This is a genomic window from Mycobacterium sp. ELW1 (assembly GCF_008329905.1).
GTDB lineage: Bacteria > Actinomycetota > Actinomycetes > Mycobacteriales > Mycobacteriaceae > Mycobacterium.
In genome coordinates, this window is record NZ_CP032155.1 from 4,288,002 (window position 1) to 4,402,094 (window position 114,093).

At 63.9% G+C, this 114,093-nt stretch carries 111 protein-coding genes, 1 tRNA gene, 1 other RNA gene and 6 pseudogenes (2 of these 119 running past the window's edge); 68 read left to right on the plus strand and 51 right to left on the minus strand.

Features of this window, described 5'->3' with window-relative positions; all coding sequences use genetic code 11:
* On the plus strand, window positions 1-214 hold the end of the coding sequence (locus D3H54_RS20335) for a ZIP family metal transporter (RefSeq protein ID WP_286198946.1). 659 nt of this gene lie to the left of the window's left edge; the window shows 214 of its 873 coding nt (coding positions 660-873); the start codon falls outside the window, past its left edge; its stop codon occupies window positions 212-214.
* Between the two features lie 46 nt (window positions 215-260).
* On the opposite strand, the gene D3H54_RS20340 is transcribed toward D3H54_RS20335, so the two are convergent.
* A complete protein-coding gene (locus D3H54_RS20340; protein ID WP_286198947.1) occupies window positions 261-602 on the minus strand; it encodes a hypothetical protein in 342 nt (113 codons plus the stop codon).
* 440 nt (window positions 603-1,042) lie between these two features.
* Between D3H54_RS20340 and D3H54_RS20345 the strand changes: the two are divergent.
* Window positions 1,043-2,475 (plus strand): annotated as a pseudogene (locus D3H54_RS20345) (sensor histidine kinase).
* Here D3H54_RS20345 and D3H54_RS20350 read toward each other — a convergent pair.
* Window positions 2,436-3,125 carry a response regulator transcription factor gene (locus D3H54_RS20350; protein ID WP_149380650.1) on the minus strand — a complete coding sequence of 230 codons (690 nt, stop codon included), beginning with the start codon at window positions 3,123-3,125 and terminating at the stop codon, window positions 2,436-2,438. The pseudogene D3H54_RS20345 and the gene D3H54_RS20350 overlap by 40 nt on opposite strands.
* Window positions 3,126-3,390: 265 nt before the next feature.
* The gene (gene mspA, locus D3H54_RS20355; RefSeq protein ID WP_149380652.1) at window positions 3,391-4,029 is read right to left on the minus strand and encodes a porin MspA; all 639 of its coding nucleotides are present in this window, start codon (window positions 4,027-4,029) and stop codon (window positions 3,391-3,393) included.
* A 232-nt stretch (window positions 4,030-4,261) separates the two neighbouring features.
* Between mspA and D3H54_RS20360 the strand changes: the two genes are divergently transcribed.
* Both D3H54_RS20360 and mgtA read left to right on the plus strand, forming a co-directional pair.
* Window positions 4,262-5,182 (plus strand): undecaprenyl-diphosphate phosphatase, encoded by a 921-nt coding sequence (locus tag D3H54_RS20360; RefSeq protein WP_149380654.1) that lies wholly within the window; start codon window positions 4,262-4,264, stop codon window positions 5,180-5,182.
* 227 nt (window positions 5,183-5,409) lie between these two features.
* Window positions 5,410-8,007, plus strand: a complete 2,598-nt coding sequence (gene mgtA, locus D3H54_RS20365; RefSeq protein WP_432246606.1) for a magnesium-translocating P-type ATPase — start codon at window positions 5,410-5,412, stop codon at window positions 8,005-8,007.
* 61 nt (window positions 8,008-8,068) lie between these two features.
* Here mgtA and D3H54_RS20370 read toward each other — a convergent pair whose 3' ends face one another.
* From D3H54_RS20370 to D3H54_RS20415, 10 genes are all read right to left on the minus strand, one after another.
* Window positions 8,069-8,590, minus strand: a complete 522-nt coding sequence (locus tag D3H54_RS20370) for a DUF5994 family protein (RefSeq protein WP_149380658.1) — start codon at window positions 8,588-8,590, stop codon at window positions 8,069-8,071.
* A 167-nt stretch (window positions 8,591-8,757) separates the two neighbouring features.
* Window positions 8,758-9,015: a DUF3297 family protein gene (locus tag D3H54_RS20375; RefSeq protein ID WP_149380660.1), complete on the minus strand. Its 258-nt coding sequence runs from the start codon at window positions 9,013-9,015 to the stop codon at window positions 8,758-8,760.
* 316 nt (window positions 9,016-9,331) lie between these two features.
* Window positions 9,332-9,832 (minus strand): Rv2253/PknI dimerization domain-containing protein, encoded by a 501-nt coding sequence (locus D3H54_RS20380; protein WP_149380662.1) that lies wholly within the window; start codon window positions 9,830-9,832, stop codon window positions 9,332-9,334.
* A gap of 25 nt (window positions 9,833-9,857) precedes the next feature.
* Entirely contained in the window at window positions 9,858-11,429 is a 1,572-nt protein-coding gene (locus D3H54_RS20385; protein WP_149380664.1) for an MCE family protein, read from the minus strand.
* The gene (locus tag D3H54_RS20390) at window positions 11,429-12,739 is read right to left on the minus strand and encodes an MCE family protein (RefSeq protein ID WP_149380666.1); all 1,311 of its coding nucleotides are present in this window, start codon (window positions 12,737-12,739) and stop codon (window positions 11,429-11,431) included. Before D3H54_RS20390 ends, D3H54_RS20385 begins: the two co-directional genes overlap by 1 nt.
* The gene (locus tag D3H54_RS20395) at window positions 12,736-14,166 is read right to left on the minus strand and encodes an MCE family protein (protein WP_149380668.1); all 1,431 of its coding nucleotides are present in this window, start codon (window positions 14,164-14,166) and stop codon (window positions 12,736-12,738) included. Before D3H54_RS20395 ends, D3H54_RS20390 begins: the two co-directional genes overlap by 4 nt.
* Window positions 14,163-15,248, minus strand: a complete 1,086-nt coding sequence (locus tag D3H54_RS20400; protein WP_149380670.1) for an MCE family protein — start codon at window positions 15,246-15,248, stop codon at window positions 14,163-14,165. The genes D3H54_RS20395 and D3H54_RS20400 overlap by 4 nt, the downstream gene beginning before the upstream one ends.
* A complete protein-coding gene (locus tag D3H54_RS20405; protein WP_149380672.1) occupies window positions 15,248-16,270 on the minus strand; it encodes an MCE family protein in 1,023 nt (340 codons plus the stop codon). Before D3H54_RS20405 ends, D3H54_RS20400 begins: the two co-directional genes overlap by 1 nt.
* On the minus strand, window positions 16,267-17,451 hold the full coding sequence (locus D3H54_RS20410; protein ID WP_149380675.1) for an MCE family protein: 1,185 nt from the start codon (window positions 17,449-17,451) through the stop codon (window positions 16,267-16,269). The genes D3H54_RS20405 and D3H54_RS20410 overlap by 4 nt, the downstream gene beginning before the upstream one ends.
* Before the next feature lie 108 nt (window positions 17,452-17,559).
* A complete protein-coding gene (locus tag D3H54_RS20415) occupies window positions 17,560-18,321 on the minus strand; it encodes a hypothetical protein (protein WP_149380677.1) in 762 nt (253 codons plus the stop codon).
* A 283-nt stretch (window positions 18,322-18,604) separates the two neighbouring features.
* Here D3H54_RS20415 and D3H54_RS20420 point away from each other — a divergent pair, with 283 nt between their 5' ends.
* From D3H54_RS20420 to D3H54_RS20450, 7 genes are all read left to right on the plus strand, one after another.
* Window positions 18,605-19,201 (plus strand): TetR/AcrR family transcriptional regulator, encoded by a 597-nt coding sequence (locus D3H54_RS20420; protein WP_149380679.1) that lies wholly within the window; start codon window positions 18,605-18,607, stop codon window positions 19,199-19,201.
* A 739-nt stretch (window positions 19,202-19,940) separates the two neighbouring features.
* Window positions 19,941-20,252 (plus strand): hypothetical protein, encoded by a 312-nt coding sequence (locus tag D3H54_RS20425; protein WP_225509169.1) that lies wholly within the window; start codon window positions 19,941-19,943, stop codon window positions 20,250-20,252.
* Between the two features lie 319 nt (window positions 20,253-20,571).
* The gene (locus D3H54_RS20430; RefSeq protein ID WP_225509170.1) at window positions 20,572-21,195 is read left to right on the plus strand and encodes a TetR/AcrR family transcriptional regulator; all 624 of its coding nucleotides are present in this window, start codon (window positions 20,572-20,574) and stop codon (window positions 21,193-21,195) included.
* Window positions 21,196-21,253: 58 nt separating this feature from the next.
* Entirely contained in the window at window positions 21,254-21,697 is a 444-nt protein-coding gene (locus D3H54_RS20435) for a PaaI family thioesterase (RefSeq protein ID WP_036345885.1), read from the plus strand.
* Window positions 21,697-22,611 carry an alpha/beta fold hydrolase gene (locus D3H54_RS20440; protein ID WP_047329672.1) on the plus strand — a complete coding sequence of 305 codons (915 nt, stop codon included), beginning with the start codon at window positions 21,697-21,699 and terminating at the stop codon, window positions 22,609-22,611. Before D3H54_RS20435 ends, D3H54_RS20440 begins: the two co-directional genes overlap by 1 nt.
* 355 nt (window positions 22,612-22,966) lie before the next feature.
* Window positions 22,967-23,389: a DUF6188 family protein gene (locus D3H54_RS20445; protein WP_036339711.1), complete on the plus strand. Its 423-nt coding sequence runs from the start codon at window positions 22,967-22,969 to the stop codon at window positions 23,387-23,389.
* A 121-nt stretch (window positions 23,390-23,510) separates the two neighbouring features.
* A complete protein-coding gene (locus D3H54_RS20450; protein ID WP_225509172.1) occupies window positions 23,511-26,606 on the plus strand; it encodes an MMPL/RND family transporter in 3,096 nt (1,031 codons plus the stop codon).
* 20 nt (window positions 26,607-26,626) lie between these two features.
* On the opposite strand, the gene D3H54_RS20455 is transcribed toward D3H54_RS20450, so the two are convergent.
* Window positions 26,627-27,673 carry an AraC family transcriptional regulator gene (locus D3H54_RS20455; protein WP_036339713.1) on the minus strand — a complete coding sequence of 349 codons (1,047 nt, stop codon included), beginning with the start codon at window positions 27,671-27,673 and terminating at the stop codon, window positions 26,627-26,629.
* A gap of 72 nt (window positions 27,674-27,745) precedes the next feature.
* On the opposite strand from D3H54_RS20455, the gene D3H54_RS20460 reads away from it, so the two are divergent.
* Window positions 27,746-29,068, plus strand: coding sequence for a cytochrome P450 (locus D3H54_RS20460; protein ID WP_047329670.1), 1,323 nt, complete (start codon window positions 27,746-27,748; stop codon window positions 29,066-29,068).
* Between the two features lie 127 nt (window positions 29,069-29,195).
* On the opposite strand, the gene D3H54_RS20465 is transcribed toward D3H54_RS20460, so the two are convergent.
* Both D3H54_RS20465 and D3H54_RS20470 read right to left on the minus strand, forming a co-directional pair.
* Complete coding sequence (locus D3H54_RS20465; protein WP_230986017.1) at window positions 29,196-30,353, minus strand: MCE family protein; 1,158 nt, start codon at window positions 30,351-30,353, stop codon at window positions 29,196-29,198.
* 326 nt (window positions 30,354-30,679) lie between these two features.
* Window positions 30,680-31,327 (minus strand): TetR/AcrR family transcriptional regulator, encoded by a 648-nt coding sequence (locus D3H54_RS20470; protein WP_036339721.1) that lies wholly within the window; start codon window positions 31,325-31,327, stop codon window positions 30,680-30,682.
* Window positions 31,328-31,581: 254 nt separating this feature from the next.
* Here D3H54_RS20470 and D3H54_RS20475 point away from each other — a divergent pair, with 254 nt between their 5' ends.
* From D3H54_RS20475 to D3H54_RS20485, 4 genes are all read left to right on the plus strand, one after another.
* A complete protein-coding gene (locus D3H54_RS20475; protein ID WP_047333248.1) occupies window positions 31,582-32,103 on the plus strand; it encodes a PaaI family thioesterase in 522 nt (173 codons plus the stop codon).
* Window positions 32,104-32,215: 112 nt separating this feature from the next.
* A complete protein-coding gene (locus tag D3H54_RS31855) occupies window positions 32,216-32,527 on the plus strand; it encodes a TetR/AcrR family transcriptional regulator (protein WP_225509265.1) in 312 nt (103 codons plus the stop codon).
* On the plus strand, window positions 32,463-32,747 hold the full coding sequence (locus tag D3H54_RS31860) for a hypothetical protein (protein ID WP_225509175.1): 285 nt from the start codon (window positions 32,463-32,465) through the stop codon (window positions 32,745-32,747). Before D3H54_RS31855 ends, D3H54_RS31860 begins: the two co-directional genes overlap by 65 nt.
* A 165-nt stretch (window positions 32,748-32,912) precedes the next feature.
* On the plus strand, window positions 32,913-33,455 hold the full coding sequence (locus tag D3H54_RS20485) for an HD domain-containing protein (RefSeq protein WP_036339723.1): 543 nt from the start codon (window positions 32,913-32,915) through the stop codon (window positions 33,453-33,455).
* 16 nt (window positions 33,456-33,471) lie between these two features.
* Here the strand turns inward: D3H54_RS20485 and D3H54_RS20490 are convergent, their stop codons facing one another.
* Window positions 33,472-33,942 (minus strand): NUDIX hydrolase, encoded by a 471-nt coding sequence (locus tag D3H54_RS20490; RefSeq protein WP_036339726.1) that lies wholly within the window; start codon window positions 33,940-33,942, stop codon window positions 33,472-33,474.
* 20 nt (window positions 33,943-33,962) lie between these two features.
* Window positions 33,963-34,682 (minus strand): helix-turn-helix domain-containing protein, encoded by a 720-nt coding sequence (locus D3H54_RS20495; RefSeq protein ID WP_047329669.1) that lies wholly within the window; start codon window positions 34,680-34,682, stop codon window positions 33,963-33,965.
* 243 nt (window positions 34,683-34,925) lie between these two features.
* Between D3H54_RS20495 and D3H54_RS20500 the strand changes: the two genes are divergently transcribed.
* From D3H54_RS20500 to D3H54_RS20520, 5 genes are all read left to right on the plus strand, one after another.
* Window positions 34,926-35,309, plus strand: coding sequence for a hypothetical protein (locus D3H54_RS20500; RefSeq protein ID WP_036339731.1), 384 nt, complete (start codon window positions 34,926-34,928; stop codon window positions 35,307-35,309).
* A 12-nt stretch (window positions 35,310-35,321) separates the two neighbouring features.
* On the plus strand, window positions 35,322-36,848 hold the full coding sequence (locus D3H54_RS20505) for an FtsK/SpoIIIE domain-containing protein (protein WP_225933664.1): 1,527 nt from the start codon (window positions 35,322-35,324) through the stop codon (window positions 36,846-36,848).
* Between the two features lie 80 nt (window positions 36,849-36,928).
* The gene (locus D3H54_RS20510) at window positions 36,929-38,326 is read left to right on the plus strand and encodes a replication initiator (protein WP_168214926.1); all 1,398 of its coding nucleotides are present in this window, start codon (window positions 36,929-36,931) and stop codon (window positions 38,324-38,326) included.
* 151 nt (window positions 38,327-38,477) lie between these two features.
* Entirely contained in the window at window positions 38,478-38,669 is a 192-nt protein-coding gene (locus D3H54_RS32200; RefSeq protein WP_036339733.1) for an excisionase family DNA-binding protein, read from the plus strand.
* Entirely contained in the window at window positions 38,669-39,934 is a 1,266-nt protein-coding gene (locus D3H54_RS20520; protein WP_036345900.1) for a tyrosine-type recombinase/integrase, read from the plus strand. The genes D3H54_RS32200 and D3H54_RS20520 overlap by 1 nt, the downstream gene beginning before the upstream one ends.
* Before the next feature lie 128 nt (window positions 39,935-40,062).
* Here the strand turns inward: D3H54_RS20520 and D3H54_RS31865 are convergent, their stop codons facing one another.
* The 9 genes and pseudogenes from D3H54_RS31865 to pgm form a co-directional block, all read right to left on the minus strand.
* On the minus strand, window positions 40,063-40,533 hold the full coding sequence (locus D3H54_RS31865; protein ID WP_125477408.1) for a hypothetical protein: 471 nt from the start codon (window positions 40,531-40,533) through the stop codon (window positions 40,063-40,065).
* A gap of 177 nt (window positions 40,534-40,710) precedes the next feature.
* Window positions 40,711-40,899, minus strand: a pseudogene (locus tag D3H54_RS32205) (AAA family ATPase); the annotation flags it as partial.
* Entirely contained in the window at window positions 40,883-41,434 is a 552-nt protein-coding gene (locus D3H54_RS20530) for an ABC-three component system middle component 2 (protein WP_051659897.1), read from the minus strand. The gene D3H54_RS20530 and the pseudogene D3H54_RS32205, both read right to left, overlap by 17 nt.
* Window positions 41,427-41,510: an ABC-three component system protein gene (locus tag D3H54_RS32210; RefSeq protein ID WP_353620058.1), complete on the minus strand. Its 84-nt coding sequence runs from the start codon at window positions 41,508-41,510 to the stop codon at window positions 41,427-41,429. Before D3H54_RS32210 ends, D3H54_RS20530 begins: the two co-directional genes overlap by 8 nt.
* A complete protein-coding gene (locus D3H54_RS20535; RefSeq protein WP_149380681.1) occupies window positions 41,494-42,426 on the minus strand; it encodes an ABC-three component system protein in 933 nt (310 codons plus the stop codon). Before D3H54_RS20535 ends, D3H54_RS32210 begins: the two co-directional genes overlap by 17 nt.
* Before the next feature lie 571 nt (window positions 42,427-42,997).
* Window positions 42,998-43,073: transfer RNA gene (locus D3H54_RS20540), tRNA-Ala, on the minus strand.
* A 165-nt stretch (window positions 43,074-43,238) separates the two neighbouring features.
* Window positions 43,239-44,501, minus strand: coding sequence for an MFS transporter (locus D3H54_RS20545; protein WP_168214927.1), 1,263 nt, complete (start codon window positions 44,499-44,501; stop codon window positions 43,239-43,241).
* 67 nt (window positions 44,502-44,568) lie between these two features.
* Entirely contained in the window at window positions 44,569-46,395 is a 1,827-nt protein-coding gene (locus D3H54_RS20550; RefSeq protein WP_149380685.1) for a beta-propeller fold lactonase family protein, read from the minus strand.
* 184 nt (window positions 46,396-46,579) lie between these two features.
* The gene (gene pgm / locus D3H54_RS20555) at window positions 46,580-48,214 is read right to left on the minus strand and encodes a phosphoglucomutase (alpha-D-glucose-1,6-bisphosphate-dependent) (RefSeq protein ID WP_149380687.1); all 1,635 of its coding nucleotides are present in this window, start codon (window positions 48,212-48,214) and stop codon (window positions 46,580-46,582) included.
* Window positions 48,215-48,282: 68 nt separating this feature from the next.
* Between pgm and crcB (D3H54_RS20560) the strand changes: the two genes are divergently transcribed.
* Genes crcB (D3H54_RS20560) through D3H54_RS20570 form a run of 3 tightly spaced genes read left to right on the plus strand, consistent with a single transcriptional unit; the run spans window position 48,283 to window position 50,101 of the window.
* Window positions 48,283-48,681 carry a fluoride efflux transporter CrcB gene (gene crcB / locus D3H54_RS20560; protein WP_149380689.1) on the plus strand — a complete coding sequence of 133 codons (399 nt, stop codon included), beginning with the start codon at window positions 48,283-48,285 and terminating at the stop codon, window positions 48,679-48,681.
* Window positions 48,682-48,704: 23 nt separating this feature from the next.
* Window positions 48,705-49,043, plus strand: a complete 339-nt coding sequence (crcB, locus tag D3H54_RS20565) for a fluoride efflux transporter CrcB (RefSeq protein WP_286199307.1) — start codon at window positions 48,705-48,707, stop codon at window positions 49,041-49,043.
* Window positions 49,040-50,101: a DUF190 domain-containing protein gene (locus D3H54_RS20570; protein WP_149380693.1), complete on the plus strand. Its 1,062-nt coding sequence runs from the start codon at window positions 49,040-49,042 to the stop codon at window positions 50,099-50,101. Before crcB (D3H54_RS20565) ends, D3H54_RS20570 begins: the two co-directional genes overlap by 4 nt.
* 4 nt (window positions 50,102-50,105) lie before the next feature.
* Here the strand turns inward: D3H54_RS20570 and D3H54_RS20575 are convergent, their stop codons facing one another.
* Window positions 50,106-50,438, minus strand: coding sequence for a cupin domain-containing protein (locus D3H54_RS20575; RefSeq protein WP_149380695.1), 333 nt, complete (start codon window positions 50,436-50,438; stop codon window positions 50,106-50,108).
* A 12-nt stretch (window positions 50,439-50,450) separates the two neighbouring features.
* Window positions 50,451-50,834: a hypothetical protein gene (locus tag D3H54_RS20580; RefSeq protein WP_432246607.1), complete on the minus strand. Its 384-nt coding sequence runs from the start codon at window positions 50,832-50,834 to the stop codon at window positions 50,451-50,453.
* Between the two features lie 133 nt (window positions 50,835-50,967).
* Here D3H54_RS20580 and D3H54_RS20585 point away from each other — a divergent pair, with 133 nt between their 5' ends.
* Window positions 50,968-51,159, plus strand: coding sequence for a hypothetical protein (locus tag D3H54_RS20585; RefSeq protein ID WP_149380699.1), 192 nt, complete (start codon window positions 50,968-50,970; stop codon window positions 51,157-51,159).
* An 8-nt stretch (window positions 51,160-51,167) separates the two neighbouring features.
* Here the strand turns inward: D3H54_RS20585 and D3H54_RS20590 are convergent, their stop codons facing one another.
* A complete protein-coding gene (locus D3H54_RS20590) occupies window positions 51,168-51,515 on the minus strand; it encodes a hypothetical protein (RefSeq protein WP_149380701.1) in 348 nt (115 codons plus the stop codon).
* Between the two features lie 48 nt (window positions 51,516-51,563).
* On the opposite strand from D3H54_RS20590, the gene D3H54_RS20595 reads away from it, so the two are divergent.
* The 4 genes from D3H54_RS20595 to D3H54_RS20610 all read left to right on the plus strand — a co-directional run bounded on the left by D3H54_RS20595 (window position 51,564) and on the right by D3H54_RS20610 (window position 55,436).
* The gene (locus tag D3H54_RS20595; RefSeq protein WP_149380702.1) at window positions 51,564-52,070 is read left to right on the plus strand and encodes a hypothetical protein; all 507 of its coding nucleotides are present in this window, start codon (window positions 51,564-51,566) and stop codon (window positions 52,068-52,070) included.
* A gap of 119 nt (window positions 52,071-52,189) precedes the next feature.
* Complete coding sequence (locus D3H54_RS20600) at window positions 52,190-53,401, plus strand: PP2C family protein-serine/threonine phosphatase (RefSeq protein WP_149380704.1); 1,212 nt, start codon at window positions 52,190-52,192, stop codon at window positions 53,399-53,401.
* Window positions 53,398-54,990, plus strand: a complete 1,593-nt coding sequence (locus tag D3H54_RS20605; RefSeq protein WP_149380706.1) for a sensor histidine kinase — start codon at window positions 53,398-53,400, stop codon at window positions 54,988-54,990. The genes D3H54_RS20600 and D3H54_RS20605 overlap by 4 nt, the downstream gene beginning before the upstream one ends.
* Window positions 54,987-55,436, plus strand: coding sequence for a response regulator (locus tag D3H54_RS20610; protein WP_149380708.1), 450 nt, complete (start codon window positions 54,987-54,989; stop codon window positions 55,434-55,436). The genes D3H54_RS20605 and D3H54_RS20610 overlap by 4 nt, the downstream gene beginning before the upstream one ends.
* On the opposite strand, the gene D3H54_RS31870 is transcribed toward D3H54_RS20610, so the two are convergent.
* Entirely contained in the window at window positions 55,424-55,549 is a 126-nt protein-coding gene (locus D3H54_RS31870) for a hypothetical protein (protein ID WP_286198949.1), read from the minus strand. The genes D3H54_RS20610 and D3H54_RS31870 overlap by 13 nt on opposite strands.
* Window positions 55,550-55,806: 257 nt before the next feature.
* Between D3H54_RS31870 and D3H54_RS20615 the strand changes: the two genes are divergently transcribed.
* The 12 genes from D3H54_RS20615 (at window position 55,807) to D3H54_RS20670 (ending at window position 67,471) form a co-directional block, all read left to right on the plus strand.
* Entirely contained in the window at window positions 55,807-56,520 is a 714-nt protein-coding gene (locus D3H54_RS20615) for an MlaE family ABC transporter permease (protein ID WP_149383648.1), read from the plus strand.
* A gap of 10 nt (window positions 56,521-56,530) precedes the next feature.
* Window positions 56,531-57,385 (plus strand): ABC transporter permease, encoded by an 855-nt coding sequence (locus tag D3H54_RS20620; protein WP_149380710.1) that lies wholly within the window; start codon window positions 56,531-56,533, stop codon window positions 57,383-57,385.
* A 2-nt stretch (window positions 57,386-57,387) separates the two neighbouring features.
* Window positions 57,388-58,791: an MCE family protein gene (locus D3H54_RS20625; RefSeq protein ID WP_149383649.1), complete on the plus strand. Its 1,404-nt coding sequence runs from the start codon at window positions 57,388-57,390 to the stop codon at window positions 58,789-58,791.
* A gap of 28 nt (window positions 58,792-58,819) precedes the next feature.
* Window positions 58,820-59,848: an MCE family protein gene (locus D3H54_RS20630; RefSeq protein WP_149380713.1), complete on the plus strand. Its 1,029-nt coding sequence runs from the start codon at window positions 58,820-58,822 to the stop codon at window positions 59,846-59,848.
* Window positions 59,845-61,161: an MCE family protein gene (locus D3H54_RS20635; protein WP_149380715.1), complete on the plus strand. Its 1,317-nt coding sequence runs from the start codon at window positions 59,845-59,847 to the stop codon at window positions 61,159-61,161. The genes D3H54_RS20630 and D3H54_RS20635 overlap by 4 nt, the downstream gene beginning before the upstream one ends.
* A complete protein-coding gene (locus tag D3H54_RS20640; RefSeq protein ID WP_149380717.1) occupies window positions 61,158-62,480 on the plus strand; it encodes an MCE family protein in 1,323 nt (440 codons plus the stop codon). Before D3H54_RS20635 ends, D3H54_RS20640 begins: the two co-directional genes overlap by 4 nt.
* Window positions 62,477-63,616, plus strand: coding sequence for a virulence factor Mce family protein (locus D3H54_RS20645; protein WP_149380719.1), 1,140 nt, complete (start codon window positions 62,477-62,479; stop codon window positions 63,614-63,616). The genes D3H54_RS20640 and D3H54_RS20645 overlap by 4 nt, the downstream gene beginning before the upstream one ends.
* Window position 63,617: 1 nt before the next feature.
* Window positions 63,618-65,087 (plus strand): MCE family protein, encoded by a 1,470-nt coding sequence (locus D3H54_RS20650; protein WP_149380721.1) that lies wholly within the window; start codon window positions 63,618-63,620, stop codon window positions 65,085-65,087.
* Window positions 65,054-65,428 (plus strand): DUF732 domain-containing protein, encoded by a 375-nt coding sequence (locus D3H54_RS20655; protein ID WP_432246363.1) that lies wholly within the window; start codon window positions 65,054-65,056, stop codon window positions 65,426-65,428. Before D3H54_RS20650 ends, D3H54_RS20655 begins: the two co-directional genes overlap by 34 nt.
* 24 nt (window positions 65,429-65,452) lie before the next feature.
* Window positions 65,453-65,932 carry a CAP domain-containing protein gene (locus D3H54_RS20660; RefSeq protein ID WP_432246608.1) on the plus strand — a complete coding sequence of 160 codons (480 nt, stop codon included), beginning with the start codon at window positions 65,453-65,455 and terminating at the stop codon, window positions 65,930-65,932.
* Window positions 65,933-65,975: 43 nt separating this feature from the next.
* Window positions 65,976-66,779: an enoyl-CoA hydratase/isomerase family protein gene (locus tag D3H54_RS20665; RefSeq protein ID WP_149380725.1), complete on the plus strand. Its 804-nt coding sequence runs from the start codon at window positions 65,976-65,978 to the stop codon at window positions 66,777-66,779.
* 116 nt (window positions 66,780-66,895) lie between these two features.
* On the plus strand, window positions 66,896-67,471 hold the full coding sequence (locus D3H54_RS20670; RefSeq protein ID WP_286198950.1) for a TetR/AcrR family transcriptional regulator: 576 nt from the start codon (window positions 66,896-66,898) through the stop codon (window positions 67,469-67,471).
* Here the strand turns inward: D3H54_RS20670 and D3H54_RS20675 are convergent.
* On the minus strand, window positions 67,403-68,275 hold the full coding sequence (locus D3H54_RS20675) for a hypothetical protein (protein ID WP_149380729.1): 873 nt from the start codon (window positions 68,273-68,275) through the stop codon (window positions 67,403-67,405). The genes D3H54_RS20670 and D3H54_RS20675 overlap by 69 nt on opposite strands.
* 113 nt (window positions 68,276-68,388) lie before the next feature.
* On the opposite strand from D3H54_RS20675, the gene D3H54_RS20680 reads away from it, so the two are divergent.
* Entirely contained in the window at window positions 68,389-69,432 is a 1,044-nt protein-coding gene (locus tag D3H54_RS20680; protein ID WP_149380731.1) for an LLM class F420-dependent oxidoreductase, read from the plus strand.
* Here the strand turns inward: D3H54_RS20680 and D3H54_RS20685 are convergent.
* The gene (locus D3H54_RS20685) at window positions 69,423-70,667 is read right to left on the minus strand and encodes an acyl-CoA dehydrogenase family protein (protein WP_149380733.1); all 1,245 of its coding nucleotides are present in this window, start codon (window positions 70,665-70,667) and stop codon (window positions 69,423-69,425) included. The two genes, D3H54_RS20680 and D3H54_RS20685, sit on opposite strands and share 10 nt — an antisense overlap.
* Before the next feature lie 209 nt (window positions 70,668-70,876).
* On the opposite strand from D3H54_RS20685, the gene D3H54_RS20690 reads away from it, so the two are divergent.
* The 6 genes and pseudogenes from D3H54_RS20690 (at window position 70,877) to D3H54_RS20715 (ending at window position 75,911) form a co-directional block, all read left to right on the plus strand.
* Complete coding sequence (locus D3H54_RS20690; RefSeq protein WP_149380735.1) at window positions 70,877-71,329, plus strand: ketosteroid isomerase-related protein; 453 nt, start codon at window positions 70,877-70,879, stop codon at window positions 71,327-71,329.
* Window positions 71,330-71,343: 14 nt separating this feature from the next.
* A complete protein-coding gene (locus tag D3H54_RS20695; RefSeq protein ID WP_149380736.1) occupies window positions 71,344-71,844 on the plus strand; it encodes a ketosteroid isomerase-related protein in 501 nt (166 codons plus the stop codon).
* 20 nt (window positions 71,845-71,864) lie between these two features.
* Complete coding sequence (locus D3H54_RS20700; RefSeq protein WP_149383651.1) at window positions 71,865-73,436, plus strand: acyl-CoA synthetase; 1,572 nt, start codon at window positions 71,865-71,867, stop codon at window positions 73,434-73,436.
* Window positions 73,437-73,451: 15 nt separating this feature from the next.
* Window positions 73,452-74,953, plus strand: a pseudogene (locus tag D3H54_RS20705) (aldehyde dehydrogenase family protein).
* 17 nt (window positions 74,954-74,970) lie between these two features.
* Complete coding sequence (locus D3H54_RS20710) at window positions 74,971-75,423, plus strand: hypothetical protein (RefSeq protein ID WP_149380738.1); 453 nt, start codon at window positions 74,971-74,973, stop codon at window positions 75,421-75,423.
* Window positions 75,420-75,911 carry a flavin reductase family protein gene (locus tag D3H54_RS20715; RefSeq protein ID WP_149380740.1) on the plus strand — a complete coding sequence of 164 codons (492 nt, stop codon included), beginning with the start codon at window positions 75,420-75,422 and terminating at the stop codon, window positions 75,909-75,911. The genes D3H54_RS20710 and D3H54_RS20715 overlap by 4 nt, the downstream gene beginning before the upstream one ends.
* Before the next feature lie 2 nt (window positions 75,912-75,913).
* Here the strand turns inward: D3H54_RS20715 and D3H54_RS20720 are convergent, their stop codons facing one another.
* Both D3H54_RS20720 and D3H54_RS20725 read right to left on the minus strand, forming a co-directional pair.
* Window positions 75,914-77,083, minus strand: coding sequence for a helix-turn-helix transcriptional regulator (locus D3H54_RS20720; protein WP_149380742.1), 1,170 nt, complete (start codon window positions 77,081-77,083; stop codon window positions 75,914-75,916).
* Window positions 77,080-78,156: a LuxR C-terminal-related transcriptional regulator gene (locus D3H54_RS20725; RefSeq protein ID WP_286198951.1), complete on the minus strand. Its 1,077-nt coding sequence runs from the start codon at window positions 78,154-78,156 to the stop codon at window positions 77,080-77,082. The genes D3H54_RS20720 and D3H54_RS20725 overlap by 4 nt, the downstream gene beginning before the upstream one ends.
* 196 nt (window positions 78,157-78,352) lie before the next feature.
* Here D3H54_RS20725 and D3H54_RS20730 point away from each other — a divergent pair, with 196 nt between their 5' ends.
* From D3H54_RS20730 to D3H54_RS20760, 7 genes are all read left to right on the plus strand, one after another.
* Entirely contained in the window at window positions 78,353-79,231 is an 879-nt protein-coding gene (locus D3H54_RS20730; RefSeq protein WP_149380744.1) for an NAD(P)H-dependent flavin oxidoreductase, read from the plus strand.
* Window positions 79,232-79,390: 159 nt separating this feature from the next.
* Window positions 79,391-80,989 carry an acyl-CoA carboxylase subunit beta gene (locus tag D3H54_RS20735; RefSeq protein WP_149380746.1) on the plus strand — a complete coding sequence of 533 codons (1,599 nt, stop codon included), beginning with the start codon at window positions 79,391-79,393 and terminating at the stop codon, window positions 80,987-80,989.
* A 5-nt stretch (window positions 80,990-80,994) separates the two neighbouring features.
* Window positions 80,995-82,977: an acetyl/propionyl/methylcrotonyl-CoA carboxylase subunit alpha gene (locus D3H54_RS20740; RefSeq protein WP_149383653.1), complete on the plus strand. Its 1,983-nt coding sequence runs from the start codon at window positions 80,995-80,997 to the stop codon at window positions 82,975-82,977.
* Window positions 82,978-82,993: 16 nt separating this feature from the next.
* The gene (locus tag D3H54_RS20745; RefSeq protein ID WP_149380748.1) at window positions 82,994-83,779 is read left to right on the plus strand and encodes a TIGR03084 family metal-binding protein; all 786 of its coding nucleotides are present in this window, start codon (window positions 82,994-82,996) and stop codon (window positions 83,777-83,779) included.
* Window positions 83,776-85,539 carry an acyclic terpene utilization AtuA family protein gene (locus tag D3H54_RS20750; protein ID WP_149380750.1) on the plus strand — a complete coding sequence of 588 codons (1,764 nt, stop codon included), beginning with the start codon at window positions 83,776-83,778 and terminating at the stop codon, window positions 85,537-85,539. The genes D3H54_RS20745 and D3H54_RS20750 overlap by 4 nt, the downstream gene beginning before the upstream one ends.
* Window positions 85,539-86,675, plus strand: coding sequence for an acyl-CoA dehydrogenase family protein (locus D3H54_RS20755; RefSeq protein WP_149380752.1), 1,137 nt, complete (start codon window positions 85,539-85,541; stop codon window positions 86,673-86,675). Before D3H54_RS20750 ends, D3H54_RS20755 begins: the two co-directional genes overlap by 1 nt.
* Before the next feature lie 7 nt (window positions 86,676-86,682).
* Window positions 86,683-87,723: an LLM class F420-dependent oxidoreductase gene (locus D3H54_RS20760; RefSeq protein ID WP_149380754.1), complete on the plus strand. Its 1,041-nt coding sequence runs from the start codon at window positions 86,683-86,685 to the stop codon at window positions 87,721-87,723.
* A 1-nt stretch (window position 87,724) separates the two neighbouring features.
* Here D3H54_RS20760 and D3H54_RS20765 read toward each other — a convergent pair whose 3' ends face one another.
* Both D3H54_RS20765 and D3H54_RS20770 read right to left on the minus strand, forming a co-directional pair.
* Complete coding sequence (locus D3H54_RS20765) at window positions 87,725-88,582, minus strand: extracellular catalytic domain type 1 short-chain-length polyhydroxyalkanoate depolymerase (RefSeq protein ID WP_149380756.1); 858 nt, start codon at window positions 88,580-88,582, stop codon at window positions 87,725-87,727.
* Between the two features lie 32 nt (window positions 88,583-88,614).
* Entirely contained in the window at window positions 88,615-88,962 is a 348-nt protein-coding gene (locus D3H54_RS20770) for a hypothetical protein (protein WP_286198952.1), read from the minus strand.
* A gap of 348 nt (window positions 88,963-89,310) precedes the next feature.
* Between D3H54_RS20770 and D3H54_RS20775 the strand changes: the two genes are divergently transcribed.
* On the plus strand, window positions 89,311-90,702 hold the full coding sequence (locus D3H54_RS20775; RefSeq protein WP_149380760.1) for a glycoside hydrolase family 183 protein: 1,392 nt from the start codon (window positions 89,311-89,313) through the stop codon (window positions 90,700-90,702).
* A 48-nt stretch (window positions 90,703-90,750) separates the two neighbouring features.
* Complete coding sequence (locus tag D3H54_RS20780) at window positions 90,751-91,587, plus strand: GAF and ANTAR domain-containing protein (RefSeq protein WP_149380762.1); 837 nt, start codon at window positions 90,751-90,753, stop codon at window positions 91,585-91,587.
* Here D3H54_RS20780 and D3H54_RS20785 read toward each other — a convergent pair whose 3' ends face one another.
* Window positions 91,588-93,198, minus strand: a complete 1,611-nt coding sequence (locus D3H54_RS20785) for a B12-binding domain-containing radical SAM protein (RefSeq protein WP_286198953.1) — start codon at window positions 93,196-93,198, stop codon at window positions 91,588-91,590.
* A gap of 188 nt (window positions 93,199-93,386) precedes the next feature.
* On the opposite strand from D3H54_RS20785, the gene D3H54_RS20790 reads away from it, so the two are divergent.
* Window positions 93,387-93,626, plus strand: a complete 240-nt coding sequence (locus tag D3H54_RS20790) for a hypothetical protein (RefSeq protein ID WP_149380764.1) — start codon at window positions 93,387-93,389, stop codon at window positions 93,624-93,626.
* Between the two features lie 10 nt (window positions 93,627-93,636).
* On the opposite strand, the gene D3H54_RS20795 is transcribed toward D3H54_RS20790, so the two are convergent.
* The 4 genes from D3H54_RS20795 to D3H54_RS20810 all read right to left on the minus strand — a co-directional run bounded on the left by D3H54_RS20795 (window position 93,637) and on the right by D3H54_RS20810 (window position 97,948).
* Window positions 93,637-94,614 carry an IS481 family transposase gene (locus tag D3H54_RS20795; RefSeq protein WP_149378470.1) on the minus strand — a complete coding sequence of 326 codons (978 nt, stop codon included), beginning with the start codon at window positions 94,612-94,614 and terminating at the stop codon, window positions 93,637-93,639.
* A 117-nt stretch (window positions 94,615-94,731) separates the two neighbouring features.
* Window positions 94,732-96,237 (minus strand): SDR family NAD(P)-dependent oxidoreductase, encoded by a 1,506-nt coding sequence (locus tag D3H54_RS20800; RefSeq protein WP_149380766.1) that lies wholly within the window; start codon window positions 96,235-96,237, stop codon window positions 94,732-94,734.
* 45 nt (window positions 96,238-96,282) lie between these two features.
* A complete protein-coding gene (locus D3H54_RS20805) occupies window positions 96,283-97,218 on the minus strand; it encodes a cutinase family protein (RefSeq protein WP_149380768.1) in 936 nt (311 codons plus the stop codon).
* Between the two features lie 118 nt (window positions 97,219-97,336).
* Window positions 97,337-97,948, minus strand: a complete 612-nt coding sequence (locus D3H54_RS20810; RefSeq protein ID WP_168214929.1) for a TetR/AcrR family transcriptional regulator — start codon at window positions 97,946-97,948, stop codon at window positions 97,337-97,339.
* An 80-nt stretch (window positions 97,949-98,028) separates the two neighbouring features.
* Here D3H54_RS20810 and D3H54_RS20815 point away from each other — a divergent pair, with 80 nt between their 5' ends.
* From D3H54_RS20815 to D3H54_RS32220, 7 genes and pseudogenes are all read left to right on the plus strand, one after another.
* Window positions 98,029-98,721 carry a hypothetical protein gene (locus D3H54_RS20815; protein WP_149380773.1) on the plus strand — a complete coding sequence of 231 codons (693 nt, stop codon included), beginning with the start codon at window positions 98,029-98,031 and terminating at the stop codon, window positions 98,719-98,721.
* A 3-nt stretch (window positions 98,722-98,724) separates the two neighbouring features.
* Window positions 98,725-100,670, plus strand: a pseudogene (locus D3H54_RS20820) (YhgE/Pip family protein).
* 75 nt (window positions 100,671-100,745) lie between these two features.
* A complete protein-coding gene (locus tag D3H54_RS20825) occupies window positions 100,746-101,492 on the plus strand; it encodes a GAF domain-containing protein (RefSeq protein WP_149380775.1) in 747 nt (248 codons plus the stop codon).
* A complete protein-coding gene (locus D3H54_RS20830) occupies window positions 101,465-102,475 on the plus strand; it encodes a GGDEF domain-containing phosphodiesterase (protein ID WP_149380777.1) in 1,011 nt (336 codons plus the stop codon). The genes D3H54_RS20825 and D3H54_RS20830 overlap by 28 nt, the downstream gene beginning before the upstream one ends.
* 405 nt (window positions 102,476-102,880) lie before the next feature.
* Window positions 102,881-102,976 (plus strand): annotated as a pseudogene (locus tag D3H54_RS32215) (DUF2510 domain-containing protein); the annotation flags it as partial.
* A gap of 78 nt (window positions 102,977-103,054) precedes the next feature.
* Window positions 103,055-103,795: a hypothetical protein gene (locus D3H54_RS20835; protein ID WP_286198954.1), complete on the plus strand. Its 741-nt coding sequence runs from the start codon at window positions 103,055-103,057 to the stop codon at window positions 103,793-103,795.
* A gap of 207 nt (window positions 103,796-104,002) precedes the next feature.
* Window positions 104,003-104,698, plus strand: coding sequence for a DUF2510 domain-containing protein (locus tag D3H54_RS32220; RefSeq protein ID WP_149380781.1), 696 nt, complete (start codon window positions 104,003-104,005; stop codon window positions 104,696-104,698).
* Window positions 104,699-104,912: 214 nt separating this feature from the next.
* Here D3H54_RS32220 and D3H54_RS31875 read toward each other — a convergent pair.
* Window positions 104,913-105,070 (minus strand): annotated as a pseudogene (locus D3H54_RS31875) (tyrosine-type recombinase/integrase); the annotation flags it as partial.
* A 205-nt stretch (window positions 105,071-105,275) separates the two neighbouring features.
* Window positions 105,276-105,643: a transfer-messenger RNA gene (ssrA, locus tag D3H54_RS20850) on the minus strand.
* A gap of 173 nt (window positions 105,644-105,816) precedes the next feature.
* Between ssrA and D3H54_RS20855 the strand changes: the two genes are divergently transcribed.
* The 3 genes from D3H54_RS20855 to D3H54_RS20865 are packed head-to-tail and all read left to right on the plus strand — an operon-like array spanning window position 105,817 to window position 108,675.
* Entirely contained in the window at window positions 105,817-106,407 is a 591-nt protein-coding gene (locus D3H54_RS20855) for a TetR family transcriptional regulator (RefSeq protein WP_149380783.1), read from the plus strand.
* 7 nt (window positions 106,408-106,414) lie between these two features.
* Window positions 106,415-107,497 carry a DUF1214 domain-containing protein gene (locus D3H54_RS20860; protein WP_149380785.1) on the plus strand — a complete coding sequence of 361 codons (1,083 nt, stop codon included), beginning with the start codon at window positions 106,415-106,417 and terminating at the stop codon, window positions 107,495-107,497.
* A complete protein-coding gene (locus D3H54_RS20865; RefSeq protein WP_149380787.1) occupies window positions 107,494-108,675 on the plus strand; it encodes a sulfotransferase family protein in 1,182 nt (393 codons plus the stop codon). The genes D3H54_RS20860 and D3H54_RS20865 overlap by 4 nt, the downstream gene beginning before the upstream one ends.
* A gap of 132 nt (window positions 108,676-108,807) precedes the next feature.
* Here the strand turns inward: D3H54_RS20865 and D3H54_RS20870 are convergent, their stop codons facing one another.
* The 7 genes in view from D3H54_RS20870 to prfB are tightly spaced (at most 40 nt apart) and all read right to left on the minus strand, a layout consistent with a single transcriptional unit that may run on beyond the window.
* A complete protein-coding gene (locus D3H54_RS20870; RefSeq protein ID WP_432246609.1) occupies window positions 108,808-109,653 on the minus strand; it encodes an EamA family transporter in 846 nt (281 codons plus the stop codon).
* Window positions 109,650-110,138, minus strand: coding sequence for an SsrA-binding protein SmpB (gene smpB, locus D3H54_RS20875; RefSeq protein WP_149380791.1), 489 nt, complete (start codon window positions 110,136-110,138; stop codon window positions 109,650-109,652). Before smpB ends, D3H54_RS20870 begins: the two co-directional genes overlap by 4 nt.
* A 2-nt stretch (window positions 110,139-110,140) precedes the next feature.
* Window positions 110,141-111,034, minus strand: coding sequence for a permease-like cell division protein FtsX (gene ftsX, locus D3H54_RS20880; protein WP_149380793.1), 894 nt, complete (start codon window positions 111,032-111,034; stop codon window positions 110,141-110,143).
* Window positions 111,035-111,724 carry a cell division ATP-binding protein FtsE gene (gene ftsE, locus D3H54_RS20885; RefSeq protein ID WP_149383655.1) on the minus strand — a complete coding sequence of 230 codons (690 nt, stop codon included), beginning with the start codon at window positions 111,722-111,724 and terminating at the stop codon, window positions 111,035-111,037.
* Window positions 111,725-111,764: 40 nt separating this feature from the next.
* Complete coding sequence (locus tag D3H54_RS20890; RefSeq protein ID WP_168214930.1) at window positions 111,765-112,241, minus strand: Rv3103c family proline-rich protein; 477 nt, start codon at window positions 112,239-112,241, stop codon at window positions 111,765-111,767.
* The gene (locus tag D3H54_RS20895) at window positions 112,238-113,263 is read right to left on the minus strand and encodes a mechanosensitive ion channel family protein (protein WP_286198955.1); all 1,026 of its coding nucleotides are present in this window, start codon (window positions 113,261-113,263) and stop codon (window positions 112,238-112,240) included. Before D3H54_RS20895 ends, D3H54_RS20890 begins: the two co-directional genes overlap by 4 nt.
* Window positions 113,250-114,093 carry the 3' portion of a peptide chain release factor 2 gene (prfB, locus tag D3H54_RS20900; protein ID WP_149380795.1) on the minus strand. Its footprint extends 275 nt past the window's final position, so the window shows 844 of its 1,119 coding nt (coding positions 276-1,119); its start codon lies beyond the right edge, outside the window; it ends in the stop codon at window positions 113,250-113,252. The genes D3H54_RS20895 and prfB overlap by 14 nt, the downstream gene beginning before the upstream one ends.

A 114,093-nucleotide genomic window follows, 5' to 3' on the forward strand; every position in this document is an offset into this window, starting at 1 on the left:
GTTCATCGGCACCCTTGTGGGGCAGCGTTTTGTCAGCGAACCAGTGTCGGTCGCTTTCCTGGGCTTGGCCGCCGGCTCCATCCTCTACGTGGTCATCGAACTGCTAGCCGTCGCACGTAGTTCCGGTCTTAAAATGGTGACCAGCTCGGGGCTCTTCCTCGGAGTCGTGGCGGGATTCGCCACCGACGCGATCATCACCGCGGCCGGAGCCTGAAAAGCAGGGCCTTACTCAAAGATGAATGCCGTTCGCCCACAACACGCTATTGCGAAGCGGCCTGTTGCGCTGCCTGTTGTTCGGCCGCTTTGGCCGCTCGGCCTTCGGGACTGCCCAACGAGTTGCCGGGATCGACCGCCGACGCCACCGCGGCGTCACAGTTCAATGACACCAGGGTCTGCTTGGTCCCCGAGCCGCCGCTGTTGGCCGGGGGTTGCGCGGTGCGGTCTTGCTGGCGCACGACCACACAGTCAGGCCAATGCAAATGGTCCCCGACAGTGACGGACACAACGGGTGTGTAGCCGGCCGAGGACAGCGCGGAGCTTGCGTCGGCGTACTTCTCACCCACGACGTTCGGCGACGCCTGGGCAGTCGCGATGGCCGCCATAGACGAAAGGGCGGCCGCCAGAGTGACGGCTCCGACGCGGATGAACTGTCGGCTGATGCAGAATCGGGTCATTGTCAATGACCGGCTTGGATTGCTGGAACGGCCTTCGAGGTCGGTAAAGCCGTAGGTGGTGTCGTCGTATCTATAACGGTGGCACCGGTATTCATCGCGGTCATATCGCCCTCGACAGGCGGCGTGTAGCTGGTATTCACCGGTGCGCTGCCCGACCCGGCGACGGGCAACTCAACGGTATCTGGGCCGTCGTCGCGCTGAGTTGCCGTGAGAACACATGCCACCGCGACTGCGCTGAGCCCCCCGACAACGGCCAACCTGCGCGCCCAGGCGCGCGGACCGTGCGATGGCATACCGTCAGTGGACACAACGCAAGTGTGCTTATCGTGTCCTGAAGCGACGCTGAGCCGAACCTGGGAGTTGTGGGAATGCTTGGTGGAATTCTGCTGGGAACGTCAGCGCGGTCGCGGTCGCGTCTCTGGTCGCGGCTCCGGCTCCCGCAGTGGAGCATTGCGGCACGATCGGCCTTCATCGCCGGAACCGTAGTCTTCGTCGCGTTCACCCTGACCGGCGCGGGGTTGACGGGCGTCTTCTACCGTTCGCTGATCGCAGGTGTGGACGCAGCCGCAGCGGCGCGCGTCCGCGACGTCTCGGCCGGCCTGATCGAGGACACTCCCGCCGATCTTGACGACCCGTTGCTGGCAACCGATCAACGAATCGACGCCGTGCAGGTGATCGCCCCCGACGGCACAGTTCTGCGCCGCTCCGACAGTGTCTCCGACACCCCGTTGGTCCCTCTGGAGCAGGTCAGCACCCACCTGCGAACAGGGATGGCGCCGACGGCTTCCCCCGACGGCGACATGCGGATCAGCGCCCAGTCGATCACCACACCTAAAGGGTCGTTCGTTGTCGTTGTCGCCGGCGGCGATGACGCGGCGGAATCCACCATGCGCACCACCGTCATCCTGCTTCTGCTCGCCGCTCCGGTAGTCGTCGCCGTCGCCGCTGGGGCTACGTATCGCCTTGTCCGACGGTCGCTGCGTTCGGTGGACGCCATGCGCGCGCGGGTCGCGGCGATCAGCAGCACAGACCTCGCTGAGCGCGTTCCTGTACCCCCGGTCGCGACGAGATTTCTGCACTGGCCCTCACCATGAATGACATGCTGGATCGGATCGAAGCCGGTCACGTAGCTCAGCGCCAGTTTGTCGGTGACGCCTCGCACGAATTGCGCAGCCCCTTGACGGCGATCATCTCCGCCCTCGACGTCGCCGTGGCACATCCAGAGCTGCTAGACGTCGAATTAGCCAAGGACACTTTGGTTCCCGAGGCGCAACGAATGCGCGCTCTCGTCGAGGACTTGCTGTTGTTGGCCCGCGCCGACGAGCGCGGGTTGACTTTTCATCGCGAGCCGGTTCGTCTCGACGAGGTCGCCACCGGCGAGGTGATTCGGTTGCGGCGCAACTGCCGGCACTCCGTCCAGATCACCGCCGAACCCGTCGAGTTGGATGGCGACAGTGCCGCGTTGTCGCGGGTGGTGCGCAACCTGCTCGACAATGCCGCCCGTCACGCGACCGCGCACATCGACGTCCATGTTGGCATCGGGGAAGGCGGGGCAGTGTTGACTGTCGCCGACGACGGTCCAGGAATCCCTGCCGCGGATCGTCAACGCGTCTTCGACAGATTCGTACGCCTGGACAGTTCCCGCTCACGTGGCGGCGGCGGAACCGGATTGGGTCTGTCAATCGTGGCGGAGATCGTCGCCGCTCACGGCGGGCGCATCACCATCAGCGGTCGGCCAGCCGGCGGAACGGTGGTGACAGTTCAGTTGCCGGCGGCGACGACGCCGGATTCCAGCCGATAGCCAACCCCGCGGATGGTTTCGATGGTGTTGGTGCCGAACGGGATATCGATCTTGCGCCGTAGATAGCGGACGTAGACCTCGACGATGTTGTCAGGGCCTTCGTAGTGCGGATCCCATACGCGATGCAGGATGTCTGCTTTCGTACAGACCGCATCTTTGTTGCGCATCAGGTAGGTCAGCAGACCGAACTCTCTGGGGCTCAAATCAATTGGTGTGCCAGCTCGCTCCACCACATGGCGGATCGGATCGAGCGTGAGATCACCGGCGGTCATCACGACCGGTCGCTCCGGCGCTCCACGACGGGCCAAAGCATGCAGCCGAGCCACCAGAACGACGAAGGAGAACGGTTTGACCAGGTAGTCGTCGGCTCCCAACTCGAAGGCGTCGGCCTGGTCGTACTCGCCATCCTTTGCGGTCAGCATCAGTACCGGAGTCCATACGCTGCGAGCCCGCAGGCGGCGTAGCACCTCGTAACCGTTCAACTCAGGCACCATGATGTCCAAAACGATGACATCGAACCGGTTTTCGGTGGCCTCCCACAAACCCTCTGTACCCGTCTGGGCATGGACGACGATGAATCCTTCCGCCCCGAGGCCGAGTTTGAGACTTGAGGCCACATGCGGTTCGTCCTCGACGAGCAGGATCTTCATCCCGAGTGACCTCCTTTCGAACGGATCACCCTGCGCGCCGGACAGACATACCGAACGGCCGGCGCGCCACCACTAAGGGCAGAGTATCCGCGCAAGGGTCAACGAGAGCGCAACGGACCTCCACAATGACGCGCCGGCCTCCGTCGGCTGGCTCACTGCGATCCGAGGCGACGAGCCGGGCCCCGACTCGTCGCTTCCGACGCTGCCTACGATGCCATCGGCGTGCTGAGAAATCGCTGAGCAGACCGGTTCGAGATGCCGAGGATCAGTTCATGTTCCAGGGTTCGCCGTAGGTGGTGACGCTGTCGCCGGCCTTGGAGATCAGGCGGGCGAAGGGACGCAGCAGCACGCCGCCGGCCGCGCCGGTGACGGTGCCGTGGGCGTTGGCCACCGCGACCGAGCCGTTGGGGCCCGAGACGTCGACGGAGAACGTGGCGACTTCCTGGATACCGGGGCCGTTGCCCAGGTCCGCAGAGATCGACACACCCGGGAACAGGTTCGGGGTGATCACCTGGTTGAGCGGGGCGAAGTTGGTCGGCGAAAGGCTGACGTCGTCGAGCAGGATGTTGGGGGTGGTGTAGCTGAAGTTGATGCCCACACCCAGCGACCACGGGAAGCCCACCTGGTAGCCCAGCTCCAAGGTGCCCGCGAACTCATCGGCACCCGGGCCGACCACGCTGTAGACAGCCTTGCCGGAGTGGAACCACTCCCGAGTCAGCCGGTTGCGGTCCAACGGGAACACACCATTGAGGAAGGTGTCCCACTGCTGCACCGTCATCGTCCGGCCACCGCCGTCGACCAGACTCAGCTCATTATCCAAACCTGCGTGCGACGTGCCCGTACCGACGAAGAGTGCCGCGAAGGCGGCGATCATCGCCACCAGCACTCGACCCATGATCTTCATGTTCCTCCGTCACCGTTGTCGCAACCGCTCTCCCCCGAACGAGCGCGCGGGTAGCTCAATGCCCGGGCGCTCAGCACTGAACGTCCGGGCGGCGAGCATCGCACCAACGCGCTGAGAGGACGCTGAAAGCCCCGTTTCGGTTCACCCAGCAGGGCGTGTGTTTGGCGGAGTAGCGTGCCGCCGTGAAATCTGAGCGACCGGACGCGTTGACAACCGAGATGAGCCTGTCACTATGAGTTCGCACCTGAGTTACGCCGAAGCGCTGGTAGTCGGTGCACTTCAAGGCGTCACCGAGTTGTTCCCGGTCTCGAGCCTCGGCCACTCGGTGCTCCTACCGGCCCTGCTCGGTGGCCGGTGGGCAGCCGACCTCAACGTCTCCACTCCCGAATCGCCATACCTCGCGTTCATCGTTGGTCTGCACGTGGCCACCGCCGCAGCGTTACTGGTGTTCTTCTGGCGCGACTGGGTGCACATCATTTCGGGCTTCGTCACATCCGTGCGGTTTCGCCGGATCCAGACTCCATCCGAGCGGTTGGCATGGTTGATCGTGCTGGCGACGATCCCCGTGGGATTGTCCGGTCTGGCGCTCGAGCACGTGTTCCGCACAACTCTGGGTAAACCTGTCCCGGCCGCGATCTTCTTGATACTCAACGGGCTCATCCTGTACGGCGGGGAACGGATGCGCCGCCGCACGCCCACACTCGCGTCCTTCGACACCACAGGGGACAAAGAACCAACCGGATCGACGGGCAATGCGGTCGACGACCGGCTGGCCGGACTGTCCCTAGCTCAAGGCGTGGTGATCGGCTGTGCGCAGATTTTGGCACTTTTGCCTGGCGTCAGCCGCTCGGGTGTCACGATGGTCGCAGGCATGTGGCGTGGGCTCTCCCATGAGGAGGCTGCGCGATTCTCCTTCTTACTGGCTACGCCGATCATTCTGGCCGCCGGTCTCCTGAAGATCCCAGATCTGTTGGGCCCGCTGGGCACCGGGATACGCGGACAGGCACTGGCTGGCAGTTTCGCATCCTTCATCGCCGCCTATCTCTCGGTGCGGTTTCTGACCCGTTACTTCGAAACACGCACGCTCACACCGTTTGCCGTCTACTGCGTGCTCGCGGGTGCCGCCAGCCTGGTGTGGCTGACCCTTCTCTAGCGTCGGTCATCCTTGATGGACCGTCGAGATTAATTCGGCGGGAATCGGTTTGCCTGCAGATGGCATCGCGATGAACGCACGATCTTCGTGGCGCACGATGTTCGATGGGGCTACAGTTCGCTCGGCGAGGGCAACTCGATAAGACGCCTCGTCGCGTTCGTCAGCCAATCCTCGGGAGATCTGAAATGTCGATGACGCCGAAGGCGCCGGCCACGGCACTGCCGACGATGCTGACCGCCGCGCAGGTCTCGGCGGCTCCGGTTGATGAGGTCCTCGGTTGGCTGGATAGTTCCGCGCAGGGGTTGTCCAGTGCGCAGGCGTCTGAGCGACTCGAGCGTTACGGCCCGAATGCCGTTCGGACCCATCACGTCAACGCGCTCGCGGTGCTCGGGCGTCAGTTGCGCAGCGCGGTTCTGATCTTGTTGGCGGCCACCGCCGTCGTCTCATATTTTCTCGGGGACAGCGTGCAGGCGATCATCATCGGCGTGATCTTGGCCGCCAGTATCGGTCTGGGATTTGTCAACGAATACCGTGCCGAGCGGGCCGCCGCAGCCCTGCACTCGGGTGTCCGCCATACCGCGGCCGTTCGCCGCGACGGCACGTTCGCCGCACTCGATGTCACCCAACTGGTACCCGGCGACGTGGTCCGACTGACGCTCGGCGAGGCCGTGCCCGCGGACCTGCGCATGATCGAGGCGACCGGTCTGGAATGCAATGAGAGCATCCTGACTGGGGAGTCGACAGGCTCGGAGAAGTCGCCCCGTCCGGTGGCCGCCGATGCGGAGCTGGCCGAATCGGCCGATCTGGCATTCATGGGCACGATCGTCAGCGCCGGCGAGGGAGTCGGGGTGGTGTATGCCACCGGGCGAAACGCCGAGTTCGGCCGTATCGCAGCCGGTCTGGGTGAGCGGCAGCCCGAGACCGACTTTCAGGTCGGCCTACGCCGGTTCTCCTACCTTCTGCTGCAAGTCGCGATCGCTCTGACGGTGCTGATCTTGGTCAGCAACCTGCTGCTGCGCAAACCGGTGATCGATTCGGTCCTCTTCTCCCTCGCGATCGCCGTTGGCATCACTCCCCAACTGCTGCCGGCGGTCGTCAGCGCCAGCCTGGCAACAGGGTCGCGCCAACTCGCCAAAGCCAGGGTGTTGGTCAAACGCCTGGTGTGCATCGAAGACCTCGGCGACATCGACATCCTGATCACCGACAAAACCGGCACGTTGACCGAGGGCCGGATCAGCTTGGTCGACGCAGTCGACCCCACCGGCGCGCACAGCGACACAGTCCTGCGTCTTGGGTTACTGGCCACTGATGTCGACCCGGCGTCGGGTGGGGTCAGCGCGAATGCGTTGGACGCCGCCCTCTGGGAGTCGCCTAGAGCCAAGGATCTGGTGGGCGCCGGAGTACGACATGTCGCGAGCGTGCCCTTCGACCACATCCGCCGCGCCACCTCGGTATTGGTCGATGACAACGGCAGCCAGATCGTGGTCCTCAAGGGTGCACCTGAGCAAGTGCTGGCCCGATGCCGGATGACCCCGCAGGACACTCAGGACACGCTGGACATGTTGTTCGCCGCGGGCCGCCGAGTGGTCGCGGTGGCCACCAAACCAGCGGCCGAACTGACCACGATCACCGCCGACGACGAGTGCGATCTGATGTTGGCCGGGTTCGTGGTCTTCGCCGACGAACCCAAAGCCGCTGCGCGCCAGTCCCTGAACCAACTGGCCGCCCTGGGCATCGAGCTGAAGATCGCCACCGGCGACAACCCCCGCGTAGCCGAAAAAGTCTGCGCCGAATTGGGTTTGCCGTCCAAGGGCACCATCACCGGCGCGCAACTGGAGGCGCTCGACGCCGACGAGTTCAGCGACGCCGCACAGAATCACACGATCTTCGCCCGCATCTCCCCCGAGCAGAAGGCACAGCTGATCACCTCGGCGCGGCGCACTGGTCGATCTGTCGGCTTCCTGGGGGACGGCGTCAACGATGCCTTGGCACTGCACGCCGCCGACGTCGGGATCTCGGTGGAAAGCGCCACCGACGTCGCCAAAGACGCCGCTGATGTAGTGCTGTTGGAGAAGGACCTCGGCGTGCTGGCCACCGGGGTGGCCGAGGGCCGGCGTATCTTCGCCAACACCATCAAGTACGTGCTCATGGGAACCTCGAGCAACTTCGGCAACATGTTCAGCGCGGCCGCCGCCTCGGCCCTTTTGCCGTTCCTGCCGATGCTGCCCAGCCAGATCCTGTTGAACAATCTGCTCTACGACAGTTCGCAGCTTGCGATTCCCACCGACCGCGTCGACGAGGACCAACTGCAGGCGCCCTCACATTGGAACATCGGTTTCATCCGACGCTTCATGCTCACCTTCGGCCCGATCAGTTCCCTGTTCGACTTCCTGACGTTCGGGCTGATGTTGGGCGTGCTGCACGCCGGTGCCACCGAATTCCGCACCGGCTGGTTCGTGGAATCGCTTGCCACCCAAACGTTGATCATCTTCGCGATCCGTACGCGCAAGGTGCCCTTCTTCCGCAGCCGAGCCAGCGTTCCCCTGACCCTCACCAGTGTCGCCGTGGTTGCGGTCGGCATCCTGATCACGATTTCGCCGCTGGCGCACCCCCTCGGCTTCACCGCGCTGCCACTGCAGTTCTTTGCCGTGCTCGGTGGGTTCGTCGTTGTCTACCTGATCCTGGTGGAGTTCACCAAGAAGTGGTTCTACGCCGAACAGACCCGCCTGGCGGAAAAGCCGCAGCGCACTCGCGGCGACGAACATCGCATCCATCGAAGGGCCGCACGATTCAGTCACGCAGGCGCCATCACCGCACGCACCTGATCGGTCGAGTTCCTCAATCCCGAAAACGGCATGGCGTGGTGCTCACCGTGAGCGCTGGAAGCTAGTGCAGCGCACCGCCTTCTGAATCCCAACGCTCTTGCGCGGTGGCTCTTTGCGTGCGGGATTCCCTATCTCGCAGGCTGATCATGAGAAGTCCATCGACGGTCGAGTCGTCGTCCGGGGCCGCCGCGGCCATCATGGTGGCATGCGCGCGGTCCGGCGGGGTGTGGGGCGGGACCACCAGCAGAACGATCCGGTTACCGCCGAGTCCGAGAACTTCGACAGTGTTGGGCGGCTGGAGACGGTATCCGTCGAGGTGCACGGCGTGGTCGGCCGTCACGAATTTGGCGGGTGCGTTCGCCCAGTCGCTGAACTTGTACAGCACCCGGTCAACGCGACCCAGTCGCACCGAGAGCACCGCGAGTAAATCGGGAAGCTCAGCAGTCAGGTCATCACTGTGCGGCCACCATGCCCCGTCGACGTATCCGCTGTGTGGCGCTTTGGGTTTCAGGCGTAAGCGCGGGGTGTATTCGGGCGGTGTCGGGTGTCGACCCGCATCGGTTCGGACCTGTTGCGACGTCATGATGTCACTCCTGACGCAGGATCCCAGATTTCTCGCGGACCGCGATCTGGCTCTGCATCTCCAGTAAACGCCGTTCTTGGCCAGTTGGGCGAAGTCCTGACGCACCGTCGTCAGCGCGGCCGATCAGGAACGACGAGAGTCACGCGGGTTGGTATTCCCCGCGTCCGCTATTCAGCTCCGCGGAAATACGGTTCAACCGTGCCGCTGAGCTTGACGACCATCGGATTTCCGCGGCGATCCTTGGCGGTAGGGACTTCCACGCGCACCCAGCCCTCGGCCACGTCGTATTCGTGAACGTTGGTTTTCTCAGCGCCGTTGAAGCGAATACCCACATCACGCAGGAGGACCTCTTCGTCGTAGAAGGGGCTCCGCGGATCGATAGAGAGGTGATTCGGTGGAACGTCTGTGTTCTGATCCTCGGTCATGATGGCTTTCGTTCGAATGCGGCGTGCGGGTCGTTCTGATTCTCCAAGAACCTACGCGAACCTCGCGTGACCCGAAAAACCCGAGACCAGATGGTCTCGGGCTTGTCGAAAGTGGAGCTAAGGGGATTCGAACCCCTGACCCCCACACTGCCAGAACCGGGCAGGTGCTATGACCAGGCACGATAGGTCAGATTTTGGCGCGTAGCGGGCGTCGTTCGAGGAGCAACTGTCGTCAGCGTTGTCGTCAGTGCTCGGCGGCCATTGTCAGCTCGTGCAGCGATGAGACTCGGCCGCGTTGCGCGTTTCGGCGGCCGCCTCACGTGACCTTGGTGATTTTCAGGGGCATGTTGAGAACGAGTGATTGGTTTCGTCCGCAGTTTCCGCTGGCGCCGGTGGTTTGGTCTTCTCCGAGCCACAGGTCAGAAATTGGCTGGGATGTGCCGTCTTGTTTGGCTGGATAGAACCTGTAGACCTGGAGTCCGGGGGCGGTGCTGCCGTCGGGGCACGGTATCCAGTCGGGCACCGAGTGTCGAACGAACCAGAAGTATCCGCCTTCGGTATAGACGTCTTCGGTCCACCCCAGCGAGCTGGTGACTTTGCCCGCGCAGGTAATGCCAGTGCTGCACGTCGAGCTCACCGTCCAGGTGCTTCGCACCGTCGGCTGGTCTTGATAGCGGCCGTTCATCTGCGCCCATTCACCGTTTGAGACGACGGCGAATGTTCCGTTCATCGCGTATTGGTCATAGTCGGCGGCAGATGGCGGCGCCGTTGTCAGAACGGCACCGCCCGCGAGGAGGTATGTGGCACAGGCATTCATGAGCCGAGCTATGTTCCGCATCAAGCTATCCCGTCGTCATGACAAGGTCGGTCCACGATTTGGGTGCTGTCGTGGCGACGAGATTGGATTGGGCGTACAGGTGCCCGTCGGGTGCCATGTAGGAACCGGTTTGGGGGTTGTATCGGGCAATGGCGACGGGCGCCTGCTGTACGGGCGGGTTGGTGTACGCGCTTGGCGCCACGGGGTGGGCTCCAGACGCCGGCGCAGGCTCTGCGGGTGGAGTTGGTGTAGGCGGGGTGATTCCGGGCGGCTGGGCGGCCGCGGGCGGCAATGGCGTGCCGTCGAGCGGCCCGAAGATCTTGTCGTCGTTAGTGACTCGGCTGTCGGGGGGAACGCCTTGCGCGATGAGGCTCGGATCGACTGGGGCTGGCCCTAGTGCGTGTTGTCGGGTGGCCAGTGGCTCGAAGGGTTTGTCGCTGTCGCAGTCCTGTACGGTTGCGGCGCGTTTTCCGGGGTGCTCGATGCAGGGGTAGTTGCGGGCACCGCGGACGGCGATCGGTGAATCCTGCGGCAGTTTGCAGTAGAGCCCATCGGGTGTGTCGACCTCGGTGGTATCCGACGGTGAGCGCCACGCCGATCGGGGCAGGAAACCCACCGTGCACGCGGGTGGGTCGGCGATCGTGATGGAGAAGTCGCCCAGTGCATCTCCCGTCGGATTGTTGACCGGAGTCGACGACTGGATTGCGCCGATGTAGGGCGGAAGTAACACCAAGAGTTGTTCGACAGATTTGTTGTACGTCACGAGAACTTGGCCGACCGTGGTGAGGTTGGCGAGCAGAACCGGCAGTGTGGGTTTGACTTGATTGAGCAGAGCCGAGACTTCGTCGGCGAACCCGGGGCCGGTGTGCAGCAGTGTCCGCACTTGCGGATCGCTCTGTCTGATCTGGCCGGTGATGCCGGCCAGATTGTGCGCCCAGGTCTTCAACGAGTCGGTGGTCGCTGCTTGCCCATCGAGGAGGGGGCCGCTGTTGTCGATAAGAGCGCGGGTGTGATCGGCGACGCCGTTAAGGTCGCCGGTGATCCGGGATGAGGAGTCCAGTAGCGAACCGACGTCGTAGCCGGCGCCGTTGAACGCAGTGAACGATTCGTCGAGCAGCGAGTTCAGTTTGTCTTTCGGGATGGTCCCAACCAGCGCACTGAGCTGATCCAGCATCGGGCCGACCCGTTGCGGAATTCTGCTCTGCCCCATGCCAATTACCGATCCGTCATGCAGATATGGCGGGGATTGCTCGACCGGTTGCAGGTCGACGTATTGTTCGCCGACGGCCGACACACTACGCACTTGGGCGATGAGATTCGCGGGGATCTTCTGAGTGGAGTCCAATGACAACGTCGCTTGGGCGTATCTGGCGTCGACGGCTTTGACGTCGGTGACCTTGCCGATCTGAACGCCACGGTAGGTGACGTTGCCCAACGGGTACAGTCCGCCCGCGGCGGGAAGATCCAGCGTCACGGTGATGCGACCGATACCCAGAAACACCGGCGCCTGCAGGTAGTTGAACACCATCAGCCCCAGTCCGACCACCGAGGCGATCGTGAAGATGACGAGTTGCGTCTTGATGAAACGGGTGAGCATCAGCGGCCTCCGGTTGCGGGGGTCGCGTCGGCGGGGCCGTAAGGTCCGGCGAAGACCGGTGGTGTTCCTGGTTGCGCCGGTTCGGCGGAGGCAACAGGCGGTGGTGGGCTGACCGGGAGTGCAACGCCGGGTGGAAGTGCATTGAGCCCGGGTGTCGGCGGGTTTCCCGGTACCGGGCCGAGCGGCCCACCCGGGGGCGGCGGAGCGATCGGTAGGCCCAGTGGGTCGTAGGTGTACTTCTGCCAATACGGTTCGCCGGGGGCAGGTACGAGCTGGGCTTTCTGATCTTCCCACCGGGTGCCCAGCAGTAATGAGCGTTTGAGCCGGGGCACGGTCAGGTCGATTTGGCCGAAGAAGTTCATGTAGTCACCCCGAACACCGCGCTTGATGAGATCTTGTCCGAAGGGGAACACCGAGCCGAATACCAGGGCGTTGTCGAGGTCTGGCCCTACATCGGCGAGCGCTTGCAAGGTGGGTTGCAGGTTCTGCAGGTCTTTGACCAGGTTCGCCTGGGTGTCGTTGACCAATCCGGTTGCGGTGGTGCTGAAGGTGCGCAGTTTGTCCAGTGCCGTGGTGAGGCGGGGACGTTCGCGGATCAGCACGTCCAGTGCCGGCGGGATCTTGTTCAGCGCGGCGGTGATGAGGTCGCGTTGTTCGGCGAAGGTCCCCGCCAGTCGGTTGAGAGCTTGGATGGAGGCAATGATGTTGTCGCGCTGGCGATCCAGTGTGTCGACGAACGTGTTCAGGCGGGTCAGCAGATCCCGGATGTCGCCTTCGTGGCCGGATAGGGCGGCTGCGAAGTTGTGGATGACGTCGCCGATTTGGCCCAGTCCCCCGCCGTTGACGACGGCGGCTAGCGACGCCAGGGTCTGTTCGGTCGACGGGTAGGTCGAGGTTTTGTCGAGTTGAACGATCGCTCCGGGATTGAGCCTTCCGGTGGGCGGTTGGCCGAGCGGGGGGTCGAGCGCGATGTGCATCGAGCCGAGCAGGCTGGTTTGGCCGATGCTGGCTTCGGCGTTGGCCGGAACGACAACGTCCGGCTTCACCGACACTTCGACGTCGATCTGCCAGTTGGAGAAGGTCATCTGTCGGACGCTGCCGACGACGACGTCATCGATCATCACCGGCGAATTCGGTTCCAGAGTACCGACATTGGCGAATTGAATGTGGTAGACGCTGGCGTCGGGGCTTCGTCCGACGGCACCGGGCAATGGTAGGGAATTGAGGCCGTTGAATCCGCAGCCGGACAGCGTCACTACTGCACAGCTGGCGATGGCCGCCAGCGTGCGGCTGCGTCGGCGAGTGGTCATGAGGGCGGTACCTCCGCCGCCGATGCCGGTGCAGGGGTCGCCTCAGCGGGCAGCAGTAGGTCGTTGAGGCTTCGCGACTGCGGAACCGGGGCCCCCGGATACAGCGCTGGAGAGGGGTCGGCGGGCAGGCGATCCGGCGCCGAGGGCCCTGGGGCGACTGCTGGTGGCGCACCGTGTCCGGGTGGGGGCGCTTGGTCGCCATTGAGGCCGGTATAGGCCGAGATCGCAGGTGGCACATCGGCGGCGCCAGGTTTGGGTCCGCTCCCGCCGGGGGCGAGGTTGGGCTCGGAGTAGATGAGGTTTTCCGGGCTCGGCGATTTCATCAGGTAGGAGCTGAACGGAAACGGCAGATAGTTGAACCCGACGGTGTTGAGTGCCGGACCGAGGTATTGGCTGCACAGTTTCGCGGTCTCACCCGCGGTGACGTCGGCGACGGCTTCGATCGCCTGACAGAGGAAGGCTCCCGGATTGGAGAAGTTGTTCAACACGAAGGAGCCGATATTGCTGTGGGTGTCCGGGTTGTAGATGTTGTAGCCGTTGGCGATGGCATTGGGCGTGACATGCAAGATGTTCTCGAGATCGCGTTTGTGGTCGACCAGCGTCTGGGTGACGTTGGTCAGCCTTTGCAGCTGTTCCGCTGTCTGATCGCGGCTGCCTTTGACGAATCGTTGCACGTCGCCAACGGCGGCGTTCAGATCTTTCAGGGTGGAGTTGAGGTCGGTGCGGTCGTTGACCACGCTGGTCAGTGTCGCGAAGTGGCCTTGGAATTCGACGATCTGCTGGTTGCTGTCGCGCAGCGCGGTCACGAACGTCTGGAGGTTTTTCAGGATATCGACGATGTTGCCGCTGCCGTCGGCCAGGATGCGGCCCAGCCCGGACAGTTCGGCCAGCGTCTGGCGCAGCTTGGCGCCGTTGCCGTCCATCGCGTTGGCCGCGGTGTCGATGAAACGGGATACCGATGTTTCCGAGACCCCGCTGTGCGGTCCTAAATCTGTTGCCAGGCGGGCTAGTTGGGTTTTGACTTCGTCCCATTCCACGGGCACCGCGGTCCGCTCGACCGGGATCACCGCGCCGTCGGTCATGGTGGGACCGGACTTGGCGTAGGCCGGGGCGAGTTGCACGTAACGAGCCGAGATCAGGCTTTGCGCGACGATGACGGCCTTGGCGTCGGCAGGAACTTTCATCCGGTGCTCGACGTGCAGGGTCATTTTGGCGTTGGCGCCGGCCGGTTCGATCGCAGCGATGGTCCCCACTTTGACCCCCGAGATGCGTACCTCGTCGCCCGGGTAGATCCCGGTGGCACTGGTGAAATAGGCGGTGATCACCTTCGGCGCGAAGTACGCGTTGCGGATCAGCACGGCGGCACCGGCCAGCAGCAGGGCGACCAACACCACCACGGCCGCCAGCCGTATCCTCTTGGCGTTCATCGGGAACCACCCGGGATGCCGTTGTAGGGCAGCGGCAGCTCCGCCCGCGGCCCGGCGTTGTCCGGCGGTTGCCCGTTGTTGACACCGCGCCTGAATCCGAGCGCGTAGTCAAGGAACGGCTGGATAACCTGCGCCGGTATGAGATTGGGAACGTAGGACTGGTAGAAGTATCCGCTGGCCACGGCTTCACCCTGAGTCATTTCGTATTTGGCCAGACCGGGAAGGGCTTTGGCGATGTTGTCGCGGTTCTTCTCGAGCATCGCGGTCACAGAGTTCAGTTTCTGCAATGTGGGTGCCAGCTCTTCCTCATTGTCGGCAACCAGGCCCGACAGTTCGCGCGACAACACCGAAATACTTGCCAGCAAGCTGACGATCGCCTCGCGCCGCTCGTTGAGCACGGCGACCAGGTCATTGGCGTCCAGGATGAGGGTGTTGAGCTGCTGGCTGCGCTCGGACAGGGTGCCGGTGACCGACGCCGCGCTCTTGAGTAGCCCACGCAGACTGTCGTTGCGGGCGTTCAAGGACCGCGAGACCCTGGTGAGCCCCTCGAAGGTCGGCCCCAGCTGGGGCGTGATCTGCTCAATGGTGTCCGACAACGCATCTAACGATGCGTTGATGTTCTGGGTGTCGGTGCCCGCGGTGTTCGTGGTGAGGTCGGTGACGGCTTCGGTCAGCGAATACGGCGACGAGGTCCGCGATAGCGGTATGACCGCGCCGCGACGTAGCAGGCCGTTGCCTGCGGATTCCAGCGTGAGGATGCGCTGCCCCAGCAGGGTGCCGGTCCTGATGTGCGCGGCCGTGTCGTTGCCGAGCGTGATCGCACTGTCGACGCTGAAGGTGATGAGCGCCTTACCTTCGTCGTCGAGCGAAACATCGTCCACCTGACCGACTTTCATTCCTGCCAGCCGGACGTCGTTGCCGGTGGTCAGTCCACCGGCTTCGGCGAAGACTGCCTGGAATCGCAAGGAGGTGGCCCACGCGGTGAGCCGTTCGGGTTGCAGGCCGACGGTGATGACGAGAATGATCAGGACGGCGCCGATGAATCCGGTTCGCACGAGGCGTGATTGGCGGTATTTCAGCATTACTCGGCGCACCTGCCGTTGTCTTGTTTGATGAACGGGAAGACGGCGGTCCGGTTTTGCAGATCGGTGACGCGGACGGTGAGTTCGCAGATGTAGTAGTTGATCCAACTTCCGTAGGCGCCCAGCCGGACGAGTTTGCGGTAGTTGTCCGGGGCGGATTGCAGTGCCCCGTCGAGCAGGCCTTTGTCCTTGTCGAGGAGGGGCGCCAAGCGGCTCAGCTGATCGATGGTGCCGGCCAGCGGCGCACGGGCCTGTCCGAGCAGATCGGCGATCGATGTTGTGCCGCTGTCGAGGGCGTCGATGGCCTCGCCGATGGGGTCACGGTGGGCGGCCAATTCGGAGACCAACCGCTGGAAACGGTCGATGGCATCGGCGAACTGACTTCCGCTGGTGGCGAGCGTGCCGATCACGGCGTTGAGGTTGTCGATCAGCGCTTCGATGATCTGGTTGTTGTCGGCCAGCCCGTTGGAAAACGATGCCGTCTTGGTCAGCAACGAGTCCACAGTGCCGCCCTGGCCTTGAAAGATCTGCAGCAGAGCGTTGGTCAATGCGTTGACATCTTGAGGATTCAGGCCCTGGATGACCGGTTTGAGACCGCCCAATAGCTGATCGAGGTCCAGCGCCGGTGCAGTTCGATCGGCGGGGATCTGTGAGCCGGCCGGCATGACTCTGGCTGAGCCTGGTCCGTCGATGAGTTCCAGGAACCGGTCGCCCACCAGGTTGAGGTAGCGCACCGCGGCGCGGGTGCCGCTGCTCAGCACGACGGTGCGGTCAGCGTCGAACGCGACCGTCACGGTGTGATCTGGCCGCATCGAGATATCGGCGACGGTGCCGACACGTAGACCCCCGGCTCGCACTGAATCACCTGTTTTCAGTCCCGATACGTCGACGAACACTGCGGAGTAGGCGTTGGTCGCACCGGTGCGGTACTGCCCGAAGATCATGAACAGAAACGCGGTCAGCACAACCATGACGACGCCGAAGGCACCGAATTTCAGGATGTGTCCCCGTGTGCCGCTCACCCTGGTTCTCCGATCTGGGCGGTGTTGCGGGCCGGTCCGGGCAGGGGCCCGAAGAGCAATTGCTTGAGCCCATCGGAGTTGAGCAAGATGCCCTGATTGCCGTACTGGGCCTGGTTGGTTCCCACATCGGTGACGACGAACGGTGGCCCGGTGTCGAATGGCACTCTCGGTAGCGAGGTGCACTGCGGGCCGCCGGTTGCGGCGACCTTTGGCAGATTCATCGGATAGCGGTACCGTTCGCGGCCCAGCAGGAATCCGATGGAGTCGGTGATGCCCGGCTTCTCCAACGGTGGACCCGAGGCGATCACGGCCAGCGCGCCGATCCCGCAGTTCAGGCCTTGGTGATACTGGTTGGTCAAATCAGTGGTGGGCACCAACACTCGGAACACGTCGCTGATGCCCGCGCGGTTCGATCCGAGGACGTCGTTGCCGACGTCGGCAAGCCCAATTGTGCTGACCAGGAACGCATCCAGACTGTTCTGTTCCTCGGTGATCGTCTGGCTGATGTGTGTCGCGTCATCGAGCGTGGTGACGAGATCGTGGCTGGCATCGGCGTAGGCGTTGAGCACCTCCGGTGCCGTGTCGGTGTCGTGGGCGAGGTTGGGCAGGCTGCGTTCGAGTTTGGCCAGCAGTGCGTCGAAGTCGCTCAGGGTGCGCCCGAGTTGCGGACCGCGGCCGTTGAACGCCGAGGAGATCGCGCCCAGTGTCTCGTTGAGCTTCTCCGGCTGTATCGCCGACAGCACCGAGGAGAGCTGCTGGAAAATGGTGTTGAACTCGACCGTCACATGGTCTGCGGTCAGTACCTGCCCGGGCTGGAGTTTGTGCATCGATGGGTTCGGCGGCGCAACAAGGTCAATCGATTTCGCGCCGAAGAGCGTGGAGGACGCGATGTCGACCATAACGTTGTCGGGAATCTGCCTCAGCTGCGCCGGATCCATGGCCAGCAGGATGGCGGCCTGACCGTCGGGGCGGCCGTCGATCGACACGACAGTGCCCACTGGGACTCCGACCAGCTTGACCTTCGCGTCGGGATTCATCACCAGACCGGCCCGCTGCGACAGCACCGTCAGTGGCACCGTGTCGGCGAAACTGCCTCGGAACATCCCCGCTGCCACGATCACAATGCCCACGACGGCCACAACCATCGCCAGACCAGCCAACGGGCGCGCATACGACCTCATCGACTACCTGAAACCAATACGCTCGAAGTCTTCACTCCACCGACTACTTCTGCGCTACAGGGCATTTCACTGGATCGCTTCCAACTGAGACACGACGAATCCAACGGTTCAGAAAGCAACAGCGAAGTCTTGGTGCGTCAGTCTGCGTACGCCCCAGAAATAGGTGACCAGCGGCATGGTGCACCACAACAGGTTCAGGACTACGAACTTGATCCACATCTCGACGGGGCTGGTCATGCTCTGCATGTTGTTCGCGATCTCCACACCGAAGTAGACCGCAGGCAAGGTGACCTCCACGATCATGCCGCCCATGATGAAAGACAGCTGAGTGCTGTTGAATCGCTTGCCATTTCGGAAGAACTGCACCATCGCATACGCCTCGAACAGACCGATGAAGAACGCGATCCACTCCAAAACCACGATGAGCGGATCACCGTTCAAATACCGTGCGTCACCGCCCAGGAGGATCGGCGACCACATATAAGTCCAGAGCGCGCCACTTTCGACGCCCGTTCGGATCTCGTTGAAGAACAAGAGCCACGGCAGTTCCCAGATAAACCGTGGTATCAGGGCGATGAACACCCACACGATCACCATCGCACTTAGTCGTTGCGATTTCGTCCAATCCCGCTGCCCCGGAAGGGGTAGCCACGGAAGGACAAGTGCCGTCACGAAGCAGCCGACGACGAAGACCACCAACGTTGTTGAGGCGACGACATGCGATACCCCAACACGGTATTCGAGGTACCAGAAGACGATATGGATGACGCAGAAGAACGCCAAAATGCCGAAAAGAGACTTTTGCAGTACGGACAGTCCCCGCCTCGTCGACGAATCGTGTTTGCCATCGTGAGGAATCGTCTCTGTCACCGTCGTGCCTCCATGCCCGCGCCGGACTTGCCTGCCGGAGACGAGCTCGATGAAGCTCCACTGGCAGCAGTCACATTCAGTAGCAAGTGCCGACGGACCCGCCGCTTTAGCTTGACGATTGATGTTCGACCAAGCAGGCACCCGCCTCTTCGCTAGCATGGCACATGCCATGTTTGAAAGGCAAGCGTCGACGACACACCAGCAGCACGCCTACGCGATCAGTCGACAAACACCGGTGTCCTAATGTGCTACGGATGAGGCGACACGCTTGGCAGGGACGGCAATGAGTGCACGCAGGAGTCCCGACCGTCCCACCACCGGCCGCCGCGAACGCGGTGACCGCACTCGTGAACGCCTCATCGACGAGACGGTCCGCTGCATCCGCGAAGAAGGATTTTCAGCGGCGAGCGCACGTCACATCATCGAACGCGCCGGTGTGACATGGGGCGTCATTCAGCATCACTTCGGCGACCGCGACGGCTTGCTGATCGCAGTCATCGACGACGCCGTCGATCGCCTGGTCGCCTCTCTCGAAGCGTTGTCCGACCCCGACCAGCCGATCGACACCAGCGACTTGGTGCGCGGCGCCTGGGAAGCATTCGCCAACCCCAAAGCAATGGCCGGTCTCGAGATCCTCATATCCACCAAAGAGCTGCGTTCTGGCCTCGACAGCCGACACATGGAGCGACTGGGTGCGGCCCTCGCGAGTGTGACCCAACGGCTGGAAACCAGTCATGGCGGCCAGAACGCCGCGGCACTGGGCATGCTGCTGTGGACGACGCCGGTCGCGATGATGATCGCCGAAATGTTCGCCACACTGCCACTCGAAGTCGGTGAAGCCCAACAGGCAATCATCGACCTGATCAACCGGCAACCCTGACGTACCAAAATCGGCAGGGTTGCCGTCGGTCTGTGCGAGTCCGCTGAGCGATACTGGTCACCCGGGCAGTGTGACCACAACACATTGAGACCGAAGGCGCCGACTGCTAGTGGCCGGCTCACCGGCTAGATGTGCCGTATGCGTCAGATCGGCCGGCAAGAATTGTCGTCAAACGACCTGCTGAGCACTTAAACAAGTGCTGTCGTACCTGGTGGAGCTAAGGGGATTCGAACCCCTGACCCCCACACTGCCAGGAGCGGGCAGAGTCCGTGACCAGGCACGATAGGTCGCAAGTTGTCGTGTAGGGGACGTCGTTGAGGCAGCAACTGTCGTCAGCGTTGTCGTCAAAACTGTCGTCACTCGCCTCGTAAAAGCGGTGCCACTAACGGGCCGCTCCCCATGCGGCCGTCCTGTCGCTGCGATCGGTTGTGTCAAGGGTGGCGAAGCCACGACGAAGTCGCGCCGAAGGCGCTCTTTACTCGGCCGATCAGCGGGCCAGACACTTCGGAAATGGAGGGTGGCAGCCGACCAGCTGCGCGTCGCGACCGCCGCCGGGGTCTCGTGACAACAGGCGTCTCGGCGTCGGTGGGCAAAGGTCGGCTTACGGGGCGATTGCCGCTTCAGACCGCTGCTTATGGGCCCAGAAAAACGCTGGGTGAGCTCTTAGGCTCGATTGATGGCTTCCTCACCGCTTCCTTCCGGTGCTCGTAGCGGCCGTCCAGCCCGGTGGCGACGTTGGATGCTCGAGGGGCTGTACAGTTTCGACCGCCGCGCAATCGCAGACTGGACAAGCCTGATGTCCAGCAACCTCCAGCGCCCTCAAGGCGCGGCGCCGACCGCGACCACCCGCTACATCGTGGACCTCATTCATTACACGACCGATCTCCGATATGCAGCACGGGTGCTGGCGGCACACGGTCATCCAGCCGGCCGCGCCTCGCTGGCCGATGCCGCGCTTGACTTCAATTCAGCATTAGATGGGCTTTGCGCCGCCCGCGACAAACTGCTGAAAGTTGTTTCCGCTGAACAGGTTACCGACACCGACGGCTAGGCGAGGTCGCATCTAAGCGGCCCGTGTTACGTAGGACCACGCGACCCCCGGGAAGCGGCGGTGGCACGTTTTCGCAGTTCAGCAGCAGTTGTAATGGTTTCAGGGCAGCTCGTGACATTGACGGACGCGCACGCCGTTCGGCATCGCGCAAGCCGTTTGGCCCCAAAGTGGTCCCAGCAGAGAACGGTGCCGCGAACAACCACGCTCGTGGTCAGGCGGGGCCCCTCTCAGGGGCCCAGGAGTGCCTTTATCTGAGACAGATTAGAAACTCTGTTGCATAGTTGATCGCGTAGTGCTGAGTCGTGTGCATACTGATCACGTGGCGACAAAGTCATTGCGCTGGGGCGCGTCCGCTGCGGCGGATGGGAGATCAGGGCGCGACCGATTGCTCGACGCCGCTGAGCGCTGCCTTGAGGTGCAGGGTCTCGCAGGCACCACTATGGAGGACATCGCCAGAAATGCCGGTGTGTCACGGGCGACGGTTTACCGGTACTTCGCGAGTCGCGAGGCCGTGATCTCTGGGGTCATCATTCGCGCCACCGAAGAATACCTACGCCGGATGGAACCGCGGTTGTCCGGCCATAGTGACTTAGGTTCTGCGATCGTTGATTTCATCGATCACACTGTGATTGCGGCCCGCCGAAGGCCCATCATCGGCGTCCTATTCGGCAGCGATCGTGAACTCGCGGGTGTGGGCCTTGCCGAGGGAACATCGACCATGCTTTTCGAACTCGTCACCGAGTTTCTTCGGCCTCTCTTCGCGACGCACTGGAACCAGTTGGCGCCCGGGGTCTCCGTTGATGACGCCGCGGAATGGATACTTCGCACCGTGCTGAGTCTGCTCACCGTTCGTGGCCCAAGGGATCGAAGCAGAGACGGACTGCGCACCTATCTGCAACGTCTTCTTCTACCCGCAATCGTCTCTGGCCAAGACGCAACGTGATGTAACAAGTCAGGCGTAGTGTCTCAAACACCAGCCCCCACACCGAGGAGAGGTGAACATGTCCGCGAACTTCGCCGCATTCGACGCGCAGGTCGCCAACCAGTTAAAAGGGGCGGCGTTGACGGCCGGCGGCCTGGCTGGCTACTTAGGATTTCGTCATACCGATTTCTTAGCGGGACGCCTCGTCGTCGAGATGGACGCCCGGGACGACTTAAAGACGCCCTTCGGCTCGTTGCACGGTGGCTGTCTGTCGGCGCTCGTTGACCACTGTCTCGGCGTCGTGTTCTATCCCGTCATTCCTGCCGGATCCTGGGTTGCGACCACCGAATTCAAGCTGAACCTACTCCGACCGGTGTCCAGCGGCACGTGCGTCGCGGTAGCCGAGATCATCTCGCTCGGGAAGAGCAGCGGTGTCGCGAGAATCGATATTACCAACGACGGGCGGGCTGTGTGCGCTGCCCAGGGCACTGTGACTGTTGTGGGCCAGAAGGCGGCCTCGTGATGTCCCCCGGGCTCGGCAGGCGGCGCAGGGTAAGACCTGTCCTCCAGCGAGTGCCCACCACCGACGGAGTCTCCTTGGCGGTCGACCTGTATCCGTGCGCGAAGCCGCGGGCAGCCGTATTGCTGCTACACGGAGGAGGCCAAAGCCGTCATGCGTGGGATGCGACAGCGCAGCGCTTACACGCACGCGGCTACCTCGCGGCGGCCTACGATGCGCGCGGACACGGGGATAGTGACTGGGACCCGGATGGCCGCTATGACCTTGATCGACTCGGCGGCGACCTGCTCGCGGTGCGTTCGCACGCGGCAGGTGGGCACCCTGTTGTGGCCATTGGAGCTTCCCTCGGCGGTCTGACGATCCTGGGCACTCACCTACTCGCATCACCTGACCTGTGGGACGCCGTGGTGCTGGTGGACATCACTCCACGCATGGAGATGCAGGGCGCACGGCGCGTCGTCGCATTCATGGCGGCGCACCCCGACGGTTTCGCCGATCTTGAGTCTGCCGCCGAGGTTATCGCCGCGTACAACCCACACAGATCGAAGCCAAGCAGCCTCGACGGACTACGGAAGGTCTTGCAGCAGCGCGCCGACGACCGTTGGGTATGGCGGTGGGATCCGGCCTTTGTGGCGTCGAATTTTGGCTTCCTGCAAGGTAATCCAGATGAGGGCGCAGCGGAGTTCGACCGGATGAGCATGGTGTTGATCGACGGCGCACGGCAGGTATCTGCTCCTACGCTTCTTGTGCGGGGGCTGTTGTCGGACGTGGTGTCGGAGGAGACAGTGAACGACTTCGTCGACCTCGTGCCGCACGCGCGCACGGTGGACGTGACCGACGCTGGTCACATGATCGCTGGAGACGACAACGACGCGTTCTCCGAAGCCGTCATCGATTTCCTCGACGAGGTTGTCTAAATCGAGCTAGAGGGAGAGCTTGTCCCGGGCACGTTCAAGCTCGGCCGGGTCGTGGCATGCAGTCACCAGGACACGCGACGCCCAGGGGCGCGTGCTGATGTAAGCGACGGTCGGCCAGGTCACGAGAATGCCGAACGCCAATAGCGCGGTCGCTGCGGGATCCGACAAGGAACGCACCCCTTGACGAATGGTCCCCAACGACTCGTTTGCTCGAAGTTGCCCGCCGTGCCCGTCGCAGCAAAATGCACAGCACCACCGCCGCACCCACGAGCTGCAAAATAGGACCTTCTGGTATCGCTCCGATACTAGAAGTACCATAAATACAACACATCGGAGTGTTGAACAGGAGACCGACATGCATACGCAGTGGATCGAACAGCGCACCGTCCAGCGAGTTTCGTTGCGAGAAGGCCTGGTTCTGAGTCTCGACGACTACAACGAACTCGTCATCGCGCGGCCCATGAGGCTGACCTTGCCGGCGATCGGGTCGCATCCGTCCGAAGAAGTGCTTATCGATCCCGCCCGGGTGTCGGCTCAGGAGCGTCCACTACTCGATTTGGCCGGCGCAGTGTGCACACGGGCCTGGTGCGATGACGAGGGGGCGCTGCATTTGGGCTTCTCCCGCGGGCATTGCATCGATGTCGATCCCGACAGCCACGAGACGGCGTGGGAGCTGTACGGCAAACGGCATGGCTACATGGCTTGCCTCCCGCATGGACGTGTGCGCGTCGTTCGCCATGACCTGGTCGATGACGAAACTGACGGTGCTGCAAATTGATTCGATGATTCGGAGCCGGGTTGCCGAGATAGCCGCCGTTTGCCCGGGGGTCGCGCGGGCAAATAGGAAACCGTTAGTATCGGTGCTATACCGATAGTTCCACTCTTGAGGGGGCGTGACGGTGGCTGATGATGTCCACGGTGTCGGGACCGTTTCTCGACGCGTCCGTCTTGCCGACCCCGCAGCGTCGCCGGAATACAGTGCGCGGCTGGCCAGGCTTGCCGCCTTCACGGTTCACCACAAGGCGCTCGTGATCGGTGGGTGGCTCGCCATTGCAGTGGTGCTAGCGCTGTTGTTCCCACAGCTCGAAACCGTTGTGCGGCGACAGTCGGTCGACCTCATTCCCCGGGACGTGCCGTCATTTCAGACTGTTGACCGCATGAGCGCTGCGTTCGGCGAGCAAGGGTCGAAGACGATGCTGTTCGTCGCCATGGAAAGCCCCGCTGGGCTGACGCAGCAGGCGCGGGATCGATACTCGAGGCTCGTCGAGCGCCTTCGAGCCGATCACGCCCACGTGCTGCTGGTGCAGGACTTGCTGGCCGATCCCGTGATGAAGGCACAAGCCGTCAGCGCAGACGGCAAAGCGTGGTTCCTACCGGTGGGGGTGGCCGGGACTCTGGGTGATCCCACTGCAGCGGAATCGGTGCAGGCAGTCCGCGCCACCGCCCAACGCGCCTTCGACGGGTCGGACATCACCGTCCGCGTGACCGGTCCCCCGGCAACCTTCAGTGACCAAATCGCTTCTGCCGAACACGATTTGCTGTTCATCTCGATCGCAACGGCCGGGTTGATCGCGTTGATCCTGCTGATGGTCTACCGGTCGTTGTTTACCGCGTTATTGCCCTTGCTAGTCATCGGGCTGAGTCTGGCCGTCGGCCGTGGTGTCTTGTCCGCATTCGGGCAGCTGGGCATGCCGGTTTCGCAGTTCACCGTGGCATTCATGACCGCGATCCTTCTCGGCGCAGGAACCGATTACACAGTCTTTTTGATCAGCCGGTACCACGAACAGCGGCGCGCCGGTACCCCTGCCGATCTCGCTGTCATTCACGCGACGGCCAGCATCGGACGAGTGATCTTCGCGTCGGCAGCTACTGTCGCCCTGGCTTTTCTGGCCATGGTCTTCGCCACGCTGAGCGTGTTCGCCGGATTGGGACCAGCGTGCGCGGTTGCCGTACTTGTGGGCTTCCTGGCTACGGTGACACTGTTGCCGCCAGTGTTGGCGTTGGCGGCCCGACGCGGTATCGGTGAACCCAAGCCCGACCGCACCCGCCGGTACTGGAACAGCGTCGCTGTGGCGGTCGTGCGTCACCCTCGGCCGTTGCTCGTTGCTAGCTTGATGATCCTCCTGGCTCTTTCCGGTGCAGCTGCCACGATGAAGATCAGCTACGACGACCGAAAAGGACAACCTCCCACCACGGCTAGCAATGAGGGCTACCAGCTCCTCGACCGACACTTTCGCAAAGACGTCGTCATCACCGAGTTCCTAGTGGTCGAAAACCCCGTCGACATGCGCACCGGGAAAGGGCTGGCCGACCTCGACGAAATGGCATCGCGCATCTCCCAGATCCCCGGCGTGGTCAAGATATCCGGAGTCACCCGTCCGGCAGGCACCCGCCTTGACCAAGCGCAATTATCGTGGCAGAACAGGCAAATCGGCGACAAGATGGCCGGTGCCGTCGCCGATGGCAATTCCCGCCGCGATGACCTCGCCAAGCTCACCGATGGAGCCAACCAACTGGCCAACGGACTCGCGCAGCTCGACACATCTGTACGGACCGCACTGAAACCATTAGGCCCAGTGCTCACCCAAGCACAGTCCGCCGGCCAGGACTTCCAACGGTTTGCCCCACTTCTGCACCAACTCTCAGCGACCAGCCCCAGTATCGACAACGCAATACAAGCCGGCCCAGGCATCCGCCCGCTGGCCGAACGCACACAAGGCGCCATCGACACCTTGAACCCGCTCGTCGACCTGCTCAATGGGTCACCCTGGTGCGTCACAACTCCCCAATGCGCTCAAATCCGCGACCAGGTCCAGATCCTGGTTGCTCTGAGAAACAACGGATTCTTCTCCCAGGTCGCCGCGCTGGGTGACCGCTACGACCCCGCCACCAACGCCACCGTAACCGGCACCATCGCCGACGTTCAGACTGCCGTCAATGCCATGAACAAGGCATTCGGCGCGCTGGGAAAGCCCGCCGATCTCGCGGCCAACATCACCCGGCTACAAGACGGCATCAGCCAGCTCGCCTCCGGTTCCCGCGCGCTGGCCGATGGGGTAAAGACGCTGGCGGACAGCAATATTGAGATGCTATCCGGTATGAGCCAAATCGCCACCCAGCTTCAGAACTCGTCTCGCGCGTCCGCGGGTTCGGATGCCGCGTCCGGCTTCTACCTGCCCGCAGACGCCTTTGCGAACCGCCAATTCGCCGACGTCGCAAAGCAGTTCCTGTCACCCGATGGGAAAACGGCGCGATTCGCAGTGGAGACCAGCAACGATCCCTACAGCGTCGAAGCGATGGACCTTGCCCGCCAGATGACCCAAGTCGCCGATGGAGCCAGGCCGAACACCTCGCTGGCGAACGCCACGATCTCTGTCGCCGGCTTCCCCGCGGTCAATTCTGATATCCAGCGTCTGCTCTCGTCCGACTTCATCCAACTTGCCATCGCCACCCTGGTCATCGTTGGACTCATCCTGGTGGTGCTACTGCGCGCGCTCGTGGCACCGCTGTATCTCCTTGGCACCGTGGTGCTGAACTACCTCGCCTCACTCGGCATCGGAGTCATCGTTTTCCAATGGATACTCGGTCATGAAATCGCCTGGCCTGTACCGCTATTAGCCTTCATCATTCTGGTGGCAGTCGGTGCCGACTACAACATGTTACTGGTATCGCGACTGCGGGAGGAGAGCGGCAGCAATCTGCGTATCGGCGTTCTACGGACGGTCGCCACCACAGGCTCGGTCATCACCTCCGCCGGCCTGATCTTCGCCGCGAGCATGTTCGGCTTGATGATCGGCTCGGTCGCGATCATGATCGAGACCGGCCTCATCATTGGCTGCGGACTGCTGTTGGATACTTTCCTGGTCCGGACGCTGACCGTACCCGCCATCGCTACTTTGCTGCGCGAACGGAGCTGGTGGCCACAACGTCTCGCCACTAGACCAAGGACTGCGGCACCGTCGCGATACCGCCCGACAGTCGACGTCGGCGCGTGAGCATGCAGCTTGCCCTCACATCACGTTTGAGCCGTTGACCGCCCACGGCGCTTGGACTCACTGGGTGGGCGCCCATTCCACCGAATATGGGCTCGAGTGAATGCGGCCGTCTCCGAATAGCCAAGTCGGCGTGCAGTTTCCTCGACAGTGAGTCCCGAACTCAACAGCTCGGCGGCCAGCGCTGCGCGAACCTCGTCTGCGAGTGCGCGGTAGCTGGTTCCCTCTCCCGCCAAGTGACGGTGCAACGTGCGATCGGTGATGCAGAGTTCCCTCGCGATGGTCGCCATGGATGGGATCTGGGTCGAATCTTGGATCATCCGCATCCGCACCCAGGCTGATATGCCACGACGGGTTCGTCGACGGTTCAATAACTCCTCGCACTGGCGGATACAGATCGCCGCAGTCTGGGGATCTGGCGCGGGCATCGGTTGGCTCACCAGATCAGCGGGGACAATCAGGGCGTTGCGCACCGCGTTCTCCACAGTGACCGTCACGTTGTCGATCTCCACCAGACTTGCCGGCAGCTGCAGATCCGCCACCTCCAGTCGCATCGCGATCGGCGCGTCAACGCCACGCATGAGCGGCGGCAAGATCTGCAGGAACATTGCAAAATCGCGTTCGAGCAGAAACCTCCGCACATCGGGAGGAACCTGGGCGTTATCAAGACCGATGACCGCTTCGGTGTTGTTGAGTTCTGGTGCGGCCAGACTCAGGTAGACGGTACTGAGTGCGGCGTACCGGCAGGCGACGTCTATCGCGTCCCCAACGGTTGGACTCGAAATCAGTGCATAACCCAGAATGCCCATGTCGGCGAAGGTGTAGCGCGCACCGGTTTCCGTACCCAGTCCCGGTTGATCGCCGAGTCGGCCGATCAGGTTGCGAATCATCGTCAGTTCCTGACTCGCATGCATCTCGCTGGTCGGGTCCCTCAACCCCTGCGACGTGAGTCCTGTTCCAGACAAACAGATTTCAGGATTGAGGCCGTGGTGTACCGCGGTCTCCAAGATGTGTCGACCCGGCGCCGAGGAGCGCGCCACGTCCCACACCGGGGCCATCGGACTAGGCATGTGTCTGAAAATATCAAATGTCTGTCTGATTCTGTCATTATCGAGCCATTGCGACCGGCCTAACGTCATGTTATGTCGACGGATCTTCTACGGCCCCCACCACGCGCGGTGCTTTCTGCAACTCGCAGCTCCGTCACTGATCTGTGGCGTCCGGTTGCGACAGGGGCTTACCGCGATCTACGGCGCCCACGCACTGCATCGGCGCCGAAGTCGGTGCCACGAACCACATTCGATCCGACGCTCGCCGAGAACATCGCCGACCCCTATCCCGAGCTGCTGCGCATTCGTGAGCATCCGGTGGTCGTCAACGAGCGGCTCGGCGTCTGGATGATGGGGCGCTACGAGGACGTGCACAAGGCCGTTCGCAACAATGAGGTGTTCTCGTCGAGGGACGGCATCATGCTGCGGTCGTTTGTCACCAGTGCTGTACTCACCACAGACCCACCCGATCACACCCGCCTGCGGCATCTGACCGCGCCCATGTTCAGCAAGCGTTCGGTACAGACTCTGGCCACAGATATTCGCGCGTTGTCCGATGAGGCGATCAGGCCACTGCGAGACGGCGACGTCATTGACATGGTCGCGGCGCTGACGATCCCCATGCCCATCAACGTCATTGCCACAATCTTGGGTATTCCCCATCCTCAGTGGCCGGCCTTTCGCACCGTATCCAACAAGTTCGCGAGACTATTCGGACCGCGGTCGGTGCACGAGGTCATGCGATACGTCGGTTCGCTACTTCAGTCCTACGTGCAGATGCGCAGCTTCATAGACGTCGAGATGGGCCGGCGGTCCAGCACGTCGGCAGACGATCTCTTGGGTTGGTTGCAGGCAGCCAAAGAATCCGGCGAGCTCAGCGATCAGGAAGCTTTCTTCTACGCGCTCATCCTTCTGGTCGCCGGCAACGAGACCACTACAAACCTGTTGGGCATGCTGCTCGTCAGGCTCGCCGAGGACCGCGAGTTCTTCCTGACGTTGAAAGCCGACCGCAGCCTGCTTCGCCCGGCGGTCGAGGAGACCGCGCGTTGGGGCTCGCCGGTGCAGTGGGTCACCAGAACCGCTACCGCGCCCTATCGGATCGGCGACACGGTAATCCCTAAGGGCGCAAAGGCGTTGCTCTTCTATGCCTCGGCGAACCGAGACCCGGCGAAGTTCAGCGACCCCGATCGGTTCGACCCTCATCGCGACACGACCGGGCACCTGGCATTCGGCCATGGACTTCACTTTTGTCTGGGCGCTCATCTCGCACGACTCGAAGTGATCACAGCGGTGGACCATCTGCTGGACGAACTCGACGGCCTGGAGCTTGCTGGACCCGTGCGCTGGGGTACCAATCCTTCACTGCGAGGACCTGTTTCGATTCCCTTACGCGTCCGGCGAGGAAGCGCTTCCTGAGCGACTGCATGCCGCCCCAATGTCGCTGTCTCCCAGTTCCATCGGAATATGACGATTCTATGTATCGAGGCCGCTGAGCGCCGCTTCGACGTAGTCGTGGACCGGTGGGTCCGCAGGCCTGCTCGTCCTAGGGATTGATGGTGTTTTCACCGACCTGGCGTCCCCACACATATTCGGTAAGCAATGGCTGCCCGAGTTCGAGGTGGTTGTAGGGAGCCAGTGATGCGCCGGTGTCGGCTACCAGGTAAGGGGCGGGCCAGAAATCCTTGGTGACTGTCTGCCAACATCCAGGGGCGCCGCCCGGGCCGCCTCGCGCATTGGAACGGGGCAGGTTATCCGGATAGACGTACGGATTCGGCGCACCGGTGAGCCCGATACGGAAGTCGATCGAGTAGCCGTTGCCGCCTGCGGATTCAACAGTCTGCGGCAGGATCGCAGCATAATTTCTTATGCTGCACAGGAATTCGGGACTGTAGGTGTTCAAGGTGCCGGTGGTCGTCACCAGGTCAGCCAGACCTCGCACCAGGTAGGGACTTCCCCGCCCCACGATGTCAGCGCCAGCGTTGCCGAAGCCCGCGGCAGCCAGCAGCGCCGCATCGAGATCGGCTCGCTGCTCATTGACGGTGCCTGCCGTGGTCGCTGCATTGTTGAGGAATTTCCAGAAATCGGGTGAGGATTGGGCATAGACGTCGGCGAGGTCGGTAAGGCGTTTGATGTCTTCGCGGATCTGCGGCATTTCAGGGTTGATGTCGTCGAGGACAGCATTGCCCGCGATGATTGATCGGCCGAAGTCGAGGCCGTGCCCGTCCAGTGCCTCGGCGGTGGCCGCAAGAGTCAGGTTGAGTTTGACGGGATCGACTTTCTGCGCGATCGACATCAAGGTTTCGAACAGGGTGTTGAATTCGGTCGTCACGTGCGAGACGTCGATCACCTGCGAGCTCGACACGCGCGCAGATGCCGGTCTCGACGGGCTACGGAAGGCTACATACTTGTTGCCGAATACCGTGCTGGCCTTGATCTCGGCGGTCACGTTGGCCGGGATCAGCTCGATGTACTTTGGAGCGACGTCCAGGGACAGTTTCGCCTTGGTGGTGTCATCTTGCTGGATCGCGCGCACCGCGGCGACCCGGCCGATTTCGACGCCGTTGTAGGTCACTTTTGCCCCGGGCTCCATGACCAGCCCAGCGCGATCCGACACCAGGGTCAAGTGCATGGCCGGAGTGAACTCACCGTGAAATTGCAGGTAGACCGTCGATACCACTACTACGACCAGGGCCAGCGCCACGGTCCCGGCCGTTCGTAACGGTGGATGGTGCCGCCAGTGATTCAGCGTGCGACCAACAGCGGCGCGATTCGACGAACGACTCACGCGGACAGGGGTTTTCATATGACGGGCTCACTGGATCGTGGTCGACTGAACCTCATAAGTGTACCTATAGTAGCACAACGCTACATAGCGTTTTGAAACTGTTAGTAGCGTTTTCTCAGCGCGGCTGGCGGATGGCGATGACGCAGGGTCACCAGGAAGTTTCAGCCAGGCCCAGTGCGAGCCGCCCGGTCCCAGCGACGACAAGCCGCAGGCGAACCGCCGGCGCACCTACCAATTCGCCGTCACGCCTCGGTTCGGGTGCGTGAGTGTGCGGCCAGAAAGTCGTCGACGATGCGGACGCACTGGTCACGGCTGATGGTGCAGAGTCCGGTCATGCGTGCGAAGACCAGCGGACCGACGAGCTGGCACTCAGCCAATTCGAGGTCGAATTCGTCAAGTTCTTCGCGAGCCTGGTCGCTCGACAGGATTTCGTCGAACGGTTTGCGGTATTGCTCGACGACCCTAGAACGCAGGCTGCCAGCCGGGCTGTCCTCATCTGCGGTGCCGTCAGCAGCAGGATCGGTGGGCCCAAGGGCGACCCAAGCCAGCGTGGTGACCTGGATCGGGGCATCGGCAAAGAGTGCGGCCTGCCGGCTGAGGATTTCAATCAGCCTCTGCCGCAGCGACCCCTCGTCGGGTGTCGGTGTAGTGACGTGCGGCAGCAGGCGCTCGAATGTGGCCGCCAGCAACTGTGATGAGCTTGCGAAATGCCGATAGAGGGTGGTGCGAGCCACCTTGGAGGCTTTGGTCACCGCGTCGATCGTGACGGCTTCGATTCCCCCGGTGGTGAGGAGTGCCGCCGCCGCGTCGAGCAGTCGGTTACGCGACCTGATCCGGCGGGGGTCGATGTCATCATCGTCGTCTGCGTATGCCGCCGGTTGAGTGCTCACTGCGTTGTCCCTTCGGAAAATGGGACCTGCGGGCGGCGTTTCCAGCAGGCGTCAAGGTATGGTACCAAGAGTAGCGTAGCGAAACTGTTCGTAGGTTTGTCCGCGGTTACGGAGAACACCCTGGTCGGTAGGCATGGCCGTCGTGTCTACGCGGGAGGGTCTTGGTGCGTCCAGAAGCTGCCAAACGAAGGCTCGTTGCAGTTGCGGTGCGGGCCCGACGATATCGCGAATCAGTGCGAAACAAGGGGATGACGATGGGTGACACAGCACATCCGGGGCCATATCTACTGCCTCCGCATACCTCGACGTGTACCGGGTGCGGGCCCGCGAATTCGCATGGATTGCAGCTGGTTGTCTATCGCGACGGTGACGAGGTCTACAGCGATGTGACGTTCGATGAGCGCCATATCGGCGCCCCAGGACTGGCGCACGGCGGCGCAGTAGCGACAGCCTGTGACGACGTACTGGGCTTCACGTTGTGGGTGGCCGGCACGCCCGCGGTGACACGCAGTCTGACAGTGGAGTATCTGCGACCTGTCCCGTTGCACGAACCGCACAGGATTACTGCCCAGATCACCGGCCGCCAAGGACGTGCTCTTCACGTCAGCGGAACGGGAGTCAGTCACGATGGCATCACCCGGTTCACCGCCAGCGCAGTCTTCGTGACGGTGGGTGTCGATCATTTCGCTGCGCACGGCGACGTGAGCGGATTCGAGGACCTGTTTGATCGGCTAGCCGGCGCGCTTCACCAACCAATTGGTGATCACAGCGTCTGAGCGTGGCGTTGGCAGCATGGCTTCGAAGTTGAGGCAGCATCGCCCCGATAGGGCGGCCGACCTTGGCGGTGTCGACACGTACCGCCGTAACAGTGCAGTAGATGCCGCGATGATGCTGGCAGTTAGCGGCGGTTACGAGGCTGTGCACGTTCGCGCGGTGGCCGCGCAGGTCGGAATCGGCGTCAGCACGCTGTACCGGTACTTCCCCTCCAAGATCCACCTCTTGGTGTCGGCGTTGACCCGCGAGTTCCAAGAGTTTGGAAACAGCCGCGATTGGACCGTCACCGCGTCGACACCGCGCGAACGCCTTCGCTTGCTCGTCGACTGCCTGCACACCGAATGGCAACCAAGACCCGCGCTTGACCGAGGCGGTGACGCGCGCCTTCGTCCTCGCCGACCACACCGCCGCCGCAGCCACCGATGAAGCGATCGACGTCATTGAAGGTCTGCTGGCAAGGACTTTGAGCGGCGGCGAGCCCACGGTCAGAGACCAGCGACTAGCGGGGCTGATCGCTGATGTGTGGCTTGCCAATTTGGCGGCGTTCAGCAGTGGGCGAATATCGGGTGAAGTCGCTCGGGATCGAATCGATAGGGCCATCGACCGCTTTGTGGACGCCACTCATGGCGATCCCGAAGTGGGCTGAGAACCTGTTCTTGATAACAGTAGAGAAAGTTCTCACAGCCTCGATCCGATAGGCATTTTTCGGTCCGTGGTGGCGGACGGGAGCGCCAGCGGACGGGAGCCGCCGCGGCGTGGATCTTTCGCCCAAATCGCGTCGGTGCTGTGTCGGGCACATTCGTAGACTTGCATCGTGGTGACGGACGCGGCACGTGCACGGGCGATCGCCGAGGAGCGACTGGCCGATCTGCCGCATCGGTGGGCCCATGTCTGCGGAGTCGCGGCGACGGCGGAGCGATTGGTCGTCGGCTTGGGCGCCATGGATGCCGACGCGGTGGTGGCTGCCGCGTGGCTTCACGATGTTGGCTATGCGCCGTCAGTTCGATCGACTGGTTTCCACCCCGTCGACGGCGCAGTGTTCGTCCGCGACGAGGGCTTTCCCGCAGTGGTGGTCTCGCTGGTGGCCTATCACACGGGCGCGGTGTTCGAGGCGCGGGAGCGCGGCCTCTTAGACGCGCTGGCCGAGTTCACGGCACCTCCGTCGTTGTTACTAGACGTGCTGACGTGCGCGGACTTGACCACTGGCCCGCAGGGCTCGCCTGTGCGAGCTGAAGATCGAGTCACGGAGATCCTGTCGCGTTACCCCGATGGGGATCCTGTGCATCGTGCGATCGAGCGGGCGGCGCCGAGCCTGTTGGCGGCGGCAGCACGAGTTAGTGCCTCCGCCGGCTAGAGACGACCTTGCCGGGCTACCCGAGGTATGGGCTGTCGCGGCGTTGAAGGTAGTGCTGAATGCGCAGCCGCATCGAGGGGTGGACGTCCAAAGATGCAAGTTCGCCTGGTGACGTCCAGGCGATGTCGGTGCTTTCCGAGTCGACTCGCAACTGTCCACCGAGCAGCCGGGTGGTGAAGCACAGCGAGAACTGTTGACGGACTTCACCGTCGGCGTAGGCCATAACGTGGCGAGGATTGGTGTAGACGCCGATGAGTCCGCTGATCTCGACGTCGAGACCGGTTTCCTCTTTCACTTCACGAACCGCCGCGTCGACGATGGATTCGCCCAATTCCATTGCGCCACCCGGCAATGCCCAAAGGTTATTGTCGCGGCGGCGAATTAGCACGATGCGATCATGTGAATCGGTGACGACGGCGGTAGTGGAGGGCACCACACTGTTTGCGGCTGGCGCGTGGGGATCGTTGTAGTAGTCGGTCCGGGCCATACGGTTCTCCAATCGGCAGGTCAGGCGTGCGTGGGTAATGGTTGGGCGGTGTTCCACACCCGTTCGAAAGAGAGTTGGTGATCGCGCCACAGCTCGGGCGCGTCGTCACGTCGAATAAAGAGGACGGGATTGTCGCTGGCGGGAGCACCGTATAGGTGCGGGTTGGCAATCAGGGTGTTGTCCGCGCGGAACATCGACGTGTACAGCGGTGTGGCGTGTGTGCGCACCTCCAAGCCTGGGGCGTCGGCGAGTGAAGCCAATCGTGCGAGTGTGATCTGGCAGCGAGCTGCTAGAACTGAGCCAATCGTCTCCTCTTCCCCGCGTTGGCTTACCGCAGCGCAATCGGGATCACCCACGATGAAGCGAATGGCGACTCCGCGTTCGGCCGCGACTGCGAGCGTTGAGCAGAACCTGGGAATGCCGTCGAAGAGGAAGGTGCCCCCGTAGACCAGGATGTCGATCTGCTCGGCGGCGCCGCCGAACAGTTGGGTCCACACGGCGACAGGGACGTCCGCGCGGCTTCGGTACACACTGACCGCGACCGTGCCGGTACCAGGTGGGCGCAGGGTGGGAAAGATGTCTGGCCACAGCGTCTGCGGATCACAGCCCAGTGCGTCGGCGGTGGCGCGCGCGTTGACCGCCTGGGGCAGTGATTCACCCCTGACCCAGCGGCCCACCGTCTTGACGTCGACACCGGCGGCTGTTGCGAGTCTGGCTTCGCTGAAACCCTTTTCACTCATTCGCGTCGTCAGTGCGTGGTTAGGAACAGGTAGCTTCTCGATCTGCTCATGCTAGGAGCGCGGTGCCAGCGTTAGCGACGCCCAAAGCACAAAAGTTGGCGCGCGATTGTCGTCCGAGTGTCCGCGTTGTCCAGGCGTCTGTCCGCTTTGTCTAACTGATGCCCTGGGAATGTCCGAGTTGTCCGCCTGAACTGGTGGTCGCGGCCGAGCGGTCGCGAGAAAACAGCAGGAAGGACAGTTGGAATGAAACTACGTATTAACACCGGCGGTGTGTCATTTGTGTGCACGCGGGCACCCGAACAGCGGATCGCGTTTGACACCGGCCAGCCGAAGCTGGATCGCGAGACGGGTCTGCCGCTGTGGCAGGTCCAGGTGATGGCGCTGGACTCCACGGGCGGCGACGTCATCACCGTGACGGTTGCCGGCGACCCGAATGTGACGGTCGGGCAGCCGATCCACATCGAGGGCTTGGTTGCCCTGCCGTGGAGCCAGGACAGTCGCAGCGGAGTCGCGTTCCGCGCTGAAGCGATCCGCGCTTCAGGTGCACCACTGGCGGGAGTCGTTGCCGCACCTCGGAATGCGTCACCGAGCGGCGTACCCGGCGGCACGAGCAAGCCGGCCGCCTGACCCTTTCGTCGAGTGGGCGCAGCACCGCAACACCAAGAGACGGTGGTGCTGCGCCCGCTCGGCCGAAGCCTCTCCTTACCCCGATCCCGCAAGCCTGCCGGAAGGTCTGCCATGCCTGGCCACCCACGAGCTCACCGCTCCAACCGCTCTCTTCCGAACCACTCGGACTCCGATGACATTGCCCTCCGTGCAGCCACGGCGCTTGGCAAAGCGACTGCTGCGCTGGTATGGGCGTCGGTGTTGTTTCCGATGATCAGCATTCCGGCCATCACAAGCGTCTGGATGGCCGTCACTTGCGGTCCCTTGGTCGGCCTCTTGGCGGCGATCTGGTCGGCTCTCGCATTGTTCAGCTGGTTTCTGTTATCCCCCCAAACGTTCCGTCAGTGGGTGACGGTACGTCTGCGGGTCCAGTGGCGCACATGGGGTATCTATCGAGGCCGATGGGCCACGGTCTGCACGCTGTGTGGCCTGACCGCCGGTCTCGACGGTCACGTCATGGTGCCGATTCTGCGTTCGGTGACGATCGGTGTCACGAGCGACGTTCTCGAGGTACGCATCCTCACGGGCCAGTCGTTGGCCGACTGGCAATCCCGAGGTGACGCGTTAGCCGAAGCGCTGAGCGCCCAGCGGGTGACCATTCGCTCGACCCGACCGGGCTCGATCCGCATCACCGCCCATCACGGCGATCCGCTGACGACACCCATCCAACTTCCTCGTCCGGCCAGGGGCACCACACCGGACCTGTCCCGCCTGTGGGTGGGGCTCACCGAGGCCGGTGAGCGTTGGCGCCTACCGCTACTGGGACAGCACATCTTGGTCGCAGGCGCGACCGGCTCGGGCAAGGGCTCGGTGCTTTGGTCAATCATTGCCGCCGTCGGCCCCGCCGTGCGGGCGGGCTGCGCACGCCTCGTCGTCGTAGATCCCAAGGGAGGGATGGAGTTCGGGCGCGGACAAGTGTTGTTCACCTCGCTCGCCCATGACAACGGTGAACAGACACTCGCTGCGCTGCGGGCGGTTGTCGCGGTGATGCAGAAACGTGCGCAACGGCTGCGGGGGAAGACTCGGCTTCACACTCCGAGTGTCTCCGCACCACTGATTGTATTGATTATCGACGAAATCGCCTCGCTGACTGCCTATCTCGGGGACCGCAGAACACGCGCCGAGGTTGAGCAGCTGCTGGGGCTGCTGCTGTCCCAGGGCCGCGCAGTCGGTATCTCGGTGGTCGCCGCGGTACAGGACCCGTCTAAAGATGTTTTGCCCATCCGGCAGCTCTTCTCCATCCGGGTCGGGCTGCGCATGAGTGAAGCCACCCAGACCGCGATGGTGCTCGGAGCCGCCGCCCGAGAAGCCGGCGCCTTGTGTGATGGAATCTCCACCGGTACTCCCGGTGTCGGTTACGTCTGCACTGACGGCAACGCTGAACCGTTGCGAGTTCGGGCCTTCCACGTCACCGATTCCGCCATTGATGATCTCGTCGCTCGCTTTGCCCCCACAAGAGCGCATCCTCGGACCGCCGAGACTGAAGGTCGCCAGTCGTGACCACTGCTGCGCTGGGCATTGCGGTTTCGACACTGCCAGGCCTTCCGGCCGGTACCGACACCATCGGCGTGGTGGCGCAGATGGTGCGTCGCGCCGCCTCCCGCGACTTCGAGACCTGGTGGAATAAAGCGGAGAATGCTGGGTTCTGTGCGAATCCGATCCGTCTGACAGGAACCGACAGCTTCGGTCGCGAGCTTCGGGTGTGGACCCGATGCAACAACCGACGCGCTGTCGCCTGCCCGTCCTGCTCTGATCTCTATGCCCGCGATACCTGGCAACTCGTACACGCCGGCGTGCACGGTGGCCATCACGATCTGCCGCCCACAGTCGCCGAACACCCTCAGGTGTTCGTCACGCTGACCGCGCCCAGTTTCGGGGCCGTGCACACCACACGCGATGACGGCCAGCGAGGCCAGGCTCGGCGGTGCCACGACCGGGGCCGGAATGCCCACCAACGTTGCCAGCACGGGAGACCCCTGTGGTGCAGCTCCATCCACCACGAGGGCGATGCTCATGTCGGTCAGCCGCTCTGCGAGGACTGTTACGACTACATGGGGCATGTCCTGTTCGCCTGGCATGCCCCTGAACTGTGGCGGCGCTTCACCATCGCCCTGCGCCGGCTGTTGCGTAGACGCTTACGCGCGCTCGGCGAATCCCCCACCGCTGCCCGAATCAATTTCGTGAAGGTGACCGAGATGCAACGTCGGGCGATCCCGCACTTCCACGCCGTAATCCGCCTCGACGAGCCGCCACAGCCGGGCCAAGCCCCAACACCACCCAAGTCCTCAATCACAGCCACCGACCTGGCCCTCCTAATCCATCAGGCCGCAAGCGGCGTCGCACTCACTGTCGCCGCCCCAGCACACGGCGCTGAAATCAGTAGCCGTGTAATACAGTTCGGCACTCAGACGGATGCGCGGCCATTGCGGTCGGACAGTAGTGACTGCGGCGGGGCAACACCTCGCCAGTCGCGTCGGTCGGTCCCGGCCTACCTGGCCAAGTACGTGACCAAATCCGTCGCCGACTTCGGCGTTGGGGTCCGACGGATGTCACCGCTCGCCGTTCCCGATTTAGACGTCCCCACACATATCCGGGCGATTCTGACCACAATTCTCGATCTAGCCGATCATGGCGCCTACTCGGAGATAGACCGCTGGCTGCACACTCTCGGCTTTCGTGGGCATATCACCACCAAATCCCGGCTGTTCTCCACCACGATGAGTGCGCTGCGCGAGCATCGAGCTGAGTGGACTCGGGAGCAACGCCACCGCTCAGACCTCGCGACCGACGAACATGATCGGGCGCTTCACGGTGCCGAAGAAGAAGTGGAATGGACATTCGATCGAGCCGGGCTGGGCAATCTCGGTGAACGCACTTTGGTCGTGTCTGCGGCGCACCGAATGATCGAACATCGCCACATCGTCCGTGCGAATCGCTGGACGCACGATCAATCCTCGCCACCAGACTGGTCGACATGACTACGCCCGTATTCGATCGCGAGAAGACCGGTCCCGGGACCCTGCGAATAGCTGAAATTGCCTCGCCCGCAGCACAACCCGTATGTGTTACTTCACCCCCACAAGCCGTACGCCGGCATTCCGAATTACTTCCACACGGAGAGGAAAACGGATGCATACTGAATTCAGTGCTGAGCTGATCACCGTGCAGGCCGCGGCGGATCGTCTCGCAGTCAGTCGATGGATGGTGTACCGGCTGATCTGGGACGGACGTGTCAGATCGGTACAGATCGGTAGGTGCCGGCGGATCGTGCGGCAGTCTTTCGACGACTACCTATCCGGCTTGATTGAAGGAGCCGCGTGATGGCTGCAGGTGGGAAAGCACGTCGCAACGCGAACGGCCAGGGCGGCGTGTACCGACGAGGTGATGGGCGCTGGGAGGCGAAAGTCTTCGTCGACACGCCGGACGGACGACGGAAGCGCATCAGCGTCTACGGCGATAGTGAGCGTGCCGCCTTGGACGAACTCGGCAAGGTTCTCGATCAACAGCGACGCGGCATACCCACTGCAACAACGACGTTGACGGTCGCTGAGTACATGACCTACTGGCTAGAGCACATTGCGGAGCCTAGCGTTCGGCGCACGACGTATGCGACCTATGAGGGCGACGTGCGCCTGCACATCATCCCGGGAATTGGCAATCGGAAGCTGAAGTCACTGCAGGCCTCGCATATTCGCGCATGGCTGACCGGATTGCAGACCCGATGCCAATGCTGCGCCCAAGGGAAGGACGCAGCGCGAGGGCGCAAGTCGCAGGCACGGTGCTGCGCTCTCGTGCCTGCCAAGTGCTGCAACGACGCGTTGTCTGCCAGCTCGATTCGCCACATTCTGCGCGTTTTGCGGGCTGCTCTGCAGGATGCGGTCGACGAAGAGATGTTAAGCCGCAACGTCGCCCGACTCGTTCAGTTGCGCGTGACCGATGACCGGAAGGTGCGCTCTTTCACGCGGGCTGAGGCGATGCGCTTTCTCAAGACCGCTGAGACGACGCGACTTTATGCACTGTGGGCAGTCGCGCTGTCGATGGGACTCCGTCGTGGTGAGGCGCTCGGGCTGCAATGGTCCGACGTCGATCTAGACGCTGAGCGGATTACAATCAGGCGAGCGTTGCACCGCGTGGACGGCCAGCTGAAGCTTGAGAACGTCAAAACTGAAGGATCCGTCGCAGTTCTGCCAGTACCTCGGACGCTTGTGCCGATTCTGACTAACCACCGCCGGCGCCAGCTGGAGGAGCGCCTGGCCGCCGGATCAACGTGGCGCGACACGGGACTGGTTTTCACGACCCCTAAGGGCGGCGCGTTGGAGCCGCGCAACGTCAACCGAATGTTCCACAGCCTGTGCGCGAAGGCGGAGGTGCCGCAACTTCGCGTCCACGACCTCCGACACTCGTGCGCCACCCTGCTCTTCACAATGGGAGTTCAGCCGGCGACGGTTCAGAAGATTCTGCGCCACAGCTCAATCACGGTGACGACGGGAACCTATGTCGAGGTCATCGAAGCCGTTCAACGGGATGCTTTGGACTCGATGGGCTCACTGTTCGCCTCCAACAGCCTCGGCGACGAAACCGGGTAGCGTTCGCCTGATGGAATTCAGCGGATACGTTCAGCTTCGAGTCCGTACAAGTCGACCGCAACGACGCGCGATCGAGTGCCGCAAGCCGACGATGACGTTGCCGTTGTCGAAATATCAAAGGTCTCTGGTTACGACGGCAACGGCTGAGACGGAAAAAAGCCGAATCGGCCTTCCCCCGCAACGCCTGTGAAAAATACGTCGGTTGACTCCTTCCGGAGTCCAGATGGTGGATCCATGTTCTCCATGATGATGACCTGCCCACCAACCGACTGCTGAATGTCGTCGTAGAACCGCGCAGCAATGCCGATGTCGAGAACCTCACGATCGACGGCTTCGCCAGGCTTCGGTGGGCGATAGGTCACCAATGGTGAATCCAGAACGACAAATCCAGGGTGTGGAAGATCATTTTCAAAGCAATACTGAGCAAGGCCAATGGTGAAGGCGGAGTGGAGGATTGCGCGAACGCCTTTACCGTGAGCAGAGCGTAATTGATCGCCCGCTATCAGATCCTGCTCATCCCGGTCATAACGGACCTCATCACCATCAGGGACCTGCCACGCGGAAAGCCTCTCACCGATCGCTTTAGAGAAGCGCCGCACAGTACTCCCTCCAGCAAGCCAAAACTGCCGCCCTCGACCCCCCTGCCACGCGTGACGTCTCTCACCAGTCGCTAGCGAGCGCCGCACAGTACTCCTCCAGCAAGCACTGCGCCTCCCCCTGGTGAGCGTGACGTCTTCACCAGTCGGCGTCCGAATTCCCAATAGGACTGTGCTGTAGCCCGCGCGCTGCGGAATCTCCCGAAGAGTGGAACCACGAAGCATGAAGTCAATGGCGTCGACAATGAACGACTTCCCTGTGTCAGAGGGACCATGGATGACAGTCGTTCGTGGCCCGAAATCAACCGTCGCTGGAGCCTTGCCGGGCCCCACGAAAGTCAGATGCGTCAGGCTAATGCGGTTTGCCATTGTTCCCGTCCGTATCGGGCCAGTGAAATTCTTCGGACCAGGAATCGAATATCGCCTTTGTCTGCCGTCGCAGATTCGCTTCGTCCAGATCGGGAAAACTTCCCAACACCCATCCGACACGATCGCGCAAGCGATGTGAGTACGACGAGCCCAAGACTCCCACGAAGTGCAGGGCGCCGTCGCCGGCAAGAAACCGCACCCCGTTCATTCCAACCGCAATCTCGGCGAGATGCAGCCTCAGCAGAAGACCAATTCCTGCCTCGATAGATTCACGCTTGGCCGCAATCTCGCCTGCACGGATCGGCAGAGCCGGATGCAGACTTTCAGGGCCACCGACGTCCCTGCTGTGGAGCACGAAGTGATCAAGCAGGACAAGCTGATTCAGGTCGAGTTCAGCTGGGAAGGCCTGGGTCAAGATCATCAACACGCGGATGCCGACCTCCAAAGGGCCGTTCAGCGGCGATTCATTGATGCTTTGCGGCCTCCGACGGTCGCCCGCTGGACCGTTCGGTGCCCGATTGTCGTAGTCATTCATTGCGCGACATCCATTGAATCCGATCGACGTTCGCCAGCTGGTGGCACATGCCCTGTCGATCATCGATCTCGACCACCGAAATCAGACGATGCCGACTCAGATCCCAGCTGTCCAACTAGCGAAAGCACACTCGTCAAACGTCTCAGGCCCGTGGCGTGGTGGTCCTCGACTACATCGATAACACCCGAATGAATGTCATCCTGCAATCGCTCAAAAGTCCCCGGCGGCACTGAATCCCGCGCGTACACTCGTAGCGCCTCCGCCTTGTAGAAGTTCTCGCGGTGGCGGCGAAAGCGTTCGCCCACTCTGGGATTTGATGCCACTGATTCGGGTTGGAGGCTTTCCTCGGGGTGTGCTTCGGCGTAAACATCAACCAGTTGTTGTACGTATCTCCGTTCGTGTGTCGCCAAGTCACCGGGAGCTGGCACATGAGCGGGTCGCGGCTGAAGCGCTGTGGCGAATCGGTCGCTGTACCAACAAGTTGTCTTATGCAGTTCAAGCACATCAGTCAGCTCGACGGATCGGAACATCGAGAAATCCGTGACCGACGCCAGTTCCTGAACCGAAGAGACGAGGTCCGACTCAAGGCCCCTCGCGAGGGTGCTGTCGTCGTCGGCCAAGTGGTCGAGGAACTTTTTCCTCAACTTCTGCGGGCTGCTGAGCATCCGACCGCAGTTTGTACTGCAACCGCGGGGAGCCAAGATCTGGTAGCTGTCCGGCAGAACGCACTCTCCGACAACAGTTGCCACGAAGATCTTCAGAATCTCGGGAAGTATGTCTCCTAGGGCGAGAGGTTCTGCATAGTGCTTGCACTGGAAACAGTCCCAAGCACCTTCTAGGCCGTTTGCAGTCTTGAACGCCGCAATGTCCGCGCCCCTGTCACCGGCTCCACCGAACCGCTTGACCTGAACGTAGCCGGATCTCAGGGCATGCACCCATTCAAGGATGAATAGTTCCCATTGGACGTCGTCGTACAGGGAAATGCGTGCCATGGGCGATATTGGTGGCCCGGACAGCGCGACACCAGTCTCTCCATGTAGGGGTTCTGGTATGTCGCGAAGACCACTAGAGGGACCCCCAGGAGCCTGGCTATCTCCGCTCTGAGCTGCGTTCAACCGACTCTTGCCTCCCGGCGGTCAGGATACGACAAGTCGTAGGATCGCCAGCCGAGACACGACATGCCCCGGCCGGGAGGCTCACGGTTCGCGAGCAGGCATCATGCTGCAGCGTGACGGAAATTCGACGATCGGAGCGGGGACGCTGACCGCCGCTGGTTGGTTGGGACCAATGGCATGGCCATCACCCGACGGAAATTCGACGATCGGAGCGGGGACGCTGACCGCCGCTGGTTGGTTGGGACCAATGGCATGGCCATCACCCGCCACACCGCAGGGGCCGTCACGCCGCAGGGGCGGACTGTGTTGACCGACAGCGCCGTGGCGGCCATCCGGGAGCTGATGAGAAGGGGGCGATGCGCTCCTGCTCACGGCTGAGATGAACCGAACTGTCGTCAGAACTGTCGTCAAACGACCTTCTGAGCACTCAATCGAGTGCTGTTTTGCCTGGTGGAGCTAAGGGGATTCGAACCCCTGACCCCCACACTGCCAGTGTGGTGCGCTACCAACTGCGCCATAGCCCCAGGTGTGCCCACCGAAATTACACCACCGGCACCCGCGCCTCAAAATCGCTGTTCAGAGCAGGCAACAACCGGCCACATCCGCCGCGACCGCGTCGAGAGTGAACTCACCCAGACGCCTACTCGCACTCTTCCCGCGTCAGTGCAGTCTCACGCAGGGCACCGCCTCTAGGGCAGCTCACCGGCGGCCTCCGGGCCCAGCGGCCGGGGCGGGGTGTGCTCCAACGGCGGCCTGTCCCGCGTTTCCGGCGCCAGCAGCCACCCGATCGACGCCAACACCAGGATGGCCCCGCTGATCGCGAACGCCCACTCGAATGACAGATGCTGGGCGATCTCGCCCACCCCCAGCGATCCGGCGATCGACCCCAGATCCGACATCATCTGGAAAGTCGCCACGGCCGTCCCACCGCGGGCCTTGCCGATGATGTCGGCCACCGCGGCCTGCTGCGGCGCGGTGAACACACCGGTGGCCGCCCCGGCGACGAAGGCACCCACCAGGAACACCGGCAGCACTGTCGCGGCGCCGACCACAGCCGTCGTCAGCCCCGACAGTCCCAGCCCGACGATCAGGAGCGGCCGGCGGCCGGTCCGGTCGGACAAGCGGCCCGACGGGATCACCGCCGCCACGTTGCCGGCCGCAAACGTGGCCAGTGCCGCGCCGGCGACCCCGGGCCCGCGGTGCAGCGCCTCGGTGATGAACAGCGGCACCAGCGCCACCCGCAGCCCGAACGCCGACCAGCCCGTCGCGAAGTTCGACAGCAACGCCGCCCGGTAGGCGGGGTGGCGCAGCGCCACGCCCAGCGTCACCGTCAGTTCGTCGGCCGGCGCCGGGGCGGCCAGATGCGAGTGCCGCAGGTTGATGAACACCACCGCCGCGGCGATCAGCAATGCCGCCCCATAGATAAGGAACGGCGCGGCCAGGCCCAGCCCGGCGGTGAGACTGCCGAGCAGCGGGCCGGCCACCGAGCCGACCAGGAACGCCGACGAGAACATGCCCGCCACCCGGCCGCGGGCGTTGTGCGGGCTGATCCGGATCATCAACCCGAGCGCGGAGACGAAGAACATCGTCGAGCCGATTCCGCCGAGCGCCCGGAATACGAGTAGCTGCCAATAGGTGTGGGCGAACGCGCACGCCCCGGTCGACAGTGCCACGATCAGCAGGCCGCTGACGTAGATCCGGCGCTCCCCCAGACGCTGCACCAACATGCCCGACGCGGGGGCGAAGACCAGCCGCATCAGCGCGAAGGCGGTGATCACGAACGTCGCGGCGCTGATACTCACGCCGAAGTTGCGGGCGAACTGCGGCAGCACCGGCGCCACGACGCCATAGCCCAGGGCGATCACCGCATTGGCGGCGATCAGAACCCAGACCTCCCGCGGAAGCTTGGCCTCGGCTTCCGAGGGACAGTCACCCTCCGCGACGGAACTCACGAGATGACTGTATTCGGAACCGCATCCGTGCCGTACTCGAGCTTCCAAGCCGCGAGCAGACTAGGACTTATCGACCGACCCGGTCCAGCAGCCAGGTGACGCCTGCGCCGATACCCGCACTCGCCACGCCCTTCAACGCTGCTGCCGCAAGACCGCCTCCGGGAATCAGACCGAGACCTACTCCCAAGACGTCTCCGAAAAGGTCGCCGGCCTCATCAGCGATGTCGGCGGCCGACCCGCGCCGAAGAGCGTCGCCAAAGTCATTCAGATCCACAACCAAACTGACAGTGCTCACGAACGTGCCCCACACGGGAATCCAGCCGGTGTACACGGTGAAGGTCTCCCACTGCGTTTCGAACGCGCTGTTGGGATTGTGCGTGCCGCCTCCGCCGGTACCTCCCCCGGTGCCGCCTCCCGTGCCGCCACCGGTGCCACCGCCGGTTCCGCCACCTGACCCGGCCAGGAGGCCCGTATTGATAACGACGACGCTGCCGACGTTGCGCCAGAAGGTGTCGGCGACATTGACATAGGCCCGGGTGCCGTCCGGACTGACCACCACAGCTAGCGGGGTGGCGATCCCCCCAACGGTGCCGTTGCCGACTACAACGGTGGCGACAGCGTTGGAGGCGATATCGATCACCGAGACGGTGCGGTTACTCCCGTTGGTGACGTACAACCGCGCTCCGTCGGGGCTGACCGCGACGCCTTGGGGAGAACCGCCCACGGCATAGACGGTGGTAACGGTATTGGTGGCGGCGTCGACCACCGCAACGGTGCCGCTCCCGCTATTCGCGATGTAGACCTTGGCGCCGTCGCGGCCGACCGCCATATCGTCTGCGGTCAGCAAATTTGTGTTGGCCAAGCCAACGACCAGGGACGCGGTCACGGTGTTGGTGGCGGAGTCGATGACCGACAGGGTGCGATTTCCGGACGTGCCTACCCAGTCGGTACTGACGACGTAGACGCGGTTCCCGTCGGGACTCACTTTTACTACAGCCGGGCCGGCGGGCATCTTGACGGTGCCGATCACGGTGTTGTAGCCGGCTGACAGCGGATCGGAGTCGATGACGAACAGGTTGTTGTTGTTCATATCGGCGACGTAGACGCGGGTGCCGCTGGGGCTGACCGTTACCGCATGCGGTGCGGTCGCGAAGTACTCCGTGGGATCGCCGACGTCGATCGTTGCGGTGACGGTGTTGGTCGCTGTGTCGATCACCGACACGCTCGCGCCGCCGCCGTTCCCGACGTAGACCCGGCCGCCGTCCGGAGTGAATGCCACGCCTCTGGGGCCAGTAAGACCGCCAATGGTGGCAACAACGGTGTTCGTGGCCGTGTCGATCACGGACACACTGTGAGTACCCGCGGTCGTGACATACACCCGGCTACCGTCGGGACTGACCGCTACTCCCGTGGGGTTATTACTGGTTTCAATGCCTAGCCGGATGGTGGCGACCACAGCTGGGCTTGCGGTCGTCGCGCCCGCCGGAACACTCGCCGCAGTCGCTGTGGACGTTCTGCGCGCTGAATGCGCGACCGTCGGGATAACCGCGACGCCCCGTGAAAGCGAGGCGACCGACTGGCGTGAGGAGCGCTCTGCGCCAGCCACTCTGGTTGACGAGGCGGCCCTGACAGCCGAGCCGCGACTGCCGCCTGCCCGCGGCGGGGCCAAAGGCGAGGCGGGCGTCTTCGCTGAGTGAGCGGTGCGGCTCTGCGAGGCGACGTGCGCGTCACCAGACCCACTGTCGGCGTGCGCCGCGCCGGACCCACCGGCCAGAGCGGCAGCCCCGATCCCGAGACTCAGCGCGCCGGCACCCAGCCACGTGTACGGCTGGATCCGCGGCCTCCGGCTGGCTTGGAGCCCCCGACGACGATGTGGTCGAACAGACGCCCCCATGCGCACAATCCCCCGATTCGGCTCAGCACTGGTCAGCCGAGCTAAGGAGTTTTATACCACAGGGCTTCGCACCAGTAAGTGCAGGAACAGCAAAGACCAGTCCAGAACGATCTCGGTAGCGCGGGCCCTTTCACCGATAGTCTTCGGCCAAAATGCATTGTGATGCAGCAAAATTCATGGGCACCTACGAGATGACTGAATTCACCACTTCCCGGGCGGCTTCCTGCACCTCCGCCAGGTGTTCGGGCCCCTTGAACGACTCGGCGTAGATCTTGTAGACGTCCTCGGTGCCCGACGGCCGCGCGGCGAACCAGCCGTCGGCGGTGGTCACCTTCAGCCCGCCCAGCGGCGCGCCGTTACCGGGCGCGGTGGTCAGCTTGGCGGTGATCGGCTCACCGGCCAGCTCGGTGGCGCTGACCTGCTCGGGCGACAGCTTGGCCAGCCGCGCCTTCTGCTCCCGATTGGCCGGGGCATCGACGCGGGCATAGACCGGCGCTCCGTACTTGGCGGCCAGCTCGTCATAGCGCTGCGACGGCGACGACCCGGTGACAGCCTGGATCTCCGAAGCCAGCAGGGCCAGGATGATGCCGTCCTTGTCGGTGGTCCACACCGAGCCATCACGGCGCAGGAACGACGCTCCCGCCGACTCCTCGCCACCGAAACCGATTGTGCCGCCGATCAATCCGTCGACAAACCATTTGAAGCCCACCGGCACCTCGATGAGCTTGCGGCCCAGGCCGGCCACCACCCGGTCGATGATGGACGAGCTGACGGCAGTTTTGCCGACGGCCACACTGGCCGGCCAGTCCGGCCGGTGCGAGAACAGATAGTCGATCGCCACCGCCAGATAATGGTTGGGGTTCATCAGCCCGGCGTCGGGGGTCACGATGCCGTGCCGGTCGGAGTCGGCGTCGTTGCCGGTGGCGATCTGGTAGGAGTCCCGGTTGGCTATGAGCGACGCCATGGCGTTCGGCGAGCTGCAGTCCATCCGGATCTTGCCGTCGGTGTCCAGCGTCATGAACCGCCACGTTGCATCGACCAACGGGTTGACCACAGTGAGGTCGAGGTTGTGCCGCTCGGCGATCGCACCCCAGTAGTCGACGCTGGCTCCGCCAAGCGGGTCGGCGCCGATGCGAATCTTCTCCGAACGGATCGCGTGAATGTCGACGACATTGGGCAGATCGGTGACGTAGGCGTCCAGATAGTCGTGACGCTGGGCGCTCTGCAGGGCACGGGCCAGCGGCACCCGCTTCACACCCCTGAGCCCGTCGCGCAGAATCTCGTTGGCCCGCTTGGCAATCACGCCGGTGGCATCGGTGTCGGCCGGCCCGCCATTGGGCGGGTTGTATTTGAACCCGCCGTCGCGGGGCGGATTGTGCGACGGCGTGACGACGATACCGTCGGCCAGACCCGCGCTCAGCCCGCGGTTATAGGTCAGGATGGCATGGCTGACCGCAGGAGTCGGGGTGTACCGATCGGCCGAATCGATCATCGCCACAACATCATTGGCGGCCAGCACTTCCAGCGCCGATACCCAGGCCGGCTCGGACAGCCCGTGGGTGTCGCGGCCGATGAACAGCGGCCCGGTGGTGCCCTGCGCGGCGCGGTACTCCACGATCGCCTGGGTGGTGGCCAGGATGTGCGCCTCGTTGAACGCACCGTCCAGGCTGGAGCCGCGATGTCCCGATGTGCCGAAGGCCACCTGCTGGTCGATGTTGTCGGGGTCGGGGTTCAGCGTGTAGTACGCGGTCACCAGGTGGGGCAGATCGACGAGGTCTTCGGGTAGCGCCGGCTTACCGGCGCGGGGGTTAGCCGCCATGACGCCAATTCTGCCTTTCCAAGGGTGATACTTGCTCGCGGATTCATCGACGGTTAAGGGGGTTGCCCATGTTCGGTCATGACAACCGGGAGTTGGCGGCCGTATTCGTCGGCGGCGCGGTGGGCACCCTGGCACGTGCGATCCTCGCCACGGTCTTCGCCGACGACCCGGCGCACTGGCCGTGGGCGACCTTCGGGGTCAACATCGTGGGCGCGTTCCTGCTCGGCTACTTCACCACCCGCCTGCTCGAACGCCTGCCGTTGTCGAGTTACCGCCGACCGCTGCTCGGCACCGGCCTCTGTGGCGGACTGACGACATTCTCGACCATGCAGGTCGAAACCCTGAAGATGATCGAGCACCACCACTACGGCCTCGCGGCCGCCTACAGCGCGGTCAGCATCGTCGCCGGCCTGTTGGCTGTCTACATCGCGACGGCCTTGGTCCGCCGGGTCAGGATCCGCGCGTGACCGTCGTGATTTGGGCCGGAGTGATGCTTATCGGTGGGCTCGGTTCGGTGGCCCGGTTCATGGTCGACCGCGCGGTCGCGCGCCGGGCAGCACGGTCTTTTCCGTTCGGCACGCTGGCGGTCAACATCAGTGGCGCCGTGCTGCTCGGCTTCATCAGCGGGCTCACCCTCAGCCACCATGTCGCGCTGCTCGCCGGCACCGCCTTCGTCGGGGCGTACACCACGTTCTCGACCTGGATGCTGGAGACGCAACGGCTCACCGAAGAACGCCAGATCTGGCCCGCGATAGCCAATCTCGTTGTCAGCGTCATCCTCGGCGTCGCCGCGGCGCTGCTCGGCCAGTGGATTGCGGGGCTGCTGTGAACGATACCTATCTCAAGCTGACCGCCTTCTTCGGCGAGCGCCAGCGCACCGGTTCCCGCTTCCTGGCCGAGGCGATGCTCGACCTGTACGCGCAACGCCAGGTGGCCGAGAGCGTGATGCTGCGCGGCATCGCCAGCTTCGGCCCGCGACACGTGATCCGCAGCGACGAATCGCTGACGCTGTCCGAGGATCCGCCGATCGCGGTGGCCGCCGTCGACACCGCGGAGACCATCGGCGGGCTGATCGACGACGTCATCGCCATCACCAAACGCGGCTTGATCACCCTGGAGCGGACCCGGCTCTACAGCGGTGAGCTGCCCGACGGAGACGACGGGGTCAAGCTCACCATCTATGTCGGCCGACGGCGCCGGATCAACGGCGCGGCCGCCTTCTACGCGGTTTGCGATCTGTTGCACCGCCACCACTTCGCGGGGGCGACCGTGTTCCTGGGTGTGGACGGCACCGCCGACGGCCGACGGCGCCGGGCCCGCTTTTTCAGCGGCAACACGGACGTGCCGATCATGATCGTCGCGGTCGGCACCGCCGAGCAGGCGCGGCGAGCGCTGCCCGAACTCGAAGGAATGATGGACCAGCCGCTGGTGACGGTGGAACGCGTGCAGGTCCTCAAACGCGACGGCCAACTGCTTGCCCGTCCGCCGGCTCTGCCCGCGGTCGACGCCCACGGCCGCGAACTGCGTCAGAAGCTGACGATCCACACCGACGCATCCACCCACCACGACGGCGTCCCGGTCCACCGGGCACTGGTGCGGCGGCTGTGGGAATCCAACACCGCCGGTGGCGCCACCGTACTGCGCGGTATCTGGGGCTTCCATGGAGACCATAAACCCCACGGCGACAAGCTGATTCAGTACGGCCGCCAGGTACCGGTGACCACCATCGTCGTCGACACCCCGGAGGTCATCGCCCAATGCTTCGACCTCATCGACGACGTGACCGGCCGCCACGGGCTGGTCACCTCCGAGATGGTGCCGGCCCTGCTGATGCTCGACGGCGACATCCGCCAGGGCGCCACCGATCTGGCCGACTACCGGTACTGACCACTCAACTGTCGGCCAGCACCGTCAGCAGGACCACCGAGTCGTCGATGGCCTGCAAACCGTGCCGATCCCGCGGGACCACCAGCAGATCACCCGTCTGGCCTTCCCACGCGTCGTCGGCGGTGGCCAGCCGAACGTGGCCGCGCAGGACCTGCAGCGTCGTCTCCCCCGGCGTGTGATGCTCGCTGAGTTCATGTCCTTTGGCCAGCGCGATCAGAGTCTGCCGCAGCGGGTGACCGTGGCCGCCGTGCACGGTGTGTGCGGCCCGGCCACTGTTCGACGAGCGGGCCGTGGCCAGCTGATCGTCGGCGAGCTGAGTCAGCGAGATCGAATCCATGAGTTTCCTCCACTAAAAACTAAGCAGCAGAACGCCACTGGACAGCAGCGCCACAACCTTGACGACTTCCAACACGACGTAGACGTAGTGCGCGCGCGAGCGTCCGGCCTCAGCCTGGCTGGCGTCGGCCAGAACGGCATCCGAGCGCCGCGTCAGCGCGGGACGCACGCCGACCACTTGAATCACCAACGCGGCGGCGGCCACCACGACCGCCACGACGACACCCGGACCGGGGCTACCGGCCACCAACGCGATGACGATGACCACCGCCAGCACCGCTTCGCAGATGTTGAGAGCCCGAAAAACAAGCCGGCCGATACCGAGTCCCAGCGGAATCGTGACGCCGGGGGCCCGGAATTTCAGCGGAGCCTCCAGGAACGAAATGGCGAGCACCATCCCCAGCCAGACGAACACCGCCGCACCCGCGACTGCAGTCCAGTGGTTCACCACGCTCCCTCACCGCCGGCACCCAGCTTGTGAGACCCAACTGTGCCAGACACCGGATTGTCGCCGAGCCATCATGGTGGTCATGGGCGAAGACCAGGTGGCGGTACTACAGAGATGGGAAGACGCCGGCGCACACTGGGCGGTGATCGATCGTCACGCACAGTCGGTCACCGTCGGGCTGTACCGCTGCGACGGGGGCGAGGAAGTCGACCGGTTCACCTCAGACGACCCCGCACTCCTGGCATTCGTGCGGGGTCGTGAGAGCAGCTTCTGATACGCGGCCTACAGCTGAATGAAGCCGCCGTTCCACCACACGCCCCAAGCCGGCAGGTCCGCATTCCAGACCACCGGGAGCCACGGCGCCCACGGAGGCGGCGGCGGCGCGGGTGGAGCCCAGACGGGCACGACGTTGTCATAGTCGGCGCGGTGTCCCGGCGGGGGCAGGTAACCCTGTCCTGGCGGCAGCGGATTGCCCGGCGCACCGGCGTTCACGCCCGGTCCGTTCGGGACCCACGGCGGCCCCGGCGGGCCATGCGGATCGGCGTGAGCCAGGCCGGCACCCGCGGTCAATGTGGTGGCCACCGCCGCGGTCACCAGCGCCACCTTGGCGGTCAACTTGTGCATTGTCATGATGCAAACCCGCGTACCCTCCCACCGCGCTGCGGTAAACAGAGGGTGATGCGCAGCACGGCGTGGGGCATGTTGATCGGTCTCGCGATCACCGCGGCCGCAGGCTGCGGCGGACGAGCGACCACCACCTCGACGCCGACCACGACATACCCGCCGACCTCGACCAATACGCCTGCGGTGACCACACCGGCGGTGCAGCCCCGCCCGGTGAAGTGGGTGGACCTCAAGGCCGGCGACTGTCTGGTCGACCCGCCGCCCGCCGATCCCGCGGTCGTGCAGGTCAGCGTTGTCGACTGTGGCCAACCCCATCTGGCCGAGACCTATCTACGTGTGCCGATCCCTGTGAACGATGCCCTTGACGACGTCGCCACCCGCGAATGCGCGACCGGCTTCCAGCGCTACACCGGTACCGCTGCCCCGGCAGGGGCGTACACCACCAGCTACCTGATCGACTCCGATCAGGACCGGACGTCGGACAATCCTTATCCCAGCACGGTAATTTGCCTGCTGCAGGGCGCCAACGGCCAGACGCTGACCGGCTCGGCACGCCGCTGACCTGCGCCGCGTCCGGCTCGTGTTGGGCGCGACGGGGTCCTGCCGGTAGGGTCGGAGTGCTATCAGATGAATACCTAGGTCAAAGCGCGGCCGATCTGAACTTAAGGATCTGATCTTTCATGCGCGCACCCTATGACCCTCAGGTGCTGAACCCTGCCGGTTTTGCCGGTGCCACGAAACGACCGATTTCGTTGCTGCTGATCGAGGACGATCAGGGCGACGCCATTCTGGTCGAGGAGTTGATCTCCGAAGCCGGTGCCGATATCAGCGTGGAGTGGGCCGCTTCCATGGCTATTGCCCAGGAGAAGCTGGCCGTCCACCGGCCCGATTGCGTTCTGCTCGATCTCAACCTGCCCGACGCCAACGGCGTCGCCGCCGTGGACCGAGTGGCCAAGCTGGACGCGGGCCTGCCGATCGTCGTCCTCACCGGCCTCAACGACCAACACTTCGGCATGTCGGCGATGGCCTCCGGCGCGCAGGATTACCTCGTCAAGGGGCACGTCGAGCCCGAAACGCTGCACCGTTCGGTGCTGTACGCCATCGAACGCAAACGCACCGAGCTGACCGCCGTCGACCTGCACACAAGTCAAATGCGCGCCGAGGAGAACGCCCGTCTGGAACGTGCCCTGCTGCCGTTACCCCTGCTGAACGATGACCCAGGTGTCGAGATCGTCATGCAGTACCGGCCCAGCCGGGAGAACGCGCTGCTGGGCGGCGACTTCTACGACATGGTGCAGACCCCGGACGGCACCGTGCACGTCATGGTCGGCGACGTGGCGGGCCACGGCCCCGACGAAGCGGCGCTGGGCGCGGCACTGCGCATCGGCTGGCGGGCCCTGACGTTCGCGGGACTCCGCGGCAACGACCGGATGCGCCGCCTCGAGCAGGTCCTGCGAGCCGAGCGTGCAGGCAGCGGCATCTTTGCGACCGTGCTCAGTGTGGCGCTGGCGCCTAACTCGCTGGGCTTCACCGCCGTCCGCGCCGGGCACCCCGGAATGCTGCTCCACGGACCGGGCACCGTCGAATGGATCGAGCCGCCACCCGGACCGGCCCTGGGTCTGGGTGCGCAGCAGTGGCCGCAGAACGAGTTGGAGCTGCCCGACGGCCACGGAATGGTCCTGCTCACTGACGGACTCTTCGAGGGGCACTCAGGTGACGGCGAGAAGCGACTCGGCGAAGAGGGTCTGCTCGAAATCGCCCGCTCGATCGCCGACCTGCCCGGGCCCGAATTCGTGAAGGCTCTCATCGAGGGCGCCGAAGCACGCGCGGCCTCGCACGGCGGAATCACCGACGACATCGCGGTACTGCGGGTGGAACGGACCCGCCGATGAAAGAGGTCGCGGGCACCCGGCTGTCCGGTATGACCGTGCGAGGCTGGCTCAGCATCGTGCTGCTGGTGGTCGGCGTGGTGGTACTCGGCGGGGCACTGGTGGCCGCAGTGCTGCTCAACCGAACCGACGACACCAGTCGGCAGCTGATCGACGAGATCCAGCCCGCCCGTGTCGGCGCCTACCAGCTGCAGGCCGCGTTACGTGATCAGGAAACCGCGGTCCGCGGCTACGTCATCGCCGCCGACCCGCAGTTCCTGGACCCCTACTACGAGGGCCAGCGCACCGAACAGACTGCAGCGCAGGCCATTCGGCGCCACCTGGCCGGTCGCCCCGAGTTGCTCGCCGATCTGGATGCGATCGAGAAGTCGACAGCGGCGTGGCGCAGCGAATACGCGGACCCCTTGATCGCCAGCGTCACGCCGGGGTCACCCAGCGTGTTGACGAAGACGACCGCGGAGTCCGGGAAGGCGAAGTTCGACTCCCTGAGGACGCTTTTCGACGCCCAGAATCAGCACCTCGCCACGGCGCGCACCGACGCGCTCAATCAACTCAACTCGGCTCAGGCGTGGCGCGACCGGGTCTTGGGGGTGGTGATCGCCGCCTTCCTGATCACCGGTTTCGCGATCACGATTCTGGTTCGCAATGCGGTGACCCGGCCGATGGAGGCGTTGGCATCAGCTTGCCGGCGCATCACCAAGGGAAGCTTCGACGAGCGGATCAATCCCGAAGGCCCCAAGGACATTCGCGCGATCGCCGCTGACGTCGAGGACATGCGGCGGCGCATCGTCGATGAACTCAAGGCCTCCAGCGACGCTCGCGCACAACTGGATGAACAGGCCGCCGAGCTACGACGGTCCAACGCCGAGCTGGAGCAGTTCGCCTACGTCGCGTCGCATGACCTGCAGGAGCCGCTGCGTAAGGTCGCGTCGTTCTGTCAGCTGTTGGAGAAGCGCTACGGCGACCAGCTCGACGACCGTGGCCACCAGTACATCGATTTCGCCGTCGACGGCGCCAAGCGGATGCAGGTTCTGATCAACGACCTGTTGACGTTCTCGCGAGTCGGCCGGCTGCACTCCACCCAGGTCGACGTGAACCTCGATACCGTGCTCGACGCGGCTATCGCCAATGTGTCCACCGCGATCGAGGAGACCGGCGCCGAGATCACCCGCTCCGGCCCGTTGCCCACGGTGACCGGTGACCCGACCCTGCTGACGATGTTGTGGCAGAACCTGGTCAGCAATGCGGTGAAGTTCCGCCGCGACGATGTTGCCCCACGCATCACCATCACCTCCGAAACCGGTACCGGCGATGACGAGGGACAGTGGGTGTTCACGTTCTCCGACAATGGAATCGGAATCGCCGACGAATTCGTCGACAAAGTCTTCGTGATCTTTCAGCGCCTGCACGGCCGGGATGCATACGCGGGCACCGGAATCGGCCTGGCCCTGGTCAAGAAGATCGTCGAACACCACGGCGGCACCATCTCGATCGACACCGCCTACGACGGCGGGACCCGGTTCCGCTTCACCCTGCCCGCCCATCTCGCACCAGAAACACATGCGTTGCAACTGGAAGGAACCGCTTCATGAGCGACAGCAGTCGCGCCATCGACGTCCTGCTCATCGAGGACGACCCCGGAGACGAGCTGATCACCCGAGAGGCGTTCGAGCACAACAAGCTCAAGAACACCTTGCATGTGGTGCACGACGGACAGGAAGGCTTGGACTACCTGTACCGGCGCGGCCAGTTCGCCGACGCCCCGCGGCCGGACCTCATCCTGCTCGACCTGAATCTGCCCAAGTACGACGGGCGCCAGCTGCTCGAGAAGATCAAGTCCGACGACGACCTGAGCACCATCCCGGTGGTCGTGCTCACCACCTCGTCGGCCGAAGAGGACATCCTGCGCAGCTACAAGCTGCACGCAAACGCCTATGTCACCAAACCGGTCGACCTCGACCAGTTCATGAGCGCGGTCCGGCAGATCGACGAATTCTTCGTCCAGGTGGTCCGGCTTCCCGGGGGTCAGCCCCGGTAACACCCGGTGCTGCCCGGCGCGGGCACGTCCGGATGTGAGACGGTGACGCCGACGACGGGCGCGTCCTCGGTGAGAGCCGTTGCGATGGCGTTCCGCAGGCGACGGCCGCTCATCAGCTAGCTAACTCTTTCGGGGTAGAAAGTCGCCCCTATTGAGGAGCAGCAACCCAGCAAAGCTCACGATACCGTTCGGCCATGCCGTCGGTCGTCATCGAAGAACGCAGGCTGCCGACCGGAGCAGCGCCGCGTTTCCCCCACTGCTGTCTCCGCAATTGCGCTGCCAGCAACCACAGACGGCGATTTGAGAGCCGCTCGTGACCGTGGCCGCGCCGCTGGCCAAGCCGGTCCGGGCCTTCGGTGGGTTCATCGCCATGTCGCTGGACACTGTGGTGGCGATGTTCCGCCCCCCATTCGCGTGGCAGGAGTACCTGCTGCAGACGTGGTTCGTCGCGCGAGTTTCGGTACTGCCCGCGCTCATGCTCACGCTGCCCTACTCGGTATTACTTGTCTTCACCTTCAACATCCTGCTCGGCGAGTTCGGTGCTACGGATTTCTCCGGCACCGGGGCCGCGATCGGAACGGTGAACCAGATCGGCCCCATCGTCACGGTGCTGGTTGTCTCGGGCGCGGGAGCCACGGCTATGTGCGCCGATCTTGGTGCCCGCACGATTCGTGAAGAACTCGACGCGCTGAAAGTCATGGGCATCAATCCGATACAGGCGCTTGTCGTTCCACGCGTCTTGGCCGCAACGACTGTGGCATTGGCTCTGTCGGCAACGGTGATCCTCACCGGCCTCGCCGGCGCATACATCTTCTGCGTCTACATCCAGCACGTCTCCCCTGGCGCCTTCGCCGCCGGGATGACATTGCTGACCGGCATGGGCGACGTGGTTGTCTCGTTGACGAAAGCCACACTGTTCGGCCTGGCAGCCGGCCTCATCGCCTGTTACAAAGGGATTTCGGTCGATGGCGGACCCGCAGGTGTCGGCAATGCCGTCAACGAGACGGTCGTGTTCACGTTCATGGTGCTATTCGCGATCAACGTGATCGTGACGGCCGTCGGCATCCAATTCACCGTCTCATGAGGTCAATTCGGTGACCACCGGATTTCCCAGCCGCCTTCACCCCAAGCTGGGCATCACCATCCACAATGTCGCCGACGGCTGGAACCGAGTCGGCGCGCAAACCCGTTTCTACGTCAAAACCGTTGCGGCAGTGCCGGAGGCGGCGACTCGTTACCGGAAAGAACTTCTTCGCCTCATTGCACAGATGGGGCTGGGGTCGGGCGCCCTCGCGGTGGTCGGTGGCACCGTGGCCATCGTCGGGTTCTTGACGATGACTACCGGGGCGCTCGTCGCCGTCCAGGGGTACAACCAACTGGCCTCCGTCGGGTTCGAGGCACTGACCGGTTTCGCATCAGCATTCTTCAACGTTCGGCTGATCGTTCCAGGGACCGTCTCAGTGGCGCTGTCGGCCACTATCGGCGCCGGGGCAACTGCGCAGATCGGCGCGATGCGCATCAACGAAGAGATCGATGCGCTGGAAGTGATCGGGATCCGGTCGGTCACCTACCTGGCATCCACCCGAGTGGTGGCCGGCGTTGTCGTGGTCATCCCGCTGTACTGCATCGCGGTCATGATGGCATTCCTGGCTGCCCGCACCGGGACCGTCGCGATCTACGGCCAGGGGTCGGGGGTCTACGACCACTACTTCAACACGTTCCTCAACCCCACCGACGTCATCTGGTCGTTCATGCAGTCGGTGGCCATGACCGTCGTCATCATGCTGGTCCATACCTATTACGGATACACAGCGAAGGGCGGTCCGGCCGGTGTCGGCGAGGCAGTGGGGCGTGCGGTCCGCACGTCGATGGTTGTCGCGGCAGTTGAAATCGTCATGATCTCCCTGGCCGTCTACGGGCAGTCGGGCAACTTCAACCTGGCAGGGTGACGATGGAACCCCGACCCGGAGACAACCGTCTACACGACCGCTGGTGGACGGTCGTGCTGCTCGTCGCCATCGGCGCCTTCTTCTTCGTGACGGGCACCGCGTTCGCCGGCACCTTCCGGTCCTACGTTCCTGTGACTCTGACTTCGGATCGCTCGGGCCTGGTGATGGAAACCGGGGCCAAGGTGAAGATGCGCGGGGTCCAGGTCGGCCGAGTCGCTCAGATCCAAGGTGGTCAGGGCCCGGCCAGTCTGCGCCTCGAGATCGACCCGGATCAGGTTCGGTACATCCCGGCCAACGTCGGGGCGCAGATCAGGTCCACGACCGCGTTCGGCGCCAAGTTCGTCGACCTCGTCTATCCGTCGGATCCCAGCCCGCAACGCATCTCCGCGGGTGCCGTACTGCGCTCGGCGAATGTGACGACCGAAGTCAACACGGTCTTCGAGAACGTGGTGAATCTCCTTGACATGGTTGACCCCGCCAAGCTGAACGCGGTGTTGACCGCGGTGGCCGACGGAGTTCGGGGCCAGGGTCCGCGGATGGCCGAAGCCACCACCGACCTCAATCAAGTGCTGAAGGCTCTCAACGATCGCAGCGATGTCATCCAGCAGGATTGGCGGTCATTCAAGAATCTCAACGACACCTACGCCGCGGCCGCACCCGACCTGGTGGCGATACTCAATGCCGGCAGCACTTTCAGCGCAACTGTCGCCAGCCGTGCCCAGAACCTGGATGCGTTGCTGCTCAACACGATCGGATTCGCCCAATCCGGCCGCGATCTGCTGAGTACCAGCGGCGACAAGCTTGTTGACGCCGTGAATACTCTCGAGCCGACGACCGCCCTGCTGCTGAAGTACAACCCCGTCTACACGTGCTGGCTCGAAGGTGCGAAATGGACACTCGACAACGGTGCTTATGACGCATGGGCCGGAAAGGACGGTAAGTCGGCGATGTTCGACGTTGCTCTCCTATTGGGCAACGATCCCTACCAGTACCCGGACAACCTGCCGATCGTAGCGGCCAAGGGCGGTCCCGGCGGTAAGCCGGGCTGTGGGTCGATGCCTGACCCCACCAAGAACTTCCCGGTGCGCCAGCTCATCACCAACACCGGGTGGGGCACCGGTTTGGACGTTAGGCCGAATCCAGGCCTCGGACATCCCTGTTGGGCCGACTGGTTCCCCGTCACACGTGCGAATCCGCGGCCACCCAGCATCCGGCAGTGCTTACCGGGCCCTGCTCCAGGGCCTGACCCTGGACCGGGAATGCCACCGTACGGCGCAGCCTGGTACGGGCCGGGCGGCCTCCCACTGTGGCCCGGTGTACCTCCCGCCCCGGAGCCCGCCCCGGCGCCTTCTCCGCCGGTAGCAGCTCCGGCCGACCAGACAGCGCCAGCGACGCCGACGCCATGACCATCGACATCCGACAGGAGACTCAACGGTGAAGAACCAACTGAGGGGCACCGTTTGGCGACTCGGTATCTTCCTGACCGTCTGCTTCTTCGGCGCGTTCGCTCTGCTTGCCGTCTTCGCCCAGTTCCGATTCGACGAAGGCAAGACCTACAACGCCGTATTCACCAATGTGACCGGCTTGAAGAAGGGCGACTTCGTCCGCATCGCGGGAGTCGAGGTTGGCAAGGTAGACGACATCGTCATCAACCGGGACGCATCGGTCCGAGTTGCCTTCTCCGCCAGGGATTCAGTGATGCTCACAGAGGGCACTCGAGCAATCATTCGCTACGACAACGTGATCGGCGGACGGTTCCTTGCCCTTGAAGAAGGGACAGGTGGTGTCAAGCGACTCGAACCAGGCCAGACCATCCCTGTCGACCACACCGCCCCAGCGCTCGATCTGGACTCGGTCATCGGTGGCTTCAAACCGCTCTTCCGTGCCCTGAGTCCCGAGCAGGTCAACGACCTCAGCGGACAATTGAACAATGCCCTACAAGGCCAGGGCGCCACAATCGGCTCCTTCCTCGATCAGGCGGCGGTTTTCACGAATACCCTCGCCGACCGTGACCAGTTGATCAGCGAGGTCATCACCAATCTCAACGCGGTGCTGGGAACCGTCGGCAGTCAGAGCGGACAGTTGGACAAGGCCGTCACCAACCTTGCCGGGCTTGTCGAAGGCCTCGATGCCCGGCGGACGGACATCGCGAATGCCTTCCAACACACCAACGCCGCTGCCGCCTCGGTGGCGGACTTACTCACCCAGGCTCGAGGCCCCTTTCAGAAGGTGGTCCATGAGACCGATCGGGTCTCCGCAATCGCAGTCGCCGACCATGAGTATCTGGCGAGGTTGATCGACACGCTGCCGGACAAATACCGCGCTCTGGGCCGCCAAGGCATGTACGGCGACTTCTTCAGCTTCTATTTGTGCGACTTGGTTTTGAAACTCAATGGTAAAGGTGGACAGCCTGTTTACGTCAAGGTGGCCGGCCAGGACACCGGGCGGTGTACGCCGAAATGAAGTCCTTTTCCGAACGTAATCCCGTCATCCTCGGAGCGATCGGCGCCGTCGTCATCGCAGGCATTGTGATGGGGGCGCTGAACTGGCAGAAGATCCCGTTCCTCAACCTTGGCCACAGTTATTCGGCGTACTTCGCCGAGGCGGGCGGGCTGTTCACCGGCGCCGGCGTCGAGGTGTCAGGCCTGCCGGTCGGCAAGGTGGCCAGCATCGAGCTCGACGGACAGCACGTCTTGGTGAAGTTCCGTATCAACGGCGACGTACATCTGGGTGATCGCACCGTGGCAGCGATCAAGACCAAAGGACTGCTGGGCACCAAGATGCTCGACGTGATCCCCCGAGGCAACGGCGACCTCTCGGGGCCGATTCCGATTGACCGGACCACCTCGCCATACCAACTCCCTGACGCACTGGGCGATTTGACCACCACCATCAGCGGACTCAACACCGACCAGCTGTCGCAATCCCTTGCGACCATGGCAGAGACATTCGCCAACACGCCGTCGGACCTCCACAATGCGGTCACCGGCGTGGCCCGCTTCGCCGACATGCTCAACAAGCAAGACGCCGAACTGCGCAACCTACTGGCCAACGCCGCCAAAACGACTGAGGTCCTGGCGAATCGCACAGACCAGATCGTGCAACTGGTCCACCAGACGAACTCGTTGCTCATCGCACTCAACGCGCAGAGTGCGTCTCTCGACAAGATCTGGCGCAATATCTCCGCGGTGTCGCAGCAATTGAAGGGTTTCGTTGCCGACAACCGAGCAACACTGAAGCCGGCCCTGGAAAAGTTGAACGGGGTTTTGACCATCGTCGATGACCGGAAGGCGAAGGTGCAGGATGCTGTCAAGCGGCTCAACGCCTATGCGATGTCGCTCGGCGAGTCTGTGTCGTCAGGTCCGTTCTTCAAGGCCTACGTCGTCAATCTCTTGCCCGGACAATTCGTTCAACCGTTCATCGACGCGGCGTTCTCGGACCTGGGCGCCGACCCTGCCACACTGCTGCCCTCCTTGCGTACGGATCCTCAGGTTGGGCAGCCGGGCACACCTGCACTCCCGGTGCCTTTCCCGCGCACCGGGCAGGGCGGCGATCCGAATCTGACGCTCCCGGATGCGATCACGGGCAAGCCGGGCGATCCGCGCTACCCGTATCGCGCACCGCTGCCGGCTCCGCCCGCCGGCGGGCCACCACCCGGACCGCCGGCGGCATCGCCGCCCGAGATCGCCTCGACACCGGAGCCCACGCCCGCTCCGCTCCTGGTGCCCGCTCCCGGAGAGCCGACGCAGAGCGCCGAATCGGGAGGTCAGCAGTGACGAAGCTGCGAAACCCTCGGGTGGCTCTGGCCGCCGTGTTGGTACTGATCCTCGTCGCCGGACTCGTATTCGCCGTTCGCGCATACAATCAGGCGAACGAGACACATGTGGTCGGCTACTTCGACAACAGCACAGCGCTGTTCCCCGGTGACGACGTACGGATCCTCGGCGTCCCAGTGGGCCGGGTCGAGAAGGTAGAACCGCAACCGGACGGGGTGAAGATCTCCTTCTGGTTCGACCGCAAGTACAAGGTTCCCGCTGACGCCAAGGCCGCGATCTTGTCGCCGATGCTGGTTACCGGCCGCGCCATCCAATTGACACCGGTGTATTCGGGTGGACCCACCATGAACGGTGGTGCGGTGATCCCGCGGAAGCGCACCGTGGTTCCCGTCGAGTGGGATCAAGTTCGGGTTCAGCTGCAGCGGATCACCGAACTCCTCAAGCCGACGACGCCCGGCGGGGTCAGCACGCTGGGAGCCTTCATCAACACCGCCGCGGACAACCTGCGCGGTCAGGGCGGCGACATCCACGACACCATTGTCAAACTATCCCAAGCAATGTCGGTCCTGGGTGACCACAGCTCGGACATCTTCGCGACCTTCCGCAATCTCTCGGTGTTGGTCACGGCATTGCGGGGCAGCAGCGATCTGCTCGGTCAGCTGAACCAGAACCTGGCCACCGTCACGGGTCTACTTGCCGACGACCCGACCAAGATCGGTGACGCGTTCGCCGATATGAACTCGGTCATCGGGGACGTACGGAGCTTCGTTGACGAGAACGCCGACGCCATCGGCACCACGACTGACAAGTTGGCCTCGATCAGCACTGCACTGAACGAAAGCCTCGACGACATCAAACAGACACTGCACATTGCGCCATCGACCGTCGCCAACTTCACCAACATCTACGAAGCATCCAACGGCGCCTTCACCGGGGCGCTTGCGGTCAACAACTTCGCCAACCCAATATCGTTCCTGTGCGGCGCGATTCAGGCCGCGTCGCGTCTGGGCGCTGAGCAAGCATCGAAGCTGTGCGTCCAATACCTCGCGCCGATCATCAAGAACCGGCAGTACAACTTCCCTCCGATCGGGGAGAACTTCCTGGTCGGCGCGCAGGCGCGGCCCAATGAAGTCACCTACAGCGAGGATTGGTTGCGGCCGGACTTCGTGCCGCCGGCAACGACACCCGCACCGCCGCCGACGGCCATACCTCCCCAGGCGCCATTGCCGGCCGAGGCAGCTCCTTCAACACCCGTGATGTCGACCGACCCGAATGCCGGGCTGACCGGCATGATGACACCACCGGGAGGTGGGTCATGAAATATCGCACAGTGACCACCATCGCAGCGACAGTCGCGATCACGGCCAGTACGGCAGGATGCAGTCCCAGCGGCTGGCAGGGTCTGAACTCGTTACCGTTGCCGGGAACGGAGGGCAACGGCCCCGGGTCGTTCACCGTCACAGCAGAAATGCCGGACATCAACAACATCCAGCCGAATTCGCGGGTGCGTGTGGGTGACGCGACGGTGGGCCACATCACCAGCATCGAGTTGCAAGGCTGGCATGCACGGGTGACCATGCGACTCAACGGCGATGTGAAGCTGCCCGGCAACGCAACCGCGAAAATCGGCCTCACCAGTATTCTCGGCTCACAGCACATCGAGCTGAGCCCACCGACCGACGCGCCACCGGAAGGGCGACTGCACGAAGGGTCGTTGATCCCGCTGTCGCATTCGAAGTCGTATCCCACGGTCGAGCAGACGCTCGCCGCAGTGTCAACGGTGCTCAACGGCGGGGGCCTTGGCCAAATTCAGGACATCACCGAAGCATTCAGCACCGCGTTCCGCGGTCGAGAGCAAGATCTCCGCAACATCATCAGTGAGATCGATCAATTCACAGCCCATCTCAACACCCAGAGCGACGACATCATCGCTGCCGCCGACAGCCTCAACAAGTTGGCCGGTACCTTCGCGGCCAACCAGCCGGTGCTCGATAAGGCGCTCAAGACGGTCCCCGAAGCGCTGGCGGTGCTCAACAACGAGCGGGACAACCTCGTTGAGGCCGCCGATCAGCTCGGCAAATTCGGTGATCTCGTGACCAACACGGTCAACCAGAGCAAAGTGAATCTCGTCAAGGAGCTCAAGGACATTGGGCCGGTGCTGGAATCGCTGGCGAACGCGGGTCCCAGCATGACGCGCGCCCTGAGCCTCATCCTCACCTTCCCGTTCCCCAACGAGACCATCGAAAAGTGGCAACGCGGGGACTACGCCAACATGACAGCCATCGTGGACCTCACGCTGAGCCGGATCGACCAGGGCATCTTCACCGGCACGAGGTGGGAGGGTGATCTCACCGAGCTGGAGATGCAGTGGGGCCGAACCATCGGCCAGTTCCCCAGCCCGTATACCAAGTCCAACCCGCTGGTTGCGCCGTACCAGTTCGATCAGGGACCGTGACATGCATCTGAGCCGACGAATGCTGATCCAGTTGGCGATCTTCACCGTCATCGCGATGACCGCCATCGCTGTCATGGGGCTGTACTTCCTGAAACTGCCTGCGAAGTTGTTCGGCGTCGGCCGCTACAGCGTGACGGTGCAACTTCCCGAGACCGGTGGTCTCTACAGCACCGGCAACGTGACCTACCGCGGCGTCGAAGTCGGCCGGGTGGAGTCGGTGAACCTCACCGATTCCGGCGTCGATGCGGTGCTGTCGCTGAATTCCAGCATCAAGATCCCCTCCGATCTCAAAGCCGAAGTGCACAGCCAATCCGCCATCGGTGAGCAGTACGTCGAGTTGATTCCCACCAACGGATCCACCCGGCCGTTGCAGAACGGGGACGTCATCCCACGGTCAGAGACCTCGATACCACCCGATATCAATTCTCTTCTCGACGAGGCGAATTCCGGCCTGCAAGCGATTCCCCGTGACAACCTGAAGACTGCCATCGATGAGTCCTACAAGGCGGTCGGCGGCTTGGGGCCGCAACTGTCGGACATCGTCAAGGGTTCTACGACGCTGGCGATCGACGCCCGCAAGAATCTGGACCCGCTGATCAACCTCATCGACAACTCCAAGCCTGTGTTCGACTCACAGGTCCAGACATCGGCGGCAATTCAGGCCTGGGCGTCTCATCTGGCCACCGTCACCGCCGATCTGCAGCGCGCCGACAAGTCCGTGGCAGGCTTCATCGATCAGCAGGGAATCATCGTGGCGTCCCAAGAAGCGCGCAAGCTCATGGAACGTCTGAAGCCGACCCTGCCCGTCATCATGGCCAACCTTTCCAGCGTGGGGAAGGTGGCGATCAGCTACCAGAACGACATCGAGCAGCTGCTGGTGCTCTTGCCGCAAGCGGTTGCCGAGGGACAGGGCACCTTCGTCGCCAACGCCAACACCGAGCAGGCGTACCGGGGGGAATACCTGTCGTTCAACCTCAACGTCAATCTGCCCCCAGCCTGCACGACCGGTTTCCTGCCGGCTCAGCAGGCCCGCATCCCGAACCTGACCGACCACCCGGATCGAGCACCCGGGGATCTGTATTGCCGCACCCCGCAGGACTCCCCGTTCAATGTCCGTGGTGCGCGCAACATTCCGTGCGAAACGGTTCCGGGTAAACGGGCCCCCACCGTGAAGCTATGTGAGAGCGATCAGCAGTACGTGCCGCTCAACGACGGATACAACTGGAAGGGTGACCCCAACGCCACGCTTTCGGGTCAGGACATCCCCCAATTACCGCCAGGATCAACGCCACCCAGCCTGGACATGCCGACAGCTCCCCCGCCCACTCCGTTGCTCGGCGTCGCCGAATACGACCCGGCCAACGGAACCTATGTCGGCCCTAACGGGCGCCAATACACCCAATCTGATTTGGGCCAGCCGACGAAACAGGACAACACATGGCAGTCAATGCTGTTGCCGCCCGGGTCTTGAGTATCTTCGGGCTGATGGTCGCAGGTGGGCTCGGTGGCATGGTTACCGCCCAGCCGGTGCACGCCGACGCCGTCGCCTATCTGGTGAACGTGACGGTCCGGCCGGGGTACGACTTTCCCAACGCCGACGCGGCGCTGGCCTACGGCAACGGAATCTGCGCCAAGATCAGCCAGGGCCGAAGCTACTCACAGCTCGTGAGCGAGACAATGTCCGACTTCGCAACCACCGACGAATACCAGGCCGTCTATCTGATCAATCAGGCCGCCAACGAACTGTGTCCGGAGCTCATCTGGCAACTGCGGCAGTCCGCGGCGCACTACGTCGGCCAACCTGGGCAATAGGGAGCAACAATGACCGATCGGGTGATGCGGGTAGCCACCCGCGTTGCAGTGGCCGCACTGGTATGCGTGGCGGCGGCCGCCACCACCGCCACCGCGCGCGCCGATAACTCACGACTGAACAACGGCGTCGTGGCCAACGTCTACACCGTTGCGCATCAGGCCGGCTGCACCAACAGGGTCAAGAAGAATCCGGCACTGACGCTGGCTGCGCAATGGCAGGCCGTCGACATCCTGAACAATCGGAGCCTCGATGGCGACATCGGCTCGGATGGTTCGACTCCCCAATCACGAGCGATAGCAGCGGGTTTCGCGGGGACAGTCGCCGAGACTGTCGCGATCAATCCGGCACTTGCCATCAACAACCTTGACGTGATCAACCAGTGGTACTACAACCCCGCGTACATGGCCATCATGTCGAACTGCGCCAACACCGCGATCGGCGTGTGGTCGGAGAACAGCCTGGACCGTTCGGTGGTCGTCGCCGTCTACGGCCAGCCTTCATGAGCGTTCCACACCGCTCAGGGATCACTGCCGCAATGGAGGACGGATGACTCAGCTCGTCGCCTATGATCCGCGCCGAACAGGGCCAGAACCCGATGCGCCGGTTGCCGCCTACCTGATCTTGGATGACCCGCAGCGACGTAACGCGTTGTCCGACGCCTTGCTCGATCAGCTGATCGCCGGCCTGCACCGCGCAGTTGCCGATCCCGAGGTACGTGTGATCGTCCTGACATCGTCACACGACACCGTGTTTTCCTCTGGCGGCAACCTTGACGCGTTCGCCGATACTCGCGCGACCATTGCCAAATACAATGAGCTTGACCGCTTTCCACGCCTGTTCCACACGCTGGCCTCGATCACCAAACCGGTGGTGTGCGCGGCTAACGGTGACGTCCTCGCGGGATCACTCGGGATCGCATTGGCCTGTGATCTGGTGATCGCCAAACAGTCGATCCGACTGGGCTGCCCCGAGATCAACGTCGGCGCATTTCCCTTCATGATCTCGGCGCTCATATTTCGAGCGACGGGGCGACTGATCGCCAACGAGCTGATGATGACCGGTCGATTGCTGTCGGCGGCCGAGGCGCTCGACGCGGGCTTGGTCAACCGCGTGGTGCCCGACGAACAGTTCGACGGGGCCGTGCGCGAGTGGGTTGCCACCATCGCGTCCAAGTCGCCACTGCTGCTGGGGATGGGCAAGAAGGCCCTAGCCGTGACCCGGGACCTACCCCTCGGTTCGGCGCTGGACTACTTGCAAGCTCAACTGGCCCTGGCCTTCACCACCGAAGACCTGGCGGAGGGCGTGCGGGCATTCAAGGAGAAGCGCGACCCGCTCTGGCGCAACACGTGACTGCCGACGATTCACTATCGACGTTTCATAACTAGAGTTCGACGCCGATGCATAATGAATCTCCATACACTTCTGGAGGTGGGATCATCGTCGCCGACCCGTCACGTACGGCCCGGGTGACTACCCGCACCCGCGATCCCGAACGCAAGTCCCGGATCCTGGCCGCTGCCGCCGACCTGATCGCCCGTAAGGGGTACCACGCCGTCTCCATCGCCGAGATCGGTGCGGCCGCCGGAATCACCGGCTCCGGGGTGTACCGCCACTTCGACAGCAAGTCCGCAGTTCTGGTGGCGCTGTTCGACCAAGCCATCGACGACCTGCTGCGCGACGAGCACGAGATACTGCAGACCACCGAGGATTTGACCAGCGCACTGGACCGGCTGATCGCCGGCCAGGTCGAATTCGTGGTCAGAGACCGCGAATTGGCGCAGGTCTACCACAACGAGATCAACAACCTGCCCGAGGACGACCAACGTCGGCTGCGGCGCAAGCAGCGCCTCTATCTCGAGGAGTGGGTCCACCTTGTCGACGAGCTGCGGGCCGACCTCAACGACGCCGAGGCGCGCACCGTGGTCCATGCCGCGATCGGCGCCATCCAGTCGGCGCTATTCCACGGTGTGGGTCTAGCCGAGGACCGCTTGCGGCTGCTGCTCACCCAAGCCGCTCGGGCGGTGCTCAACGTCGCCCGTTGACTGCTGCACGCCCTCGACCGGGCCCTCCGGCAGGAACCTGCTAAGCCCGTAGACAGTGAAGGCGCAGAGCAACATCGAGACGATCGTCGCGGCGGCGACCAGTGCATCGCTCGACAGTCCGCCGTCCAGGTGCAGCGCGATGATGACCGGTGCGCCGAGACCGAAATTCGCGCCGAAGAAGGTGATCGGGAAGACCGCGAAAAGGCTCAGCAGACCCCAACTCGTCGAGACCTTCCGCCAGATCAGAACCGCCACCAGCGTGAAGAGCACGGTTTGCGTCCCCTCCAGCACACCGATGACAGCCGGGTAGTTCCAGATCCGGCCGACGAAAGGACCGTAGTAGGTGTAGACGTCGGTTCCGGTCCCGACGACTTCGAACACGGTCGACATCAGCATCTCGGCCCCCCACACGAGGAACAGCCCTCGCCTGCTCAGCCGTCCTTCGTAGATCAGCCGTCCGATGTAGAGCGGCGCAGCGGCGTAGAGAATGACGTAGCCGCTGTGGGTCCAGATCGGTTGCACCACACCGAATGCGGAGAAGTGGCTGAATGCCGCACCCGGCGCCCCGTCGGCATGGGCATCGTAGAACCACAGGTCGAACGCGACGTCGTAGAGTGGCTCGGCAAACGCAGCCACGGCTGCTGCCAGGCACGCGATCACATAGAACGGTGTTCGCTGTCGCAGACCCATGAGGACGGCAATGGTCAGCATCCCAAGGACGATTCCCCAACTCGCCCAGGTGAAGATGTTCTGCCAGAGCAAGCTCAGCGGATGTTGCATCACCTCGTCAGACATACGTCCCATGTCGCCAACCTATGGCGCCTGTCGCAGTCGATCTGCACCACTCGGGGGATTTTTCTCCCCCCACCGGGAAGTGCGGGTAGCCCGTGAGGAAAAGTTAATGCGAGGCTGCGCTGGTGTATGTCGACACCAATATCGGCGGCACCATCGATGGCACCGGTGGCGCAGACTTCGCAATCCTTGCCGACCAGGTCCGCGCCGCACAACGCGTCGGATTCGACGGTGTGTGGTCGACCGAGGTCAGCCGGGACCCGTTCCTGCCTTTGGCGATTGCGGCGCAGAATGCGCCGCAGATGCAGGTGGGGACCGCAGTGGCCGTGGCGTTTGCCCGCAGCCCGATGACGACGGCGGTGGTGGCAAACGATCTGAATACATTCAGCAAGGGCCGTTTCATCCTCGGTGTCGGCTCACAGATCCGGGCGCATGTCGAACGTCGGTTCAGCATGCCGTGGTCAGCGCCGGCCGAGCGGATGCGCGAGTACGTGCAAGCACTGCGGGCGATTTGGGCAAGCTGGCAGACCGGCGAGAAGCTGGACTTTCGTGGCGATTTCTACCAACACACCCTGATGACGCCGATGTTCAGTCCCGAGCCCAACCCGTTCGGCACACCAAGGGTGGTGGTGGCGGCGGTGGGTCCGAAGATGACCGCGGTGTCCGCAGAGGTCGCCGACGGGATGCTCGTTCACGGTTTCACCACGTCCAGATACCTACGGGAGGTGACCATGCCGACTATCGAGACGGGGCTCAGCATGACCGACCGGCGCCGAGCAGACTTCACCGTCTGCTACCCCGGCCTGGTGGCAACGGCCGGTGACGAGCGAGACTATGTCAACGCGCTGGCCCAGGTGCGTCGCCAAATCGCTTTCTACGGCGCCACTCCCGCGTACCGTGCCGTGTTAGATCTGCACGGCTGGGGCGATTTGCATACCGAACTGCACCGGCTCTCCAAAGTGGGGGCCTGGACCGATATGACGGCTCTCATCGATGACGAGGTGCTGTCCACCTTCGCCGTAGCCGGTGAGCCCAAAGATGTTGGGCAGCAGATTGTTCGGCGCTTTGGAGGTTTCGTGGACCGCTTCACTCTCTACACACCGTACGCCCTCGACGAGGCCAGTGAAGCGGCCGTCGTCGAGGGCATCCGGTCCGCGGGTCAGGCCTGATTCGCCGCGGCAGCGGTGTTGAGCATGAACTCACCGATGTAGGTTTGCGTCTGATCGGCATTGAGCGGCTGGAACATCGACGCCGCCGAATCACGGTACAGGCGCTCGAAGATAGTGCCCTTACGGAAGGACTCCCCGCCGACCATGCTCATCGCCCTGCGGGCCATGTGCATGACGTTCTCTGAGGTGAAAGTCTTGGCGATACCCAGGTATGGGAATCGAAGCTCCGGCGCCCACTCCTTGTCGCGACCTTGGATCAGGTCCTCGCAGGTCTGATAGACCACGCGCTTCGACAGCTGCACCTTGGTCGCCATCTCGCCGATGCCGTCGATGATGTGCCCCACGGTCTTCACCTCCGTATCGGCGGCCACGATCGCGCCGAAAGTGGCACCCAAGTGTTTCTTGGACAGCTTGGCTGTGGTCTCCTCCAGGATCCGGTACTGCATACCGAGGTAGATGCTGGCGAACATCAACGATGCCCACTCGAGCACACCGAAAGCGCCTGCGCGCCAACCGCAGATGAAGCCGTCAGCGGGGACGTAATAACCGTCGAAATGAATGACCTGGGTACCGGTGGCGTGCATGCCCAGTGCGTTCCAGGTTTTCTCGATGCGTACGCCATCGCCGATTCCGTTGTCGTCGACCTTGAAATCACCCACGAACAGCTTCTCGGCGGCAACGCGTCCCTCGAAAGTGTCCGGCAGGTTTCCGTCGGGGTCGGTCTCGGTGGCGTTCGTGGTGATGATGTCGGCGGCCTCACTGAGCGTTCCCCAGGTCTTCTTGCCGTAGAGCTTCCAGCCCCCGTCGGGTTGGGGTACGGCCCGCATATCGGCCAGGCCGGAGAAACCGGCGCGCTTCTCGGAGAACGGTCCGAAGATCAGGGCACCATCGGCCACGCGGCCAAGCCAGAGCTTCTTCTGCTCTTCGCTCATCAAGTTGCCGGCGATTCCGACCATGATGTAGTGCATGTTGTAGGCCAGCGTGATGGCCGAGTCGCCGCGCGACAGCTCAGACACCACCTTGGAGACGTGCAGGATGTTTCCGCCTGCACCCCCGTATTCCTTCGGCACCGGCAGCGCACCCAGGCCCGACTTCTTGAACACGTCTATGGACGGGTAGGCGAAGGTGTTCTCCTCGTCGTACTTGGGCCCGATCTCGCGGAAGAACTGTGAGACCTCCTGAGCCTTTGCGAAATAGGGCGCGAACTCTTCGTCGGTCATATCCTGATTCAGCATTACATTCTCCATCTCCGTCAGTGCTGACTGCGGCCGATGCTGCTCTCCTGTTCGCGCCTGCACACCCCTCACAGGGGGTAACTCGCTCCAACGACAGGGGAAGCCCTCCCCCCTAGGGGCAGTCGGTTTCCTCCCGGTGATAGTCGTCGCAACGAGACAGCCTGCATACCGTCGAAGCATTCGTCCAACCCACCGAGGAGAACCGCTTCATGAGCCATGCATTCGCCGTCAAGTGGCTGAAGGCGTTCCGGGAGAGCGCCGAGGCTGTCGTCGCTCTCTATGCCGACGACTTCCTGTTCGAGGATCCAATCCTGGGACAGTCGGTCACCTCGAAGGATGAGCTGCTGCGGGTGTTCGCACCCTACGCCAACAAAGACACCGAAAATGGCATCGGTATCAACAACTTCCGCATCGATGAGGTTGTCGGCGACGAGAAGGCGGCCATCTACCGCTGGACCTGGCATGCGCCGACTGCGGCCGCCTTCGTCGGTGTGCCGACCGACGGCAAGGTACCGGGTGCGCGCGGAATCACCTTCCACATCTATGACAGCGACGGGCGCATCAAGCGCGAGGAGAGCTTCTGGGATTGCGCCACCGCCGTGCGTGACTTGGGACTGCCCGTCGACCCCACCGCCGTCGCCAAGTCGCCGGCCCTGGTCTGAAAGGAAATGCAACGATGAGCCTGGCCACCGACCATGCCAATCGCTGGGTCACCGCACTCACTTCTGACACTGCGGCCGCAGTCGACCTGTACGCCGAAGACCTGGTGTATGACGACCACGCGGACTCCGACCACATGATCGACACCGCGATCACCAAAGCCGAACTGGAACCGCGATTGGCTCCGTTCGCCAACACCGACCCCGACAACGGCATTGGTATCCACCGATTCACCGCAACCGAGTCATTCCAACTCGCCGGTGTCAACGGCAATCCCGCGGTGGTCATCCTCTGGGATTGGACGGGTGAGGGCCTGGAAACCTACCGGGGCGTGCCCACGGCTAACAAGTCGTTGCAGACTCGCGGCATCACCTGGCACCAGCTCGATGGTGACGGCAGGATCGAGCGTGAGACCACCTACTGGAATGACACGCCGGTCCTCCAGGAGTTGGGGCTGCCGATCGTCACTCCGGAGTACTGGGTCGAAGGCTTCGATCCCGCGTCGCTGGCGCAGTAGTGAGTCGGCCGAACCACGGAATGTGGGGAGTGCTGCCCGACGTCCTGGATCGGGCCTGCACGTACTACGCCGATCGCGTTGCGATCATCGACAACGATCGCAGCATCACCTACCGACGTTTAGGTCAATGGCGCAATCAAGTCGCCCGTGCCCTGATCGACTGCGGCATCCAGAAGGGTGAGCGGGTCGGGCTGCTAATGCCCAATTGTCTGGAGTTCATTCCCATCCAGCACGGCATCTGGGCGGCGGGCGCCGTCCTGGTGCAGATGCCGACCCGAGCCGCGGCCGATGGGTTCCGGTCCAACCTGGCTTCGACCGACGCGACCACCCTGGTCTACCACGCCAAGTTCGAGAGCGCCGTCGCGGCGATCAGGGCGGAATTACCCAAACTGCAGACGGTCATCCGCGTCGGCACCCCAGACCGGATCGAGGTCGACGCAATAGGCTTCGACGCCGTCGTCGACCTCCAGCTCGACACCCGGCCCGACGTTGCGATCGACGAGGACGACGAGGCGTATGTCCTATTCACGTCCGGCAGTACAGGAGAGCCCAAAGGCGTTGTCAATTCCCATTTCACCTGGAGTTACTACAGCATTTCGGCCGGTCTCGAGATAGGGGACATCGCCTTCGGCGAGGTGTTTGCGCACGGCGCGCCCCTGACTCACTTCTCGCAGATCTTCGTGATGCCCACCTTCGTCCGCGGCGGCACCAATGTGATGCTGCCGGGTCTTGAGGTGGACGGACTGATGAAGAACATCGAGCACCACCGAATCACCGCCACCGCTCTGGTTCCGACGATCATCTACTTGCTGCTCGACCATCCCCGACGGGGCGACTTCGACCTCAGTTCACTGCGCACCATCGTCTACGCCGGGGCGCCGATCGCCCCCGATCGCCTGCGCCAAGCACGTGACGTATTCGGTCCCATCTTCATTCAGACCTACGCGGGCACCGAGCAGGGCTACGTCTCGTGCCTGCGCAAGGACGAACACCGCACCGATGACGAGGTGTGGGCGCAGCGGCTGGCGTCAGCAGGCCGCCCGATTTTTCACGTGCAGATCAGCATTCAGGACGACGACGATCGCCCGTTGCCGGTCGGCAGTACCGGGGAGATCTGCTCGCGTCAACTGGGCCAGATGCTCGGATATCTCGACCCGACTCGCGATGCCGAGACAGTTCGTGACGGGTGGGTCCACACCGGTGATATCGGTTATCTGGACGACAACGGTTTCCTGTTCATCGTCGACCGCAAGAAGGACATGGTGGTCAGCGGCGGCTTCAACGTCTTCCCCCGCCAGGTCGAGGACGTTTTGTCCAGCCATCCCGCCGTCGCCCAGAGCGCCGTCATCGGAGTGCCTCACGCGAAGTGGGGCGAGGCCGTCCTCGCCGTCGTGGTGGCAAAGCCGGGCGAAATCACCGGCCCCGGCTTGGAAAGGGAACTCGTCGAACATGTTAAACAGGCACTCGGGTCCGTCCCGGCACCCAAGACCGTTGTCTTCACTGACGAACTGCCGCTGAACCCGGCCGGCAAGGTCGACAAGAAAGCGATTCGCAAACCCTACTGGCAGGGCCGGACCCGCCAAATCGGCTGACGCAAAGGAGCTGTCATGACCAACCACTACTCGATGTACATCGACGGAAAGTGGATCGACTCCGACGAGGTATACGAAGTTCGAAGCCCTGCAACGGAAGAGCTCGTCGCCACCGTCGCCAAGGGCACCACCGACCACGTCGATGCCGCCGTGGCGGCGGCGAAGGGAGCGTTCGAGGAAGGTACCTGGCGTCGCACTCCCCCGGCCGAACGCGCTGCGCTGATCAATACCGTGGCCGAGCGCCTGGCCGCCCGAGCTGACGAGCTCGCAGCACTGCAGGCTCGCGAAAACGGTGCCACGATCCGTATCACCGGCGCTCTGCACGTCGGGCTCTCGGTTGGTCAGCTGCAGTATCTGGCCGCAATCGCGCAGCAATACCAATGGGAGACTCCGGGCCCCGCGATCGAGCCGATTGCGGCCGACGGCATCGTCGTTCGCGATCCGATCGGAGTTGTGGCGGCAATTGTGCCGTGGAACATCCCGCTGCTGACCACGGTGTGGAAAGTGGGTCCTGCGCTGGTGGCCGGCAATTCGGTGGTCCTCAAACCCGACGAGCACGCCCCGCTACTGCCGTTGGAACTGGCACGGGAGTTCGAGGCTGCCGGGTTGCCACCCGGTGTCCTCAATGTCGTCACCGGGGATGGCGAACCGGTGGGAGCCCACCTGTCAGGCCATCCCGTGGTCCGCAAGGTTGCCTTCACCGGTTCGACCGCCGTTGGTAAAAGCATTTTGCGGCAGTCGGCCGACACTGTACGGCGGGTGACCCTGGAGCTTGGCGGTAAGGGAGCCAACATCATTCTCGATGACGCCGACATCGACATGGCGGTCGACGGCTCCTTGTTCGCGTGCATGGCCAACAACGGTGAAGCCTGCGAGGCCGGCACCCGGCTGCTCATTCCGGCCAGCCGGCGCGACGAGATCATCACCAAGTTGGTGCAGCGCGCCGCCACTCTCAAACTGGGCAACCCGCTGGAGCCGACCACCCACGTCGGCCCGATCATTTCCGCCGAGCAGCGTGATCGCATTCTGGACTACTTCCGCATCGCCGCACACGAGGGGGCGAAGGCAGCCATCGGTGGAAACAAGCCCTCAGGACCGGGCTTCGATAAGGGCTACTGGATCGAGCCCACCATCTTCGTCGACGTGACCAACGATATGCGCATCGCCCGTGAAGAGGTCTTCGGACCGGTTCTGGTCGTGCTCACCTACGACTCCGACGACGAAGCGGTGAAGATCGCCAACGACACCAATTACGGTCTGTCCGCGGGGTTTGGGGTAGCGACGACCGCGCCCTCAACGTCGCGCGCCGACTCGAGGCGGGATCGGTGTGGATCAACAACTGGCACATCATCCATCCCGCATATCCGTTCGGCGGGTTCAAGGAGAGCGGCCTGGGCCGCGAAGGGGGCCCACATTCCATCGACGAGTACGTCGAGGAGAAGTTCATTGCGCTGGACCGTTCCGGCGGAGCCGAGAACAAGGCGTTCGCGATCGTCATCGATCCCCCAGTGACCTGACCAATCCGGAGGAAGCCATGGTCGACATCGATCTCTCCCAACGGCCGCCGTTGCGGCTCGGGGTAGCAGCCAATGACGGCGTTCGCTGGTACCGCGACATCCCGGCCCAGCGGATCCGGGGCATCGATCTCAGCGATGTGTCGCGAAAGTCTGTCCGCGCACGCCGCGCTCATCCCCATGCCGACGTTGTCGCCGACATCGATGTCGTGATTGCCCCCGACGCAGCCACTGCCCGTGGACTGCTGGCCGAGAATCTCGGCGAAAGCGACGGAGAGGTAATCCTTTACGTCGGAACACCAGCCGGACTTGCCGGGCTGGTCGCCGACATCTACGCGCTGGGTATAGCGGATGGCGCCGTGCTGATCCCGGGCGCACCGGGAGTAGCCGACCTCATCCGCGACGCAGTGATGCCGGCGTTGCAGGCGATGGACTTGTTCACCGATTCCGCATCCCAGGCGCTGCCGGCATGAGCGTGACCGGCGAGGACTACCGCGCCGCGCTGCGTCGTCACCCGGCGGGCGTGGTCATCATCACTCTGATGTCCGAGTCCGGTCCGGTGGGATTCACTGCGACGTCGTTCACCTCGTTGTCGCTGGACCCACCGCTGGTGTGCTTCAACATCACGCACACCTCGTCGAGCATCACGGCCTTGCGCAGAGCACGTTCGATTGCCGTTCATCTGCTCGGCGAGGAGCAGCACGCGCTGGCCAAGCGGTTCTCGGCCAGTGCCGAGCAAAGATTCGCCGATGCCGCCCTGTGGACGACTCTGGAGACTGGTGAACCGCTGCTGCTGGGAACCTCGACGTGGCTGTGCGCCACTATCGATCAGATGGTCCCAGCGGGCGATTCCACATTGGCCATCGCACTGGTGACGCGGATCCATCGCGACCACGCGGCCCCGTCGCCACTGCTTTACCACGACGGTACATACCACCGCGCGGACGTGTTGAAGGTCTGAGCTCAGCGATCCCGCAGCGCCCAGGCGATGGCCTGGGCCCGGTTTACCGCGCCGTACTTGCGCAGAATGTGCTTGACGTGGGACTTCACGGTACCTTCTGTGATGACCAGTTGGTCTGCGATGGCCTGATTGGTGGCACCGGTCACCATAAGCTCGAGGACCTCCGCCTCTCTCTCAGTCAGATCAACAAGCCCCTCTGTAGCACAACGTGATTCACCCACGCCGACCTCACTTGGGCGGGTTGAGTCCGCACCCGACTCGCATAACTGGTCGATGCTGTCTACAGCTCCGAAGAATAGCTCGCGCACGTTGTCCCGCTGGGCGCGCAAGCGCTCGAGCAGCATGGCTCTCTCGTAGATGTGGCTGAACCCGTCGGCGAATGCCCACAGGACATCCCGGTCGCCCTCGTCGACTCGTCGCGGCAACGGATGATGATCGGTATGCAGAAACCCGATCACCTCGTCCCCCACCACCAGCGGTGCGACAACATAGGAGCGGGACTGCCCCGCCGCGACGATGAGGGGCCGGTACACCGGTGCATTCGCAGTGTCGTAGACCAGCGAGGGACGCCGACGCGACAACATCTCGGCCTCTGGCGCGGTCTCCGACAGCGGGACCCGTTGATTGATCCAGTCGCTGAACCACGATGTTTCCGTACCGTCAGCCCGGTCATGCAGGACCAGCGGAGTCCAGCTGCGATTCTCCACCTTGGACAGCACCGCCCGGTGAAAACCGCACCGCAACACGAGTTCCTCACAAGCGCTTTCGATCAGCGCCGTCGAGCTGGGCAGTCCGCGGAGCCTGGACAGGCCTGCCGCACAATCAGCCAACCGTTGGCCGCGCATCGCCGTGTCGTGCAGGTACCAGTCCATCGCCAGCTGCTGAAGTCCCAACACCAGATCACATAGCCGATTGGCCTCCGCCACGGCACTGTTAGACGTGTGACGCAACCGATCGATGCAGGCGTGGGTCAATGTCGAGATCATCTCCGCCGCCCGCCAGGGCACATCCCACTCGACAGCGGGAAGCGTTAGTTGCGTGCCGAGGGCGGTTTGAATGTGCTCGCTGGCCACCCGCAGCCGTTCGACTAACTCCATCTCGCGCGACCACCACTCGGTCCTGGATCGTGTTGAGGCCGAACGCGTCCCGTCGCTGGCCAGGGAAATGCTCATTTCCGCCGTCGCTCATCTAGTCGGGATTCTCGCAGATAACAGGCAATGGCAGCGGCGCGGTTGCCGGCTTTCAGCTTGTGCAGAATATGCTTCACGTGGGATTTGACCGTGCTCTCCGCTACAGTCAGCCGGTCGGCCAACTGCGCGTTGGTGGCGCCACTGGCCAACAGCGCCAACACCTCTCGCTCACGAGCGGTCAACCGCGCCAACGGTTTTGACGTGTGCCCATCCACCTGATGCGGCGCAGGCACCGCCGGGGTCGGTGTCGGGGTTGCCGACGCAGCCAAGGAAATGCCGGGCACCTCGTCGAATTCGGTGAGGGCCCGGATTGCCGCATCGCAGACTTCCGCGACGCTGCGACGTTGCTGTTCGGCACGTCCGTTGAGAATGGCCCGCTCGTAGGCAACCCCCACCCCGTCGGCGTACAGCCGCAAGAGATCCCGGTCGATCGCCGTCACGACCGGCTCCCGGCGGTCTGCGTGTAGCAGACCGATGACAGCCGACATAGCGATCACGGGTGCCACGACGTAGTCACGGCAGCCCGTCCGTCGCACCAGCGGTTCGTACGTCCGTTGCTCGTTCGGGGCGTCGTTGACCATGGCCGGCACGCGCCGACGAACCACCTCCGCCTCCACCAGCGGCGATGCCAGCGGGATGTGGAGATCGGCGATTTCCTCATCGATCTCCAAGGCGACCTGCCCGGTTTCATCGCGGACATACAGAGTTTCCGGAGTCCATACCGACCCACGAACCGTCGAGAACATCACGCGGTCAAAGGCGCCACATCCGCACAGCCACCGCGGAGCACTGTCGAGAACCCCTTCAGCGACAGTCTCAGCGCGCGTCCGTTCCAGAGCATCGAGAACTGCACTCAACGCAGCGGCAGACAGTTCGCTGTGCCGCCGCACTGCACCGAGACGCCCGGCACTCAACTGGGCCAATTCGTCCGCCATCCCGTCTAGGACGAGCAATTCAGGCGAGACATCGATGTCGATGGCGGCACACTCCTCGAGCTTCGCGAGCCGATGCGGCTCGCCATTAACTAGCTCCCACATCATCGTGAGCTGTGTCACGTTTGTCAACGGGGCAAAAGACCCTAGCTGCAGTCGGCTGCGGTGGGCCAACCCGGCGCGACAGCGGCAAGATTCTTGACAGCGACATCAGTGAGTTAGTTATTCTTCATTCACTACAGCTGAGCATCGAAAGGGAACCGTGCCCATCCCGCACCCTTGGCAAGACCGGCTTGCCCTTCCGGCGATCGCCGCACCGATGACCTCCGTTTCCGGGCCTGAACTCGTGATCGCCGCGTGCCGAGCGGGCGTGATCGGCGCCTTTCCGACTCATAACGCGCCCAGTTCCGCCGCACTCGACGACTGGCTCGACCAGATCAGCGCCGATCTGACGCCTGGGTGCGCGCCGATGGCGGCAAACCTGGTGGTTCATCGCACCAACGGGCGGCTCGACTCCGATCTGATCAGCCTTTGCCGCCACAATGTCGAACTGGTCATCACCAGTGTCGGTTCACCTGAGCCGGTTGTCGGACCACTGCACGAGATCGGCGCTCAGGTCTACGCCGACGTCGCCAGCCTCGGCCACGCCGAACGGGCACTGGCCGCGGGGGTGGATGGTCTAATTCTGCTGTCCGCCGGCGCCGGCGGACAGACAGGCTGGGCGAATCCATTCGCATTTGTCCGCGCCGTTCGCCGACGCTATGCCGGGCCCCTCGTGTTGGCCGGGGGCATCACCGACGGCAGATCGATTCTCGCCGCACAGGTTCTCGGGGTCGACTTCGTCTATCTGGGAACGAAGTTCATCGCGACTGACGAGAGTATGGCCACGCCCGAATATCAAGCCGCCCTGGTCCGTTCGACGATGGACGATGTCCGGTTGTCCAGCCGGGTCGGGGGCATCCCGGCCAATCTGCTGGCCGACTGGTTAACCGCAGCGTGCCAGTCCGGCGATGATGACGACGCCCGTAATCCGGCATTCGACCAGGACCAGTTGCTGGCCAACAGAACGGCGTGGAGCGCAGGACACAGCGTATCCGGCGTATCCGCGATCACCCCGGTGCCCGACCTGGTCAGCGCGCTCGTCAAGGAGTACGGCGAAGCACGCGATCAACCTCTGGAATTAGCGATCAATGATTAGCGTCGACAAGGCTGCCATACCTCCGGCGGAGCGGGTGTATCACCAGATAGAGGTGACTATCGGGATTCCGTTGGCGATCAGGCCGCGCAGCTTTAGTGTTTCATCGTTCACTATCCGACTGCGGCCACATCTTCGCTGCCGCCGGGACAAGGGATTCAGATGCCGGTCTTGAGTACTGACGTCGACACCAACTCGGACACCTACCTCGGCAACGTCCAGGTGCAATCGGCCGCGGTCGCCGCTCTGCGGGAGCAACTCGAACTCGTCGCAGCCGGCGGCGGTCCACGCTACGTGCAACGCCACCATGACCGTGGCCGCCTGCTGGCACGAGAGCGAATCGAATTGTTGGTGGACCGCGACGCACCGTTCGTGGAACTGTCCGCCCTTGCCGCCTGGGGTACCGAATTCAACGTCGGTGCCGCCATCGTCACCGGCGTCGGCGTGGTCAGCGGAACCGAGTGCATGATCATCGCTCACGACCCCACCGTTCGCGGTGGGACGATGAACCCCTACACATTGCGAAAGAACTTGAGAGCGCTCGAGATCGCGCGCGTCAATCGACTGCCGGTGGTCTACCTCGTCGAGTCCGGCGGTGCCGACCTGCCCACCCAAGCAGAACTCTTCGTTCCCGCGGGAAGGATCTTCCACGAGCTGACCGAACTGTCGGCGATGGGCATACCGAGCATCGCGCTGGTATTCGGCAACTCAACCGCCGGTGGCGCCTACGTGCCCGGCATGTGCGACTACGCCATCTTGGTCGACAAGCAGGCCAAGGTGTTTCTCGGCGGCCCTCCCCTGGTGAAGATGGCCACCGGCGAGGACGCCGACGACGAGGCGCTCGGTGGTGCCGACATGCACACGCGCGTCTCCGGGCTCGGTGACTACTTCGCAAAGGACGAGGTCGACGCAATCCGGATCGGGCGTGACGTCGTCACTCACCTCAATTGGCGCAAGCTCGGACCGGGACCCACACAGCCTGCCGACGAACCGCTTTACGACACCGAAGAACTGCTCGGCATCGCGTCGGGCGATTCCAAGATGCCGTTCGACCCGAGGGAAGTCATCGCACGGATTGCGGACGGATCTCGATTCTCCGAGTACAAGCCGCGCTGGGGCACCAGCATCGCCACGGGGTGGGCGTCGATCCACGGCTTCCCCGTGGGAATCCTTGCCAACACGCGTGGCGTGCTGTTCTCCGAAGAATCCAAGAAGGCAACCGAATTCATCCTTCTGGCAAACCAGACCGACACACCGCTGATCTTTCTTCAGAACGTCACCGGTTACATGGTGGGCACCGAATACGAACAGGGCGGCATCATCAAAGACGGCGCCAAGATGATCAACGCCGTCACCAACAGCACCGTGCCGCACATCACCGTCAACATGGGCGGATCGTTCGGTGCCGGGAATTACGGTATGTCCGGCCGAGCCTACGACCCGCGGTTCATGTTCAGCTGGCCCAACGCCAAGCTCGCGGTGATGGGCGCCGCCCAGCTGGCCGGTGTGCTGTCCATCGTGGGTAAGGCCGCCGCACAATCGGCAGGACGCGAGTTCGATCACGAGGCCGACGCAGCGCGAACTGCCGAGATCGAAGCTCAGATCGAGCGGGAATCACATGCGTTCTACGTCTCGGCTCGCATCTACGACGACGGTGTTATCGACCCGCGGGATACCCGCTCGGTACTGGGATTGGCGCTGTCGGCAACACATTCCAACGCGATCGAAGGACGCCGCGGCTTCGGCGTCTTCAGGATGTGAGGACCGTGATAACCAAGCTGCTCATCGCCAACCGCGGCGAAATCGCTTCGCGCATCATCCGTACCGCGCGAGAGATGGACATCAAAACCGTCGCGGTGTACTCAGACGCCGACTGCCATGCACCGTATGTGGCGGCGGCCGACGAGTCGGTGCACCTGCCCGGGACGACACCGGGCGATACCTACCTGCGTGCCGACCTCATCCTGGACGCCGCCGGGCGAACCGGAGCCGACGCGATTCACCCAGGGTATGGATTCCTCTCCGAGAACGCGTCTTTCGCGGCCGCCTGCGGGGAGCGCGGTGTGATCTTCGTCGGGCCGAGCCCGGCCGCCATCACGGCGATGGGCTCCAAGGTCGCCGCAAAAGAACTCATGGCACAGGCCGGAGTCCCCGTTCTGCCGGGTACGACGGTCCAAAGCGGCGAGGATCTCGATGCCGAGCGGCTCGCCGATGCCGCCGAGAACATCGGCTATCCGATCCTGGTGAAGGCAGCATTCGGCGGTGGCGGGCGCGGCATGCGGATCGTGGCTGATGCCGACAGCCTGGTGGAGGCGGTGCAGAGCGCACAGCGCGAAGCTGCGTCGGCGTTTGGTGATGGCACCGTGTTTCTGGAGAAGTTCGTCCAGTCGCCACGGCACATCGAGGTGCAGATCTTCGGCGACGGCCACGGCACCGTCGTGCACCTCGGCGAACGGGAGTGCTCGATCCAGCGCCGATATCAGAAGATCATCGAGGAGGCGCCGTCCACAGCCGTCGACGCCGCACTGCGCGACGAACTCGGCCGGGCCGCCGTGGCGGCGGGGAAAGCGTTGGGCTACGAGGGCGCTGGCACCGTCGAATTCGTGATGGCACCCGACGGATCGTTCTATTTCCTGGAGGTCAACACCCGGCTGCAGGTCGAGCATCCGGTGACCGAGATGGTCACCGGCATCGATCTGGTGCGCGCTCAACTCCTGGTTGCCGCCGGTGAGCCGCTGCCGGTCGACATGATCGACGTGCAGCCGCGCGGCCATGCGATCGAGGTTCGCCTCTACGCTGAAGACGTTGCTGCCGGGTTCATTCCGGTATCCGGATCCTTGACGGTGTTGGACTTCCCCGATGTACCCGGCATCCGCGTGGACGCAGGATTCGAGTCGGGATCGGTGATCAGCACCTTCTACGATCCAATGCTGGCCAAGGTCATCGGATTCGCCGATACCCGGGATGCGGCCTGCTCGCGACTGGCCCGGGCTTTGACCGAGACCCGAGTCCATGGTGTCGCCACGAACCGTGACCTGCTTATCGGCATTCTGCGCGAACCGGAATTCCGTTCGGGTGCGATCGACACCGGTTACCTGCAACGCCACGACCCGGCTGTGCTCATGGGCGATCACCGTGATGCGGTTCAGATTCACGCCCTCGTCGCGGCGCTGGCGGACCAGGCGTACCGTCGCGCTACCACAGCGGTTCTGCCGGGGCTGCCCTCGGGCTTTCGTACCCTGCCCAGCTCCGACCAGAAGGTCAGCTTCACGCACGGTGATTGCACGATCGATGTCGGGTACCGCTTCGATCGCGGGAGGCTCAACGCAACCGTCGCGGGATGTGATCTCCCCGTTCGTGTTCTGGCGGCATCCGGAGAATCGGTCGACGCTGAGATAGCCGGAATTAGGCGGCGCTACAGCGTCATTCGGGATGGAGTGCACCACTACGTCGACAGCTCGCTAGGCTCGACCGCGCTGCGCGAACAGGAACGCTTCCCTGATCCGTCGGCCAACGCCGAGGCCGGATCCCTGACCGCACCGATGCCCGGAGCAGTGGTACGCATTGAGGTCATCCAAGGCACCCGGGTGCAAGCCGGCACCCCGATCGTCGTGTTGGAAGCGATGAAGATGGAACACACCGTGCGGGCACCCGCCAACGGCGTGGTCGCCGCGATCTCAGTGACCGCGGGTGACCAGGTCGAGTCCGGGCAGGTGCTGGCCATCGTCAGTGTGGACGATTCGGAATGAACGTTGGGGAACGCTGATGGGACTCGATTATCCGGCCCTGCTCGATGACCTACGAGAAGAGTCCGATCAGCTCACTACACACCTGCGAGACCTCACCGAGCGGCATTGGGATCTGCCCACCCCCGCGGCAGGCTGGACGATTCGCGACCAGGTCAGCCATCTCGCTTTCTTCGATGACACGGCGCGGATGGCCATGAGCGATCCTGACCGGTTCCGGGCCGAGGCGAACCGACTCATGGCCGGTGGCATGGATTTTCCCGACCGAATCGCCGCTGAGCACCGGGACCGCCCGGCATCGGAGCTTCTCCCGTGGTTTGTCGATGCGCGTGAGCGACTGCTGGCCGCTTTCGCGAGCGACGACCCCCGCCGGCGCCTGCCGTGGTTCGGACCCGATATGAGTGTCGCATCGTCGGCGACTGCACGATTGATGGAGACCTGGGCCCACGGCCAAGATGTCTACGACACACTCGGTCTGACTCACCCACCCAGCCCTGGGCTACGCAGCATCGCCCATCTGGGTGTGGCGACCTTCGCCTTCGCGCACAGGCTCAATGAGTTGGAGATTCCCGAACAACCCGTCCGCGTCGCGCTGTACTCAGCGGATGGCGACGTGTGGGCGTGGGGACCCGAAGGCGCAGCCGACCAAGTGACCGGTAGTGCTGAGGATTTCGTGCTCACTGTCACCCAGCGGCGACACTGGACCGAGACGGCTTTGGATGCCAGGGGCGCAGTTGCACGTCGTTGGCTGGACATCGCGCAGGTGTTCGCCGGGGCCCCCAGCCGGCGCTCGGTGAGCAAATGACGCGCCCTGTTCGGATCGGCAATGCCTCCGGCTTCTACGGAGACCGGCTCAGTGCGATGCGCGAGTTGGTCGACGGGGCCGACATCGACGTCGTCACCGGCGACTACCTTGCCGAGTTGACCATGCTGATCCTGTGGAAGTCCCGCCAGAGGGATCCCGAAAGCGGTTATGCGCGAACGTTTCTTACACAGTTCGGCCAGGTTGTCCAAGCGTGCGCCGACCGCGGGATCAAGGTGGTCGTCAACGCCGGCGGCCTGAATCCTGCCGCGATGGGCGAGGCGGTGCGCGCCATCATTGCCGACGTCGGGGTCGACCTTAAGGTCGCCCACATCGAGGGCGATGACCTCATGCCGAGGCTCGACGAGTTGCGCAGTGCCGGTTGCCCGTTCGCGAATCTCGACACCGGCCAGGCACTGTGGGGGGATCGCGCGGAGCCCGTCACTGCCAATGCCTACCTCGGTGGCTGGGGCATCGCTGCAGCGCTGTCCGCCGGAGCGGACGTCGTGATCACCGGCCGCGTGACCGATGCCGCACTCGTCGTGGGCGTCGGCGCCTGGTGGCACGGGTGGACCCGTACCGACTACGACGCGCTGGCAGGTGCCGTCGCCGCCGGCCACATCATCGAATGCGGCCCACAGGCTACCGGCGGCAACTACTCCCAATTCCGCGACGTCTCCGACCGCCGCTACCCCGGTTCGCCGATCGCCGAACTGGCCGCCGACGGAAGTTTCGTCATCACCAAACCATCCGGCACCGGCGGCCTGGTGTGTACCGGAACGGTAATCGCCCAGCTCCTCTACGAGGTAGCCTCACCGCGGTACCCGAACCCAGATGTGCTGGCGCACTTCGATACCCTGACTGTCACCCAGGAGGGCGCAGACCGCGTCCTGGTTTCGGGAACTCGCGGATCAGCACCGCCGCCGGCGCTCAAGGTCGCGATGAATTTCGTCGGCGGCTATCGCAACACGATGACCATGGTGCTGACGGGACTGGACATCGAGGAGAAAGCCGGATGGGCCCTGGACGAGCTCTTCACGATCCTAGGCGGGCGCGACCGCTTCGACACAGTTGACACCCAGTTGCTGCGCTACGACAAGCCCGGACCCACCTCCATGAGCGAGGCCACTGCCCATCTCCGGGTCAGCGTCAAGGACCGGGACCGGCGCAAGGTGGACCGCGCGTTCTCCAACGCGGTGATCGAGCTTTATGTGGCGGGCTACCCCGGCTTCCACACCACGACGCCGCCCACCGCCGCGAGTGAATTCGGGATCTATTGGCCGACTTTGATTTCCGCACAGCTCGTCGAGCACGTGGTCGTTCATGCGGATGGTTCACGTGAGGTGATCGCTCCCAGCGAAGAGACCGCCGAACTCGACGGCTCGCCCCCGCGACCTCAGGACGTCCGTGAATCCGTCGACCTCGGTCCTGCCGCCCCTCGACCGTTGGGCACGATCGTCGCAGCCCGATCGGGAGACAAGGGTGGCAATGCCAATGTCGGAGTCTGGACTGACTCCGACGAGCGATGGGAGTGGCTACGGGCCCATCTCACGGTGGACCGGTTCCGCGACCTGGTCGTCGAGGCAGCGGATTTCCCCGTGCACCGCTATGAGTTCCCCAATCTCCGGGCGCTGAACTTTCTCATCGTCGGCTTCCTCGGTGACGGGGTCGCGTCGTGCACCCGGCCCGACCCGCAGGCCAAAGCGCTCGGTGAGTACCTACGGGCAGTGCACACCGATGTTCCCGACAAGTTGGTGTACTGATGGACTTCACCGAACCGCCTGAGCATCACGATCTGCGCAAGGCAGTCGCAGCCGTCACCGACCGCTATGGACCTGCCTATTTCGCCGAACGTGCAGTCGCGGGCGAACCGACCACCGAGTTGTGGCGGGAGCTGGGCGCCCACGGATTCATCGGGATCAACTTCCCTGAGCAGCACGGCGGAGGCGGTGCCGGAATGGTCGAGCTCGCGATCGTGTGCGAGGAGACCGCCGCCCACGGGTGTCCGCTGCTGCTCCTCCTGGTATCGAGCGCGATTTCCGGTGAGTTGTTGAGCCGCTATGGCAGCGACGAGCAACGCCGAACGTGGTTGCCGCGGATGGCATCCGGTGAAACCAAGGTCGTCTTTGCCATCACTGAACCGGATGCGGGATCGAACAGTCGCCAGATCAACACCACTGCCGTGCGTGACGGCAGCGACTATCTGCTCAACGGAACGAAGTACTACATTTCCGGCATCGACGAAGCGGACGCGTTGATCGTCGTCACCCGGTCCGCCCCTGAACAGTTGTCGTTGTTCCTGGTTCCGACAGATGCTCCAGGACTGGTCAAACACCGCCTACCGGTCGGAATCACCGTTCCTGAAAAACAATTCACGTTGCACTTCGACAACGTGCGGGTGCCCGCCTCTGCTCTGGTCGGCACTGAGCACGAGGGCTTCCGCCAGGTGTTCGACGGCCTGAATCCCGAGCGGATCACCGGTGCTGCCGTGTGTACCGGGATCGGGCGGCACGCGGTCGAACAAGGCGCCGACTATGCCCGCAGTCGCACGGTATGGGGGCCGCCGATCGGTTCTTACCAGGCCATCGCACATCCGCTGGCGAAGGCCAAGATCAACGTGGATCTCGCCGCCATGATGACAGCGAAGGCGGCGTGGCTGTTCGATCAGGGCCTGCCCGCCGGAGAGGCATCCAACATGGCCAAGTACGCGGCCGCCGAAGCCGCGGCGGAGGCCGTGGACCACGCCATCCAGGTGCACGGCGGCAACGGGCTGTCCACGGAGTACGGCCTGCTGCCGCAATGGAGCCTGGCCCGGCTGCTGCAGATCGCGCCGGTGAGTCGCGAGATGATCCTGAACTACGTAGCCCAGCACACCCTGGCGCTACCCCGATCGTATTGAGGAGCGCATGAAACTCGGTCTACAGCTTGGCTATTGGGGCGAGCGCCCCCCGACGAACCATGCGGAGTTGGTGGCCGTGGCGGAGGAGGCCGGGTTCGACACCGTGTTCACCGCGGAGGCGTGGGGCTCGGATGCGTTCACCCCGCTGGCGTGGTGGGGACGCGAAACCACCCGGATGCGGTTGGGCACCTCGGTGGTGCAACTGTCGGCGCGTACCCCGACCGCGTGTGCGATGGCGTCGCTGACGCTGGACCATCTTTCCGGGGGTCGCCACATCCTGGGGCTGGGTGTCTCCGGACCCCAGGTCGTCGAGGGCTGGTACGGGCAGAAGTTCCCGAAGCCGTTGGCGCGCACCCGTGAGTACATCGACATCATCCGGCAGGTCTGGGCGCGCGAAGCCCCGGTCACCAGCGCCGGCCCGCATTACCCGCTGCCGCTGTCCGGGGAGGGCACCACCGGGTTGGGTAAGCCGCTCAAGCCGATCGTGCATCCGCTGCGGGCCGACATCCCGATCATGCTCGGCGCCGAGGGCCCGAAGAACGTCGCGCTGGCCGCCGAGATCTGCGACGGGTGGCTGCCGATCTTCTACTCGCCGCGGCTGGCGCCGATGTACAACGAGTGGCTCGACGAAGGCTTCGCTCGCCCGGGCGCGCGCCGCAGCCGCGAGGACTTCGAGATCTGCGCGACCGCGCAGGTGGTCGTCACCGACGACCGGGCCTCGATCATGGACCTGATCAAGCCGCACCTGGCGCTCTACATGGGCGGAATGGGCGCGGAAGACACCAACTTCCACGCCGACGTCTACCGGCGGATGGGCTACTCCGAGGTCGTCGACGAGGTCACCCGACTGTTCCGAGCCGGCCATCAGGACAGCAAAACTCGAGCGGCCAAGGCGGTTCCCGACGAACTCGTCGACGACTCGGCGATCGTCGGCGACATCGACTACGTGCGCAAACAGATCGTCGCGTGGGAGGCCGCCGGGGTGACGATGATGGTCATCGGTGCCCGCACCCCCGAGCAGATCCACGAAGCCGCAGCCCTGTTGTAGCTCAGGCGCCGTGCGCGGCGAAGAACTCCGCGCTGGCTCGTGACGCGTCGAAGGCCGCAGCGGGACTGACCGGCCAGGTGTGACCCCATCCGTCGATGGTGACGAGCGCGACCTCGGTGCCATCGGCGCAACCGAAGGCGGCCAGGCGTTTTCCGCCATCGATGGACCTGGTTGTTGCCGGCGGGCAGCGGTCGAATGCCAACCACCGATCCACCATCGTCGGCGCGGACACGACGGTGCTGGCTCCCCCGCGCCCGATCATGCGGCCGCCGTTGTAGGGCACGACCTTGTCTGCGGTGCCGTGAATCGCAAGCACCGCAACGGGTTTGGATGGATTGCAGCGGACGTTCACCCCCAGCGTGCTCGACACCGGGGCTATCGCCGCCACCAGATCGGGTCGCTCGCACGCCAGCCGGTTGGCCATGAACCCGCCCGCCGACATCCCGGTGACGAAGACCCGTCCAGTCGGGATGCCGTAGTCATGGGTGAGCCGGCCGATCAGTGCCGCCAGGAAGCCGACGTCATCGACTCCCTGCCGGTCCGGTGCCGCCGCGCCGCGCCCGTCGGCCCAACTGAAGTCGATGCCGTTGGGATAGGCGACGACCCAGCCGTACTGGTCGGCGATGGCGTTGTAATTGGTCTCCGCGGATTGCTTGCGGCCGGTCTGACTCCCGCCGTGCAGGTTGATCACCAGACCGTTCGGGTGGGCCAGCCCATCGGGCACATGCAACACATACGTCCGCTGCACGCCACCGAAAGTCAGCGCACCGGGCGGATCTCCGGTGGCGGAGGCGTGTTCTGCGGGAACCGCGAAGAGAAGAAAAAGAGCAGCGAGGAGTGCTGTCCGAGGGCGACTCACGGGATGTCTTTCTACTGGGGCGTGGATTCGGCCTAGCGGTCGCCGCGGCTGCAATTGGGGTTCGCGGGCTTGGTCGGCCACGCGCAGACGTCGAGGTAGGTATTGGTGCTGTAGCCACCGCCGTCGAACACGCCATAGGCGCCGCCATTGGTTCCGGTATAGGTGGCGCCGCCCCCGCCCTGGCCGCCCGAGGTGACCATGGTGGTCACCGTCCAGCCCTTCTCTTCCAGCGCTGCCTTGTAGGCCGTCATCACATCGCTCGGTGACCCGTTGACCTGAAAGTAGAGGTGGATTCCGCCGTCACCGATGTTGTCCGGCCCCTTGGTCGTCTGGCTGTTCGCCGGCGTCGGCACCAGTGCGGGCAGCTTGTCGGCGGCCACCGGGGCAGCACTCGCGGATGTGCTCGAAGACGCCGTCGCACTCGCAGTCGTGGCCGCCGAACTCGCGGATGACGCTGCCGTGCTGCCGGAGTCGGAGTTGCTACAGGCGGTACCGGTCAGTGCGACCGCTGCGGCAAGGGCTGCCGCAGCAGAGAATCCACGTCTCATCAGTGCCTCCTGTGTCGGGCGAATCATGCGCACAGTAACCCACTGAGCACCCCCTTGGTTGCGACACGGTCACGGATACATACCTATCGCTGCAGCGCCGGTCGCAAACAACCCAGGGGTCCCTATCGTCACAGAGGTCAACAGACGTCACCGCGACGTCCCGCCTCCGAAAGGTGTGTCGTGTCGCCGCGCCCCCGCATTCCCTCGCTGTCGCTGGCCTCGACGCTGGTCGTCGGCCTCTGCGCAGCCACCGGTGTCGCGCCGCCTGCGGCCGCGGACCCGTGCGAGGGTGCTTCTGCGGCAGCTCAACCCGCCGCCAACCAGGCGTTTCAGATTCCACAACCCTCGGCCATAGCCCCGTTCGACCGCCCGATCGGGCACAAGCCGGTCGGCGCCAACGACCAAGCACCGCTGCCGACGCTGGGCAAGATGCTCATCAACGCGCTCATCCCCAATTCCGGACAGGTTCAGAAGCAGGCAGCAGTCGCGCCCTCACCGAAACCCGCTCCCGCCCAACCCCAACCAGCTCCCGCCGCCGCGCAGCCGGCGCCGTCGACCGCACCGCCGGGTACCTCGGTGGTCGGCTGGGTGACCGGGCCGGACAGCCCGAACCAGACCATTCAGAAGTTCGCCATCACCGGCACCGACCTCGGAATCATGTGGGACAACGGTGATCCCAGTCATCGACAGGTCCTGCTGGCGTTCGGCGACACGAACGGCTTCTGCATGATCCCCGGCAAGCAGTGGCGCTACAACACACTGATGCGCAGCACCGACGGATCGCTGGCCAACACCGTCGCGGTACCTGACGGGGCCGTCGGCAACAAGTACTCGGGGTCGCCGGTGTGGCGGCCCGGCATCGCCAAGCAGGTCATCAACAGCATCAACGGTGCGCCGCAGGAGACGGGCATCATCCCGACCTCGGGTGTGGCCGTCGGGCCGAATCAGTTCTTGAACTTCATGTCGATCAGGAGCTGGGACAACTACGGCTCGTGGACGACGAACTACTCGGCGATCGCGACATCGACCGACAATGGCGAGACCTGGGGCGTCTATCCCGGCACTGTCCGTCAGCCGTCCAACGGCAACGAGAAGTTCCAGATGGGCGCGTTCCTCAAGCCGGGCCCCGGCGATCCGTACATCTACTCGTTCGGCACCCCCAACGGGCGCAGCGGGTCGGCGTACGTGGCGCGGGTGTCCCCCGGCCTGATCCCGGATCTGACGAAGTACGAATACTGGAACTCGGACAGCAACACCTGGGTTCCGGGCAGCCCGGCAGCGGCCACCCCGGTGATCCCCGGCCCGGTCGGCGAGATGTCGGCCCAATTCAACAACTACTTGAAGCAGTACCTGGTGCTGTACTGCAACGGGAACAACGACGTGGTCATGCGGACTGCGCCGGCGCCGCAGGGGCCATGGGGGCCCGAACAGATGCTGGTGTCGTCGATGCAGATCCCCGGCGGCATCTACGCGCCGTTCCTGCATCCCTGGTCGACGGGCCGCGAGCTGTACTACAACCTCTCCCTGTGGTCGGCCTACAACGTCATGCTGATGCACACTGTGCTGCCGTAGATAGCCCTTACAGCAACCAGAGGTCCCGAAGGTGGGACACTCACCCCTATGGAGCACAGCGACCCCCGCGTCGAGGACTCCGTCCCGGCCGAGCCGCTGGATGGAACCGACGCTGAACAGGCGGCCGAGATCGTCATCGAGGCTGCCACCCGCAACGCCATGTCGGCGGCCCAGCTGGGGCGTCTGCTGGTCGACGCCGGTCGAAGCGTGAGTGACGAAGACGAGCTGGTGTCCTTGCTCCAGCGTGTCGCGTCGATCGCCCAGGAAGCCATCGAGGGCGCCGACAGCACGGGTATCACCATCGACCTGGGCGGGTTGACCTACACCGCCGTGCACACCGACGAGCGCACGCTGCGTGTCGACAGTGAGCAGTACGACGCCGGCGAGGGTCCCTGCCTGCATGCGTCGCGCACCCGCACCACCGTGCTGCTGGACTCCGGAGAGGCCATGTCGGCGTGGCCGCGCTTCTCCACCGCCGCCCATGACGAGGGCATCAACAGCTTCCTGGCGGCCCCGCTGTTCACCGACGATCAGACGCTCGGCTCCTTCAACTTGTACGGCCGGGCTTTTCACGCCTTCGACGGTCTCGACGCCGAGATCCTCGACTTGCTGACCAAAGCGGTCTCCCGGGCGATCGGTGACTTCGCCCGCTTCAAGTCCGCCCGGGACACCGCGGAGTCGATCCAGCGAGTGCTGCAGAGCCGGGCGCCGATCGAGCAGGCCAAGGGCGTGCTGATGGCCATGCACGGCATCGATTCCGATGCGGCATTCGACGTGCTGCGCAAACAGAGTCAACAGACGAACGTGCCTGTCCGGGTATTGGCTGTGCAGTTTCTGGAGCAGGTCGCCGGCAGCAACGGCAACGGCCAGCACCCCCAGAACTAGCTAAAAGGTATTGACCAACGTCCGGCGCTCGGACATCTCCCGCGACATCGTGTAGTGGTGGTAGTGCGTCGCGCACTTGACCACGCTGACGAACATGACGCCGGGATTCGGCCGGCTACGGAGCATTGTCCACATCCGGCGCCGGTAGACCTGGCGCAGGTATGCGTCGGGGACGTTCTTCATCAGCAGCAGGAACAGTCCGAATGCCCGTACGGCGTCGAAGAACTGCGCTTGCCTGCGCCGCCAGGGATGTTGGCGCAGGTATTCGTTGCGGGCCCGACCGAAGTCAAATTTCCTTGTGACATAGAGACTTTCGAGGCGATCGAAATAGAAATCGGGATCGTAGAGGTCGCGCATCAGACCGATATAGCCGTCGCGCAACTCGTCTCGACTCATGTTGAGCGGTATCACGTTGGTGCCGAAGGTCTGCTCGTCATCGAGGTCGAGGCGGCTTTCATTCTTCAGCCGCGCGTGCAGCGGTGTCTTCGGGATCGCGGCGAGCATGCCCACCATGGCGTGCATGATGTCGGTCTGACCGATGAAGTCGGCCTGTTCCTTGAAGATTCGGGTGTCGTCGTTGTCGAAGCCCACGATCATGCCGCACCAGACTTCCAGCCCGGCGTCCTGCACCTTGCGAACGCGGTCGACGATCGTGCCGCCCTTCTTCACGTTCTGATACTTTTTCGCCTCTTTCAGCGAATCCTCGTTGGGGCTTTCGATCCCGATGAACACCACCGTGACGTTGGCGGCGACCATCAACTCCATCAGCTCGTCGTCTTCGGCCAGGTTCAGCGATGCCTCGGTGAAGAACTGCAAGGGATATCCCTCGCGCTCCTGCCAGTCGTGGACATCCTGCAGCAGCACCTTCACGGCGGCCTTGTTCCCGATCAGGTTGTCGTCGACGATGAAGCCGATGGACAGGCCCGCCTTGCGCATCGCTTCCAGCTCGGCGATCACCTGCGCGCTGGTCTTGAGCCTCGGCTTCCGGCCGAAGGTGACGATGATGTCGCAGAACTCGCACTGGAACGGGCAGCCGCGGCTGAACTGGACACTGCCGAACACATAGTTCTTGGTCTTCAACAGGTCGTAACGCGGCACCGGCACGGTCGTCATGTCGGTGCGCTCGGCCTGCTCGTAGCGGTACTGCTGGCGCCCGTGCTTCCAGTCCTCGAGGAATTGCGGCCAGGTGGTCTCGGCTTCGCCGATGAAGATCGCATCGGCCAGGCCGTCGAAGTAATCCTCCTGCACGCTGACCCACGGACCGCCCACGACAACGAAAACGCCGCGGGCCTTGAGCTCGTTGATGATCTCGAGCATCCGCCGGCGTTGGACGATCATGCCGGTGAGCCCGACGATGTCGGCCTGCGCCAGCTTGTCGAAGTCGATCTCCTCGACGTTCTCGTCGACGAGGGTGACCTGATGCTCCGGCGGCGTCAGAGCGGCCAACAGCGGCAGGCAGGCGGTCGGGACGTTGCACTTCTTGCCGAGCAGCGGGAGTGCGTGTTCCAGGCCCCAGTAGGACACCTCGAAGCGCGGGTTGACGAGGACAATGTTGGCCATGGTCGTCTGCTCCGAATCGGGCTCGTAGACGGTGTCGGCGCTGCTTGCCAAGCCGGAGCCTAGCCAAGACGACCTGGCCGAACGAGCCATTCGTACATAGTCGCCGACGGGACTCGGATGCGAGTTCCTAACCAATTGACGGTAACGCTGGGTATTCGGTTCGGTCACGACCTTCTCCTCACCCCTGCTGATGTGGCGCAGACGATGGTGTGATCGTTCCCGTGGACGCGGTTGGGCTGATGATTGTGGTGGTCTTGACGACCGCCGCGCTCGCCGCGGTCTGCGGCTACGTCGCCGCGTTGCGGCGGGAAGCCAACCGACGGAGCCGCGGATATTTCGCGCTCGGTGTCATCGCCGGGTTCATGGGCCGATCGGTCGTGCGCCGGCGACTGCGGCGGCTGCCGCTGTTCGAGAACCCGCTCACGATCGCGGCGCTGCACCTTCGTCGGAGACTGAGCCGTACCGGCATCGCCCGCTAGCTGTACTCGGTTAGGACGTTGGTGTCAGTCTGCTGATCGGTGGTTGGCCTCCGATAGCTGAGTGGCGTCGTTGATTGTTGTAGTCCTCGAGCCACGGGGCAAGGGCGGCAGTGCGGGCGGCGTTGGTGGTGAATATCTGCCGGTAGGCCCATTCGGTCTGCAGTGTGCGGTTGTAGCGCTCCACCTTTCCGTTTTGCCAGGGGCAGTGCGGCTTGATGAAGACGTGTTTGGCGCCCAGGTTTGCGATGACTGCGGCGACATCGGCGGAACGCCGATAGCTCCAGTGGTTGTCGGTGATGACTCGCTCGATGGTCGAGATCCCGTGGGTTCTGAAGTACTCGGCGGCTCTGGCCAGAAACCCACCGCAGGTCGCGCCCTTTTCGTCGGGCAAGATCTCTGAGTACGCCAGCCGCGAATGGTCGTCGACAGCGGAGTGCACGTAGTCGAACCCGATGCGCGCGTTCTTACGGGCGGCGGTGTCGCCCATCTTTTTGCCGTGTGCCTTCCAGCCACCCCCGTCGGGGATGCGCCCAATCTTCTTGACGTCCATGTGAATCAGTTCGCCGGGGTGCGCCCGCTCGTAGCGCACCGCGGTTGTCTTCGATGCCCGGATTACCTCACCGGTCAGCGGGTCACAATCCCGCAGATACGGCATCTGGCGACGGCGCAAGATCGCCGACACCGTCCGGGCCGGCAGACCCAACTCGGCGGCGATCCAGTCCTGACCCCGCCTGCTGGTGCGGCGCAGCTCTATCACCGCATCTTCAACCACAGATGGTGTGCGACGTGGGCATCGACGCGGTCGTGAGGACCGATCCGACAGGCCGGCAAAGCCTTCAGCGTGGAACCGGCGAACCCATCGGTGAGCGCACTGGCGAGAAACTCCCAGTTCGGCGGCGACATGAGACACCGGACGGTGTCCCTCAACGATCCGCTCAACGAGCAGCAGACGACCATGAACGGTCAAACGGGCATTAGCGTGGGACACGAGGACCTCCGTGGACTGGTGAAGACGTCAGACATCTCCACTAAGCCCGGAGGTCCTCCCTACAGCAATAGCGATCCGTCACCAATGTCTAAGCCGAGTACAGCTAGCGGGTGGGTGTCACCAGTCGCTGGGCGCGTAGTTCTTCACAAAACAACCGTGCAGATCTTCGCCCGCCTCGCCCCGGACGATCGGGTCGTACACCCGGGCGGCGCCGTCGACGAGGTCGAGCGGCGCGTGAAATCCCTCGTCGGCCAGCCGCAGCTTGGTCGGGTGCGGCCGCTCGTCGGTGATCCAGCCGGTATCGACGGCGGTCATGAGAATGCCGTCCTGCTCCAGCATTTCACCGGCGCTGGTGCGGGTGAGCATGTTCAGAGCGGCTTTCGCCATGTTGGTGTGCGGATGCCCCGGGCCCTTGTAGGCGCGGCTGAACTGCCCCTCCATGGCCGACACGTTCACGACGTACTTCCGGCGGGCCGGTGACGACGCCAGCGCCGGGCGCAGCCGGCTCACCAAGATGAACGGCGCAGTCTGGTTGCACAGCTGAACCTCGAGAAGTTCCATCGCGTCGACTTCGTGCACGCGCTGCGTCCAGCTGTTGATCGCGGCTGTGTCGGGCAGCAGGCCACCCGCGTCGATGGCGACGCCGGCCGCAATCCGCTCAGGTGATGCGCTGCGAGCGGTGAGGGCGAGTTCTGTGACCGGAGGGCAGGAGCGAAGCGACCGGGCCGCGGATGGCGTGCTGACCGGCGGCAACATGCAGGAGCGAAGCGACCCGGGAATTGATGGAGCGTGCGGGCTCTGATGCTCGGCGAGGCTGCCGGCGAGTGCCGCGGGATGGGCGTCGCTGACCCGGTCGAAAGTGACCACGTCGACCAGTTCAGGCGCCGGGGACCGCTCCGCCTCGACCAGCGCCGCGTACGAGCCGGGGGCTCGGCGCACCGTCTGGGCGGCGTTGTTGATCAGAATGTCCAGCGGACCCTGAGCGGCCACGGTGTCCGCGAGCGCGACAACCTGAGCCGGGTCACGCAGGTCGATGCCGACGATCCGCAGGCGATCGATCCAGTCGGCGCTGTCGGGCATCGCGGCGAATCGGCGTACGGCGTCGTTGGGAAACCGGGTGGTGATGGTGGTGTGGGCTCCGTCGCGCAGTAGCCGCAACGCGATGTACATGCCGATCTTGGCTCGCCCGCCGGTGAGCAGTGCGCGCCGGCCGCGCAGGTCGGTACGGGCGTCGCGCTTGGCGCGGTTGAGTGCCGCGCACTCCGGACAGAGTTGGTGATAGAAGGCGTCGACGACGGTGTGGTGGGTCTTGCAGATGTAGCAGGCCCGAGACCGGAGCAACGTGCCCGCCGAGGCCCCCGCTGCCGTCGACACCAATGGCAAGCCGGCCGTCTCGTCGTCGATCCGGCCGGGCGCACCGGTCGCGGTAGCGGCGATGACAGCACGGTCGGCGGCCGCGACCTCATCGCGCTTGGCTTTGCGGCGGGCCTTCCTGACCGATTTGAAGATGCCCGCGGTGGCCCGGCGCACGGCTACGGCGTCGGGGTGCTCGGGCGGCAACGACTCGACGTCGGCCAACACCTGAAGGCAGGTGTTGAGCTTGTCTGGGTCGATCGCGTTCACCAGGGAAGAATACGGGGCTATTCGCGCAGGTCCTGCAACGACCGTTTACACCAGACCGGCGCCGGGCGACGGCGAGCTGGGTGCGACCGTCGTCGGGCTGGTCGTTGGTGACGGCGACGGATAGCTCGGCGCCTCCGCGGGATAACCGGGCTGCGGCCCGGGCAGGGAGGTGGCGGGGCCGGAGCCGGGCAGCGGCGCGTACATGGAGTCCGGCCCGTAGGGCGTCGTCGGGCCGTATCCGGGCGCGCTTCCGTAGCCCGGCATGTGCTGACTGATCCCGGCGAGCAGCTTGGCTGCGACGAACGACGCCGCCTGGTTGGTGTAGCCCGGGACGTAGCCCTCGGTGTGCCCGCTCCACTCATTGCCCGGACCCGCGTGACAGATCGGGTCAGCCGGATTGCACAGGTCGATGGCTTTGGCGCCGAGCAGCGCGCTCGTGGTCGGCAACGACTGGTTGGTGCGGGTCGCTACATTGCCGAAGGTCGCGACGGCGACGACGTTCTTGACGAACTCCGGCGGCAACGAACTCCCCCAGGGGATGCCGCCCACCGGAACGCCGGCCACGATGTCGATCACGCTTGCACCTTGTGAGTATCCGCCGAGGACGATCTTGGTATCCGGGCAGGACGACACCGTCGATTTGATGTGCGAGATCACGTCGTTGGCGCCGTCTCCGCCGTGCAACTGCAGCTTGGTGGCCTTGTAGTTGACCGCGTAGGTGTCGATGTTCAGGCTGGGCGCTTGCTTACGCAGTGCGTCGACGAGGGCGTCGCCGACCCGGCCCATACCGGCGGGCTCGTCGGTGCCGCGGGCAAAGACGACCTCGGCGTCCGGACAGTCGGCAGCCGACGCCAGCGGTGGCGCGACAGGACCGACGAGCAGTGCGCTCGTGACGAACAATGGCGAAGCAACCAGCCCGACCCAGCGACCGGCTGACCGGTCGCTCCCCACCGGGTGCCTACGCTTGCAGCGAATAGGCATGCTTCAATCTAACCCCTTCTCCAGACGAATGAGCTGCGAGGGTGTCGGCGTATCTTCGATTTCGAATATTGACAGCAAAGAAAAATGCTGGAGATCTGCTTCCTGACCTGCTGGGTCGTCAGGCGGACAGGCCTTCGACTACCGCCAGCGCGGTGAGGTAGCGGACCTCCTCGGTGGCGGCGCGATCACTGAGGAACTGGCCGGAGGCGCCGGCCTGGGCGGCCATCAGCGCGCGGGTGAATGCCTCCGGGGTGACGGTCATCGTCCGGCCGGTCTTGGCGATCAGCGCGACGAAGATCCCTTGCAGGCCTTCACGGAAGCGCTCGACCTGCGCGTCCAGGGCATGGGCGATCTCAGGCTGATGTGCGGCGCGAGCCACCAGGGCGGCATGCAGGGCGATGCGCGGCTGGTCGGCGACGCCCGCTTTCAGCAATTGGCGGACCACACGGTCGGTTTGGAGAACGCCCCGGGATCGCAGCAGGGGCTCGGCCGTACTCCGCAATCGCTCCACGAGCGCGTCGTTCTGGTGTTCGTAGACCTCGAAGAGCAGATCCTCCATGTCGTCGTAGCTGGAGTAGAAAGCCCCACGGGTGTAGCCGGCGGCCCGACACACCTCCTCGACGGAGAACCAAGTCCGGCCGCTGTCCCGGATGAGTTCGTCGGTGGCCTCGATCAAACGGGCCCGGGTGTTCGTGCGCCGCCGGGTTGTTCGCGCCTCTGTGACCTTCACCGCAAATCGCCCTTCAGACTCGATACATTCCGTATTGGATGCATATCGTATTGAATCATGCACACATCCAGGAGGCAACCATGAGCCGACCCACCGCGGTCCCTCCTCAGCTGGTTCTTCCCGACGGCGACGGAATCATCGTGTCGCGCGGCTTGACGTTCGACGGTGAACACAGCCCACTGTTCAGCGACGTCGACGTGGACCTTGGGCCCGGCCTGCACGCGGTCCACATGCCCGGCGGTCACAGCCAGAAAGCACTGCTGCTCACGCTGGCCGGCCGGCTCAAGCCCAGCGCGGGCACTGTGGCCGTATTCGGCGAGACCGCGCCGCGGGCGATCCGCAAGCACTGCGCGATAGCCGCCTTCGGCGACATCGACGACCTGGACGAGGCCGTCACCGTGGGAACCGTCGTGACCGAACAGCGCCGCTGGCTCGCTCCCCTGTTCCGGCGATCGAGCGGCGATGCCGACCGAGACGTACTGGCTGAGGTATTCGGGGACATCCACCGCCCGGCGCCGACCGACTACATCGGGGACCTGGGCGACCTGGAGACGTTCCTGGTGCAGATCGCCCTGGCACTGTGCTCGGACCGACCGGTTCTGGTGGTCGGCGACCTCGAACAGGTCCGTGACAACGAACGACGGGCGCAGGCGGTACAACGCCTCGGCGCCCTGGCCGCCGATCGGATGGTCGTTGTGGGCGTGACGAATTCGCTCGGCGACCAAGCACCCGAGCATGAAGTGCACATCCCGAACATCGCGGGAAAGGACTAGGAGATGGTGGGCGGACTTGCCCTCGGGTCGGAGATCAAACGCTTCGCCCGCAACCGGATGACACGGATCGCCGTCGTCGTCCTGATGCTGATGCCGCTGACCTACGGCGCGCTCTATCTGTGGGCGTACTCGGACCCGTTCGGTCATGTGAACAAAATGCCTGTGGCACTGGTCAATTCGGACCGGGGAACCACGGTGTCCGGTGAGCCGATGAACGTGGGTTCCCAGATCGCCGACAGCCTCACCAATGACGCAAGCCTGGACTGGCACCTGGTTGATGACGCCGAGGCACGCGACGGGGTCGCACACGGCAAGTACTACTTCATGCTGGAATTGCCCCCGGACTTCAGCGAGGCGATCGCCTCGCCCACCACCGGCAGTCCCCGCAAGGCGCAACTGATCGCCGAATACAACGACGCCAACAACTACATCTCATCGAGCATCGGCCGCACCGCATTGGAGCAAGTGCTCAACGCCGTGTCCACCAGGATCTCCGGGCAAGCCGTCAACCAGGTGCTGTCGGTGATCACCACCTCGGGTGCCGGGATCAAACAGGCGGCCGACGGAGCGCGTCAGCTCTCGGATGGAGCGGCCCAACTCGACACTGGCGCAGGGCAGTTGGCCTCCGGCCTCGATTCCGCCCGCAATGGATCGGCCGAGCTGACTGCCGGCTCCCGCAAGCTGTCCGACGGTATCAACACCGCCACCGATCCCCTGCTGAAGATCACCAACCTGTTGGCGCAGATCGGCACTCAGAGCGATCAAGTCAGCGGCCAGGTGCAGGACAGCTCGTCCGCGCTGACGGACGCGTCCGCCGAACTCGACACCATCACCGGGGCGCAAGACACTGCCGCCCAGTCGTTGACATCGATCATCGACAGCCTGTCGGCCAACCAGGATCCGGTGTCGGTGATCGCCACCGGAAAACTGCGTGACACCCGCGACCAACTGCTGGCCCACCAACGGACCGCGGCCATACAGGCCAAGCTCGACAAGGCACGTGCGGCTGCCAACTCGGGCGGTCCCGTCGGTTCCGCGCTGACCGATATCTCGGCCAAGGGCAAGGAACTCTCCGACAAGCTCACTCAGTTGCGTGAAGGCGCCCAGCAGGTGGCGTCGGGCAATGCACAACTCAACGCCGGGATCGTCAAACTCGACGACGGCGCCCGGCAGCTGAAATCCGGTACAGCGCAGCTGAGTTCCGGGGCGAACGAGCTGGCGACCAAGCTCTCCGAGGGCGCGCAGAAGGTTCCCGACTGGAGCCCACAGCAGAAGGACGCGATCGCCGACACGATCGGTGGCCCGGTCCAGCTGACGAGCTCACACGAGAATTCGGCGCCGAACTTCGCCACCGGCATGGCGCCGTTCTTCCTCACGCTCGCGCTGTTCTTCGGTGCCATGCTGTTGTGGATGGCGTTCCGCCCGTTGCAGAACCGGGCCATCGCCGCGGAAATCAGTCCGCTCCGGGTGACGCTGGCCAGCTATCTGCCAGCCGTCCTGATCGGCATTCCGCAGGCGGTGATTCTGTACTGCGTCGTGCATTTCGCGCTGCACGTACACGCCGAGCATCCGGTGGCGATGCTGGGCTTCATGATGCTGGCGTCGTGCGCCTTCATCGCGGTGGCGCAGGCGATCAGCGCCTTCTCGGCCCCGTATTGGGCAAGGTGTTGCTGATGACGCTGCTGATGCTGCAACTCGTCAGCGCCGGCGGACTGTATCCCGTCGAGACCACCACCAAGCCGTTCCAGGCTTTCCACCGGCTCGACCCGATGACGTACGGCGTCAATGGACTACGCCAGTTGATCCTCGGCGGCATCGACGGTCGGCTATGGCAGGCAGTGATCTTCATGGTCGCCCTGTGGTTGGGGTCGATACTGCTGACCTCACTGGCGGCCCGACGCAACCAGTTGTGGAACCTCACCCGGCTGGTGCCGAGCTTCAAGATGTAGTGCGGGTTGTCTTTGTGCCCGAACGCGCGAGATGCCCATGCGGGCAGTTCGGTTCACGTAATATCCCGCGGGGTGATGGGCAGAACCGACCCAGCCACGTTGACGATCATCAGAGTCCAGGATGCGATCAACGACGCCGACCTCAGCAGTGGCGCCGTGATGCAGATCGTGGTGGACCAAGCACGCGCCGCTACCGGTGCCCCCGGGGCCGTGATCGAACTCGCCGAAGGCGACGACATGGTCTACACGATGGCCTCCGGTTCCCTCTGCGGCACCGAAGGCCTGCGACTGGCCCGGTTCGGCAGCCTGTCGGGTGAGTCGGCACGCACAGGCAAAGCCCTGGTCTCCGACGACACCGAAACTGATGACCGTGTCGATACCGAGGCCTGTCGGCGAGTCGGAGCGCGGTCCATGATCGTGGTACCGCTGATCGCCGGCGATCGTGTCCAAGGCGTGCTCAAGGTCATTTCCGGCCAGCCGCACGCCTTCGGTGACGACACTGTGAGCCTGCTCGAGCAGTTGGCGCATTTCATCGCCCGGGCGCTCGAGCGCGCGGCACTCGTCGACGAGAAGACGCGCGAGGCCACCAGCGATTCGCTGACGGGGTTGGCCAACCGCTCGGCATTCCTGGCCGCACTGAACAGATCGATCGACTCGGCGGCGGACAGCGACAGCGTCGTGGCGGTTGTTCTGTACGTGGGTCTGGACGGTTTCACGCGGATCAATCACGCCTTCGGGCAAGCCGTTGGCGATCAGGTGCTCCAGGAGATCGGCCACCGTATCTCGATCACCTGGTGGCCGACGACCTCGCCGCCCGGATAGGCGGTGTTGAGTTCGCCGCGTTGTTGAGTTCATCGGCTCCCGCCGACTTGCCGGCCCTGCGCGAACAGCTTGTCACTGCATTGCAGAGGCCGATCGATACCGGCGCCGGGAGTGACACGGCCTTCGCCAGCTGCGGAACGGCGGTCGTTCGCGGTAGCGACCTGGCCGAGGCGGTCGTAGCGCGAGCCGACGCGTCGATGCACGCCTCCAAGCGCGTCACCGACGCCGGCTCGACAGGAATCGCATCGCGAGAACGCGTGGAGTTCGAGGAGCTCTTGTCGCGTGCAATCGCCGAGGGTCGCCTGGTCGCCTACGCCCAGCCGATCGTCGATGCCCGTACGGGAGAAGTGGTCGAGGAGGAACTGCTGGTTCGGATGATGGCAGTCGACGGCCACGCGATGGTGCCCGATGAATTCCTTCCGCAGGCACGACAGTTCGGCCTGATGCCGACCATCGATCGGTTCATGGTGGCGCGGGGTATCGAGTGCGCGAAGGCGGGCCGTCCGGTGGCGGTGAACATCTCGGTGGACTCGATCAACGACACGGCGACCAGTTCTGCGATCCTCGAGCAACTGCGACAGGCGGAAGACGCCGCCCAGCGGGTGTCCGTCGAGGTCACTGAACACGCGGCCCTGGCCTCCACCGATCTCGCCGCGCGATTCTCCGACGACATGGCGGCGCTGGGCTGCCGACTCGCGCTCGACGACTTCGGCACCGGCTTCGGCTCGCTCATCGAACTCCGCGGAATGACGTTGTCCAAGTTGAAGATCGACAAGAGCTTCGTGTCCGGGATGCTGCGCAATGTGCAAGATGAATCGATCGTCCGGGCGATCGTCGCCGTCGCCAGGGAACTGGGGTTGCTCACCGTTGCCGAAGGGGTAGAAGACGCCAAGACCCGCAATCGCCTGATCGAACTCTGTATCGATCAGCTGCAGGGGTACCTCCTCGGGCGCCCGGAGCCGGTCCTGGCGACACCTCGGTAGCGCAGTTCGCCACCCGCGACACGATCTGGCTCCTGCCGACGTGCCGTAGCGCAAAATTCGCATTGAACTGGAACTGTGCATCGTCTCGAATGAGTCTTCCGGCCTGTGGCGAACTGGCGAAACTTGGCAATGTGTGGACGCGGTCCACACCGGCGTGTCGAGACCGCAGAACTCCGCCATGTCCGTCGACGCAGCGGCATAATCTCGGCCCACGGCAACGCGGGGGTCCACAGGTGTCGAGATTGCCGCGAGATCTTCGCGTGGCCATCCGTATCGATCGTACGATCGCGGAGCCAGATGCGGTCCCCATGATCTGGACGGCAACGCGGGGGGTCCACAGGTTGTCGAGATTCGGTCCACGTTTACGCAGGTAATGGGTACGATTCCCCAGGTGAGGGGGCCACGGTGAGCGCGCCTGGCTGGTATCCCGACCCATTGGGTGGTCGGGGTGCCCGCTACTGGGACGGCAACCGGTGGGATGGCGCGATTCAGTCCGGGCCACCGACAACTCCGCAAGAATGCCCAGAGCTTGCGCCGAAGACAGAGAAGTCGCGGCGCCTGTGGCCGCTATGGGTGGGCATGGGCGTGACCGTGGCGATCGCGGTCGGCTCTGCCCTTTTCGTGTTGACGCGCCCCGCCAGGGACATTCCGAAATCCGCGCCCCCGACGCCGACGACCCAAGCGACCTCGGCCGCTGCATCTGCGACGCCGCCGACCCCCACATCTCCACCCGCCAGTGACGTAGCCCGCCGAGTAAAAACGTTGATGCAGGACCATTTCGACACCGATCCCAAGCTCCGAACGTTCGGACTGAAGATCGTCGACGTCTCCTTGGTCCACAAAGTCGGCAACGAATACCGCGGCACCGCGACCATCAGCGGACCCGGCGGGACACTGCAAACCGCTGTCGATGTCACCGCAGACGGCTCGAACATCATGTGGGAGATCGACTCCGACAAGCTGAACTTCACCCCGACATCAACGGCAGCGCCGCGAGCCGGCGCAGTCCCCGGCGCCGATGAGTTTGGATTCTTCGACGGGCCTCGATGCTCCCGCCTCGATGTGGCCGCGATAATTGTGCGGACGTCCCAATCCGAAGCAGTCGTCTGCCGAGGGGACGGCCCAAATCTATACTTCTACAAGGGATTACGGCTCTCCGATGGTGGAGAGATCACCTTGTCTGCAGTTCCTTCCGCGAATGGTTTCATAGCAACCAACCCTTCCGATGGAACCCAGTACGCCGTGACACTCAGTGGATTGACGATCACCACCGGGACCGGCGAGACATTCAGGGAACCAGCTATCGCGTCCGGACCATGACACCGGCGATGGTGGAATAACGTGCTCGCTGACGCCTCCGGTGCGTCACGCCACGGCTCAGCTAAACCGCCTCGCGAAGCCTGTCGCGACCGGAGTCAGCCACCGGCGTACGCCGCGGCACCGACGAACCGGCTGCAGCGGATCCGCTCAGGAAAGTCCCAGGAACGGGCTAAAATCCGCTCATGACGTGGGGGAGGTCGGACGGCGATGGCGACTGAGCCTGGTTGGTATCCTGATCCGCTCGGCGGTCAGGGAGCGCGTTACTGGGACGGCACCCAGTGGGATGGCGCCATTCAGCCCGGGCCTCCGACCGGTCCCCTAGCTGCGCAGGAGTTCCCAGAGCTACCGCCACCGCCCGTGGCGGGGAAATCGCGTCGCCTGTGGCCGTTATGGGCGCTGGGCGCTGCAGTCGTAATCGCCATAGGTGCAACGGTATTCGTGTTGACTCGCCCCGCCGGGGAGCCTCCGCCGTCCGCGTCGACAATCACACCGACGACGACGGCCACACCGAGCGTGCCGAAGGCCGACCAGGTCGCTGCGGAAGTGCAGTCGTCCATGCAGTCGAAACTCGACACCGATCCCGACCTTTCGCCGTTGCACCTCAAGGTGGTTCACGTCGACCTGGTGAACAAGGCGGGCAACGAATTCAAGGGCATCGCGCAGGTGAAGACGTCGCGCGGGACGAGTCGAGTCACGACGTGCCGATTGATGTCACTTCAGATGGCGACAAAACGTTATGGGAGGCCGCGCCCGGCGCGTTTCTGTTCGCGGTTCAAGACATGCCGACGCCCACCCGGGCAGCACCGCCACCGCCGGCGCCCGCCCCACGCCCGGTCCCTGTCCCGGTCCCGGTCCCGGTCCCCAGCACTGTGGAAAACTTCAGGATCTGCCCATCAGGGTTAACCGGTGTCGCCACCGACGACACCAGTTGCGCGTTCGCAGACAGCGTCCGGGCAGCCTGGTACTCCCAACCCGGTACCACCGTTGTCGCCTATAGCCCGGTGACCCACCAGTCCTACCTGATGACGTGCTTCGTGAACGCGACGAATGTGTGGCCGGGATCTAAGCGATGCTCCGGCGTCAACGCCCAGGGCACGCTCCTGATTGTGTACATCAACTAGCCAAACAAGGCGGCGATGACATCGGCAGCCGCCTGCGCTGACCGACAGGCGAGGTGACCGCAGACGCCGACGGTCACTCGATCGATTCGTGGCCGAGGTGCTGTTGCACGACCGGGAGCGGGATGCCGGCTTGGATGAGCCAGCTGGCGCAGGTCGTGGATCCGCAGTTCGACGGGGTGAAGGGTGCGGCGTCGGCCTCATTGTCGAGGGACTCGGAGGTTACTTATGTCAGCGCGGAACCGGACCTGACAGTAGTTGCTGGCATCCTTGCGCTCGCGGAGTCGCAATGTCGCCATGCGTGGGGTGAAAATGTGGACGTGGAAAAGGCCCCCAATTTGGGGGCCTTTACCAGCATCTTTCGGTGGAGCTGCCGGGAATTGAACCCGGGTCCTACGGCATTCCCTCAAGGCTTCTCCGTGCGCAGTTCGCTATGTCTCTACTTGGATCTCCTGATCTCGCGAACAAGTCAGGATGACGATCCCAGTCGCTGTTTGATGTCCCCACAGGTCCCGCGACCGAACCCGTGGGTGGGTCCCTCTAGATGACGCCAGGGTCCGGGTCGAGGGCAGTCCCGGTCTGACGGATTAGCTTCGCTTAGGCAGCGAGAGCGTAATCGCGCTGATTGGAATCGGCGCTTAATTGGTTGCAACGACGCTTACGGTGGTCTCTTGCCTGCACCGGCACGCTTCCCTTGATTCGATGCGCGAAGTCGAAACCGATCAGCCCCTCGCACCCCGGCCGAGGTTCGGCCGGATTTCCAATGGTACGCGAGGTGTAACCCCGAACTGAAGTGCATTAATCCCGCGTCGAGATCGACGTTGTGCAGCGATCCACTCGCACTTCCCCTGCGGTTTGTCGGTTTGGGCGAGAAAAAAATGAGACTTTGTCTACAGTGAGACGATGTCTGAAAGTCTTCGGGTGCGCAAACGGCAGCGGACCCGGGAGCGCATCGCCACCGCGGCCGCCCAGCTGGTGTCGGCCAACGGGCTGAGCGCGACGACCGTCGAGCAGATCGCCGAAGCCGCCGACGTGGCCCGGGCGACGTTCTTCCGGTACTTCGAGTCCAAGGAATACGCCGTCGCCGAGGGCTTCACCTCGACCTGGATCGCCGCGATCACCGACGCCTTGCGCCGCCAACCCGCAGACCTGTCCGTCAACGACGCACTCAGCGCCGCGTTCGCCGAACTCACCCCTGGCTTCGGTGCGGTCGAGAGCAGCGTCGCCGAAATAGAGCGCCAGACCCGCGACTCGCTGACCCTGCGGGCCTGGACGCTGCTGTGCTACCTGAACTTCGAGGCCGCCATCGCCGAGGCGATCGCGCCCCGGCTGCCCGATCTCACCGTCGACGATCCGCGCCCGCGCCTCATCGGTGCGCTGGCGATGGCGTCGGTCCGGATCTCGATTGACGACTGGCTGCGCGACGGCGGATCGCTGTCGGACCGAATCTCCCGCGCGGTCAACTCCATGACCCCGTGCCCGATCAAGAATTGAGGACCGAATGAGTGGCGAAAAGTCGCTAGAAGCATGGGAATTCGTCCGTAAGGTTCTCGACGATCTGACCGGTCAGATCAAACAGGACGCCCGCGACGAGCGCGAAATACTCGAGGGACTGCGTGTACTCAACCGGGTGATCGCGCTGTGCACCGAGTTGTCGGTGGACATCGACCCGGACCATCCGCATTTCGTCGACATGTGCACACCCTCGCGCTTCGTGGGCGGACCCAACCCACACGGCGCCTACCCGCTGGCCATGATCAGCGGCGACCGGGCCTACCGCGTCACCGGCACCAGGGGCACGTCGACGTACCTGGGCATCCAGGTCTTGGCCGGCACCGGGATGAATCCGCGCCGGATGAGCAACTACCTGTCCGACCGCGATCTGGTCCTCGACGAGAGTGGCCGGTTCGACATCGTCTTCGCCGCCACCCGTCCCGCCGACAGCGACCTCGCAGGCGCGCAGTGGATCGAGATCCCCGCTGACGCCACCTCGATCGTGGTACGCGACTACATCGCCGACCCTGACACTGAAATCCCTGTGCAGCTCCATATTTCACTGCTCGGCGAGGTACCGCCGCCGGCACCGCTGTCCGACGAGACGCTGGCCGCACAGCTCACGGCGATGGGCTGGACCATCGTCAAACTGACAACCCTGCACCGCACCGTGCGCCCCGACCTCCTGGATACCCCCAACGTCCTGATCACCTCCGGTGCGGAGAACCTGGGCGGCGAGAACACCACACCGGACAACCTGTACATGCTCGGCATGTTCGATCTGGAACCACACCAGAACCTGCAGCTGACCTTCCTCCCGCCCGAAACCCGTTACTGGTCAGTGACTTTGGAAAGTATCTGGCATGAATGCCTGGAGCCGCTGCTACGCTCCAGCTCGGTGACCAACAAGGGCGTCTCCCCCGATCCCGACGGATACGTCCGGCTCACGATCGGAGCCCAGGACTCCGGCACGGGCCACTGGCTGGACACCGGTGGACGTCGACGCGGTTTCATCGTCGTCCGCTGGCTGGACAACCCGAATGCACCGGATGTGACAGTTCGTCTGCTGGACAAGGAGGTTCAGAAATGACAAGTGCGGTGCAAGCCCGCCTTGATCCGGCCAAACTGATCGAGCAGGCCTGCGAACTGGCCGGAAGCGACGACTTCGGCGCCGACGACGGCTGGCGGGAGAACCTGTCCCGCATGGTCGACGACCTGGTCACCGAAGCCGACCTCTCCCCGCTCGGGGTGGAGATCGCGGCCGCCGATGTGATTGTGCCGCTGCGCAACCGGCTACAGATCACCGCGTGGCGCACCGCGCATCCCGAGATCGCCGACCAGCAGATCACTCAGCCGATCTTCATCCTCGGGCAGCCCCGCACCGGCACGACGATCCTCTACGACCTGCTCAGCCAAGACCCCGACCTTCGGGCGCCGCTGACCTGGGAGGTCGATCACCCCTTCCCGGTCCCCCAGCCGGAGACCTACCAGACCGACCCGCGCATCGACGAGACCCAAGCCCAGCTGGACATGACCGAGCAGCTGATGCCCGGCTTCATGAAGTTCCATCCGATGAGCGCACGCGGCGGCCAGGAATGCGTCCGGATCACCGCAGGCACGTTCTGCAGCATGATCTTCCCCACGCAGTACCGCCTCCCGAATTACCAGCACTGGCTGATGTACGAGGCCGACCACGCGGCCGCCTACCGCTACCACCGCCAGTACCTGCAGCACCTGCAGTCCGGTGTGCCCGGCCAGTGGCTGCTGAAAAGCCCCGCCCACCTGTGGACCCTGGACACGCTGCTGGCCGAGTACCCCGACGCGATCCTGGTGCAGACCCATCGCGACCCCCTGGTGGTGATCTCCTCGATCAGCGCGCTGATCGCTCACCTACAGAAACTGGCCAGCGACAACGCGACCGTCCAGCGCGCGGCCGGCCAGTGCGCGGCGGAGAACATCCTGGGACTCGACCGCCTGATGAAGTGGGTGGACGACGGCGCGATCAGCCAGGATCGCGTCGTCAACGTGCGGTTCGCCGATTTCATGCAGGACCCGTTCGCCACCATCGGCGCGGTCTATGAGCGCCTGGGCCGCGAGCTCACCCCGATCGCCGAACAGCGCATGCGCGACCATCTCTCGGCCAACCCCGGCGACGGCGGCGGCAACCGCTACACCTGGGCCGATACCGGCCTCGATGCCGACGAGCTACGGGAGCGGGTACGCGCCTATCAGGAGCGCTACGACGTGCCGAGCGAAACACTGCGTTAGCTGCGGCGTGTAACGCAACCGGGGCCGCTGGCGATTTTCTCTATCGGAAGCACACTTCCCGCAAGTGCGCTATCAGGGGCGGCCCCGAAGGGACCACACGTCTGGAGGGTGCGGGCGAGCGATCGACGAGTTCTAGCGGACCGAGATCATTCCGACGGCGACCAACGCCATCACCATGCCCAGCACCTGCCAGCGGGTGACCCGTTCGCGTAGCACCACGATGGCCAGCAGCACGGTGGCCGCCGGGTACAGCGCCATCAGCACGCTGGCCAGTGACAGCATCGTGGCCTGCAGCGCCAGCAACGTCGCGACATTCGAGACGGTGTCCAACAGCGCGGCCACTATCGCCATCTTCAACGGAAATCCCTGTGGCGCATGAAAATTGCCGCTGAACGCGGCCACCAGCAGCACGATCGCCGTCGCCGAGACGCGGGCGAAGAACAACGGCCACAAGTGAGCATCGGCCGGAGCCTGGTGCAGCAGAACGAAGTTCAACCCGAACGCCAGCCCTGAGCCGACCGTCAACCACGCCACCGATGCGGTGAACTTGTGCGGCCGAATGTCCTCGTCGGTGGCCTGCCGGCTGACCAGTACGACGGCGATCAACGCCAGCACGGTGCCCACCCCGGCGATCAGGCCGGGCTGCTCCCCCATCGCGAGTCCCACACTGACCGGCACCGCAGCCACCAGAACAGCGGTCAACGGCGAGACAACCGAGATCGGTCCCGAGCCCAGTGCGGCGTAGAACCACCACACCCCGAACGCCTGGCTCACGCCGCACAGCAGACCCCAGACCACCGCCGGAGTCGACACCGTGCCGCCGAAAACCACTGCCAGGATCCCCAGCAGCACCATCGCCACCGGATAGGACACCAATACGACCCGCAGCGCGGCGACCCGTCGCGCCGCGATACCGCCGACGAAATCGCTGACGCCGTAACCGATTGCCGATGCCAGCGCGAGCAGGATCCCGATCAGAGCTTGCCCTTGGCCCGGCGGCCCAACTCCCGGATCACCTCTCGCTCCGCGTCACGCTTGGCCAGATCCTGCCGCTTGTCGTGCGCCTGCTTACCGCGGGCCAGCGCCAGTTCGACTTTGACCTTGCCGTCGGAGAAATACAACGACAGCGGCACCAAGGTCAGGTTGCCGTCGCGGATCTTGCCCACCAGGTTGTCGATCTGGCTGCGGTGCAGCAGCAGCTTGCGGTTGCGCCGCGGCGCGTGGTTGGTCCAGGTGCCGTGGTGATACTCCGGGATATGCAGGTTGCGCAACCAGATCTCGCCGTCGTCGACGGTGGCGAACGCATCGGCCAGCGATGCGTGGCCTTCCCGCAGGCTCTTGACCTCGGTGCCCTGCAGGACGACGCCGGCCTCGTAGGTGTCGAGGATCGAATAGTTGTGCCGCGCCTTGCGATTGGTGGCGACGATCTTGTGTTCGGGCTTCTTGTCCGGATTCTTGGCCACCGCTACCGCCGGACGTACAAGCGCAGCGTGACGTAGCCGGTCAGACCGGCCATCAACACGCCGACGCCGAACATGATCGGCGATATGTAGAGGATGTCGGCATAGTCGATCCGGGCGATCAGATTGGCTTGGTAGAACTGGTTGAGCGCGTTCTCCAGGAACGCCGCCCGCACCACGATCAGCCCGACAATCGCGATCACCACACCGATGGTGGCCGCGAGCACCGCCTCCAACAGGAACGGCAGCTGGGTGTACCACCGCGTGGCACCCACCATTCGCATGATGCCGATCTCCGTACGTCTGGTGTACGCGGCGACTTGAACCATGTTGGCGATCAACAGGATCGCACCGATCGCCTGCACCATCGCGATGGCGAACGCCGCCGCCGACAGCCCGTCGAGCACCGCGAAGAGCCGGTCGATCAGCTCCTTCTGGTTCAGCACATTGAGCACACCGGGCTGACCCATCATGGCGGCGTCGAAGTCCTTGTGCTGCTCGGGGTTGTCCAACTTGACGACGAACGAGGCCGGGAACGAATCCTTACTCGCGACGTCTTTGTACTGCGGGAACTTCCGGATCGCGTCGTTGTAGGCGTCGTTGCGGTTCAGGAACCGGACCGACCGGACATCGTCGCGGGCTTCGATCTTGGCTCGCAACGCCTTACAGGGGTCGGCGTCGCAGGTGGGGTCGTTCGCCGAGACGTCGTTGGTCAGGAACACCTGGGTCTCGACGCGGTCGAGGTAGATGTTGCGCGAGTGGTCCGCCAACCGGACCACGAGCAGGCCGCCACCGAACAGGCCGATCGAGATGGCCGTGGTCAAGATCATGGCCACCGTCATGGTGACGTTGCGGCGAAGTCCGGTGAAGACCTCGTTGATGAGAAAGCCGAAGCGCACTTAACGATCCATTCCGTAGACACCACGCTGCTCATCGCGAACGAGCCTGCCCAGGGACAGCTCCACCACGCGCTGACGCATGGAGTCGACGATGTGGTGGTCGTGGGTGGCCATCAGCACGGTGGTTCCCGTGCGGTTGATCCGCTCGAGCAGATCCATGATGTCCTTACTGGTCTCAGGGTCCAGGTTGCCGGTGGGCTCGTCGGCCAGCAGCACGAGCGGCCGGTTGACGAACGCGCGCGCGATCGCCACGCGCTGCTGCTCGCCGCCGGACAGCTCGGCAGGCAGCCGGTTGGCCTTGCCGGACAGGCCCACCATCTCCAGGACCTCGGGAACCACGCGATTAATGGTGTCGGGCTTCTTGCCGATCACCTCCAGGGCGAAGGCGACGTTTTCGAACACCGTCTTCTGCTGCAGCAGCCGGAAGTCCTGGAACACGCAGCCGATCACCTGGCGCAGCTTGGGGACCTGACGGCCCGACAGCTTGTTGACGTGGAACTTCGACACCTGCAGGTCGCCGGAGGTGGGTGAGTCCTCGGCCAGCAGCAGCCGCATGAACGTGGACTTGCCGGAGCCGGACGGGCCGATGAGGAAGACGAACTCACCCTTGTCGATCTTGACGCTGACATTGTCGAGGGCTGGCCGTGCCGACGACTTGTACTGCTTACTGACATGGTCGAGGGTGATCATCACGGCACGCCAGTGTAGCCGTCCGACGGACGGGACCCGGTTACTGCGTCGGCGCCGCGGGCGTGACCATCGGACCTTGACCCGGTGCCGGCGTAGGAACCGGCGCAGGTGACGGGGTCGGAGTGGGCAGCCCCGGGATCTGGAACGGCAGCGGCCCAGGCGACGTTGATGACGTCGTCGGGCTCGTCGGGCTCGTCGTCTCGGTCGGTGTCGTCGTCTCCGTCGGGGTGGTGGTCTCCGTCGGAGTGGTCGTGGTCGTCGTCGTCCTGGTGGTCGTGGTGCGCTCCCGGACCTCGGTTCGCGGCACCCAGGTGTAGGACGGGTCGGGCACAAAGCCCGGGGGCACCACCTGTGTGTTCGGGGCCGTCGGCGTCACGGTCTCCGGCTGATACGTCGCGTACAGCCACCAGACCGCGATGAACGCGGCCAGCAGCGCGGCAGTGGACGTGCGGACGCGACCCCACAGGATGTAGCTGGGCCAGCCTCGGCCTTCTCGGCGCGTCGGCGTCAACCTCACCTCGACGACTCCGGACCTTGGTTCTCCTCGGCGCCACCCGCGGTCGCCGGATGCACTATCGCCTCCACCATCGGTGAGCCGTCCGACGGGCTGGCGATGCCGGCGCGCATCAGCGCGGCGATCACGAGCACCCGAAGTTTGCGGCCGACGTCGAACTGTTTACCGGGCAGCGTGCGCGCAACCATGCGCAGGTTGACGGTGTCGAGCTCGATGCTTTCCACTCCCATCAACTGTGGCGCATCCAGAAGCAGGTCCTTGAGCCCCGGGTCCTTGATCGCCTTCTCGGATACCCCGTGCAGCACGTCGTTCACCCGGTTGAGGTCCGCGGTCGCCGGCACCGGGATGTCGATGACCGCGCGCGCCCAGTCCTTGGACAAATTCTGGGTCTTGACGATCTGCCCGTTCGGGATGGTCAGCACCTCGCCTTCCGACGAGCGCAGTTTGGTGATGCGCAGGGTGACGTCCTCGACGGTGCCGGTCGCCTCCTTCGCGATGCCGGCCACCGTCAGGGACACCAGATCGCCGAAGCCGTACTGCTTCTCGGTGATGATGAAAAACCCGGACAGCAGGTCTTGGACGATGCGCTGGGCACCGAAGCCCAGCGCGGCGCCGAGCACGGCCGCCGGCGCCACCAGCGAGCTGACCGGGACGGCCAGCACATCGGTGACCTCGACGACCACCATCACGGCCAGCAGAGCGATCGCCACGTAGGAGATGACCGACGCCACCGCCTGGCGGTGTTTGGCGCTCTCCGAGCGGACCAGTGCGTCGCTCTCCTGGAAGTCCGCGTCGATACGCCGGGAGATCCTCTGTGCCGACCAGTTGATGAACCGGGCCGCGAGCAGTCCGCCGATGAGCAGCAGGGTGATCCGCAGCCCCCGGGTGAGGATCCACTCGCCGATGTTGCCGTGCCAGAAGTCATGCCAACGCGCGGAGAACGGGAACGCCAGATAGCGCGTTCCCGTGGCGGACGCTACAAAATCAGGACCCGCGGCGGAGGCCGCAAAATCAGTCTTCGTCATCTCGCCGGTTGCGCCACCGGATCCCCGCTTCCAGGAACCCGTCGATGTCCCCATCCAGTACCGCTCCGGGATTGCCGACCTCGTACTCGGTGCGCAGATCCTTGACCATTTGGTAGGGGTGCAGAACGTAAGAGCGCATCTGGTTGCCCCAGGAACTCCCGCCGTCGCCCTTGAGGGCGTCCATCTCGGCGCGTTCTTCGTGACGCTTGCGCTCCAGGAGTTTGGCCTGCAGCACGCGCATCGCCGACACCTTGTTCTGCAGCTGGGACTTCTCGTTCTGGCAGGTGACGACGATGCCGGTCGGGATGTGGGTCAGCCGGACCGCCGAGTCGGTGGTGTTGACCGACTGGCCGCCGGGCCCGCTGGAGCGGTAGACGTCGACCCGCACGTCCTGCTCGGGAATGTCGATGTGGTCGGTGGTCTCGGTCACCGGTAGCACCTCGACGTCGGCGAACGACGTCTGGCGCCTGTTCTGGTTGTCGAACGGGCTGATCCGCACCAGTCGGTGGGTGCCCTGCTCGACCGAGAGTGTTCCGTAGGCGTACGGCGCGTGCACCGCGAACGTCGCGCTCTTGATGCCGGCCTCTTCGGCGTAGGAGGTGTCGAAGACCTCGACGCCGTAATCGTGCTGCTCGGCCCAGCGGATGTACATCCGCATCAACATCTCGGCCCAGTCGGCGGCGTCCACACCACCGGCGCCGGACCGGATGGTCACCAGCGCCTCGCGTTCGTCGTACTCGCCGGACAGCAGGGTCCGGACCTCCAGCTGTTCGATGTCGGCTTGCAACGACGCAAGTTCGGCATCGGCTTCGGCCAGCGCATCGGCGGCG

What these genes read in the sequence shown, in the direction of transcription:
- D3H54_RS20340 (WP_286198947.1), bottom strand. Translation starts at nt 602, where the DNA reads ATGGCGGCCATCGCGACTGCCCAGGCGTCGCCGAACGTCGTGGGTGAG.
- D3H54_RS20350 (WP_149380650.1), bottom strand. Translation starts at nt 3,125, where the DNA reads ATGAAGATCCTGCTCGTCGAGGACGAACCGCATGTGGCCTCAAGTCTC.
- mspA (WP_149380652.1), bottom strand. Translation starts at nt 4,029, where the DNA reads ATGAAGATCATGGGTCGAGTGCTGGTGGCGATGATCGCCGCCTTCGCG.
- D3H54_RS20360 (WP_149380654.1), top strand. Translation starts at nt 4,262, where the DNA reads ATGAGTTCGCACCTGAGTTACGCCGAAGCGCTGGTAGTCGGTGCACTT.
- mgtA (WP_432246606.1), top strand. Translation starts at nt 5,410, where the DNA reads ATGCTGACCGCCGCGCAGGTCTCGGCGGCTCCGGTTGATGAGGTCCTC.
- D3H54_RS20370 (WP_149380658.1), bottom strand. Translation starts at nt 8,590, where the DNA reads ATGACGTCGCAACAGGTCCGAACCGATGCGGGTCGACACCCGACACCG.
- D3H54_RS20375 (WP_149380660.1), bottom strand. Translation starts at nt 9,015, where the DNA reads ATGACCGAGGATCAGAACACAGACGTTCCACCGAATCACCTCTCTATC.
- D3H54_RS20380 (WP_149380662.1), bottom strand. Translation starts at nt 9,832, where the DNA reads ATGAATGCCTGTGCCACATACCTCCTCGCGGGCGGTGCCGTTCTGACA.
- D3H54_RS20385 (WP_149380664.1), bottom strand. Translation starts at nt 11,429, where the DNA reads ATGCTCACCCGTTTCATCAAGACGCAACTCGTCATCTTCACGATCGCC.
- D3H54_RS20390 (WP_149380666.1), bottom strand. Translation starts at nt 12,739, where the DNA reads ATGACCACTCGCCGACGCAGCCGCACGCTGGCGGCCATCGCCAGCTGT.
- D3H54_RS20395 (WP_149380668.1), bottom strand. Translation starts at nt 14,166, where the DNA reads ATGAACGCCAAGAGGATACGGCTGGCGGCCGTGGTGGTGTTGGTCGCC.
- D3H54_RS20400 (WP_149380670.1), bottom strand. Translation starts at nt 15,248, where the DNA reads ATGCTGAAATACCGCCAATCACGCCTCGTGCGAACCGGATTCATCGGC.
- D3H54_RS20410 (WP_149380675.1), bottom strand. Translation starts at nt 17,451, where the DNA reads ATGAGGTCGTATGCGCGCCCGTTGGCTGGTCTGGCGATGGTTGTGGCC.
- D3H54_RS20420 (WP_149380679.1), top strand. Translation starts at nt 18,605, where the DNA reads ATGAGTGCACGCAGGAGTCCCGACCGTCCCACCACCGGCCGCCGCGAA.
- D3H54_RS20425 (WP_225509169.1), top strand. Translation starts at nt 19,941, where the DNA reads ATGCTCGAGGGGCTGTACAGTTTCGACCGCCGCGCAATCGCAGACTGG.
- D3H54_RS20435 (WP_036345885.1), top strand. Translation starts at nt 21,254, where the DNA reads ATGTCCGCGAACTTCGCCGCATTCGACGCGCAGGTCGCCAACCAGTTA.
- D3H54_RS20440 (WP_047329672.1), top strand. Translation starts at nt 21,697, where the DNA reads ATGTCCCCCGGGCTCGGCAGGCGGCGCAGGGTAAGACCTGTCCTCCAG.
- D3H54_RS20445 (WP_036339711.1), top strand. Translation starts at nt 22,967, where the DNA reads ATGCATACGCAGTGGATCGAACAGCGCACCGTCCAGCGAGTTTCGTTG.
- D3H54_RS20455 (WP_036339713.1), bottom strand. Translation starts at nt 27,673, where the DNA reads ATGCCTAGTCCGATGGCCCCGGTGTGGGACGTGGCGCGCTCCTCGGCG.
- D3H54_RS20460 (WP_047329670.1), top strand. Translation starts at nt 27,746, where the DNA reads ATGTCGACGGATCTTCTACGGCCCCCACCACGCGCGGTGCTTTCTGCA.
- D3H54_RS20475 (WP_047333248.1), top strand. Translation starts at nt 31,582, where the DNA reads ATGGGTGACACAGCACATCCGGGGCCATATCTACTGCCTCCGCATACC.
- D3H54_RS31855 (WP_225509265.1), top strand. Translation starts at nt 32,216, where the DNA reads ATGCTGGCAGTTAGCGGCGGTTACGAGGCTGTGCACGTTCGCGCGGTG.
- D3H54_RS20490 (WP_036339726.1), bottom strand. Translation starts at nt 33,942, where the DNA reads ATGGCCCGGACCGACTACTACAACGATCCCCACGCGCCAGCCGCAAAC.
- D3H54_RS20495 (WP_047329669.1), bottom strand. Translation starts at nt 34,682, where the DNA reads ATGAGTGAAAAGGGTTTCAGCGAAGCCAGACTCGCAACAGCCGCCGGT.
- D3H54_RS20500 (WP_036339731.1), top strand. Translation starts at nt 34,926, where the DNA reads ATGAAACTACGTATTAACACCGGCGGTGTGTCATTTGTGTGCACGCGG.
- D3H54_RS20510 (WP_168214926.1), top strand. Translation starts at nt 36,929, where the DNA reads ATGGTGCGTCGCGCCGCCTCCCGCGACTTCGAGACCTGGTGGAATAAA.
- D3H54_RS32200 (WP_036339733.1), top strand. Translation starts at nt 38,478, where the DNA reads ATGCATACTGAATTCAGTGCTGAGCTGATCACCGTGCAGGCCGCGGCG.
- D3H54_RS20520 (WP_036345900.1), top strand. Translation starts at nt 38,669, where the DNA reads ATGGCTGCAGGTGGGAAAGCACGTCGCAACGCGAACGGCCAGGGCGGC.
- D3H54_RS20530 (WP_051659897.1), bottom strand. Translation starts at nt 41,434, where the DNA reads ATGAATGACTACGACAATCGGGCACCGAACGGTCCAGCGGGCGACCGT.
- D3H54_RS20535 (WP_149380681.1), bottom strand. Translation starts at nt 42,426, where the DNA reads ATGGCACGCATTTCCCTGTACGACGACGTCCAATGGGAACTATTCATC.
- D3H54_RS20550 (WP_149380685.1), bottom strand. Translation starts at nt 46,395, where the DNA reads ATGGGGGCGTCTGTTCGACCACATCGTCGTCGGGGGCTCCAAGCCAGC.
- pgm (WP_149380687.1), bottom strand. Translation starts at nt 48,214, where the DNA reads ATGGCGGCTAACCCCCGCGCCGGTAAGCCGGCGCTACCCGAAGACCTC.
- crcB (WP_149380689.1), top strand. Translation starts at nt 48,283, where the DNA reads ATGTTCGGTCATGACAACCGGGAGTTGGCGGCCGTATTCGTCGGCGGC.
- crcB (WP_286199307.1), top strand. Translation starts at nt 48,705, where the DNA reads ATGCTTATCGGTGGGCTCGGTTCGGTGGCCCGGTTCATGGTCGACCGC.
- D3H54_RS20575 (WP_149380695.1), bottom strand. Translation starts at nt 50,438, where the DNA reads ATGGATTCGATCTCGCTGACTCAGCTCGCCGACGATCAGCTGGCCACG.
- D3H54_RS20580 (WP_432246607.1), bottom strand. Translation starts at nt 50,834, where the DNA reads ATGGTGCTCGCCATTTCGTTCCTGGAGGCTCCGCTGAAATTCCGGGCC.
- D3H54_RS20585 (WP_149380699.1), top strand. Translation starts at nt 50,968, where the DNA reads ATGGGCGAAGACCAGGTGGCGGTACTACAGAGATGGGAAGACGCCGGC.
- D3H54_RS20590 (WP_149380701.1), bottom strand. Translation starts at nt 51,515, where the DNA reads ATGACAATGCACAAGTTGACCGCCAAGGTGGCGCTGGTGACCGCGGCG.
- D3H54_RS20595 (WP_149380702.1), top strand. Translation starts at nt 51,564, where the DNA reads ATGCGCAGCACGGCGTGGGGCATGTTGATCGGTCTCGCGATCACCGCG.
- D3H54_RS20600 (WP_149380704.1), top strand. Translation starts at nt 52,190, where the DNA reads ATGCGCGCACCCTATGACCCTCAGGTGCTGAACCCTGCCGGTTTTGCC.
- D3H54_RS20605 (WP_149380706.1), top strand. Translation starts at nt 53,398, where the DNA reads ATGAAAGAGGTCGCGGGCACCCGGCTGTCCGGTATGACCGTGCGAGGC.
- D3H54_RS20610 (WP_149380708.1), top strand. Translation starts at nt 54,987, where the DNA reads ATGAGCGACAGCAGTCGCGCCATCGACGTCCTGCTCATCGAGGACGAC.
- D3H54_RS31870 (WP_286198949.1), bottom strand. Translation starts at nt 55,549, where the DNA reads ATGAGCGGCCGTCGCCTGCGGAACGCCATCGCAACGGCTCTCACCGAG.
- D3H54_RS20615 (WP_149383648.1), top strand. Translation starts at nt 55,807, where the DNA reads ATGTCGCTGGACACTGTGGTGGCGATGTTCCGCCCCCCATTCGCGTGG.
- D3H54_RS20625 (WP_149383649.1), top strand. Translation starts at nt 57,388, where the DNA reads ATGGAACCCCGACCCGGAGACAACCGTCTACACGACCGCTGGTGGACG.
- D3H54_RS20635 (WP_149380715.1), top strand. Translation starts at nt 59,845, where the DNA reads ATGAAGTCCTTTTCCGAACGTAATCCCGTCATCCTCGGAGCGATCGGC.
- D3H54_RS20645 (WP_149380719.1), top strand. Translation starts at nt 62,477, where the DNA reads ATGAAATATCGCACAGTGACCACCATCGCAGCGACAGTCGCGATCACG.
- D3H54_RS20650 (WP_149380721.1), top strand. Translation starts at nt 63,618, where the DNA reads ATGCATCTGAGCCGACGAATGCTGATCCAGTTGGCGATCTTCACCGTC.
- D3H54_RS20655 (WP_432246363.1), top strand. Translation starts at nt 65,054, where the DNA reads ATGGCAGTCAATGCTGTTGCCGCCCGGGTCTTGAGTATCTTCGGGCTG.
- D3H54_RS20660 (WP_432246608.1), top strand. Translation starts at nt 65,453, where the DNA reads ATGCGGGTAGCCACCCGCGTTGCAGTGGCCGCACTGGTATGCGTGGCG.
- D3H54_RS20665 (WP_149380725.1), top strand. Translation starts at nt 65,976, where the DNA reads ATGACTCAGCTCGTCGCCTATGATCCGCGCCGAACAGGGCCAGAACCC.
- D3H54_RS20675 (WP_149380729.1), bottom strand. Translation starts at nt 68,275, where the DNA reads ATGGGACGTATGTCTGACGAGGTGATGCAACATCCGCTGAGCTTGCTC.
- D3H54_RS20685 (WP_149380733.1), bottom strand. Translation starts at nt 70,667, where the DNA reads ATGCTGAATCAGGATATGACCGACGAAGAGTTCGCGCCCTATTTCGCA.
- D3H54_RS20690 (WP_149380735.1), top strand. Translation starts at nt 70,877, where the DNA reads ATGAGCCATGCATTCGCCGTCAAGTGGCTGAAGGCGTTCCGGGAGAGC.
- D3H54_RS20695 (WP_149380736.1), top strand. Translation starts at nt 71,344, where the DNA reads ATGAGCCTGGCCACCGACCATGCCAATCGCTGGGTCACCGCACTCACT.
- D3H54_RS20700 (WP_149383651.1), top strand. Translation starts at nt 71,865, where the DNA reads ATGTGGGGAGTGCTGCCCGACGTCCTGGATCGGGCCTGCACGTACTAC.
- D3H54_RS20710 (WP_149380738.1), top strand. Translation starts at nt 74,971, where the DNA reads ATGGTCGACATCGATCTCTCCCAACGGCCGCCGTTGCGGCTCGGGGTA.
- D3H54_RS20715 (WP_149380740.1), top strand. Translation starts at nt 75,420, where the DNA reads ATGAGCGTGACCGGCGAGGACTACCGCGCCGCGCTGCGTCGTCACCCG.
- D3H54_RS20720 (WP_149380742.1), bottom strand. Translation starts at nt 77,083, where the DNA reads ATGAGCATTTCCCTGGCCAGCGACGGGACGCGTTCGGCCTCAACACGA.
- D3H54_RS20730 (WP_149380744.1), top strand. Translation starts at nt 78,353, where the DNA reads ATGACCTCCGTTTCCGGGCCTGAACTCGTGATCGCCGCGTGCCGAGCG.
- D3H54_RS20735 (WP_149380746.1), top strand. Translation starts at nt 79,391, where the DNA reads ATGCCGGTCTTGAGTACTGACGTCGACACCAACTCGGACACCTACCTC.
- D3H54_RS20745 (WP_149380748.1), top strand. Translation starts at nt 82,994, where the DNA reads ATGGGACTCGATTATCCGGCCCTGCTCGATGACCTACGAGAAGAGTCC.
- D3H54_RS20750 (WP_149380750.1), top strand. Translation starts at nt 83,776, where the DNA reads ATGACGCGCCCTGTTCGGATCGGCAATGCCTCCGGCTTCTACGGAGAC.
- D3H54_RS20755 (WP_149380752.1), top strand. Translation starts at nt 85,539, where the DNA reads ATGGACTTCACCGAACCGCCTGAGCATCACGATCTGCGCAAGGCAGTC.
- D3H54_RS20760 (WP_149380754.1), top strand. Translation starts at nt 86,683, where the DNA reads ATGAAACTCGGTCTACAGCTTGGCTATTGGGGCGAGCGCCCCCCGACG.
- D3H54_RS20780 (WP_149380762.1), top strand. Translation starts at nt 90,751, where the DNA reads ATGGAGCACAGCGACCCCCGCGTCGAGGACTCCGTCCCGGCCGAGCCG.
- D3H54_RS20790 (WP_149380764.1), top strand. Translation starts at nt 93,387, where the DNA reads ATGATTGTGGTGGTCTTGACGACCGCCGCGCTCGCCGCGGTCTGCGGC.
- D3H54_RS20805 (WP_149380768.1), bottom strand. Translation starts at nt 97,218, where the DNA reads ATGCCTATTCGCTGCAAGCGTAGGCACCCGGTGGGGAGCGACCGGTCA.
- D3H54_RS20815 (WP_149380773.1), top strand. Translation starts at nt 98,029, where the DNA reads ATGAGCCGACCCACCGCGGTCCCTCCTCAGCTGGTTCTTCCCGACGGC.
- D3H54_RS20825 (WP_149380775.1), top strand. Translation starts at nt 100,746, where the DNA reads ATGGGCAGAACCGACCCAGCCACGTTGACGATCATCAGAGTCCAGGAT.
- D3H54_RS20835 (WP_286198954.1), top strand. Translation starts at nt 103,055, where the DNA reads ATGGGCGTGACCGTGGCGATCGCGGTCGGCTCTGCCCTTTTCGTGTTG.
- D3H54_RS32220 (WP_149380781.1), top strand. Translation starts at nt 104,003, where the DNA reads ATGGCGACTGAGCCTGGTTGGTATCCTGATCCGCTCGGCGGTCAGGGA.
- D3H54_RS20855 (WP_149380783.1), top strand. Translation starts at nt 105,817, where the DNA reads ATGTCTGAAAGTCTTCGGGTGCGCAAACGGCAGCGGACCCGGGAGCGC.
- D3H54_RS20860 (WP_149380785.1), top strand. Translation starts at nt 106,415, where the DNA reads ATGAGTGGCGAAAAGTCGCTAGAAGCATGGGAATTCGTCCGTAAGGTT.
- D3H54_RS20865 (WP_149380787.1), top strand. Translation starts at nt 107,494, where the DNA reads ATGACAAGTGCGGTGCAAGCCCGCCTTGATCCGGCCAAACTGATCGAG.
- ftsE (WP_149383655.1), bottom strand. Translation starts at nt 111,724, where the DNA reads ATGATCACCCTCGACCATGTCAGTAAGCAGTACAAGTCGTCGGCACGG.
- D3H54_RS20895 (WP_286198955.1), bottom strand. Translation starts at nt 113,263, where the DNA reads ATGACGAAGACTGATTTTGCGGCCTCCGCCGCGGGTCCTGATTTTGTA.